At 46.8% G+C, this 81510-nt stretch carries 63 protein-coding genes and 1 pseudogene (1 of these 64 only partly in view); 39 read left to right on the top strand and 25 right to left on the bottom strand.

Going from position 1 to position 81510, the window contains the following annotated elements; translation table 11 throughout:
• Window positions 1–568: 568 nt before the first annotated feature.
• From DQX04_RS11090 to DQX04_RS11075, 4 genes are all read left to right on the top strand, one after another.
• On the top strand, window positions 569–2197 hold the full coding sequence (locus DQX04_RS11090; RefSeq protein ID WP_111915988.1) for a methyl-accepting chemotaxis protein: 1629 nt from the start codon (window positions 569–571) through the stop codon (window positions 2195–2197).
• A 32-nt stretch (window positions 2198–2229) separates the two neighbouring features.
• Window positions 2230–2817 carry an alpha-ketoglutarate-dependent dioxygenase AlkB gene (locus DQX04_RS11085; protein WP_207801108.1) on the top strand — a complete coding sequence of 196 codons (588 nt, stop codon included), beginning with the start codon at window positions 2230–2232 and terminating at the stop codon, window positions 2815–2817.
• Window positions 2818–3136: 319 nt separating this feature from the next.
• Window positions 3137–4834 carry a DEAD/DEAH box helicase gene (locus DQX04_RS11080; RefSeq protein ID WP_111915987.1) on the top strand — a complete coding sequence of 566 codons (1698 nt, stop codon included), beginning with the start codon at window positions 3137–3139 and terminating at the stop codon, window positions 4832–4834.
• Between the two features lie 59 nt (window positions 4835–4893).
• Complete coding sequence (locus tag DQX04_RS11075; protein ID WP_111915986.1) at window positions 4894–5442, top strand: superoxide dismutase family protein; 549 nt, start codon at window positions 4894–4896, stop codon at window positions 5440–5442.
• A gap of 2 nt (window positions 5443–5444) precedes the next feature.
• Here DQX04_RS11075 and DQX04_RS11070 read toward each other — a convergent pair whose 3' ends face one another.
• The 6 genes from DQX04_RS11070 to DQX04_RS11045 are packed head-to-tail and all read right to left on the bottom strand — an operon-like array spanning window position 5445 to window position 15475.
• Entirely contained in the window at window positions 5445–9212 is a 3768-nt protein-coding gene (locus DQX04_RS11070; RefSeq protein WP_111915985.1) for a translocation/assembly module TamB domain-containing protein, read from the bottom strand.
• Window positions 9209–11002 carry an autotransporter assembly complex family protein gene (locus DQX04_RS11065; protein WP_111915984.1) on the bottom strand — a complete coding sequence of 598 codons (1794 nt, stop codon included), beginning with the start codon at window positions 11000–11002 and terminating at the stop codon, window positions 9209–9211. Before DQX04_RS11065 ends, DQX04_RS11070 begins: the two co-directional genes overlap by 4 nt.
• A 10-nt stretch (window positions 11003–11012) precedes the next feature.
• Window positions 11013–12170: a heme biosynthesis HemY N-terminal domain-containing protein gene (locus tag DQX04_RS11060; protein ID WP_111915983.1), complete on the bottom strand. Its 1158-nt coding sequence runs from the start codon at window positions 12168–12170 to the stop codon at window positions 11013–11015.
• A gap of 3 nt (window positions 12171–12173) precedes the next feature.
• Window positions 12174–14093, bottom strand: a complete 1920-nt coding sequence (locus DQX04_RS11055) for a uroporphyrinogen-III C-methyltransferase (RefSeq protein ID WP_111915982.1) — start codon at window positions 14091–14093, stop codon at window positions 12174–12176.
• A gap of 3 nt (window positions 14094–14096) precedes the next feature.
• On the bottom strand, window positions 14097–15035 hold the full coding sequence (hemC, locus tag DQX04_RS11050) for a hydroxymethylbilane synthase (RefSeq protein ID WP_111915981.1): 939 nt from the start codon (window positions 15033–15035) through the stop codon (window positions 14097–14099).
• Complete coding sequence (locus tag DQX04_RS11045; RefSeq protein WP_111915980.1) at window positions 15032–15475, bottom strand: DUF2914 domain-containing protein; 444 nt, start codon at window positions 15473–15475, stop codon at window positions 15032–15034. The genes hemC and DQX04_RS11045 overlap by 4 nt, the downstream gene beginning before the upstream one ends.
• Window positions 15476–15591: 116 nt before the next feature.
• Between DQX04_RS11045 and DQX04_RS12615 the strand changes: the two genes are divergently transcribed.
• The 7 genes from DQX04_RS12615 (at window position 15592) to uvrD (ending at window position 22486) form a co-directional block, all read left to right on the top strand.
• Complete coding sequence (locus tag DQX04_RS12615) at window positions 15592–15738, top strand: lipoprotein (RefSeq protein ID WP_207801107.1); 147 nt, start codon at window positions 15592–15594, stop codon at window positions 15736–15738.
• Between the two features lie 10 nt (window positions 15739–15748).
• A complete protein-coding gene (gene lysA, locus DQX04_RS11035; protein ID WP_111915979.1) occupies window positions 15749–16993 on the top strand; it encodes a diaminopimelate decarboxylase in 1245 nt (414 codons plus the stop codon).
• 46 nt (window positions 16994–17039) lie between these two features.
• The gene (gene dapF / locus DQX04_RS11030; RefSeq protein ID WP_111915978.1) at window positions 17040–17867 is read left to right on the top strand and encodes a diaminopimelate epimerase; all 828 of its coding nucleotides are present in this window, start codon (window positions 17040–17042) and stop codon (window positions 17865–17867) included.
• Complete coding sequence (locus tag DQX04_RS11025; RefSeq protein WP_111915977.1) at window positions 17864–18562, top strand: DUF484 family protein; 699 nt, start codon at window positions 17864–17866, stop codon at window positions 18560–18562. The genes dapF and DQX04_RS11025 overlap by 4 nt, the downstream gene beginning before the upstream one ends.
• Before the next feature lie 3 nt (window positions 18563–18565).
• Window positions 18566–19456: a tyrosine recombinase XerC gene (locus DQX04_RS11020; protein ID WP_111915976.1), complete on the top strand. Its 891-nt coding sequence runs from the start codon at window positions 18566–18568 to the stop codon at window positions 19454–19456.
• Between the two features lie 68 nt (window positions 19457–19524).
• Entirely contained in the window at window positions 19525–20238 is a 714-nt protein-coding gene (locus DQX04_RS11015; RefSeq protein ID WP_165831989.1) for an HAD-IA family hydrolase, read from the top strand.
• A 76-nt stretch (window positions 20239–20314) separates the two neighbouring features.
• A complete protein-coding gene (uvrD, locus tag DQX04_RS11010; RefSeq protein WP_111915974.1) occupies window positions 20315–22486 on the top strand; it encodes a DNA helicase II in 2172 nt (723 codons plus the stop codon).
• Here the strand turns inward: uvrD and rarD are convergent.
• Together rarD and DQX04_RS11000 are read right to left on the bottom strand one after the other, a co-directional pair.
• Window positions 22470–23399, bottom strand: coding sequence for an EamA family transporter RarD (rarD, locus tag DQX04_RS11005; protein WP_111915973.1), 930 nt, complete (start codon window positions 23397–23399; stop codon window positions 22470–22472). The two genes, uvrD and rarD, sit on opposite strands and share 17 nt — an antisense overlap.
• 29 nt (window positions 23400–23428) lie before the next feature.
• Window positions 23429–23887: a thioesterase family protein gene (locus DQX04_RS11000; RefSeq protein ID WP_111915972.1), complete on the bottom strand. Its 459-nt coding sequence runs from the start codon at window positions 23885–23887 to the stop codon at window positions 23429–23431.
• Window positions 23888–23982: 95 nt separating this feature from the next.
• Here DQX04_RS11000 and recQ point away from each other — a divergent pair, with 95 nt between their 5' ends.
• The 3 genes from recQ (at window position 23983) to DQX04_RS10985 (ending at window position 32710) form a co-directional block, all read left to right on the top strand.
• A complete protein-coding gene (gene recQ / locus DQX04_RS10995; RefSeq protein WP_111915971.1) occupies window positions 23983–25845 on the top strand; it encodes a DNA helicase RecQ in 1863 nt (620 codons plus the stop codon).
• Window positions 25846–26067: 222 nt separating this feature from the next.
• A complete protein-coding gene (locus tag DQX04_RS10990; RefSeq protein ID WP_111915970.1) occupies window positions 26068–29211 on the top strand; it encodes a TonB-dependent receptor in 3144 nt (1047 codons plus the stop codon).
• Window positions 29212–29476: 265 nt separating this feature from the next.
• Window positions 29477–32710, top strand: coding sequence for a TonB-dependent receptor (locus DQX04_RS10985; protein ID WP_111915969.1), 3234 nt, complete (start codon window positions 29477–29479; stop codon window positions 32708–32710).
• A gap of 104 nt (window positions 32711–32814) precedes the next feature.
• Here DQX04_RS10985 and DQX04_RS10980 read toward each other — a convergent pair whose 3' ends face one another.
• From DQX04_RS10980 to DQX04_RS10965, 4 genes are all read right to left on the bottom strand, one after another.
• The gene (locus DQX04_RS10980) at window positions 32815–36105 is read right to left on the bottom strand and encodes a S41 family peptidase (RefSeq protein ID WP_111915968.1); all 3291 of its coding nucleotides are present in this window, start codon (window positions 36103–36105) and stop codon (window positions 32815–32817) included.
• A 22-nt stretch (window positions 36106–36127) separates the two neighbouring features.
• Complete coding sequence (locus tag DQX04_RS10975; protein WP_111915967.1) at window positions 36128–36730, bottom strand: DUF502 domain-containing protein; 603 nt, start codon at window positions 36728–36730, stop codon at window positions 36128–36130.
• Between the two features lie 22 nt (window positions 36731–36752).
• Window positions 36753–37178, bottom strand: coding sequence for an MAPEG family protein (locus tag DQX04_RS10970; protein WP_111915966.1), 426 nt, complete (start codon window positions 37176–37178; stop codon window positions 36753–36755).
• Between the two features lie 68 nt (window positions 37179–37246).
• The gene (locus tag DQX04_RS10965; protein WP_111915965.1) at window positions 37247–37927 is read right to left on the bottom strand and encodes a class I SAM-dependent methyltransferase; all 681 of its coding nucleotides are present in this window, start codon (window positions 37925–37927) and stop codon (window positions 37247–37249) included.
• Between the two features lie 36 nt (window positions 37928–37963).
• Between DQX04_RS10965 and DQX04_RS10960 the strand changes: the two genes are divergently transcribed.
• Window positions 37964–41344, top strand: a complete 3381-nt coding sequence (locus DQX04_RS10960; protein ID WP_111915964.1) for a PAS domain-containing hybrid sensor histidine kinase/response regulator — start codon at window positions 37964–37966, stop codon at window positions 41342–41344.
• Here DQX04_RS10960 and DQX04_RS10955 read toward each other — a convergent pair.
• Together DQX04_RS10955 and DQX04_RS10950 are read right to left on the bottom strand one after the other, a co-directional pair.
• Window positions 41333–42019 carry a response regulator transcription factor gene (locus DQX04_RS10955; RefSeq protein ID WP_243618966.1) on the bottom strand — a complete coding sequence of 229 codons (687 nt, stop codon included), beginning with the start codon at window positions 42017–42019 and terminating at the stop codon, window positions 41333–41335. The two genes, DQX04_RS10960 and DQX04_RS10955, sit on opposite strands and share 12 nt — an antisense overlap.
• Window positions 42020–42139: 120 nt before the next feature.
• A complete protein-coding gene (locus DQX04_RS10950; RefSeq protein WP_111915963.1) occupies window positions 42140–44434 on the bottom strand; it encodes a TonB-dependent receptor in 2295 nt (764 codons plus the stop codon).
• A gap of 188 nt (window positions 44435–44622) precedes the next feature.
• Between DQX04_RS10950 and DQX04_RS10945 the strand changes: the two genes are divergently transcribed.
• The 3 genes from DQX04_RS10945 to DQX04_RS10935 are packed head-to-tail and all read left to right on the top strand — an operon-like array spanning window position 44623 to window position 48794.
• Window positions 44623–45918, top strand: coding sequence for a GntP family permease (locus tag DQX04_RS10945; RefSeq protein WP_111915962.1), 1296 nt, complete (start codon window positions 44623–44625; stop codon window positions 45916–45918).
• Window positions 45919–45936: 18 nt separating this feature from the next.
• The gene (locus tag DQX04_RS10940; RefSeq protein WP_111915961.1) at window positions 45937–47607 is read left to right on the top strand and encodes a long-chain fatty acid--CoA ligase; all 1671 of its coding nucleotides are present in this window, start codon (window positions 45937–45939) and stop codon (window positions 47605–47607) included.
• A 2-nt stretch (window positions 47608–47609) separates the two neighbouring features.
• Window positions 47610–48794 (top strand): homoserine O-acetyltransferase, encoded by a 1185-nt coding sequence (locus tag DQX04_RS10935; protein WP_111915960.1) that lies wholly within the window; start codon window positions 47610–47612, stop codon window positions 48792–48794.
• Between the two features lie 210 nt (window positions 48795–49004).
• Here the strand turns inward: DQX04_RS10935 and DQX04_RS10930 are convergent, their stop codons facing one another.
• Window positions 49005–49961: an AraC family transcriptional regulator gene (locus DQX04_RS10930; protein WP_111915959.1), complete on the bottom strand. Its 957-nt coding sequence runs from the start codon at window positions 49959–49961 to the stop codon at window positions 49005–49007.
• 141 nt (window positions 49962–50102) lie between these two features.
• On the opposite strand from DQX04_RS10930, the gene DQX04_RS10925 reads away from it, so the two are divergent.
• The 16 genes from DQX04_RS10925 to DQX04_RS10850 all read left to right on the top strand — a co-directional run bounded on the left by DQX04_RS10925 (window position 50103) and on the right by DQX04_RS10850 (window position 64411).
• On the top strand, window positions 50103–51443 hold the full coding sequence (locus DQX04_RS10925; protein WP_111915958.1) for an NAD(P)/FAD-dependent oxidoreductase: 1341 nt from the start codon (window positions 50103–50105) through the stop codon (window positions 51441–51443).
• A complete protein-coding gene (locus DQX04_RS10920; RefSeq protein WP_111915957.1) occupies window positions 51436–52353 on the top strand; it encodes a bile acid:sodium symporter family protein in 918 nt (305 codons plus the stop codon). Before DQX04_RS10925 ends, DQX04_RS10920 begins: the two co-directional genes overlap by 8 nt.
• Before the next feature lie 5 nt (window positions 52354–52358).
• Complete coding sequence (locus DQX04_RS10915) at window positions 52359–53288, top strand: SDR family oxidoreductase (RefSeq protein ID WP_111915956.1); 930 nt, start codon at window positions 52359–52361, stop codon at window positions 53286–53288.
• A 36-nt stretch (window positions 53289–53324) separates the two neighbouring features.
• Entirely contained in the window at window positions 53325–54131 is an 807-nt protein-coding gene (locus tag DQX04_RS10910) for an SDR family oxidoreductase (protein WP_111915955.1), read from the top strand.
• Complete coding sequence (locus DQX04_RS10905; protein WP_207801106.1) at window positions 54121–54867, top strand: sulfite exporter TauE/SafE family protein; 747 nt, start codon at window positions 54121–54123, stop codon at window positions 54865–54867. Before DQX04_RS10910 ends, DQX04_RS10905 begins: the two co-directional genes overlap by 11 nt.
• Before the next feature lie 207 nt (window positions 54868–55074).
• Complete coding sequence (locus DQX04_RS10900) at window positions 55075–57456, top strand: TonB-dependent receptor domain-containing protein (RefSeq protein ID WP_111915954.1); 2382 nt, start codon at window positions 55075–55077, stop codon at window positions 57454–57456.
• A 71-nt stretch (window positions 57457–57527) separates the two neighbouring features.
• Entirely contained in the window at window positions 57528–58109 is a 582-nt protein-coding gene (locus tag DQX04_RS10895; RefSeq protein WP_207916323.1) for a PepSY-associated TM helix domain-containing protein, read from the top strand.
• 24 nt (window positions 58110–58133) lie between these two features.
• Complete coding sequence (locus DQX04_RS10890; RefSeq protein ID WP_111915952.1) at window positions 58134–58646, top strand: DUF2271 domain-containing protein; 513 nt, start codon at window positions 58134–58136, stop codon at window positions 58644–58646.
• Between the two features lie 29 nt (window positions 58647–58675).
• Window positions 58676–59509 (top strand): DUF4198 domain-containing protein, encoded by an 834-nt coding sequence (locus DQX04_RS10885; RefSeq protein WP_111915951.1) that lies wholly within the window; start codon window positions 58676–58678, stop codon window positions 59507–59509.
• Between the two features lie 15 nt (window positions 59510–59524).
• On the top strand, window positions 59525–60820 hold the full coding sequence (locus DQX04_RS10880; protein WP_111915950.1) for an NADPH cytochrome P450 oxidoreductase family protein: 1296 nt from the start codon (window positions 59525–59527) through the stop codon (window positions 60818–60820).
• Window positions 60821–60927: 107 nt separating this feature from the next.
• Window positions 60928–61488 (top strand): DUF4377 domain-containing protein, encoded by a 561-nt coding sequence (locus tag DQX04_RS10875; RefSeq protein ID WP_111915949.1) that lies wholly within the window; start codon window positions 60928–60930, stop codon window positions 61486–61488.
• Window positions 61489–61654: 166 nt separating this feature from the next.
• Window positions 61655–62122, top strand: a complete 468-nt coding sequence (locus DQX04_RS10870) for a hypothetical protein (protein ID WP_111915948.1) — start codon at window positions 61655–61657, stop codon at window positions 62120–62122.
• Window positions 62123–62139: 17 nt separating this feature from the next.
• The gene (locus DQX04_RS10865) at window positions 62140–62778 is read left to right on the top strand and encodes a hypothetical protein (protein WP_111915947.1); all 639 of its coding nucleotides are present in this window, start codon (window positions 62140–62142) and stop codon (window positions 62776–62778) included.
• Between the two features lie 176 nt (window positions 62779–62954).
• Entirely contained in the window at window positions 62955–63431 is a 477-nt protein-coding gene (locus DQX04_RS10860) for a hypothetical protein (protein WP_111915946.1), read from the top strand.
• Window positions 63424–63966, top strand: a complete 543-nt coding sequence (locus tag DQX04_RS10855; protein WP_126266355.1) for a hypothetical protein — start codon at window positions 63424–63426, stop codon at window positions 63964–63966. Before DQX04_RS10860 ends, DQX04_RS10855 begins: the two co-directional genes overlap by 8 nt.
• A gap of 115 nt (window positions 63967–64081) precedes the next feature.
• Window positions 64082–64411, top strand: coding sequence for a hypothetical protein (locus DQX04_RS10850; protein ID WP_126266354.1), 330 nt, complete (start codon window positions 64082–64084; stop codon window positions 64409–64411).
• Window positions 64412–64448: 37 nt separating this feature from the next.
• On the opposite strand, the pseudogene DQX04_RS10845 reads toward DQX04_RS10850, so the two are convergent.
• From DQX04_RS10845 to DQX04_RS10835, 3 genes and pseudogenes are all read right to left on the bottom strand, one after another.
• A pseudogene (locus tag DQX04_RS10845) lies at window positions 64449–64541 on the bottom strand (NAD(P)/FAD-dependent oxidoreductase); the annotation flags it as partial.
• 25 nt (window positions 64542–64566) lie between these two features.
• A complete protein-coding gene (locus DQX04_RS10840) occupies window positions 64567–65595 on the bottom strand; it encodes an Abi family protein (protein ID WP_111915943.1) in 1029 nt (342 codons plus the stop codon).
• Between the two features lie 183 nt (window positions 65596–65778).
• Complete coding sequence (locus DQX04_RS10835) at window positions 65779–66975, bottom strand: NAD(P)/FAD-dependent oxidoreductase (protein WP_111916006.1); 1197 nt, start codon at window positions 66973–66975, stop codon at window positions 65779–65781.
• A 152-nt stretch (window positions 66976–67127) separates the two neighbouring features.
• On the opposite strand from DQX04_RS10835, the gene DQX04_RS10830 reads away from it, so the two are divergent.
• On the top strand, window positions 67128–68087 hold the full coding sequence (locus DQX04_RS10830) for a tetratricopeptide repeat protein (RefSeq protein WP_111915942.1): 960 nt from the start codon (window positions 67128–67130) through the stop codon (window positions 68085–68087).
• A gap of 97 nt (window positions 68088–68184) precedes the next feature.
• On the opposite strand, the gene DQX04_RS10825 is transcribed toward DQX04_RS10830, so the two are convergent.
• Window positions 68185–69627 (bottom strand): YfcC family protein, encoded by a 1443-nt coding sequence (locus tag DQX04_RS10825; RefSeq protein WP_111915941.1) that lies wholly within the window; start codon window positions 69625–69627, stop codon window positions 68185–68187.
• Between the two features lie 149 nt (window positions 69628–69776).
• On the opposite strand from DQX04_RS10825, the gene DQX04_RS10820 reads away from it, so the two are divergent.
• From DQX04_RS10820 to DQX04_RS10810, 3 genes are read left to right on the top strand one after another with little or no spacing between them, the layout of a single operon-like run.
• Window positions 69777–70655 (top strand): Dam family site-specific DNA-(adenine-N6)-methyltransferase, encoded by an 879-nt coding sequence (locus DQX04_RS10820; protein ID WP_111915940.1) that lies wholly within the window; start codon window positions 69777–69779, stop codon window positions 70653–70655.
• Window positions 70652–71098 carry a GNAT family N-acetyltransferase gene (locus DQX04_RS10815; RefSeq protein ID WP_165831988.1) on the top strand — a complete coding sequence of 149 codons (447 nt, stop codon included), beginning with the start codon at window positions 70652–70654 and terminating at the stop codon, window positions 71096–71098. The genes DQX04_RS10820 and DQX04_RS10815 overlap by 4 nt, the downstream gene beginning before the upstream one ends.
• Window positions 71095–71877 (top strand): class I SAM-dependent methyltransferase, encoded by a 783-nt coding sequence (locus DQX04_RS10810; RefSeq protein WP_111915939.1) that lies wholly within the window; start codon window positions 71095–71097, stop codon window positions 71875–71877. The genes DQX04_RS10815 and DQX04_RS10810 overlap by 4 nt, the downstream gene beginning before the upstream one ends.
• 14 nt (window positions 71878–71891) lie before the next feature.
• On the opposite strand, the gene DQX04_RS10805 is transcribed toward DQX04_RS10810, so the two are convergent.
• The 5 genes from DQX04_RS10805 to DQX04_RS10785 form a co-directional block, all read right to left on the bottom strand.
• A complete protein-coding gene (locus DQX04_RS10805) occupies window positions 71892–73580 on the bottom strand; it encodes an AAA family ATPase (RefSeq protein WP_111915938.1) in 1689 nt (562 codons plus the stop codon).
• Between the two features lie 66 nt (window positions 73581–73646).
• On the bottom strand, window positions 73647–74735 hold the full coding sequence (aroB, locus tag DQX04_RS10800; RefSeq protein ID WP_111915937.1) for a 3-dehydroquinate synthase: 1089 nt from the start codon (window positions 74733–74735) through the stop codon (window positions 73647–73649).
• 11 nt (window positions 74736–74746) lie between these two features.
• Entirely contained in the window at window positions 74747–75265 is a 519-nt protein-coding gene (gene aroK, locus DQX04_RS10795) for a shikimate kinase AroK (protein WP_111915936.1), read from the bottom strand.
• Window positions 75266–75381: 116 nt separating this feature from the next.
• Entirely contained in the window at window positions 75382–75894 is a 513-nt protein-coding gene (locus DQX04_RS10790; protein ID WP_111915935.1) for a hypothetical protein, read from the bottom strand.
• Between the two features lie 15 nt (window positions 75895–75909).
• Window positions 75910–76224, bottom strand: a complete 315-nt coding sequence (locus DQX04_RS10785; RefSeq protein ID WP_126266353.1) for a hypothetical protein — start codon at window positions 76222–76224, stop codon at window positions 75910–75912.
• A 403-nt stretch (window positions 76225–76627) separates the two neighbouring features.
• On the opposite strand from DQX04_RS10785, the gene DQX04_RS10775 reads away from it, so the two are divergent.
• Window positions 76628–79228, top strand: coding sequence for a penicillin-binding protein 1A (locus DQX04_RS10775; RefSeq protein ID WP_111916004.1), 2601 nt, complete (start codon window positions 76628–76630; stop codon window positions 79226–79228).
• 4 nt (window positions 79229–79232) lie between these two features.
• Here DQX04_RS10775 and metL read toward each other — a convergent pair whose 3' ends face one another.
• A protein-coding gene (gene metL, locus DQX04_RS10770; RefSeq protein WP_111915932.1) for a bifunctional aspartate kinase/homoserine dehydrogenase II crosses the window boundary here: on the bottom strand, window positions 79233–81510 show its 3' portion. The gene runs 170 nt beyond the window's last position; 2278 of the gene's 2448 nt are visible here — the last part of the coding sequence; its start codon lies beyond the right edge, outside the window; its stop codon occupies window positions 79233–79235.

Below are 81510 nucleotides of genomic sequence, written 5' to 3'. Positions count from 1 at the left end.
CAGGTTCTTGATGAAGCCAACAATTTGGCTTCATCCTGCTGAACGGGCTGAGCTCTGCGAAGGCCTGTCCAGGCTTAAAGCCCTTCGCGTTGAGCGAGGGGCTTTTTGTTTGGGTTCCACCTATGTATACATCCATGTAGCATCGCCCGACTCGGCATCCATGCCTCGCGTAAAAACCTAAACGAGCTGTGCTCGCTTCGGGCGGTTTTTACCCATGTAGCATCCCCCGGCTCGGCGTTCATGCCTCGCGTAAAAACCTAAACGAGCTGTGCTCGCTTCGGGCGGTTTTTACCCATGTAGCATCCCCCGGCTCGGCGTCCATGCCTCGCGTAAAAGCCTAGCGAGCTGTGCTCGCTTTAACGGCTTTTACTCCACAAGATTATAAAGTCAGAGCACAAGCCAGGCGCATTGAGTACCTATCTTGTATAGAGCTACGTTCGTACGGACCGCTGTGCGGTCTGCACGGTAATGGTTAAGCAAAACTAGCCCGTACAAAACACCAAACTTGGGGGTTAGCGAGGATGATCTATACTTAAGCGTTACCACTTTCAATTAAAGGGTAACAACCATGCTTGATCGCTTCTCTGTCAAAATGCGCATGATTGTATTGGTCGGACTGCCACTCGTATTTATGCTAGCGGTTGTACTTATGTCGCTGGGTGGTATGAGGCTACTCAACCAATCTTCAGATGAAATTTACAACGACTTAAAAAGCATTCGCGGACTACAAATTGTTCAAGACGCGTATGCCATCCGTACTGTAAATGCCTTAAATGAATACCGTAACGGAAATATTTCCTTTTCCGATCTTGAGAGTACATTGAACACCGCTGAAGAAAACGCTTCACGAGAGTGGGAGGCGTACACTTCTGGTGAGCTTACTGATATTGAGCAAGATATAGTCAATGAATTGTCTGATGAAATACAGCTATTGCGAAGCACTAGAGACAGCCTCTTTAATGAAGCAGCCAACGCGACACTTATCTCAAAATCTGGAACAGAGTTCACAGAGGAATTAATTCAGGGTTTTAGTCCTTTCGCACAAGCTATTCGCGATTTGATTGACTTACAGGACGATGAAGCTCTTGTTTCGTTTGAGGCAGCTGCAGCTGAATATAGGCAGAGCCAAACCTGGTTTATTATCGCTTCGGTGCTGGCTCTTCTGGTTTCTCTCACTGTCGCTATGGTGGTTTTCCGATCTGTGCAAAAGCCATTAGACGACATCGGTGACGTGATGACCCGTGTTGTTAAGGAATCGGATCTTAATCTTCGTGCACCGGTACGTGGCAAGAACGAAATTTCACTACTCGCGCACCGATTCAACGGCATGCTAGAAAACTTTGAAGAAATTATTATTTCGGTGAAAGGCGCGACCGATCACCTTGCTTCTTCTTCGGAGGAATTAAGCTCGGTTAGCGAGGAAGTTTCGACTATAGCCAGAGATCAAGAAGCGCAAACAACGCAAATAGCCACAGCGATTACTGAAATGGCTGCGGCAATTGAGGAAGTTGCCAATAGCGCACAGTCTGCGATGCAGTCTACTGAAGACGCGGATCGTCAGGCTAAAATTGGGCGTGGAAAAATCGACGAGAACATGGCCTCAATGGATACCCTCAGTGAAACTATACTCGGTTCTTCAGAACGGCTTAAAATACTCGATGAACGCACTGAAGAAATTGCGAAAGTTATGGATGTTATTCAAGGTATCGCGGAACAAACAAACTTACTTGCGCTTAATGCAGCTATCGAGGCTGCTCGTGCCGGTGAGCAAGGCCGCGGTTTCGCAGTGGTGGCAGACGAAGTAAGGAACTTGGCTCAAAATACCAAACAGTCGACTGAAACGATTCAAGATACTACGGATAGGTTACGCCGAGGTGCTCAAGAGGCAGTCGAAGCGATGAACGTATCGTCAGATCAAGCTAGTGAAAGTGTAAACTTGTCTAAAGATACCGGTGTAGCCTTTAGAAAAGTAACCGACTCGGTAGAGCAAGTTGTAGAGGTCAATGTTCAGATTTCCACTGCAACTGAAGAACAGTCATCTGTTGCTAATGACGTTACACGTAGTGTGAACGAGTTATCAGAAAGCATTTCTGAAGTGGTAACCGGTGCGAATGAATGTGCTTCTGCGAGTCACGACTTGTCGAAACTTGCGCAAGACTTGAAGAGCCAAGTACAGCAGTTTAAGGTTGCTTCCTAATCATTTGCAGGTAACAAACGGAGCCAGTTGGATTGAAACTGAATTTAGTTGATGCGGATATTCAATATATATCCAACTGGCTTGATCAAGGTACGGCCGACGATTTGTATTCATGTCTGAAGGCTGAACTTGCTTGGCATCAAGGTGACGTTTTGGTATTTGGGAAGTGGCATAAAACGCCTCGTTTACAGGCTTTCCATGGCGATCCCGGATTAGGATACGCCTACTCTGGAAAAGCATTAGATCCACAACCTTGGACCCCTGCTTTGAATCAAATCCGCGCTAAGCTGGCTGAGATACAGCTTTATCCGAACGTGATGCTTGGAAACTGGTATCGTGACGGCAACGACAAAATGGGCTGGCATCGCGATAACGAGCCAGAATTGGGTCGCAACCCAATTGTTATTAGTCTGTCATTTGGCGCGAGTAGAGACTTTCACTTAAGACATGTTGAAACAAAGCAGCGCGAAACAATAAACCTTGGGCACGGTAGCTTACTTATTATGGGTGGAACTTCCCAACATTTCTGGGAGCACCAACTACCACAGAGGAAACGTGTTCATGACGGAAGAATTAATCTTACTTTTCGAACGATTTTTGCTCCTGAACAATCAAATTGATTGAAAAACCAACAAACAAACAACAACAAAATAGTTTTCAACGTGTTAGTATGCGCGCCTTGCTCAATGAGAGAGCAAGAAAAATGACAGTGATCCCCTATCTTGCAGGCATTTATCAGCCTGACAGCGACTAAAGCGAAATGGTATTTCGCTCTTCTGAGAAACAGGGTTTTAGGGGCAGTTGTCGAAGCACTTTTAGAAGTGCCGTTGCCCAGCCTTGGTTTCGTGAATCCGCTCAAGCGTATCTCGCTTGCGCGCCTGCTTACCGAGTCTGATTTATTTTATAGCCGCGCATGCGGTATTAGTAAGTGGGACAAATATGTCTGAATTAAATAGTTTTTCTTCTTTGGCATTGCCAGAGCCAATCCTTCGCGCCATTTCAGAAATGGGTTTTGACAAAGCTACTCCTATACAAGCGCAATCAATCCCAGCGTTATTGGATAGCCAAGACGTTTTAGGTGAAGCACAAACCGGTACGGGTAAAACAGCTGCATTTGGCTTGCCTGGATTAAGCCACATCGACCCGAAATTGAACGCTACGCAAATGATCGTAGTAGCCCCTACGCGTGAACTTGCTATTCAGGTTGCAGAGCAGCTAGAAGCAATGTCTAAATATATTCGTGGTTTGCGCGTTGCTACCGTGTATGGTGGTGCTGCGTATGGTCCACAAATTAAAAACCTAAAGCAAGGTGCACACGTTGTTGTGGGTACGCCAGGTCGTATGATGGACCACTTGCGCAAGGGTACTATGGGCACTGAAAATATTCGTGTTGCAGTGCTAGATGAAGCCGACGAAATGCTTAACATGGGCTTCTTGGACGATATCGAATGGATTATGGAACAGGTTCCGGAAGGTGCTCAACGCTGCTTGTTCTCTGCAACTATGCCTCCACAAATTCGTAAAATCGCGAACCGTTTCTTACGCGAACCTACGCACGTAAAAATTGCGTCAACTAAAGAAAACAAAGCGAACATTGCGCAGAAAGCATGGAAAGTTCAAGGCTTAACAAAAAATGACGGCTTGGAAAGAATTCTAGAAACGTCTGGTTATGAATTAGCGCTCATTTTCGTGCGTACTCGCCAAGATACGTTAACGCTTGCCAGCTTCCTTCGCGACCGTGGTTTTGCTGCTGCTGGTTTGAATGGTGATATGAACCAAGAACAGCGTGAAGCAACGGTTTCTGAATTAAAAGCGGGTAAAGTGCGTATTCTTGTAGCGACAGACGTAGTTGCGCGTGGCTTAGACGTTCAAGGCGTTACACACGTTATTAACTACGACCTTCCACAAGACGCTGAATCTTATGTTCACCGTATTGGTCGTACAGGCCGTGCGGGTCGCTCAGGCGAATCGATTTCGTTCGTTCGCCCGCGTGAAATGTACATGCTTAAGCGCTACGAAAAAGCGACGAATGGCCGTATTGAATTAGTCGACATTCCGCGTGGTCGTGAGTTAACGAAGCACCGTTTAACCCAATGTGAAAACGTGCTGAAAAGTGTTATCGAGTCGCAAGACATGGACACGATGACTTCATTGCTTAACCAATTGGCTGAGAGCTCTGAGCAGAGCATCGAAACGCTAGCGGCGGCATTGTTGTTCGAGTTCCAAAAACAGCGTCCGTTAATTGTTAAAGACAAGCCAGTTCCAAAACACGATAGAAATGAGCGTAGCCCACGTGATCGTAATGACCGAGGTGCACGTTTTGACAAGCGTGGTGGTAATCGCGACGCGCGAAATGAAGGACGTGGTAAAGACGGCAAGCGCAAGCCTCGTCGCGACGCGAACATCGAATTTGATACATATCGTTTAGCTGTGGGTAAAAACCATGGTGCACGTCCTGGTGATGTGGTTGGAGCTATCGCGAACGAAGCTAATATGGACTCACGCTACATTGGTGAAATTCGTTTGTTCGACCAACACACAACCGTGCAGCTGCCAAAAGGTATGCCAAGCGATGTGTTGAACAAATTGAAGCGTGCGCGTGTTCGCCAACAACCAATTTCAATTAGCTTGGTTTAATTACCTTTAAATTTCGGGGTGTTATACTAACGTCACTTATAGCTTTAAGGAGGTTAGTTATGACATTCCGTATTTTAAGTTCTGCACTATTAGTTACTGCGCTTTCTGCTTGTGGAGGCGCAGTAAACCATCCCGCCGAAGTTGTTTTTGACGGCCCAGAAAAAGCTGTTGCTTACTTAGCTCCAACTGAAGGTAACGAAGGCCTTTCAGGCTATGTTACGTTTCAAAAGTCCGATGACGGCATCCATATCATGGCGCACATCGAAGGTTTAGAGCCTAACAGCGACCATGGTTTCCACGTTCATCAATTCGGTGACTGTAGTGCGGCCAACGGCACGTCTGCAGGTGGACACTTTAACCCTGAAGGACTTCCTCACGGTGGCCCAGGGTATGACGCTCGGCACGTTGGTGATCTTGGCAATGTAACCTCAATGGACAGCGGTATGGTTCACCATGAAGCGGTGGACACTAAGCTGGCCATGGTGGGTGAAAATTCAATTTTAGGTCGCGCAGTTGTTGTTCATGCCGGTCAAGACGATATGAACTCACAACCTACTGGAGCTGCAGGTTCTAGATTGCTTTGCGGCGTTATTGGCGTAGCCGAATAATATTATTTTTCGATGGTATAGAATAAGTCGGCACCCGACCCCAGGGTGCCGGTTTGTGTTTCAAAGCTTAAGTAGTCGGTTAATCGATAACGTATAAAGAACGTGCTTACCGGCTCTACTAATCCAACCCCATAGCGTACGTATAACCTAGGTGAAATTTGTTTGCCGATATACAAGGCCGTGCTCTCTATTGTGTCACCGCCGTCTAGCAGTATTTCGTCTACGCCGATAGTGTCACTCAAGCGTTCTCCGATCAGGTTACCGCCTTGTAAGCCTAGCGCTAAACTCGCTTGTAAGAATAAGTTTTGGTCTTCCGCCGACTCTTGGGAAAAGCCACGACCGAGTACTAAATAAGACAAGATCTCTGCGTCTTGCATTTGTGGCGTTGAGAATAGGTTTAAACGCGGAGTTCGCAGGGTTCCACCTACTCTTGCGCCTACCGTAGTTTGCTCGGTTTCAAATTGTCTAGACACGCGCAAGTCTAGTCCTGGGTTGCTTACCGCGCCGCCGCTATAAACTAAAGTACCCCTTTCAACGTTAAGTTGTTGACCGTAAAGTTCGTATTGGCCCGTAGCCACATTAATGTTACCTACTGCACTGGTTTCTTGGTTGGGCTGCTCAATAATTCTTAACCCACCGGTAATGCGCCCTTCAAATCCATAGGCGGAAACATTAACCTGCTCACCTAAAGTCACCTGAACATCAACGGTATAAGGCAAACTAGAAGCGTTTTCCCAAACCCGATCCTCGTTGTGCACAATAACGGTATCAGGTGAAGAACGATAAACGGTATCGAAATCGGGTGGTGAAATTTGGGCACTTGGGATAGTTAATGCGCCGGTAAGGTTGAGTCCTTCTTCGCTCACTGTAAAGTCTAGGTTTGGACTTACGAAGAGGTGGAGGTCTCGAGTTCTTGCTGCCTCAAAGTTTTGTCCTTCAACATGTAAAGACCCCGAACGAGTTTCTAGCGTGTAGCTCCCTGTAATATCTATGTCTCCACCGCCAGAAACAGCATTCGCTCGTAACGTAAACGGCTCTTGTCCTCCCGCTGGAGACGACACTCTTGCGCTTAATTGCTCCAATCGAATACCAACTTCAGGTATTTCTGCACTCGCCTCACTTAGATTCAGAATGCCACTTACTTGAGGGCGCTTAAGATCCCCTTGTAACCTAAATCCACCACGAAGTTGTCCGGTTACACTTTGCAGCTGTGGAATCACAAGACTAACTACCTGCAAATCTTCAAAAGCCAAACGTACATTGCTGCTGAGTCGTTGGCTTCCAAACGGGTCATTAATTTGTGCTTGACCAGAAACTTGGCCTTCTACGTCACTTGCGTGAATGTCAAAAGAAGCTTCCAATACATCACGATTGCCCTCAATACGAAGTACTTCACCTTGGTCAAACCAAAGTTGAATGTCTTGTTCAGGCATACTTACAGAAATATCACTGGTTTGCCCGGTTAGCTGATAGTCGACATCATTATTTAGTGCCTTGTAGTGGCCAAAAACACTGAAAAAGCCGTCTGCTCTCACCGTTGGAGGAAGCCAAGGTGATAAAACATAGAGGCCCACATTGCGAACATCTACGTTCACTTCTTGTTCTGCTTCACTCCATAATACGTCACCACATACCGAAGCTTCTCGGGTGTTTTTAACCAAACATAAATAACTTGAGCTAAATGAAGGCTGACCATCGTTAGGTAATTGCCAACGAAATTCGGAGGGGCTGGCATGCCAAATACCGATGTCTGGAAGTTTAACTAGAAACTCCGAAGTTTTACCTGTGAAGTCTCGAACATTACCTGTGCCTTCGAAGCCCCCGGAAATTTCCATAACTTCATTGGCAATCTTCATATTTAGTTGGTATTGCTCGGCGTTCCGCGTATTAAAAGTGACATCAAAAGGCGAGGTTTGTGTTTCGTTGGGTAGAATATATTGTTGGATTCCTTGCACACCTAATAGTGAAAGTTCGCCCGCAGGTAAGCTTCGAAAGCCTAGGTCTAGCGTTAAATTAGAAGATACGGTTGCTACCGAGTACTCTTGCCAAGCTACATAGTCGCCTTGGGCATCGATATGAATCTCAGGCTGCCTAGTAGCACCTTGTATTTGACTCTCTAATTGCAAACGCCCCGAAAGAGAGGGATGTAATTGATTCAAATCAGGGCTGTATATAGACGTGTTCAAGTCGATAGATTCAAATCCAACCGAGCCACCTATCTCCACTCGGCTATCTCCCGCTCTCGCGATTGCTTGATTTATTTTGAGCTGTTGGTCGTGGGCTTCTAGATTTAATTCCGTAGCAATGCTGCGTGTACCGGCATTCACGACCAACTGGTCGGTAACTAATTCAACGTCAAACTGGTCGGAAGCAGTCCAGCTTCCTTCAGTAGAAATGCTACCGGAAACACGAAAGTCGTCACTCCAGTCGTCCGGCAATCGTTCTAGATACTTACTTGCCGGAGCAAATAGCTTCTCTAGGTAAAGTTCACGAGTATTGGTGGTTAATTGCCAAGTTAGCTGAGGTTTCCAGGTGGCTTGACCGGCAACATTTACTTCCCCGAGCTCACTAGAGGCTTCGATATTTAACTGAGAAACTTCGGTGCTATTGCCCAGCCAATTAATATCGATTCCGATTTCTGGCAAGTCTTGATAATACAATGTACCGCGCATATCGGCTTGTATTTCCGACTCGCTTAAATTTCCTTCACCATTAAGGTCGAAAGCAACTCCAAATTCGCTGGCGCGGATAGACAGAGTTTCTAATGCGGCGCGGTGCTCGCTAAAAAAGCCTTCTGCATTCAATGTAACCAACCCGTACTCTATTAATGTGGTTGTACCTAAAAGCTCACCGTCTGCGCTGTTGCTGTCTCCTTCTCCGGAAAATTGGAGTGTGATTGCGTCTGTATATTGCTGAAATGCAGTAAAATGTTGCAGATGCGCTTCTATGTCCATTTGCCAGTTGAAATTTGGAGTCAGAACTTCCTGCACTCGACCGTCCGCGCTCAGAGCGATTGGCCCCGCAGTTCTAATGTCTGCCACTAGAGCACCCAAAAGCTCTCCCTCGAAGTCAGCGTGTCCATTTATTTCAGACTGCTCAGACTTTGATTCTAGGCTATCGGGGTCATGGTTTTGCTCAATAAAGGAGAGTTCATGAAGCTTAAACTGGGTTTCTAAGGCAAGCGGATATTGACCTGCTAAATCAGCGTTGCCCGTTACCCGCAACCAGCCGAGTTCGTGGTCAATGTATAAATTATTTAGCGTTAACGCCGATTCATTCAGTCTGAGCCTGCCAGTAATTTGCTTTGTGCTGACAATAACCTGCTCTTCTTGTTGCGGTGCAGAACTCAATACAACATTGTTTACCAAATGAAAGCGGTCGAGCCGAATACGCAAAGGGCTATAAATTTCGGGAAGAGCAAACTCTGCATTCGTGCTGTCAGAGGGTCCCGTCGTTATTTGCAAGCCGCGAGACTCGAAGGCTCGAATATGGAGTTCCTTTTTTAAAAGTTGCCAAGGGCGCCACCGTATCGCTATAAAATCGGCACGAGCTGTTGTGTCAGCTGCGCTTAGCGTGACTTCGTGCAGCTGAAAGTCTCGAAGCAAAGCTCCGTCGATTCGCTCGATATGGGCAAAAGAGGAAAAGGTGTGATTGGCGACAAATACAATACCCCTGCTGCCGATCTCGGTACTCAGCATGAGTAATAAAGTAATCACCACACCAAGCAGTGAGTAAAGGAAATAGCGAGTAACCCGAATAAAGCGTCTCATAAGTCGGGCCCTATCACTAAGTGTAAGCGTAATGAGTCGCCCGGATCGTCTAACCCTGAAGCCAAGTCGAACCGAATCGGTCCTATAGGCGTTTGCCAACGTACACCGAATCCCACACCCACTTTCATAGAATCCGAAATATCGTTGAAAGCGTTACCCGCATCAATAAAGGCGGCAAGTCTCCACTTCGGACGAAACTCATAGTCAATTTCTGCACTTGCCACTACTAAATGTCGTCCACCCTCTACTTCGTTTAAGTCATTGCGCGGGCCTATTGCTCGGTATGCATAACCGCGCACACTTCGGTCGCCACCGGCATAAAATCGCAATGAGGTTGGTACTTGGTCGAAGTCTGAAGTTGCGGAGGTTCCCAGCTCACTTCTTAGTAATAGCCGGGTATGCTCGTGAAAGGTGGTTACCCACTTTGCCGAAACCAACAGCTGAAGAAAGTCCGAGTCGGAGAGTATGGCTTCAGTTGCGCCGCGTAACGTTAGTGAAGTTCTAAAACCTTCGTCCACATCTAATCGGTTGTCGGTGTGAGTGCGTGTCCACTGTGCACTGGGAATTAAATATTGGGTTTTACGAATTATACCGTCTAGCGAGTCTCGTTCGTCTTGCCAGTCAATCGCGAATATACGTTGCGAGCGGTCAAGCTGGCGCTGCCAACTTAAACCAAAGCTTAATCGCTCAAACTCTGCATTATCGGTATTTTCATCGGTCCACAGGGTACGAATCACATATTGGTCGGTTTGTGGCTTTTCCCCAGGAATAATATAACCTGCGCCCACGCTTGAGCGGTTTTCTGAAGCTTGTATTTGTCCGTTTAATCGGTGCCCTCTAGAATTCACCCAGCGACGGTTCTGTTCGAAACTCGCGCGCGGTCCTGTGTCAGTTCCGTAGCCTAAACCAAATTGATAGTAAGTACGTTTGTTGGGTTCATAATCAATGCGTACCGGAACGCGGTTTTGTTCTGTGGCTTCATTCCATAAAGGCTGCACTTCCACACGACTAAAATAGTCGCTGTCGGAAAGCCCGAGTTGTAATTCTAGAAGCTCAGTAGAGTCAATGAAGTCGCCCTCGCGAAATGCCACAAACCGCTGCATAACATCTTCGTCTAAGTGTCCTTCGCTAATCTGAACTCTGCCATATCGATAACGTTCACCCGTTTGTAGGTGCAATACAATATGCGCTTGATAGTCATCTAAGTTAACGCGTAATTCATTAGTGTCGTAGCGCGCTTGATAGTAACCGTGTTCAGAAGCTATACGTCGAATCTGGTTCTTGGCGTCTTCATAATCTTGATGCCGCAATGGTGTACCGGTGCTTAGTGGGAGTTGCTGTATCAGGTTGTTAAACAGCGGATCATTCGCGCCAGGGCCAAGAATTCGAACGTCGATATTACCCACGGGGATACGCTGATTTAGAGTGATTTGGTACTGAGCGACCCACTGCTGTTCTTGCTCTTGTAGGGAAGATGTAAGGTCGAATTGATAGTAACCAAATGGAGCGAGTGCGCTACCTATCTCACGTTCTGCGCGTCGGTGCAAAAAACGAATTCTGCTTACGCCGGGGGCTTGCTGTTGGTGGTATTGGTAAATACTGAGAAGTTGATGAACGTTAGTCAGTATTTCTCCGTCTACACCCTCAATGTTTACAACCATTTGCATAGGAGCGGTTTGCTCTGTGTCTGTCCGAGCAGTTTGAGCAGAAGCTGGCGTAATTACATTAAGTGTCATCGCGAAAAGCGTGACACTCAATGCCTGCAAGATCCTCTTGCCATTTCTACTCATAGACACCTACTTAGCGAGTGCCGCTAGCCTTTCTAAATGCCTCTAGTGCAAGCTGTGGTTGGTTAGCTGCTAACAATGATTCACCTAACAACTTGAAACCATATTGTTCGGGACGGATGGCCAGCGCTTCACGTAGCGCATTTTCAGCTAAGGTATATTCCTTTTGCAGGTATCTAGTTGCAGCGTAAAGTAGCAATGTGTCGGGGTCTTTTGGTTTGTCTTTCACGGCTTGCGCAGCATAGTCTTGAATGCTCTCGTCGCCCGCCCAGGTTTCAGGAGAAAGGGTTAATACTTCATGAAGTTTCAAAATTTGCTTCTGTAAGCCCGCTGCCGCTACTTTCGCAGCAATTTGAAATAAACCTTTAGCCACTAATACTTCGATATAAGCGATACGAATAGCCGCAGACTTGCGCGACTTACGGTCAAGCCCTTTCCATAGCTCTTGTAGCTTCCCGCTATCACTCGACTGCCTGAAATACGCTTGGTAACAAAGTCGTTTAACTTTGTGCAGGCGACTTTCCGTTAGTGCGTGACTAGCTTCAATTTTAGGTAAAAACCCTCGCAAAGTATGCCAGTGAGCAAAGCGTGTAAGTTGCTCGGCAATAGCTCGCCACAATGCAGGTGTTAACTTACGACGTGTAGATAATGATTTCGCAAGCGACAATGCTTCATCGGCGTCTTGCGTATTCAGTAACTGCAATATTTCTAAGTTTTCGTCGTCAAAGCCGGCGACTCTTGCTTCTGTAAGCATTCTTCTTTGGCTGTCTAAGTCACCATGCTCACCATAAGCTGCCGCGGCTAATGAGAATGCTAATTGCGGGTCGGGGTGGTCGAGTTTACTCTTGTCTGCAAGTTCCGCTGCGCTTTGATAGTCTCGATTAAACCACGCATTAAGAGCAGCACGAAGCTGAGTTATTGCCTTCGTTTCACGTCTGTTTTTCAGCCATTTTCTTGTCCACAGTTGGCCCGCAAACAGTCGAGTAACAATGCCCCAAACAATAATCACGAATAACCAAAGCAAAAGCAGCGAAGCAGTAGCAACTACTAGGCTTGTTTCGACGGTATAGCCACCAACTTCAATGAGCACGTAGCCGGTGTGCCCCATCCAAAGAGGAGCCAGCACTAAGCCAAGAATGAGAACGACAATAAGAATTAAGCTTTTTCGCACAACTTACTCCTCAGCGCGAACAGGTGCAGACTCTAGTGCACTGATATATTCGCGTAACATAGCTCGTGAAAGCAGCGAGCTGGGGTAGTCGGTTTGTACGGAAACTTCTTTCAGCGACGACAAAATTGCCAAAACGTTTTCGGTTTCTGGCACTTCAATGTCGAAGTATTCGCTGATCAGTTGAAAGCTTTCGTTTATGGCAGTGTCGAATAGCGTTTGGTCACCGCGAACAGCTGCTTGCTGTGCAAGCTGTAACTGCATTTCTAGTCGGCTATTCAAGCTTAACCGCTGCTCTTGGTCTAAGCGCACCGGTAAGTCAGAGGTTTTCTGAATACGAATCAGATCGTCACTGAATGCTTGCCAAGCATTTGCCAGATTGGAACGCCAATTTGAAATGTCGCTTGTTACTTCTTCTTCGGCAACTTCTTCATCGCCAAAGCTGGTAGAACGAAGCGGTAGCTCAGAAATTTGCTGCTGTAGGGTTTGCAGCGTAACAATCGTTCCAGACAAGTCTAAACGCGGTAAGCTCTGCAAATATTCAATGTCTCGCTCTAACTGCATACGAATGGTTTGAAAGCGATCTGCTTCTTCCGCCAATAATTCGTCTGCCTGTTGCAGAAGCTGAATGGCGATATCAGGGCTGCCATCTATCGCAAGACGCTGTGTTGCAGAAACGATGCGGTCGTAAGCTTCATGGGCAAGCCATTGGTGGCTGTTGCGCTCTTCAGTTTCGCGCAGGCGCTGGCTTAGTCGCGCTAATTCACGGTCTTGTTGCGCCATTTGTTCACGAATACGGGCAGACTGCGCTTCTTGCATATCTTGCAAACGAGTAAACTCAGATGCTTGCTCCGACGCCATTTGCTCTAAGTCGCCACTCACTTGGTCTTGCAAGCGCGCTTCAAGGCGCGCTTCAAAATTAGCATCTCGGCGTTGTGCTTCGCTTAAAGTATTTCTTACTTGCGCTATTTCTTCCTGGTTCTTAGCTTGGATCAGGTCTTGTTGCTTCCATAGCCACCAGCCGCCGGCAGCCAGAGTGCCCACACACAAGAACAGCACGATAAACATTAACACCGCCCAAATACTAACTTTGGCAGAAGCTTTGGCGTCTGTTGTTGGGTTTTCTTTGGTATTCAATGCGGGTTCCTCGTCGGCATGGTCTGCAGTCGGTTTCAGTTTCTCATTTTTTATAGAAGTCATTGTAGCAACAACGTCTTCAACTACTGCACTTTTTGCAAAATGTATGTTCTTTCTTGGGATGTCTAAAGACTTCAAAGGTTCCATAACTCTCTCGCTAGGAACCACCCAATGGCAAGAACGGGCCCATTCGTGGGCTTTCTGTTCGCCTAACGTTGCACACAGCAACGACGCTTGTTCGCGACTGGTTATAGCAACGCGTTGAACTTGGTTAAATACTTCTGTGGCGACTTGGGCTTCTTTCGACAACTTAGGAATGCGCTCATAAACTTCAGCAACAGTAACCTGCGCACCGCGTTCTGTTAGGGTATCCTCAATGTGGCGTCGACCATTCTTTCCAGTAATAATTAACCAGCGTTCGCCTTTCACTTCTTTAAAGTCACTCAATCCTAGCAGTGACTCTGAGTCGTGCCCTTTAGAAGGCCAAGAAACTGGACTTGCAACGTATTCTGCGAGCGTTTTTGCCGTTCCAGGACCTACGGTAAACAACCCTCTTCGCGCTGTTGGCCAATGTGAACTCTCGCACAGCTCATGCATGCACCTAGCTGCATTCGGGCTAACTACCACAATGCCGTCCCAGTTTTCAGCAACCAAGGGTGCTACGTCTTGTTTAACACTATGTACGTTCACTAGACTATGCTTGTATACGCTGAACCCACGTTCACGCAACGCTATTTCAAGCGGGCTGTGATCTTGTTCTGCACGTACCAGTAACACACCTTGCGTCATGATTTAGGCTCCGGATTGGTAAACCGCTTCGAGTATTTCCCCTGCACCTTGCTGCAGCAAATCTTCAGCAACTTTAACGCCAATGGTTTCTGCGTCTTGCGCTTTACCTTTAAGCTCGGCTCGAATTAATTTGTCACCTGCAGGGCTTCCCACCAAACCACGCAACCACAACTCTTCACCGTGCAGTTCAGCGAACGCGCCAATGGGTACTTGGCAACCGCCTTGTAGGGTTCTGTTCATTGCTCGTTCTGCTTTTACGCACAAGGTTGTTTCAAGATCTGAAAGAGGTTCAAGCAAAGCCTTTACTGTGTCATCGTCGCTTCTGCATTCGATGCCCAGCGCGCCTTGACCATTTGCAGGAAGAGAGTCTTCAACCGACAAAAAAGAAGTAATGCGGTTGGCAAGTTCAAGTCGAATCAATCCCGACGCTGCCAATACAATGGCATCGAACTCTCCATCGTCTAACTTTCTTAACCTTGTTTGTACGTTACCTCGCAAATCTTTTATTTGTAGGTGAGGGTAGCGAGCTGCAATTTGGCAACGTCGGCGCAGACTACATGTTCCCACTACTGCACCTTCAGGAAGATCTTTTAACGACTCGAATTGGTTTGAAACAAACGCATCACGAGGGTCTTCACGAACACAAATAGTGCATAATTCTAAACCTTCAGGGAAGGCTACCGGTACGTCTTTCATGCTGTGTACGGCTATGTCTGCACGCCCTTCTAGCATTGCGGTTTCAAGTTCCTTTACGAACAGCCCTTTACCGCCAATTTTAGCAAGTGGAGTGTCTAGTATTACGTCGCCGCGCGTGCTCATGGGTACAAGCTCCACGCTTAAGCCCGAGTGGATACGTTCTAGTTCAGCTTTTATGTGTTCGGCTTGCCATAACGCAAGGGCACTTTTTCGCGTTGCAATGCGAAGTGTTTTCGATTCGGTCATTCGTTTCCTACTACGGTAAAATTGTATTCCATCAGCATTTCCTGCTCGCTGTTCACGACCAGAATACGCCAGTTGCCTGTGTCTGAGGGGCGAATCAGCTTCGACGAATAAGTACGCCAGTTTGAGCTACCGATGGGTAACTCAACTTCGGCAACGAGATTGTTTTCGTAAAACCACAAGTGCGTGAGCGTTAAGCCTTGTTGCTCAACAACTTGGTTGAAAAAGCGTAGCCGATAGTTCGCGCTTCCCGGATGTATAAGCTGTTCGCCTAGTGTGTCTACAGGCTCTAGGTTTTGAATGTCAGAGGTAAGCACTGCTCGAGCAATATGCTCTTTATTCCACACGCCGTCGTCGCTTTGCGCCCAAGTCAAAGTACTGGAAAGCATGAAGCATGTAAGAAAAGCCGACAACATGCTTTTTTTCAACAATGTTTGCGACATAAAGAACCTCAATCAAAATTTGCAGAAACAGCGAATATTCACAACCTTTCAAAGGTGACAAATGCCCCCATGAATGCGATTATAAAGCTCTTTTAATGCTTAGTGTAACGTGACTTATGATAAAACGCACGAGTAGAACATTGGCAATATTTGCGACGGTCATTTGGCTTGCAGGGTGTGGACAAAAAGGCCCTTTGTATTTGCCAGAAGAGGCGCCGCAAAATACTCCGGAAGCACCGTCGGAAAGCTCACAGGTTAGGTAATCAGAATAAGATGTCAGGATTTTACCCGCATAATGGGCAGCTCTATGCTGAAAATACACCACTATTAAAGCTTGCCGCCACACACGGCACCCCTCTTTATGTTTATTCCAAAGCTGTTATCGAACGCAATTGGCGGGCTTTTACGGAACATTTACCTGCGCCTCATCGTGCCCACTACGCGGTCAAAGCAAATAGCAATCTTGCAGTGTTGCAAATTCTTGCGCGTTTGGGAGCGGGCTTCGACGTGGTTTCTGGTGGAGAAATCGCGCGGGTACTCAAAGCTGGCGGAGAGCCTCATAAAATTGTCTTTTCGGGCGTTGCGAAATCGGATGCAGAGATCAGTGAAGCGCTTCGTATAGGTATTGGGCAGTTTAATGTGGAAAGCTTGGCAGAGCTCAATCAAATTCATCGTATTGCCAGCCAAATGAGAGTAAAAGCTCCCATTTCTTTGCGGGTGAACCCAGACGTAGATGCGAAAACCCATCCATACATCGCAACGGGTTTAGAAAAGAACAAATTCGGTATTCCTATGCATGAAGCCGTAGCTACCTATCGCCATGCTGCCACTTTAGACGGGTTGGAAATTACGGGTGTAGATTGCCATATTGGTTCACAAATTACAGAGCTTCAGCCATTTTTAGACGCTATGGACCGAATGCTGGCGCTGGTTGATGAGCTTGAACAAGCAGGTATTCAAATTAAGCACCTCGATATGGGCGGCGGTTTGGGCGTGTGTTACCAAAATGAAACGCCACCGCAAGTGGGTGACTATATACAAGGCATGCTGAAGAAGCTTGAGTCACACCCTCAGTTGTCTTTGTTTTTAGAGCCGGGTCGAGCCATTGTTTCTAATGCTGGGGTGATGCTTACCCAAGTTACGTCTTTAAAAGCTAATGGAAACAAGCACTTTATTATGGTGGACGGTGGAATGAACGACTTAATTCGCCCGTCTTTGTATCAAGCATGGCATGATATTGTGAATGTAGCGCCTGAAAATAGTGAACAGGTTACCGGAGACATTGTCGGGCCTGTGTGTGAAACCGGCGACTTTTTTGGCCAGAATAGAACGCTTGCGGCTCAACCAGGAGACATTCTCGCCATTAAGAATGCTGGTGCCTATGGATTTGTAATGAGTTCAAACTATAACTCAAGACCTAGGCCGCCTGAGGTATTAGTCGACGGCGATCAGAGCTTTGTTATTCGAGCGCGAGAAACACAAGAAGATTTATGGAAGACAGAGTCGTTATTGCCTTAAGCTGAGATAGCTTTAAGTTAAAGGTAGCGGCAACGGAACGGTATTCATGCAGACTTATTTTTCAAAAATGCACGGGTTAGGTAATGACTTCATGGTGGTAGACGCAGTCACCCAGAATGTCTTTTTTAATCCCGAGCAAATCAGACAACTGGCGGATCGTAATCGTGGTGTCGGGTTCGACCAATTGCTGCTAGTTGAGCCGCCGTACGATCCAGACGTCGATTTTCATTACAGAATATTCAACGCCGACGGTCACGAAGTGGAGCAATGCGGCAATGGTGCGCGTTGTTTCGGGCGCTTCGTACGCATGAAAGGTCTCACCAACAAAAACAAGATTTCAGTTTCTACTAAAGGCGGTAATATTGAAGTGAAACTGGAGCCAGACGGATTAGTCAGTGTGAATATGGGGGCGCCTAAGTTAAGCCCTCAGTCTGTTCCGTTTAAAGCGAACAAAGAAGAAGTTACCTATATTTTAAGAGCGGAAGAGCAAACCTATTTATGCGGTGCAATTAGCATGGGAAACCCTCATTGCGTGATGTTGGTAGACGACGTGAATAATGCGCCTGTTGATGAGGTTGGAAGTTTACTTACTCATCATGACCGCTTCCCTGAAGGGGCTAACGTAGGTTTTCTCCAGCTGACCGATAAAAGCCAAGCGCAGCTTAGGGTATTTGAACGCGGTGTGGGCGAAACACTAGCATGCGGAACGGGTGCTTGCGCTGCGGCAGTGTGGGGTATACTTCAAGAAAAATTAACATCACCGGCGACAATTCATTTGCCAGGTGGTAGCCTCGTTATAGAGTGGGAGTCTGGTAATCCAGTTTGGATGAAGGGACCTGCTGAACATGTTTATGACGGACAATTATTATTATGAATGAGCATAAATCTGCGGCAGTAGAGCTTACCGAAGACAGCGTCGACGAAACGCTAGTGATGGACTACCTCGAGCAAAATCCAGACTTCTTTGACCGCCACCCAGACGTTCTGGTGCGTTTGAACATGCGCCACCAACAGTCTGGCTCGGTGAGTTTAGTAGAACGCCAGCAGCGTATTCTGCGTGAGCAAATTGGCGCGTTACAAGACGAAATTACCGTACTTATGGGTAATGCTCGCCGCAACGAACAGATTTTTAAAGGTTATAGTGCGCTTTACGTTGATTTGTTGCATTGCGAAACATTAGACGACGTATTGGAAAGCCTAAAGAAAACGTTTCAAGAGCAGCTTGCTCTACCTGAATTAAGCTTGAAGTTTTTTGACAGCCCCGTAGATTTACCCGAGCAATATACATTCGCTTCCGACACCCACAAGCAACTCTTAAGTAAGCGTTTCCAAGGACATTCAGTTTATTTAGGACGACTAACGCACGACGAGCAGAAGTTATTATTCCGCGACGAGCCAGTTGAGTCTGTAGCGTTGGTATTGTTAGGTCAAAACCAAGAACTGGGTATGCTTGCTTTTGGTAGTAAAGACCCTGCCCATTTCGACCCAGACATGGACTATCTGTTAATTACCCAGCTACAAGCATTGCTTGGTGTTATTTTACCGCGCGTGTTGAAAGCACAGGCATAAACCATGTTACAAAGCGACGTTGACGCATTCCTCGACTACCTTGAACAGGTGCGAGGATATGCTGCCCATAGTGTGGCAAGTTATCGTCGCCAACTCTCACTTTGCGCCGATCAGCTCGAAACATTAGGGTTGAAGTCTTGGAGCTCACTCACGCCCAAGCTTGTGGAAAAGCTAGTTTTGTTGTGGCGTAGGGACGGAGCAAGCCCTTCAACTACCCAGCAACGTCTCTCCGCATTGCGTACGTTCTGCGAAGATTTATTGAAGCACAATAAACTTCAATGCAACCCGGCAAAGCAAGTTAAAGCCCCTAAAGCCGGGAAACGCTTACCTAGAAACTTAGATGTCGATAGCATGATGAAGTTGCTCGACATACCTTCAGACGACCCACTCGCTGTTCGCGATTTGGCGATATTTGAACTGTTTTACAGTAGCGGATTGCGGCTGTCTGAACTCGAGAGCTTAAATGTGAACGACATCAATAAAGACCAAGAGCTTCGCGTTGTGGGTAAAGGGAGAAAAACCCGTATCGTTCCGGTAGGTCGAGTGGCTACCCAAGCTATTGAGAAGTGGATAGCCATTAGAAAAACTTGGCCAGGTGCTGCTTCGCAAGATGCGTTGTTTCTAAGTAAGCAACAAAAGCGCATGAGCGTACGTTCAATTCAAGACCGGCTGCGCTACTGGGCGCAAAAACAAGGCATTCCAGACAACGTTCACCCGCATAAGTTACGTCATAGTTTTGCCACGCATGTACTTGAGTCGAGTAGAGATTTACGTGCCGTGCAAGAACTTTTGGGGCACGCTAATTTAAGCACGACGCAAATTTATACCCAGCTCGACTTTGAGCACCTTTCCAAGGTCTACGACGACGCGCACCCAAGAGCTAAGAAGAAGTAACGGTTCAGTTCAATCACTAAACTGCGAGTGATAGAATGTACTGACTTATTGAAATGAAAGGTAAGCACATGGCTTGGCAGTATCACCGCAGACTCTCCCCAGTTAAAGCAATTAGTTTCGACTTAGACGATACCCTGTACGAGAACGTGCCGGTGATGAAGCGTGCGGAGCAACATGTAGCACAGTTTATTGCCCAAAAGTGGCCGCAAACTTCAGCATTCGACGTAAAAGCATGGCGCGCTCTTCGTGATCAAGTGGCAGCTGAAGACGCTGAACTGGCCAGTAATATGACCGCATTACGCCTAGCTACACTTGAAAAAGGCCTTTCTCAATGTGGAGTGAATAATGCTGAGCAGGGCGCTAAAGAGGCTATGGAGGTTTTTTTAGTAGCACGTAACGAGGTGGATATTGACGCTGAAGTTCACGCTATGTTGGCTAGCTTAGCGGCTAAATATCCACTTGTTGCTGTGAGCAACGGCAATGCAGATATCCACCGTATTGGCTTAGGCGACTATTTCGTTGGCGCATTTCAGCCAAGCGACGAACACCGGGGTAAGCCTTATTCGGACCTTTTTCAGGCCGCTTTTGACCATCTAGAGCTTAAGCATCCTTCTGAGATGCTGCATATTGGTGACCACCCGATTAGCGATGTATTTGGTGCGCTTTCTTTTGGTGCTCAAGCTGTGTGGTATTCGCCAAACGATTCATTGCAGACGCCAGTTTGGTTACCCCACGCTAGCATTCAAGATGTACGTCAGCTCGACCATATTTTACCTTCTTAACCACCAAGAACCACTGGTTGCATATACAGTTAAAGGCCAGTAGACTTGCCCCATTAACCAACGAACAGGACCTTGCATGGACGTTTCGCATTTACTTGACGGCTTAAACGACAAACAACGCGACGCGGTAAGCGCAGACGAGCGCCACATGCTGGTACTGGCTGGCGCAGGTAGTGGTAAAACGCGTGTGCTAGTGCACCGGATCGCGTGGTTGATTCAAGTTATGCAGTATTCGCCGATGTCTATTATGGCGGTTACCTTTACCAATAAAGCAGCAGCGGAAATGCGTGCTCGGGTCGAGAAACTGTTGGGTCGAGACATTCGCAAAATGTGGATTGGTACTTTCCACGGACTTGCTCATCGTTTGTTACGTGCTCATTACCAAGACGCGGGTTTGCCTCAGAACTTCCAGATCCTAGACAGCGACGACCAGCAGCGTTTGCTTAAACGAACCATTAAAGCGTTGAACTTAGACGAGAAACAATGGCCAGCAAAGCAGGCGTCTTGGTATATCAATGGCAAAAAAGACGAAGGTTTGCGGCCAGATCATATCGACGCATTCGATATTTCCGAGAAAACGCACAAAGAAATTTATAAGGCCTACCAAGATGCGTGTGACCGAGCTGGACTCGTAGATTTCGCTGAATTGTTACTGCGTGCTCACGAACTGCTGCGCGACAATAAGTATGTGCGCGAACATTACCAACGACGCTTCCGCCATGTTTTAGTGGACGAGTTCCAAGACACCAACCAAATTCAATATGCCTGGGTGCAGCTGCTTGCTGGCGCTCAAAACTATGTCACCATTGTAGGTGACGACGACCAATCCATTTATGGTTGGCGCGGGGCGCAAGTTGAAAACCTACAGCACTTCCTAAGAGATTTCCCCAGTGCTGAGACTATTCGTTTAGAACAGAATTACCGTTCCACCAGCACCATTTTGAATGCAGCCAACGCAGTTATAGAAAACAACGCGGGCCGTTTAGGGAAAGAGTTGTGGACTGAAGATAGCGAAGGTTCGCCTATTTCTTTATACGCAGCATTCAACGAGCAAGAAGAGTCGCGTTACATTGTGTCTCGTATTACACAATGGCAAGAGCAAGGCGGAGCTTTAAGTGATGTAGCGCTGCTGTACAGAAATAATGCCCAGTCGCGAGTACTGGAGGAAGGTTTACTATACGCACAACTACCGTATCGAATTTATGGTGGGTTACGATTCTTTGACCGCCAAGAAATTCGTGACGCGCTTGGCTATTTAAGGTTAATCGCAAACCGTAACGATGACGCAGCTTTTGAACGAGTCGTAAACACGCCAACGCGGGGCGTGGGTGAGCGCACGATGGGGCTTGTCCGAGAAAAAGCTCGCGATATGAACAAGCCACTTTGGTTTGCTGCGAAAGCCATGATAAGTGAGTCTCTACTCACAGGCCGTGCTAAAAACGCATTAAATTCATTTGTGGAAATGATCGAGCTGCTCGACGAGCAAACAGAAAGTAGCTCACTCTCCAAACAAACCGATACCGTTTTGCATGGCAGTGGCTTGCTTGCCATGTACCAAGCTGAAAAAAGCGACAAGGCAGAAACCCGCGTAGATAACTTGAAAGAGCTAGTGAGTGCAACGGAAACGTTTGTACCTACCGGTGAAGAAGGCATGACGCCATTAGCTGAGTTTCTTGCGCATGCTGCGCTTGAAGCTGGTGAGGAGCAAGCCGACGAACACCAAGATGCAGTTCAGTTGATGACATTGCATAGTGCGAAGGGTTTGGAATTTAAGCTTGTGTTTCTGACTGGCATGGAAGAAGGCACATTCCCTTCTCAGCAGTCTACTGCCGAGTCTGGCCGGCTAGAGGAAGAGCGCAGGCTTTGCTATGTGGGTATTACTCGTGCCATGGAGCAGTTGGTACTTACTTACGCAGAGAGCCGCAGGTTATACGGGCAAGTGAATTACCATCGTCCAAGTCGCTTTATTGCTGAACTACCGCCCGAAAGTGTGCAAGAAGTAAGAACACAAACCCGCGTAGAAACGCCAACAGCAACACGAAGTCGTTTTCATACCGGTGCTTCGCACGAAAGCTTTGTGGAAACCGGCTTTCGTTTGGGGCAGCGTGTGCTGCATAGTAAATTCGGTGAGGGCACAGTGCTGAACTACGAAGGATCTGGCCCGCAAAGTCGAATTCAGATTAACTTCAATAATGCGGGCAGCAAATGGTTAGTTGTGGCTTACGCTAAGCTCACGCCTCTGGACTAGGTTTACTTTTCGCGGCTTTGCGTACTTGACGGTGCGTTTTAACGGCGTCAACACTATAAATAACGAGAGCGCTCCAAATAATGGCGAACGTGACCATTTTGTCTGCCGTAAGCGACTCGCCATAAAACACAGTGGCTAAAATAAACATCAAACTTGGGCCGATGTATTGGAAAAAGCCCAAAGTTGAATATCTTAAACGCTGTGCTGCAGCCGTAAAGCAAAGCAACGGCACGGTTGTAATGACCCCCGCCATAATAAGCAGAACATTGAGTTGCCAAGTATTCAGCATCATGTTGCTGGCGCTACTTTCTGCGTAATTGAAGAAATAGAAAGCCATTACAGGCAGTAATATAGTCACCTCTAGCCATAAGCCTGTTAGCGAGTCTACGGGGAGCTTTTTACGAAGCGCGCCGTAGGTTGCAAAAGAACCTGCTAACGCTAATGCAACCCATGGCACTGAGCCGAAGGTAACAATTTGAATGGTTACGCCTACAATTGCCATGGCTACCGCAACAAGCTGAAGCTTACGCAGTCGCTCGGCAAAGAAAATCATGCCAATTGCAACATTTAATAACGGGTTAATGAAATAACCTAAGCTGGCGTCTAACATGTAATTATTCGCTACAGCCCAAATAAACATAAACCAGTTAAATGCAATAAACACTGTGGCAAGGCTAAGAATGGCGAGATGTTTTGGCGACTTTAGAACAGCACGTACACGCGCCAACTTTTTAGTTAAGACAATAAGCACAAGAACTAATGCGAATGCCCAAAACACACGATGCGCTAAAATCTCGATCGCGGGAACGTGAGCGACAGCTTTAAAATACACTGGGGCGATACCCCAAATGGTGTAAGCCGCAATAGCGAAAAAGACACCTTGGCGTCCGCGTTTTGCAATTTCGTCTGTCATTGAGTTGCCTTTAATTCAGCGACAATGATTTACCCAACAATATAAGTGCCGGTACCAAAAGCGATAAGCTCGCCGTTCTCGTTGTGCATTTCCATTCTGGCCACCGCCACCTTGTTACCGGACCTAATAATGGTTGCGGTACAAATGAATTCTTCGCCTCGGCCAGGGCGTAAGTAGTCAACACGCAAATCGATGGTGCCGCATTTACTCATGCGAGCGATAACTTCATCGGTAGGTGTGTTTTCGCCAAGTCTTTCAATTACGCTGGCTAAAACTACTATACCACCGGCGGTGTCGAGAGCCGTAGCGGTTACACCGCCATGTAAAATGCGTTTAGGGGCATTTCCTACAAGTTCGTCTTTCCAGCGGAAGCGCACTTCAGATTGCGTCGCGTCAAAGTTCGTTACTTCAAGTCCCAACATGTGCTGAAATGGAACTTGCGTGTTCATATAGTCTGAAATTTGAGCGATTAATGCTGAATTTGACATGGCTGCATGGTTATTCGTGATCGGGGTGCTTACAATAGTGAGCAACACCGATGAAGTCAATCAACACCCGTGGTGTATTAAAGAGTAATTAAACCATGCAGAATGCGCACAATGAAAAACGTACTGAAGCTTTAACCTTGCCCTCAGATGGCGAGTCTTTAGCGCATGCAAAGTCGGTGTTAGCTCGGGTCTTTGGTTTCGACTCGTTCCGTTTTGGTCAGCAAGAAATTATTACTAGCATTCTTAATGGCCAAGACACGCAGGTACTATTGCCTACCGGTGGCGGAAAGTCACTATGCTATCAGCTTCCAGCGCTTATTCTGGATGGCTTAACGCTGGTTATCTCTCCGCTTGTCTCCCTAATGGACGACCAAGTCTCTGCACTGAATGCTTATGGTATTCCAGCTGCCGCCATACACTCAGGTAAGCAGTCTGTAGATGTGCTGAGCACATTAAAATCCATACAAGACGGGGAAATTAAATTACTTTACCTGGCGCCAGAGCGCGTTTTGCAAAACCATTTCCTTGAAAGGCTACAGGAGCTTCCTGTTTCGCTGATAGCTGTAGACGAGGCGCACTGTATATCACAATGGGGTCATGATTTTCGACCGGAGTACGGGCAGCTTGGGCAGCTTCGCCAGTGGTTGCCTAATGTACCTTGCTTGGCCTTAACCGCCACTGCCGACGAAGTGACCCGAAACGACATCGTACAGCGGCTGCAGATGAATAACCCCTGTGTAGTGCAAGGTTCTTTTGACCGCCCCAATATTCGTTATCTTGTGCAAGAGAAGTTTAAAGCGCAACAGCAGCTAGTAGACTACGTAAGCAACCAAAACGGTGTTTCGGGCATTGTGTATTGTGGTAGCCGCAAGAAAACCGAAGAATTAGCAGAACGACTCATGCGTGCTGGCATAAAGGCAGCACCTTACCACGCGAAACTAGAGCACGAGGTGCGCCAACGCACCCTCACTCAGTTTATGAATGACGACTTAGATGTGGTGGTGGCAACAGTTGCTTTTGGCATGGGTATTAATAAACCCAACGTGCGTTTCGTGGTGCACTTCGACATTCCACGAAGCATTGAAGCCTATTACCAAGAAACCGGACGGGCCGGGCGTGATGGTGCTCCAGCGGAAGCTTTGCTGTTGTACGACCCGAAAGATGCCGCGTGGATTACCAAAATACTGAATGAGAATGACGATTCAGAGCAGTTAACGGTTGAGAAGCAAAAGTTTTTCGCGATGAAACACTTAGCCGAAGCGCAAACCTGCAGACGTTTAGTGTTGTTGAACTACTTTAACGAATACCGCGAAGAAACCTGTGGTAACTGCGACCTTTGCCTTGAACCCCCAAAACAATATGACGGAACAGAAGACGCGCAAAAAGCGTTAAGCTGTGTTTATCGCACCGGACAACATTTTGGTGTGAATTATGTTGTTGAGGTGCTGCGCGGTAACCATACGCAAAAAGTTAAACAGCATGGTCACGACCAAATCAGTACCTTTGCTATTGGCAAAGACAAAAAGCCAGAGCATTGGGTTTCCGTGATACGGCAACTTATTCATCGTGGTTTACTGATTCAAGATATTCGTTTGCAAAGTGCACTGCGATTAACAGAAGCCGCCAGACCTGTTCTCAGAGGCGAGGTTGCGCTTACATTGGCTCAGCCTAGACTCGACGCCATGATTCAGTCTGAGGTTGTTGAAGACCGCGGAAATCACGACAAAGCGCTATACAGAAAATTAAAAGCGCTTCGCAAGTCGATCGCCGATGAAGAAGAATTGAAAGCCTTCCAAGTATTTAGCGACGCATCACTACAGGAAATGGCGACTATTTTGCCAACTTCTGAAGGTGAGTTTTTAAATGTTTCTGGCGTTGGTCAAGTTAAATTAGCTCGCTATGGCGAAGCGTTCATTAGCTTGATTAGTCGGCATTTATCGCTAGATGACCTGATTTAAAAGCCTCCCTGTCATAATGTTGTCATAGTGCAGTTTTAGCCTATTGATCGGAGTTCGATGAACTTCGGACATAGAACGCTGCATGATCATGAAAAAAATGACAGGAAAATGTCAATAAATTGTCATATTATTAAAGCGTTCTATGTTTGAGCAGTTTTTTGTTGTCTGCTCTTCATCGAAATTAGAACAACAAATCACACACAACTTTTGCAGGTAAAAGGCATGAAGAAGACGAAACTGACCCGCATTGCTGCGGCAGTCGCGCTAACCCTGGGTATGTCTGGTGCTGTTATGGCACAGGAAACAACCTCTGCGTTACGTGGCATAGTCTCAATGGAGTCTGGTCAAGCAGTTGAGAATGCAACAATCCAACTGATTGACACTCGCACAGGCTCAATTCGTACATTTACAACAAACGAAAGCGGCGGTTTTAGCGCGCGTGGTTTAGCTGTTGGCGGACCATACACCATCGTGGTTGAAGGGCCAAATGGTGCGCAAGACCTTATCGAGAATGTTTACTTAACACTCGGTGACACGCAAAACATCGTATCGACTTTGCAAGCGCAAACTTACGAAACCATCTCAGTGACTGCGTCTCGCACACCTGACTTGATGGCGGGTCGTAACAGTCCAGCGGCTATCTTCTCTCAGTCTGACTTAGATAATGCCCCTGCAATTAACCGTGACCTTAAAGACGTGATTCGTATTGACCCACGTATCTACATCGACGAAAGCTTCGGCGATGCAGTACAGTGTGGTGGTGCGCACCCACGTTATAACTCGTTAACGGTTGACGGTGTTCGCATGAACGATAACTTCGGTTTGAACTCAAACGGTTATCCGACAGAGCGTATCCCGTTCTCTTATGACGCAATTCAACAGGTTGCTGTAGAGTTTGCTCCTTTCGACACACGCTACGGTAACTTCACTGCATGTAACATCAACGCAGTAACTAAGTCGGGTTCTAACGACTTCTTTGGTTCTGTATTCTTCGACTACACAAGCGACTCGCTAAGTGGCGACTCACTTGAAGGCGATAGCTTCGACAACGGTGATTACACTGAAGAACGCTACGGCTTTAACGTGGGTGGCGCATTGGTTGAAGACAAATTGTTCTTCTTCGCAGCTTACGAGAAGTTTGAAGGCGTAGACAGCTTCAGCCGTGGCCCAGCAGACTCTTCTGCAGGTACTCAGGTTGCGGGTGTTACTCAAGCTCAGCTTGACGAAATCGCTCAAATCGCTCGTGACGTATACGGCTACCAAGTTGGTGACCCAATCTCTACTTCTCCTGTAGAAGACGAGAAAATGTTGCTTAAGTTAGACTGGTATATCAATGATTACCATCGTTTATCAGCAACTTATAACTACAACGACGGTGGTAACCTTCGTCAATCTGACGGCGACAACGACGAGTATGAGTTCAGCGATCACTACTATAATCGCTCAACTGAACTTGAGTCGTATGTATTCCAGTTGTTCTCAGACTGGACACCAAACTTATTCACTGAAGTTCGTGTAGGTAGCTCTTCTGTAGACAACACGCAAGCGAACGCAGGCCCAGGTGGTTTTGGTGAAGTTCAAATCACTACTACCAACACTTTACCGGGTGCAGACGCAGCTTCTCGTGCAACTGTTTACTTAGGTGTAGACGATTCTCGTCAATCAAACGACTTGAGCTACGACTCTAAGTTCATCAACTTGTCTGCAACGTATCAGTGGGAAGACCACTCGTTCAGCGTAGGTTATGAAACTGAAGAACTAGACGTATTCAACATGTTCGTTCAGCACAGTATTGGTGAGTATCGCTTTAACTCTATCGATGACTTCCGCAACGGTACTCCTGCGCGTATTTACTACGGTAACGCGGCTGGTACATTGAACCCACGTGACGCTGCTGCTGAATTCGGCTACAGCATCAACACGTTCTATGTACAGGACGAGTACTATCACTACGATTGGGACGCAACTTTTACTTTCGGTCTTCGTTATGACTGGTATGACAGTAGCGACCTACCTGCTGAGAACCAAAACTTTATCGACCGTTATGGTTACTCAAATGCGCAGAACTTCGATGGCGAGAGCTTGCTTCAACCACGTTTCGGCTTTAACTGGAGAGCAACTGACCAGTTAGAAGTTCGTGGTGGTATCGGCTTGTACTCTGGTGGTAACCCGAACGTATGGGTAGCGAATGGCTATCAAAACGACGGTATTACACTTATCCAATTACAAGACCGCAGCGGCAACAGCTTATTCGACCAGCCAATTAGTGGTGACGGCACGCCAATCGCTAATCCTCCGCAGTCACTTGTTGACCAAATTGCGAACGGCGCGGCGAACAGTGCGGTAAACACACTAGATCCGAACTTCAAAACGCCTAGCGAGTGGAAATTCGCATTAGGTGGTACATACACATTCGACAGTGGTTATGTTGCGAATGCAGACTTCATCTACACCAAGAAGCAAGACTCTGTAATCGTATACAACGCTGCGATGGAAGTTACGGGTACAATGTTTGACGGTCGTCCAGTTTACGAACGTATCGATCCAAACTGGGGTGAAGACTTGATTCTTGGCAACGCGTCTAGCGACGGTATGTCAATGACTCTATCTACATCATTAAGCCGTTCTTATGACTGGGGCTTCGACTGGGCAATCGCTTACGCTTACACTGAAGCGGAAGACGCTAACCCAATGACAAGTTCTGTGGCTTACTCAAACCACACTACGTTTGCGACTTCAGACCCGCATAACCCATCTTTGGCGACTTCTAACTACGAAATCCCGCATCGCTTCACGTTCCGTGCTAGCTATGCAGCGGAGTTCTTCAGTGGTTACGAAACTCGCTTCAGCTTAGTGGGTACGCATAACAAAGGTCGTCCATACAGCTACACGTTCTCTGGTCAAATCTTAGGCGACATCGGTTTCGATCGTCACCTACTATACGTGCCAACAGGTGCTGACGATGCGAACGTTGTATTCGGTCCAGACTTCGACACTGACGCATTCTTCGCGTTCGTGAACAGCTCAGGTCTTGGCAAATATGCTGGTGGAATCGCAGAGCGTAACGCTTATTACAGCGATTGGTGGACTAAGGTTGATCTAAAAATTACACAAGAACTACCGGGCTTAATGGAAGGTCATTCAGCTGAAGCGTTCTTAGTAGTGAACAACCTTACAAACCTTATCAATGATGACTGGGGCGTAATGTATCAAGCAGGTTTCCCACAAATGCAAGACGTGGTAGACGTGGAAGTACTTGATAACAACACGTATCAGTTCAACGAGTTCTTCGCTCCTGGCGGACAACGTCGTGAAACTGGCCCATCACTTTGGGAAATCCGTGTAGGAGTTAAGTACAACTTCTAATACGGAAGTAAGTACATAAAGTAAATATCAAGCGGCTCCTTCGGGAGCCGTTTTTATTTGTCATAAGCCTGTCATATTGATCCGTTAGGGTGGCGCCCGAGTCATAGTTGCTTATGTGCTGTGGCTTTCAGAAAGAAATAAAACGGGCATGAAATTGTACAAATTTTGTAATAAACTATGCCCCCCTGAAAATTTGAGATAGCGAGCGGTCATCTGAAATTTTGGGTTCAAACATAAAACACACACACAAAATCAGGATTTAGGCATGAATAAGACGAAACTGAGCCGTATTGCGGCGGCAGTGGCTCTTACCCTAGGTATTTCTGGCGTAGCAATGGCGCAAACCTCGTCGTCAATGCGTGGTCAGATCGTAGGGCCAGCTGGTCAGGTAGTCGCAGACACCAGAATCGTAATTGAACACGTTCCTTCAGGCACGCGTACCACAGCAACCACAAATGACAGCGGTATCTTCGTTGCATCTGGCTTGCGTGTTGGCGGCCCGTATCGTGTAATGATCGAGTCTGACACTTATGAAGGTCAAACTTTAGAAGATATCTTCTTACAACTTGGCGACGCATATCGTTTAAACGCGCAGTTAGAAAACCGCGAGAACGTAGAGCGTATTCAAGTTACTGGTCAACGCATTAACTTCACTTCTCTTCAAGCAGGCTCTTCGAGCACTTGGGGTGAAGACGATATCCGTCGTTCTCCAGCTTTTGACCGTGATCTTAAAGACATCGTTCGTCAAAACCCATTAGCTACAGATCTTGGTGACGACGCTCGCTCACTTTCTGTTGCAGGTAACAACCCACGCTACAACAGCATTACTGTTGACGGTATAGGTCAGAATGATGACTTCGGTCTGAACTCTTCTGGTTACCCAACAAACCGCTCTCCGATCTCTATCGACGCTATTGAACAGGTTTCTATCAAGTCTGTTCCGTTTAATGCGCGTTATAGTGGATTCACTGGCGCGGTAATTAACGCTGTAACGCGTTCAGGTGAAAACGAATTCTTTGGCTCAGTATTTTATGAATACGCGAGCGACGACTTGGCAGGCGACCCTGATCCAAGCCGCTACGATCCGAATGGATATTCGCCAGAACTTAACTACAAAGAAGAAACACTAGGCTTCAGCGTAGGCGGACCAATCCTTCAAGACCGTTTGTTCTTCTTCGCGAACTATGAAACTTATGAAGAGCCAACGTCTATTGCACAGGGACCAGCAGGTTCTTCAGCAGTAAACCAAAAAGACATTGACCCTTCTGTAATTTCTGAAATTCAGCGAATTGCACAAGATGTTTACGGTGTTGACGCGGGTGACTGGAACGTTCAACCAGACCAAAAAGATGAGAAAATGCTTCTTAAATTGGACTGGAACATTAACGATGACCACCGCGCATCATTTACCTACCAGCGTGCAGAAGACGAAGCTGCAAACAACACAACGACTGGCGGTAATACCAACTTAAACTTGAACTCAACTTGGTATATTCGTAACCAGTTAATGGATAACTATTCATTACAAGTGTATTCAAACTGGACAAATAACTTCAGTACTGAGTTCAAAGCGTCAGTTAAAGACGTAACTACAGGCCAAGACCCAGCATTAGGTCGTAACTTTGGTCAAGTTACTGTGTTCTTTACCGACGACGAAAACGCTGCAGGCGACGCAGGTGAAATCCAGATCGGTCCAGACCGTTCACGCCACGCGAACCGTCTAGAAACAACAACGACTGACTTCCAATTGCACGGTGAGTACTTATTCGACGCTCACAACCTGCAATTCGGTGTTGAAATGCAAGAAATCGACGTATTCAACGTGTTCGTTCAGAACTCTTTGGGTGTGTTCGAGTTTGACAGCATTGCAGACTTCGAAGCTCAAGAAGCAGCAACTATCCAGTACCAGAACGCGTACACAAACAACTCAGACGACGGCGCAGCTGAATTCAGCTACGGCAGCACTGCTTTGTACATCCAAGACTCTTGGGACGTGAACTGGGACCTAACTTTGAACTTTGGTCTTCGCTACGAGCGCTTCAACTCTGATGATCGCCCAGCGTTTAACCAGAACTTCATGGACCGCTACGGCTTCGCGAACACAAACAACATGGACGGGTTAGACCTGTTGCTTCCACGCTTCAGCTTTAACTACACGCTTACTGACCAAATCACTCTTCGTGGTGGTGTAGGTCAATTCGCAGGTGGTCGTCCTAACGTTTGGATTTCAAACGCGTACACTAACGACGGTGTAACCATCGTTGCAGCTGACGATCTTCAAAACGTTTCTGGTGCAGACATCACTGAAGTTCCTCAGTCTATGCAAGACAGCTTGGTGGCAGGCGACGGTAACACTACGCCTATCGATCCAAACTTCGAAATGCCTTACGAAACTCGCTACAGCTTAGCGATTGACTATGATGACCTAGACCTAGGTTACTTAGGTGAAGGCTGGTTCGCAGCAGCAGAATTTATCTATGCTGAGAAAAACCGTGAAGTGGGTTGGGTAAACCTTGCTAAGGTTCCATTGCTTGACGACAATGGCGACCAAGTAACTACTGCTGGCGGTCGTCCGCTATACGTAGGTTGGGATCCACTTGAAGGTCCTCGTCCAGACGAAATCGGTGGCTACAACACAAACCGTTTTGACATCATGCTTACTAACGTAGAAGGCGGCGACAGCTTAATTTCTACATTCACTATTGGTAATGCGTGGGACAACGGCTTAAGCTTCCGCTTCAGCTATACGAACCAAGACGTTGAAGACATCACTTCAGGTGGTTCTTCTACAGCTCACTCAAACTACAACTATCAGACAGCTGTCGACAAGCAGAACCCTTCTGTAGGTCGCGCGTCTTATGAGATTGAGCATCGTTTCCTAGCAACGTTGAACTATACTACTGAGTTCTTCTCAGGCTATGAATCGAAAGTGAGCGTATTCTGGGATCGTAGTTCTGGTCGTCCATACAGCTACGCGTTGGATACATTCCGTTTCCGTGGCTTCGGTGACCCGTCTTCGAACAACCTTTACTCTTCTACCAACTACCTACCGTACATCCCTACGGGTGCGGACGATCCAAACGTTCGTTACAGCGGTGGCTTAACGTATGAAGAGTTCGCAACCTTCCTTGAAGCTGCAAACTTAACTCAATTCGCGGGCGGTTATGCAGTGCGTAACGAAGGTAACCGTGGTCCTTGGAATACCAACCTAGACGTTCGCTTTGAACAAGAAGTTCCAGGTTTATTCAACGACCATAAAGGTTCTATCTACGTAGACATTCGTAACGTTCTAGCAATGCTTGGTGACAACCAACGTCACACTGTTAGCTATGCTGACACAGGTGTTCGTATCGCTTCTGTAGACATTGACCCAGTAACTGGTCAATACATCTACGGCTCGCCGTACGGTGGCTTCGACGCTACTCCTGAATCAGCGACATTCTACAGTGCTCGTGGTTCTACTTGGACTGCGAAGATTGGTGTTCGCTACCGCTTCTAATCCTTGTTGAAAGGATAAAGATTCGGAAATAAAAACGGCTCCTTTGCGGAGCCGTTTTTTTATGCCTAAAGCTTATGTTTGAAACTTATGTTCGAAACTTAAAGTTAAGGTCGATTGACCGGGTCTGCGCCGTAAGGTGCGCTAAAGTCCCCTGGGTTCAACTCTGGATAAGGCATTGCTTCTAATCGCGTTTCAAGCTCTTCAATTGCACGTTGTAATTGAGCATCTTCGCCGTTAAACGTTGCATGAGGGAGGTTGTCGATTTCGATGTCAGGTTCAACACCGTAACCTTCAACAACCCAAGTACCGTCCATCGCAAATTGAGCGCTTTCTGCAACGCGCGCCATGCCTCGGTCTGCCAAAGAGTTCCTACCCGTCAACCAAACCCCTGCACCCGTTGTGCGCTCTCCAATTAAAGGGCCTAATCCTAAGGTTTTAATACCCGCTGAAAACGTTTCACCATCTGAGTACGTCAATTGGTCTGTAAGCACAACAAGTTGACCACGGAAGGTTTGTTGCATATTCACAAAAGGACTACCACTTGCTGCACGCCAGAACATCCAAACGCGACGCATCAGTTTTTCGATAATCCAACTGTCGATATTACCCCCACGGTTTCTACGCACATCAATAATCAAACCTTTCTTATCGATGTTGGTGTAGAAGTCGCGTGCGAAGCTTTCAATATCACTAGATGTCATTGAATACAGGTGAATATAGCCAAACTCGTTGTCGCTAGCTTTATCGACGCGTTCACGGTTACGTAGAACCCAGTCTTGATAGCGTAAACGGTGGTCTTGCCAAAGCGAGGTTGGGGTAACTACGGTTGCCCAGCTTTCACGCCCTTGTGCGAGGTCGAGTCGAACTTGGCGACCTGTTTGCCCCCGCAGTGCACGTGTTACGTCGGCTACAGTGCTCACCTCAGTGCCATTTACACGAACGATTTGGTTACCTGTGGCCGCACGCACGCCTGGAGTTGCAAGAGGGCTTGCTGTTTCAGGTAATTCTGGGTCAGTTCTGTAAATATGTTCAATGAATACGCCATTTTCGCGTGTGGTAATTGCGGCGCCTAAGCTTGCGGCTGAAGGCACATTGTCACGAGATGCGTAGTCGCCACCCCGAACTTGGCTGTGCAATACGCTCAGTTCACTAAGTAGCTGTGCGAATACATCATCTAGTTCGTGGCGATCAGTTATACGTTCCACCATAGGGCGATACTTGTCATACATCGCGTCCCAGTCTACGCCTCGCATGTTTGCGTCAAACAAGAAGTCGCGGTGCATTATCCATGCGTCGTGGAACATTTGGCGCCATTCTTCACGCGGAGAAAACGCAAATTGCCACTGTGCAGTGTTTAGGCGTGCTGAGCTTGTGTCACCGGGTGCACTGGCTCCTGCCGCTACCACGAAATTGTTGTGATCGCCTGGCTGACTGTAGAAGAGACGCTCGCGATTTAGTGACAATTCATACATATTCACTCCGCTAGCAAACGTTTCGCGCTTTATATCAGTGTTGCTAAACGGAATTTGGTATAAGGAACTTTGTCTTGTGCCAATAGGGCTAGCCATCACATATAAACGGCTATCACTTGCAGACAAATCGAAGTAGTTGTCAGGCTCAACCGGTACGTGCCAGAGGCGTTCCGTTAGCCCCTCCCAGTCTACGGTTTTGGCATTGAACATACGCTCTTTTTCGTCATTCGCTTCCTCGTCATTACATAACGTAACTTCGGTAGGCTCTGCAAACGGAAAACATGCTTGGCGCTTCAGTGCTAAACCGTAAATTTGAGTACGCTGGTCGAACACCGGCCCCATATTCCTGTCACCCCAAGGGCTTCCTGGTGTTGCGTTAAAGTGGCGGTCAGACAAGAAATAAAGCCAGTTGCCGTCGGAACTGAACGTTGGAGAATATGACTCGTAACGGTCGGAAGTCAGTACTTCGCTGCGCTCATCGTCAAACGAATATAGAACAATTTGAGTGCGTTCGGACTCTTGGTGGTTACGGGCAAACGCGACTAAGTTGCTTCCGGTAGACCAAGATACACTGGCAACATTCCAATGGCCGGCTAGCCCTTCGTCAATGATTTGCGACTCGCCTTCTTCGATATCGAGCACATATAAATTACCGTGCTTATCGTCGTGAGCTAGGTAGCGTCCGTCTGGAGAAATAAACAATCCCCAGCGGAATGTATCTCCGTTTGTGGTGAGTTGTTCACGACGCTCGGTACCGTCTGCCGCGAAACGCCAAATTTCGTTCTCACCTGAGGCGTCGTTGATAGCATAAACCCATTGGCCGTCGGGGCTTAGAATCGCTTCTCTAGAGCGACTACCCTCTGGAGTATTGATATGAATTAGGCGCTGTCCGTTGCTAGAGGCCAAAGCAATTTGGCTCCGAGCGGTAATAACCACACGCTCTTTGTTTGTGTCTTCGTGGCCCGTGAAGCTAGCATGCTGCGCGTAGTCCATCGGGTTTTCTAACCAACGCTCTTGGCGTTGGCGGTAGTCGCTTGTGGTTTCTAATGCTAGAACTTCCCGCGTGTTATTTCTTAAATTCAGACGAACTAAGTCTGCGCCTTGTTGCATAACCGCGTACTGACCAGACGTCGAGACATCCCATATTTGCCAGTCGTCGTATTCGGTGTGTTGGCGGATGTCCTCGCCCTGCGGGTTTACTGACCAAAGGTTTCTTGTGCCACTTGCGTCAGATGTGAAATATACACGCCCATTGGCAAACATCGGGTCTTCAATTGAACCTTCATGGTCGGGAATAAGTTGTACCGCTTCTTCTTCCTGCCCTGTTTTAAAGCTCCATAGTTCGCCCATAGCGCCACCACGATAAACTCTGGCGTTGTCGCCGGTGGCTTGCAGGCCAAAACGAACAAAATACAGTGTGTCTTCGCGCTGATTCAAAGTACCTTGAATAGCGTCAACAACAGGGTAGGTGTGGGTGACTAGCGTTTCAGGATCAACCGACTTCAGTACCCACTGGTTTGAAGGGCCAATAACGCTGTCGGTAGAAAGCAATACTTTCCCGCTTGGTGTCCACCCTTGCAAACGAATACGTCCTTGTTCATAGCTTACGCGCTTCGGAGTTCCACCACTTTTGGGCATTACGTAAACCTCGGAAACGCCTTCGTAATTCGCAACGAACGCTACCATGGTTCCGTCTGGGCTCACTTGACCTTCTGTTTCTTCCGCATCAGATGTGGTTAAACGAATAGGTGAGCTATTGTTCGCTAGATTTTTTAACCAAAGGTCACCTTCAGCGGTGTATATGAGGTCTGACTGTTGTAAGCCGGGGTGTCGGTAATAGTTTTCAGCAAACGCTGGCATTGAGAGTAGAGTAAGGGCAAGAGAGCTTACGGTAAGCAAACTTGCCAGAGGGGTCTTATTCATTATGTTGCCCTTTCATTTTGGATTAATCTTTTGCTCCAGCTCCCTTCCCTAAACCACCGGTTAAAACAAGCTGTAGCGCTTCAGCAGGCTTCATGTCGACATTTGTAGTACAGCTTTTCGGCACAATAACGGTGTAGCCACCCACGTTGTAAGCCATGGGTAAAAACACCGCGATATGCTCTTCAGACATTAGCGAGCTCATGCGGTCATTCTTTATACCGCCTTTTTTAGTAACTATGCCAATCAGTTCAACTTCACTTTGTGGGAGTTTAACGAGAACCACAGACTCGTCGGCGAAGTTTTTGCCCGACATAACCTCGAACACTTCTTGGATCATGCCGTAAATTTGGCTTGCACCCGGAATCTTCAACAACAGTTTTCCAGGTAACTGCCAAAACCAGCCTATGCCTTTGTATTCAGCGCTTAGCCCTACAACAAAGCAAATGAGCACAAAGCTGACGATGCCTAGGCCGGGTACATACCATTTTTCGCCAAGTATCGGTTTGAGAAAGCTTGAAATCCACGACTCCAAGCTGGTTAAGAACCAAACTACAACAACCAGCGTGAGAATGGCGGGTAGCACAATAGCTAACCCGCGCAAAATATGACTTACAAAAGATTTCAAAGCTTAACTCCGTAACGTTGTGTTACTTAATCACTGCCACTATGCCCAGAATGATCAGCGCCAAGTTAGCTAACCATGCAAGAATGAAAAACCAACTTCTCGGACTTGGGTTCTTCTCTGTAGCAATTGAGTAGTAAAGAATCATGTGAAGCAAACGCCCAAGCACAATAATAGTAAGCAGCACGTTTACCCAAACTGGGCTAGCTCCGGCCAAGATAGCTAACACTGCACCACCTAAAATTGTGCCTAAGTTTTCAACTGTATTTTGGTGCGTGCGCCATGCCCGAAATACAAAGTCACCATGCCCAAGCTCAGCAGGAATAACTCCGGGTATGGCACCTGGGCGTTTAGCTTTCGCGCCGCTTGCAATAACCCACTGCACCATCACCATAAGCAGAAGAATGCCTAACCACAGCAGGCTACCAGTGTATGCGCTTAAATCGACCATGTGTTTGTCCTTTTGAAGTTATTGTTATTTGTCTGATGCACAGCGTAGCGTACTTTAGTCTGTTTTGACTAGCTTGGCGCTCGTTTGCGCATTACGGCTAAGTTGTGCGTGGTTTGTACGAGCTCGTAACCCCAGTGGTTCACAATCCAGTGAAACGTTTTAGGTGTATAAAAGCAGATATGTGTTGGGTCGTTCTTATACGACCATTGCATAAACTCTTTCTGTTGTTGCCAAAACATAGTCATCACAACAAGCACGCCGTTAGGCTTTAAGTGAGAGTGTAATTGCTGTATTACGTCATGGGGTTGGCTAAGGTGTTCGAACACTTCGGTACAGGTGATGAAGTCGTAGGTGTGCTGCCAAACGTCATTGTTACGATGGTAATAAGCGTCGTAAAGCGACGTTTTGTAGCTCGCAGCCGTGAGCATGGTGGCAAGCGCGGGACCAGGCCCTGCCCCAAAGTCTAACCCTATACTTTGCTGTGGCAATGAAGACGTCACAGCATTAAATGCAGGTTGCAAATAACGTTGGTAACCAGGGTCGTCTATGTGGTTCTCATGTAAATCATAAATGGCTTTTTCATCATCGTGAGATAGATGAAATTGTGGGGGCACAAAAACCAACTCGCAGTTTTGGCACTGCCAGTATTCTCTGTGGTTGAGTCGCGCCTGTGAGTCGGTACACCACAAACTCGTGCTGAAACTCTTACAAAGTGGACAAATTTCTGTCGATTCAGCGTGTTGAGTCATTGCTGTTTACTCGTTTCCATGCTTAACATAAGCCCTATGTTACCCGTATCTCTCGTTATAGTGACAGCACTTGCATACTTGTTGGTGCTTTTTTTAATTGCATCTCGTGGCGAACGTTCGCGCCAAGAGGGAGCAAGGCCGTGGCGCTATACCTTAGCTTTAGGTGTACATTGCACCACGTGGGCCTTTTACGGCACGGTTACGCAGTCTGCACACTACGGCTGGGCGTTCGCACCTACTTACATTGGTGCCATTGTTATTTTCCTATTTGCCCATGGGTTATTAATGCGCACATTGCATATTGTGCGCGAACATAACCTGACTTCTATTGCCGACTTAATGGGGGCTCGGTACGCACGTTCTCATGGTATTAGTGCGTTTGTGGCTATTATTTCGTTGGTTGCGCTTGTGCCTTATATCGCACTGCAGTTGCGAGCCGTTACGTCTAGTTTTTCCGCAGTTACGGGTTTAGACGCAACCCGTATTCCTTGGTTTAATGACCTTTCTGCAGGCGTCGCAATAGCCATGATTGGCTTCTCTATTCTCTTTGGCGCAAGGCGTTTAACGTTAGCAGAGAAACACTCAGGGTTAATGGATGTAGTTGCATTCGAGTCCATCGTAAAACTATTGGCTTTCGCCATTGTGGGTATATTTTGTAGCTACGTATTGTTTGAAGATATTGGCGATTTAGTCGTTCAAGCAGCGCAGAATCCTTTGGCGCAAGAAGTACTTACGGGTAAGCCGAATGGAGGCTACGTATTTGTGGTGCACATGGTCTTAGGTGCTGTATCCATGTTCGTACTGCCTCGACAATTTCATGTCAATTTCGTCGAAAATATTCACCCGAAAGAATTGAAAACCGCGCGTTGGGGTTTTCCACTTTATTTGTTCGCAATCAACTTCTTCATATTACCTATTGCGTTGGCTGGCTTACTTCTCGTGCCGGATTTACGCACTCAAGACACCTTTATGCTGGCACTACCCGTTCTTGCAGAGAGACCAGATATAAGCCTTATCGCGTTTATCGGTGGCCTTTCGGCTGCTGTAAGTATGGTAATCATGGCCACGTTGTCGTTGAGTATTATGATTTCTAACGACGTGATTACCCCGCTATTTTTAAAGTCGCGTGCACATAAAGATGCTGCACTTGCGCTTACTCCTCATAGAGTTTTAACCATACGTAGGTTAACCATGGTGCTTATTATTGCACTGGCCTACTTCTATCATTTGGCTACACAGTCTGGGGTTCCGCTAGTGAGTAATGGCTTGATTGCCATGGCGTTGCTGGCGCAACTTGCTCCAGGTCTTATTGGTGGTGTGATTTGGTCAAAAGGGCATCGTTGGGGTGTGGTGAGTGGCTTAACTGCGGGTACATGTATTTGGGTGTATGGCTTATTGTTACCCTCGTTTAGAGCGGTAAACAATGATCAATACCTACTGACCGACGTTCAAATGAGTCATTGGATTGTACTCGCCCTAGGTTTGAACGTTCTGCTTTATATGGTGGTTTCCATCGTACTTCGTTCAAGCTCGGCAGAACGAGAATCCGCAGAACAGTTTATCCACGCCGATACCTACCATAGCGCTATCGAGCGCGACGAAGTGACCTGGGGGCGATTGCGCTCTGTTCTCGCGAGATTTATTGATCAAAGTGATGCAAGTCGCCTCGATCAAAGGTTAGGTATTGCCGTAGGTGCAGCTCCCGGTGATGGTGTGGTTCCACATTCGGTACTAACACGTATAGAGCGTGAAATGGCGGGGGCTATCGGTAGTGCTGCCAGCCGCTTGGTCATCGACGCACTAGCTCGCCAGTCGCAAGTGTCGGTAGACGAAGTTGTGAACTGGGCGTCGGAAGCTTCAGAGCTTTATCGCTTTAATCGTGAGTTGTTGCAGGCGTCGGTAGAGAATATTCCACAGGGTATTAGCGTTATCGACAATGAACTTCGCTTAGTGGCTTGGAACCGACGCTATATTGAAATCTTTGACTACCCCGAGGGCTTTATTCAGGCCGGGATGCCGGTGCTCGACATACTGAAATACAATGCCGACCGAGGCATGTTTGGACAGCCTTCGGACAACATTGAGACGGAAGTTGAAAAACGTCTTAATTATTTACGTTCAGGGAGCAGTTATCGATATCAACGAGCGCAGTCGGATGGCCGAGTGATCGAGTTACAAGGCAGCCCTATGCCCGACGGTGGGTTTGTAACCACTTACACCGACGTGTCCAACCTGGTTCGCGCTCAGGAAGAATTACGTCACATTAATGCCGAGCTAGAGGCTCGAGTTGCGGAACGGACGCAGCAGTTATTAGAAGCAAAGCAAGCGGCAGAACAAGCTCATTCGAGTAAGTCGAGGTTCTTTGCTGCAGCGAGCCATGACCTTATGCAGCCTTTCAACGCCGCTACGTTGTTCTGCGAAATGCTAGAGAAGAGAAGTGCAGGAGAGTCGCTGCAGTTAGCGCGACAAATACAGCGGTCGTTGGAAAACGCAGAAGAGTTACTCACGATGCTGCTAGAAATGACCAAACTAGACTCGGGAACCTTAAAGCCAGATATTCAAGAAGTGCCGCTTATCGATATTTTCCAACCGTTAGTAGACAGCTTCAGAGTGTTGGCGGAAGAAAAAGGGTTGGATTTAAATGTACACGGCACTTCCGCAATTGTTCGAACTGACCGAAAGTTACTGCGAAGGGTATTACAGAATCTATTATCGAATGCGATTCGCTATACCGAAAAAGGACGGGTTGTATTAGGCGTCAGACGCCGGCACGACGGTTTAGACCTCATGGTATGTGACTCTGGCAGAGGCATTCCAGAGGAACAACAAACGGCTATATTCGACGAGTTTCATCAACTTGACCAACAAGAGCAAAACCCTGGCCTCGGTTTAGGGTTGGCTATTGTGGAAAGAATGTGCCGACTATTAGAAGTGCCTTTGCACTTACGGTCAGAGGTAGGGCGCGGGACGTGTTTCTCGGTTCGCATTCCCGTTGTACGGTGGGAAAAGCACGGAGCCAATATCGCCGAACCCAAAGCGATTGAGCCAGCGTTATTACTTACCGGTAAAAAAGTACTTGTGGTCGATAACGACCAGGCTGTGCGTACTGCACTGTCGTCATTACTTGAAGATTGGGGTGCAGTTGTTACTTCTTGCCATAGTCCTGAGGAAGCCGATCGCCTTGAACAAGCTCCAGAGTTAATGCTCATTGACTATCACTTAGACGATGGCCGTGTTGGTGTAGAGGTTATTGAAGCGGTGCGTAGGCGGTTTAACAAAGACATTCCAGCTATTGTGAATACCGCAGATCCTAATGAAGGCGTTCGCGAGGAAGTCGTTCGTGCAAAAGCGCAGTTTTTACCGAAACCGGTAAAACAAGCTGCATTGAAACGGTTAATTAAACGATTAGGAATCTAGTTGCTCAGTTCCCTCAGGGTCTTCTGCTCGCAACATCTCTCTGAATATCACGCCTGCTTGCGTACGATTAATCACACCTAACTTTCTCAAAATGGCAGAAACGTGTTGTTTAATAGTGGTTTCTTGAACATTTAATTCCCAAGCAATTTGTTTATTTAACAAACCGTCAGCAATGCAAGTGAGTACCTTGAACTGTTGTGGTGTGAGTTGTTCCAGTTTGTGGGCAAAGTCTTCACTGGCATCGTCCGGTTGTTCGTCTGCTATTTCTTGCAAGTGAGGGGGTAGCCAATTGTCACCGCTCAGCACTGTTTCTACCGCTTCTTTAATAAGAGGGAGTGGCGCAGACTTTGGAACATAAGCGCTGGCGCCAAACGCCATGGCTTTACGAATCACATCCGGATTTTCGTTGGCAGAAACAATGAGTACCAAAATGTCTGGATAAGCATTACGCACAGTGGTTAACCCGGTTAAACCCTGATTACCCGGCATATTTAAGTCGAGCAGTAATAACTCAACTTGTCGTTCTTGTTGCAAAACATTTTGCAACGTGTCGAAGCTTTCTGCTTCTAAAACGTCACTACCAAGCGTTTCCGACAATGCTTGTTTTAATGCAGCACGAAACAGTGGGTGGTCGTCTGCAATAATGGCTCTGGCCATAAGCTCGCTATTCGACATTAAAGTGGTGTCCGTGTTTTAACCGAAGCTGCCACAAAGGGCAAGCTACAAGAAGAAAAAAGCCACCGGCCGAGAAGGCACGGTGGCAATTAGTTCACCAGAGAACGGCCTTTCTACTTCTTAGAAACGATAGCCAACTGTCAAAGATACAGTGCGAGGTTCGCCATAGTATCCGATCAAGGTAGTATCGCCACCTAACCCAGGAAGATACTCTCCAGGGTTAGCTGGGTCTGGGGATAAGAACGCGTAGTTACCTACGAGGAACTCCTCGTCTGTAAGGTTCTTACCATGCACGCCCACACTCCATTTGCCGTCTGCGCTGTACCAATTCACACCAAGGTTAACCAAACCGTAAGCGTCTTGGGTTAACACGTTACCAAGCTCGGTTAAGCCATAGTCGCTGCGGTAGCTGTAGTTACCGTTGAAGACTAAGTCACCACCGAACGCACGCATGTCGTAGCTGAAGCCAACGTTTGCTGTGGTTTCAGGGGTATTGGTAATCACGAACTGATCGGTAATGTCGATTTGATTACCTTGCGCGTCGTAGCTAATAACATTGCTGAAGCTTGTGTCTATAAGACCTAGGTTACCGAAGATAGTTAGGTTATTTGTAGCTAACCAAGTCATCTCGACTTCTAAACCAGTCGCTTCTGACTCACCCACGTTACCTAAACGTTGGTTCAATACAGAGGCATCAGCTGGGTCAGGCAACACAGTTACGTATTGACGATCTTTATGGTCAAGCATAAATGCAGTTGCGTTTATACGCAGGCTGTTGGTTACGTCGCTCTTCACACCAATTTCGTATGAATAAACGTCTTCTGGGTCAGCCGCTGGCTCTGCAGTTGCTGCACGCGGGTTAAATGTTCCCGACTTAAAGCCTTGGCCGAAGCTTGCGTAGAACATGGTGTCATTACTATGACGATATTCAACACCTAAACGAGGCGTGATTTTGTTCCATGTTTCGCTGTCATCAAGCACAACCGGCGTACCTGTTGCAGGGTCACGAACATAACCTGGAACCCAACCAGACTCAGGATAAACCGTGTCGAAGATTAGTCCGTTACGAACCAATGCGTCTTTTTCGTCCTGGGTGTATCGCAAACCAGCTGTAAATGACCACTGGTCGCTCAAGTAGTATGTACCTTGCGTGTATAACGCTGTACTTGTGCTGTTTGAGCAGCCTGACACTTCACGGGTAAGACCTGGAGTACCAAAAGCAGTTTGTCCTAGAATTTCTAAGATTGCGTCGAATGTACCGCAAGACTCAGAGTCATAGTAGTACAAGCCAGACACCAAGCTTAGGTTGTCGGTTCTGTAGTTTAACTGGAACTCTTGGGTAAACCATTCGTCATCGTATATAGCGGGAACATCAAAAATACGCAACGACGTGTTGTCGAAGTCGATATTTACTGGCGAGTAGTTTTCACGCTGAGACGTAATTGAACGAAGCGTAGTTGTAGGGCTTACTTCCCACTCGACGGTTAAACTCATACCCTCAGTTTCAACTTCAGTAGTTGTTGGCAAACTGGTATACGAGTCGTAAATGCTGTCCGGTACTGGCGCGTTAGTCAGCAAGCTCGGTAGCAAGCGATAACCACCTTTTGAGTTTGACTGGTCGTCAGTATGGTCGTATTGGAAACGTACAAAAACGTCATTGGCTGGATACCACTCTAAAGTGGCACGCATAGCCTGCAAGTCCTTGTTGTAGTTTTCCAAGTCTTGGTTTGGAAGGTCACTGGTTAAGAACTCACCATAACCGTCACGCGTTAAGTTTGCGTAACCAAAACCAAAGTAAAGCGTGTTTTCAATCAGTGGAAGCTCACCTGTGAATAGCAAGTCTTGTTGGTTGTAGCTTCCCACTGTTCCGCGAATAGAGAATTGCGGCTCGCCAGTCATACGCTTCGTTACATACTTCACAGCACCACCGATGGTGTTTTTGCCATAAAGCGTGCCTTGCGGACCACGAAGAACCTCTACGCGCTCAACGTTCAAAATATCAAGCACTGCACCTTGAGGGCGAGCTAGATAAACGTCGTCAATGTAAATACCTACACCTGGTTCATAACCCCAAAGTGGATCTTCTTGACCTACGCCACGAATAAAAGCTGTAACCGTAGAGTTAGTACCACGGCTTTGCTGCAACGTAGTGTTTGGTGAGAACTGCGCCACTTCAAGAATAGTGCTTACGCCACGCTCGAGTAAGTCTGCTTCGCTTACCGATGTTACCGCAACAGGAACTTCTTGAATGCTTTCTACGGTACGGCGTGCCGTAACCTCAATGCGTTCTAAGCGTCGTTCTTCTTGCGCTTCTTCTGTTTCACTTTCTTGTGCAATTGCGGTTGAAGCCATGCCTGTCATAGCTGCAGTAACTGCAATAGCACAAAGTGAACGTTTAAATGCTGTTGTTTTCATTGGAGAGTTCCCCTGATTTTTTTATTGTGCGGAGAAACCTTAGCCGAATTCGAATAATTTGTGACCTGTACCATAGTACTATGGGTATGTTATTCAACCTGAATCAGAATACTGACCACAGCACAGTACAAAAAATAGGGCGCAATGTAATTCAATTTCGCGCCACAAAATAAAAAAGAGAGGTTTTCATGTTAAGTATGTTTGGTTTAGTAGGTGGGCTAGTCCTCCTTATCATACTGACACTTCGCGGTTGGAACTTATTTATTAGTGCGCCTATTTGCGCGCTATTTGTTGCGATAACTGCTCAGCTGCCTATTTTCGTAGGCGACATGAACTTTGTAGAAAGCTACATGACCGGCTTTTCCGGGTTTGTTGCGTCTTGGTTCTTTATGTTCTTGCTTGGCTCTATCTTCGGTAAATTTATGGAAGACACCGGAGCGGCAGACAGCGTAGCTGAGTGGATTATTACCCGTCTGGGTAAGAAACAAGCGGTGTTAGCCGTTGTTCTTGCATGTGCAATTCTTACTTACGGCGGCGTGAGTGTTTTCGTGGTGGCGTTCTCGGTGTACCCAATGGCACTGAGTTTGTTTAAAGACGCTAATTTACCACGACGCTTTATTCCTGCCGCACTAGCCTTCGGCTCGGTAACCTTTACCATGACCTCTGCAGGCTCACCAGAAATTCAAAATTGGATTCCAATTGAATACCTGGGCACTTCGCCTTATGCCGCTTGGGAAGTTTCTTTGGTGGTAGCCGTGATCATGTTTGTATTGGGCTATTGGTGGCTTACGAAAATGATTAGCCATGCCGTGAACAAAGGCGAGTCTTTCGAGTCACGCGTGGGCGACCCTACACTAGACGAAAGATCTTTACCTCATCCAATAACCGGTTTCCTGCCCTTAGTTGTGGTACTGGCGCTGTCATTCTTCTACCACGATAGCTTAGGGAAAATGGCGCTTATCGTTGCTCTTTCTGGTGGTGTGCTGGCGCTCATGGCTATCAATTGGAAATTCTTTAAAGACATGCAAGAGGCACTAGGTCAAGCGACCACAGGAGCCTTAATTGCAATCGGTAATACAGCCGCTGTGGTGGGCTTTGGTAGTGTTGCTCGGGTAACTCCGGCGTTCGAAACTGCAGTAGCGGCAATGACGTCTATTCCTGGAAATGAATTAGTAGGTGCGGCAATTGCGGTAAGCGTTATTGCTGGTTTAACCGGGTCAGCCTCGGGTGGTCAAGCTATTGCGTTGCCGGAAGTTGGACCGCACTACCTTGATCAAGGTGTAAGCCCTGAGCAACTTCACCGTGTCGTTTCAATATCTTCAGGTGCTTTAGATTCGCTCCCGCATAACGGATATGTAGTGACCACGATTCGCGCTATCTGTAACGAGAAACACAGTGACGCTTATTGGGCTGTAGGTGCAGTAACGGTTGTTGTGCCGGTGATTGGTTTAGCGATAGCTATCGCATTGTTTAACTTTTTCTAAGACAGGAATGTAGTAGCCATGCAGTATGTTTCTACACAATCTGACCAAGGTAATATTGTGCAGCCGGGTAACATGATGCCCACGCCTATGATGGTTATCGACTTATTGGCTTATGCCAACCAGCGATTTCCACATCAGGAAATTGTGTCTCGGCTACACGACAACAGCATTCATCGCACAACTTACCGGGAAACCTGGAAACGCGTACACAAGCTAGGTCACGCACTGAATAAGCTTGGTGTAAAGCCTGGGATGTTCATTGCGTCTATGGCATGGAACACCCACCGTCACATGGAGCTGTACTACGGTATCGCAGGTGTTGGAGCTGTTTTACACACGGTGAATCCACGTTTATTCAGTGAACAAATTGAATATGTGGTGAACCATGCTGAAGACCAGTATATGTTCGTTGATCCTGGCTTTATTGAGCAATTAGAGCAAAGTTCAGACAACTTCAGCACGGTGAGAGGTTACATTGTTTTATGTAACGAAGATGAAATGCCGGAAACCTCTTTAAGTCCGGTGTACTGCTACGAAACCTTGTTAAAAGACGAACCAGAACATTATGAATGGCCTCGTTTCAATGAAAATGAGGCAGCTTCTCTGTGCTACACCTCCGGAACAACGGGAAACCCGAAAGGCGTTTTATACTCTCATCGAGCTACGGTACTTCATGCGCAAGCTGCGGCGTCACCGGCACTACTCGACTTGCGTGAAGAAACAGTACTCTTACCTATGGTAGCGATGTACCACGTAAGCGCGTGGGGTGCGCCTTATGCTGCGCCGTTGTCGGGCTCGAAATTAGTGTTTCCCGGCCACGGTATGGACGGTGCCAGCATGTGGGAATTAATAGAGAGCGAACAAGTTAACGTTGGCTTGGGCGTTCCTACCATTTGGTTAACGCTACATAATTACCTGCAAGCTGAAGGTGTTCATAAGCTGCCCCTCGAGCGTGTGTGTGTCGGTGGGGCGGCCTCCCCAATGGGCTTAGTGAAAACTTATGACCAGCACTACAACATATATTGGCAACCTATCTGGGGTATGACCGAAACAGGACCTTTAGTAACTTCGCTGCCGCCTTCTCCAAGTTTGGAAAAGATGAGCAATGAAGCGCGTTGGCAACGTCAAACCACAGCCGGAAAAGCTTGTTTTGGTATCGAAATGGAAATCTTCGACAGTGAAGATAAACCATTGCCGCACGACGGAGAGCACTCGGGAGAATTACGTGTACGTGGTCCTTGGATTTGCTCCCAATACTTCAAAAATGATGATTTAAGTAGCTTTCCAAATGGTTGGTTGGCTACGGGCGACATTTCCGTGATCGACGATGAAGGTCACATGAAAGTGGTGGACCGCACCAAAGACGTCATAAAAAGTGGTGGTGAATGGATTAGTTCACTGGAAATAGAGAGCATTGCAAGTCAGCACCCAGCCGTGAACGAATGCTGTGTTATTGGTGTGAAGCACGAAAAATGGGACGAGCGCCCGCTGTTGCTTGTTGTGCTCAATCAAGGGCATGAGCTTTCGAGCAAAGACATGGTCGAGCATCTTACGGGTAAAATCGCGAAGTGGTGGATGCCCGACGCCATGGTGGTGCTTAACGAATTACCGCGTACCGGAACCGGTAAAGTGGTAAAAAAAGACCTTCGCGACCAATATGTAGACTTTCTTATAAAAGGTAAGGATTAACCATGAAACATTTTATTCAAACTGCGGCATTCAGCCTTGCGGTATTGGTGCTAGGCGCGTGTGGAGCGGAGAGCCAAGCGTACCCAATTGTTGAAAAGCAAGAATTCGTGACTGAAAACTTCACAACTCTAGGTGGAGAGGTTATTCCTGAAGTACGTGTGGGTTGGGAAGCGTATGGCGAACTTAACGAAGCGAAAGACAATGTTATTTTAATCACCCATTTTTTCTCGGGCACAAGCCATGCAGCTGGTCGTTACGCAGAGAGTGACGCTGCGCCAGGTTATTGGGACGCCATCATTGGCCCAGGTAAAGCTATCGACACCGATAAATATTATGTAATTAGTTCAGATACGCTAGTAAACCAATCGCCTTACGACCCGAATGTCATCACCACAGGTCCTTCTAGTATTAATCCAGAAACTAATGAGCCTTATGGCTTAGACTTTCCCGTGGTTACGATTCGTGACTTTGTTGAAGTACAGAACTTACTGCTTGAAAGTTTAGGTATTGAGAAGTTACACGCGGTTGTGGGTGCGTCTATGGGCTCTTTACAAGCGTTAGAGTGGTCGATTGCTTATCCTGAAAAAGTAGAACGTATGGCTTCGGTCATTGGCATGGGAGAGAGCGATCCATGGACCATCGCAGCGCTACAGCAATGGGCAAATCCTATTATGCTCGACCCGAACTGGAATGGTGGCGACTATTACGGTGGTGAAAAACCTACAGAAGGTGTGGTTCAAGCATTAATGCAAATTACTTTGCAGGCTCAGCATCCACAAATATTCAATCAGATTCACGCTCAAAGCTCGGCTTCTGAGCCTGCGCCCCTGCAAGATATTTCGGCGAACTTTCAGGCGGTAAATACCTTACGAGCAATGGCAACACAAAGAGCGACCTACGCAGATGCGAACCATATTTTGTATTTAGTACGTGCAAACCAGTTGTTTATGGCGGGTCATGGAGAGAGCTTGGAAGAAGGCTTAGCTAAGATTCAGGCGAAGACACTGTTTTTACCGGCTCAGAACGACTTGTTATTGCAACCTTATCTAGCACAGCGGGTTTATAACATTCTGCAGGAGCAAGGAAATAATACCCAATATGAGGAAATAGTTGGGCCATGGGGCCACTTAGACGGGGTTATTACCATCTCGCAGAAAGCCGAATTGCTTGAAGAATTTTTACAATAAATGACAAAGTTAACAAATTGTAACAAGTTGAAGTGTTGAAACCCTAAATTCACATGATTATAATCATACTGTTCTTGGTTATCGTGTTGAATTAAAGGGAACGAACAGGGCTGTTCCAGTAGTTTGCTGCTGTATTGAGAGGGCAATACATAACGAGAACACTTTCAATACCAAAGCGCACAAGGATGTGTGGCTTTGGAACTTCCATTATTATCCTCTTTTCCGTGGTGTTTCACCAAACCATCTTTTGTAAGCTTTAATGAATGCACTGGCGTCGGAATAACCAAGTTTGTGGGCAATTTCGTCCAAAGGAAGCGCAGTTTGTATTAGTTTCCGAGCAACTTGCTGGCGCGCTAAGTTGCGTATTTGTTTAAAAGACGCACCCTCTTGTTTTAAGTTACGAATCAGGGAGCGTTCTGAACAACGCAAGCGAGTAGCAACTTGCACGCGCGAAAGCTCTGGTTCTTCAACCAACCAATTACTCAATTTTTGCTCCAAAGAAACGCCCTGCAAAGCTCTATGTTGTTGCTCTAAGTCGTTGGTTAACATAGGGAGTAGGCGCTTATTCGCTGTTACCACGGGCAAGGTTAGGGATTGCTTTGGAAAACGAATGCAAGGCGTTGTGCATTGCACTAAAGGCTGCTTCGTATACTTTTTCATTAACGTGGTAAATGACGCACTCGGTTTATTCGGTAAGCCAACCACCATGTCGCTAACACGGTCCCCCGTGAGCTGCTTGGAAAGCTCCATAATACATACCAGTACAGCTTCAATTCTAAGTTGGCGTGTTACTTGATAACGCGGTACGTACTCAAGCGCGAGTAGCGAACCCGTATGCATAACGAATAGGTCGCCCCCGTCACCAATTAAAGCGTAGTAGCGCTGAAACAAACTAATGGCTTCGCCCAAAGTGGAGCAACTTGCTGCTGCATACCCGAGGACGTCCAACTTCAGCGGGTCAATAACTTCGGTCAGTGTGGGTAAAAATTGATGAGCATAAGGAGAGCGTTCTATTTTCGCCCAAAGCTCATCTTGCTCGGTTAGGCTGACTCGACTATTTTGCCTTTCGAACTGCTCACGCCAAGCTAAGTTATTGCTTTGAATAACTTTTGATTGGTGCGCTGCAAGTAAAACCGTGCGCTGATATGAATATGAAACTTCAGCCATAATGATTTGATTTAGATAATTCGTGCCATAATGTGACACGAATTAACGATAATTGCACGGTTTAACCGTGTGTTGATGAATTTTTGAATTAAGATGAGCGGTCTATTACTTGATATTTGAACAACTGAAAAGGAAGTAGCGATGAGCGAGAGCCAAACAAGACCTTATGCGGTAATTGGTGCAGGCCCAATGGGGCTTGTTATGGCGCGAGAGCTAGCGCGTTACGGCGTGCCTTTTCAAGGGTTTGAGCTTCACTCTGGTGCCGGTGGGTTATGGGATATAGAAAACCCACATAGCACCATGTACGAAAGTGCTCATTTGATTAGTTCGAAAACTATGACCGAGCTGAAAGAGTTTCCAATGCCGGATTCGGTTGCCACCTACCCTAGCCATAGGGATGTTGGCGCTTATTTTAAGGCTTACGCAAAGCATTTTAACCTAGACGAGCAATACCAATACAACGCTAAAGTTCTTGGAATCGAGAAAGTTGAGAGCGACTATTGGAAGATAACCTGGGAGAACACGCAAACTGGTGATACTCAGGTATTTGATGCTCAGGGCGTACTTATTGCCACGGGAACATTGCACTACCCGAATATGCCGAAAGTTCCAGGTAATTTTACGGGTGAAGTTATTCACTCTGGCGACTATAAAAAGGCAGAAAGCTTTAAAGACCAACGCGTACTTATCGTGGGTTGTGGCAATAGCGGCTGTGACATTGCAGTAGATGCCGTTCATCACGCGAAGTCAGTGGGTTTGAGTGTGCGCCGCGGGTACTACTTTTTGCCTAAGTTTGTACTCGGTAAGGCAATTGACACGCTTGGGGGTAAACTCAAGTTACCTGGAAAGCTTAAACGCTGGGTAGACAGCTTAATTGTAAGGGCGCTGGTGGGTAAGCCAAGCCAATACGGTTTGCCAGAGCCTGACTATCGCTTGTATGAGTCTCACCCGGTTATGAACTCTTTGATTTTGCATCATCTAGGTCATGGCGATATTTCACCCATGGGCTCGATTACCGACACGCAAGATAAACTAGTGAAGTTTCACGACGGGAAAGAAGCCGAGTTCGACAAAATCGTATTTGCTACGGGTTATAAGCTGAAGTTTCCATTCATCGATCAAAAATACTTAAATTGGCAAACCTCAGCACCGCATTTGTACCTTAATGTGTTTAATCCAAACGAACCAAATGTTTGCATGTTAGGCATGGTCGAAGCCACTGGATTAGGCTGGCAGGGCCGCGCCGACCAAGCAAAAATGGTTGCTCTCTACCTGAAAGCTCAGCAGGGCTTAGGCGTTCCGTCTGCAATAGAGCATCGTATTGAGGAAAACAACACTGACTTAAGCGGTGGTATGAAGTATTTAAAACTAGACCGCATGTCGTATTACGTGCACAAGGAAACTTATTTGGGTCTTTTAAGTGACCATATTGCTAAACTGGAGAATCATTTGAATCTCAAGGACAGCAATACAAATGCTTGATCAGGTCACTATTGAATTTAATCCAAGCAGTTTAGTTATTTTGAACATCACCATGGCTTTAATGATGTTCGGCGTGTCACTAGGGCTAAAAGTAAGCGACTTCAAAGCTATTTTAAAGTCGCCGAAAGCCCCAGTAACTGGGCTTATAACGCAATTCTTCATATTGCCAGCTGCTACCTTTGGTTTAATCGTTTGGCTGCAACCCGAGCCGGGATTGGCTTTGGGTATGATGCTGGTTTCGGCGTGTCCGGGCGGAAGTTTTTCAAACGTAATGACCTTTCTTGCTCGAGGCAATGTAGCTACTTCGGTGTCGATGACTGCCGTTTCTAGTGCCGCGTCATTATTGCTTACTCCGCTCAACTTTCTGTTTTATGCCAATGCCTACGAGCCTACCGCAAACATTGTTGACAGCATTGCTCTAGATCCAATACAGGTTGTGGTATTGGTGGTTCTTGTGCTCGGTATTCCATTACTACTTGGCATGACGGTAGGTAACCGATTTCCTAATCTTCTTCCTAGAATTGAAACTCCTTTTCGTTGGACAGCGTTAGGTATTTTCTTGGTCTTTGTCGCTATTGCATTCAAAACCAACTTCTCTTTATTCCTTGAACATTATGCTGCCTTCGCAGGTTATGTGCTTCTTCACAATGCTTTGGCTTTGTCGTTGGGGTATGGCATGGCCAAGCTAACTCGCCAGCCCGAAGCTGATGTGCGTGCGGTAACGCTAGAGGTGGGTATTCAAAACTCAGGCTTAGGCTTAGTTATTTTATTTACCTTTATGGCGAATCAAGGCGCTGCAATTTTAATTGCTGCATTTTGGGGAATTTGGCACTTAGTGAGTGGTATTAGCCTTTCAACATTCTGGTCGCGTCGACCACCTGAAGCCACTGCAATAACGAACAAGGACTAAAAGTAATGCGCGTAGTGATCACTGGAGCTGCCGGATATATAGGCTCGCAGTTAGCGAAAAAATTAATTCATCTCGGTGTTAACGTGTTGGGTTTGGACATTGTAAGTAAACCCGCAAGTGAAATGGGTTTCGACATCGAAAAAATGGATATTCGCGACCCTAACCTTGGAGAGCGGCTACGTGAATTTGGAACCACGCATGTTGTGCATTTGGCGTCTATTGTTAGCCCCGGAGCAAACGAAGAGTTGGAATACGACATCGACGTCAATGGCACGCGCAATGTGGTTGAAGGCTGTTTATTTGCAGGGGTGAAGCACCTTACGGTTACTAGCAGCGGCGCAGCATACGGGTATCATGCCGACAACCCCGCTTGGTTGAAAGAAACCGACACGCTTCGAGGTAATGACGCTTTTTCATATAGTCGCCACAAACGTATTGTGGAAGAAATGCTTGCGCAATATCGCGAAGGTCACCCTACGCTACAACAGCTTATTTTGCGTCCCGGCACAGTTTTGGGCGACACGACTAAAAACATGATTACTCAGTTGTTCGCGCGTAAGTCGGTATTGGCGATACGCGGTTACGACTCGCCATTTGTCTTTATTTGGGACAAAGATCTCATAGAAATTCTGACTCGTGGAGTGAGCGAAAGCATTACAGGAATTTATAACGTAGCAGGCGACGGTGCGGTGACGGTCAAGGAACTCGCGGGAATTATGCGCAAGCCATTAAGGCAGCTACCTGCAGGATTGGTACGCTCGGTGCTATGGGTAACGCATAGTTTGGGGTTATCTCAAGCTGGACCTAACCATTTGTTGTTTCTACAGTTTCGACCGGTTTTGGACAATGCACGCCTAAAAAGCGAATTTGGTTACCAACCCGAGAAGTCTAGCGTGGAAGTGTTTAAATACTTCCTCAAACATCAGAAATCATAACGCTTTGGCGTGTAGTCTTTTTTAAAGGTTCCCGATATGAATAAAACAGCGGTGATCACAGGCGGTGCACAAGGGCTTGGATTAGCCATGGCAAAGCAACTCGCCAAGCAGAACTGGCATTTGATGTTATTAGACATCGACGGAGAAAAGCTTAAGTCTGCCAAAAGTGAGCTTGAGGCTATAGGCCAAGGTCGCACCGAAACCTACGACTTAGACTTAACTGACGACGAGGACATTCAAAGCTTTTTGTCAGGTTTAAGTTTAACGCAAGAGCCGATTCATTTACTGATCAACAATGCAGGCATTACCCATCGTAGCTCGGCAAACTACACTGATCAGGAAGTTTTTGACCGTGTTATGGCGCTGAACTGGCGTGCGGCGGTGCAGTTAACCCGCGGATTACTTCCTGCGCTGCAAGACGGACAAGGCGTTGTTACGGTCATTGGTAGTATGGCTGGCTGGTTGCCCCTACCTGGGCGTGCTGCATACTGCGCATCGAAAGCGGCGGTGAATCAGCACTTTGAAACTTGGCGGCCAGAACTAAAACGCAAAGGCATCGACGTTACTTTATGCTTCCCCAGCTTCTTGGACACCGGAATTGCCAAGCACGCATTGGGTACCGACGGCCTGCACGCGCAAACTCAACGTTCTACTGTGGGAAGCGTAGGGTCCGCAGACGACATGGCTAAGCATATTGTAGTGAGTAGCTTAAAGCGTAAACCCAGAGTTTGGGGGCACCAATTCACAGCAAGGTTGGGTTACTATATTTGGCATTTACTGCCTGCTTTGTACCGCCGAATTACTTGGAAGAAATTTAACGAGGACATTATTCGTGGCGATTGATATTCAATGGACCTGGGTGCTGTTAGGTTTATTTATTTGGGTAGCTTTTACGTCAGAGTCGATGACCGGATTTGGCAGTATTGTTATTGCGCTTGCGCTCGGAAGTACCCTATTCCCTATTCCGCAGCTGCTTACAATCTTGGTTCCGCTTAGTGTGGTGATGACCAGTACGCTTATAATTAAACATTACCGCGACATACACTTCGCTCTGCTACTTAAAACAATACTACCCGCAATGGGCATAGGTATGGTGGTAGGCATTGTATTGGTGAATTACCTACAAGCCGACGCATTAAAAGCGATGTTCGCCATATTGATTCTATGGTTCGCAGGACGCGAGCTTTATAAAATATATCGCGGCATTGCGGTGAAGCCTAAACCTTCTTGGTGGCAGCCAATCTGGACGTTTTTTGCAGGAATAACGCACGGACTTTTTGCTTCTGGCGGACCTTTACTCGTGTATGCATTGAATACAAAGGGCATACCCAAAGCTCAATTTCGCGCAACCTTGGTGAGTGTGTGGTTCGGTTTAAATGTGAGTTACACCATCATTATGCTTGCACAACAAAAAGTGCAGCCAGTTTTGCCCGTTATTCTCGCGTATATTCCGGTGCTAGCGCTTGCGGTTTGGGCTGGTAGCTATTTGCACGACAAGGTTTCCGACACCGGTTTTCGAAAAGTTATCTACCTTTTGCTCATCGTCTCCGGGCTTAGCATGTTGCTCAGCACTCTCTAATTAGCTTCCTTTCACTATCTGCTTATTTTTATCGCCCCTTTTATGGGGCGACTTACTTTCTATAACGCAACGACGAAACCAAACTATACCCTTACTACACAAATAAGAACCATTCTCATTTTCATTGACAGCGCTAAATGAGAATAGTTATCATCTTCGCGCAATGTGATTTCTGTGGCAGGCACAAGCACTTTTAAGGGGATAAAAATGAAGAACTTTGCACCGAACATGGTTGCATTAGTAGTGGCTAGCGCTTTAACTACGCCGGCTTTTGCGAGTGAAACAGACAACGAAGTACCTGACGGAATCGAGCGTATTGTTGTTACTGCTTCAGGGTTTGAGCAAAAAATTACCGAGGCACCTGCCAGTATTTCAGTTATTACAGCCGAAGAATTAAGAGCAACTTCTTTTACCTCGTTGCTCGACGCGGTGAAGTTCCAAGAAGGCGTAGACATTGGAACTACGCGCGACAAAACAGGGCAAGGCAGCATTAGCATGCGCGGCTTAACAGGTGAATATACGCTTATTCTGGTCGACGGCCGCCGTCAGAATAACCATGGTGATATTTACCCAAACAATTTCGGTGGGAACGCCTTTAACCATATTCCACCTTTAGAAGCTATTGAGCGTATCGAGGTCATTCGTGGCCCTGCTTCAACATTGTATGGTTCCGACGCTCTAGGCGGTGTAGTTAATATTATTACCAAAAAGCACACTGATGAATGGGCAGGCGCTGTAACATTTGCCCGTAGTATTCAAACGAACGATGAATTCGGTGATGACTTCACGACCGACTTCAGCTTAATGGGACCTCTCGTTGAAAATGTACTCAGTACTGGTATTCGCGGAAGCATATACGATCAGCAAGCCTCGAGTCCTACTTTCGAGCCCGCAACAGACCCAAATGGAACGGTACATAACCGTTCATTAGGTTTTGGCGGCGGTGGCCGCACGGTAGATAACTCAGACGAGCACGTGGGCCTTACACTGTCGTGGACTCCCTCAAGTAATCAAAGAATCACTTTCGACTTCGACACGTCTAGCCAAACTTATGACAACTCGCCAAGTTACGACGTAGAAAACGGAGAAATTACCTATCCTCTTGGCACTAAAGACAATATTGAAGCGCTTTGGCAAGCTCGAGGTGGTCAGGTGAATCCGCGTGCTGGTTATGCGGCTGATCAATCATTCGACCGCACATGGTGGTCGGTTGCTCATCATGGCGAATGGTCTTTTGGTAAAAGTTTCATTGCACTTTCTTACGTAGACACGCAAAACAATGGCCGAACGTTACCGTTGTCGGTTTCAGAGCGTTTGTTGTTGCAAGAAATGTATGACGGCACCGGTGACTACGAAGGTATGACTGAAGAAGAGCGTAAAGCTCTAGCAGAAGATACATTCTTACCGCGGCCAGATCGTCCGCTAGACAGCAACCAATACACGGTAGACATGCGTTTAGACATTCCGTTTTCTGGTGACTGGGGATACAACAAGTTTGTTATTGGCGGCCAGATTATTGATGGTGAACTAAAAGACGGTGTGTTTGGGTTAGAGGACGGTTCTCCAGGAGCCATTCAAGAACAGCAAATGTACTCTGTTTTCATCGAAGACAATTGGACTCCGGTAGAGTCGTTCACGGTTACTGCAGGCGTGCGTTATGACGACCATGACGTGTTCGGTAGCCATGTTTCGCCTAGGCTGTACGCGGTTTATCACCTAGCTGACAACTGGACCTTAAAAGGGGGTGTGAGTACAGGTTATAAAACGCCACAAACTACAGACCTTTACGACGGTATTACCGGGTTTGGTGGGCAAGGTACTAGCCCATTTGCGGGTAACCCAGAGTTAGAGCCGGAAACCAGCGTGAACTCTGAAATTGCGTTGTACTGGACTTCGCCGTATAGCGAGCACAACTTCAATGTGACGTATTTCAATACTCAGTTCGAAGACAAAATAGCACGCGGGGACACTATTCAAAGCTGTGAAACGACAGGTGGTGTGCGTCCTTGTGTGAATTTAGGTGAGTATGACCAGTTAGGCTACGACACCTACAGCCAGAAAATAAACATCGACGAAGTAGACTTGCAAGGTATTGAAATTGCTGGTCAATACACATTCTTCGACGGTTTTTACTTCCGCGGTAATTACACCTGGACTGACAGCGAACAAATGAGCGGTCCGGAAGTAGGTTTACCGCTTACGAATACCGCAGAGCACATGGCTAACCTATTCCTAAACTGGGAGATTCGCCAAGGCTTTAGCACTTACATTCAGGCGGAGCTACGCTCTGATCGCTACCGCGGCTATGACTCGGTAGGTGAGCGCGAGCTGTACTACAAAAACTACGGCTTGTTGAACGCAGGCGTACGCTATCAGTTAACCGATAGCACCGCTTTAAACTTGCGTGTAAACAACTTACTCGACCGCGACTTTACCTCATACACCACTAATTATGTCGACTTGAACGACGACGGTGTATACGAGTACCTAACCGGTCGTGGTGTAACGAGTGAAGTGCAGTTTACCGACGACTACAACGTGAAAGACAAAGCTCGTAACTTCTGGGTCGGTTTAACCGTTAACTTCTAACCCTGGCTGGGGCGCACGTTCAAATGTGCAAGTGCGCCCCTTTTTTATTGATTTTAGAAAAGAGAAATCGTGTGGGAACAGTTCGACAATGGCACTGGATAAGCGGAGCAATCACTTTGGTGGGTATGCTCTTGTTTGCGGTTACAGGAATAACTTTGAATCACGCTGGTGCTATTCCGAGCGAACCTCAAATTGTTGAGGTAGAGGGTGTACTACCTGAGCCTTTGCTAGAGAGTTTGCGCCAATTACCCGAGGGCGAAGTGCTATTGCCGGCTAATTTGCGACGACATCTAGACACCGAATTCGATGTTTCCATACCCAGTGTAAAAGGAGAATGGGACGGCATTGAGTTCTACTTAGCGTTGGCTAAACCAGGGTCCGACGCTTGGATAGCGATAGACACTGAATTCTCTGAATTTATTTATGAGTCGACCAAGCGAGGTTGGGTGGCTTATTTCAATGACCTGCACAAAGGACGAGACACCGGTTTGGCCTGGAGAGTTTTTATCGATGCCTTTTCTGTGGTGTGCATCGTGTTTTGTGTAACGGGTTTAATTTTGTTGTTTAGGCAGTCTAGCCATCGGGCTTCTACATGGCCGATTACCACGCTAGGTGTGCTTATTCCTGTAGTCATTATTTTGCTCTTTGTGTAGCCAGAAGGATTCTTAGGAGACTTTATGAAGTATGTGAACAAATTTGTATGGCTTGCTGTGTTATTTGCGGGTTCATCGAGCGCCGCCGAGCTTGCTTTAAATGTAGAAATTCCACGCTTGAATGTAGCTGAATATCACAAGCCCTATGTGGGAATTTGGATTGAAAACTCGCGTCGCCAAGCTACCCAAGTTGCGGTGTGGTACGACGTAGAAATGGCGAATCAAGAAGGAGAAGAGTGGCTTAAAGATATGCGCCAATGGTGGCGCAGAGGTGGTCGCGCACTCGAATTGCCGGTAGACGGTCTTTCTGGTGCAACCCGTGGACCTGGAGTGCACCAGCTTCAAACAGAACTTACCGATGCCATTAAAAACCTGCCCGAAGGTGAATATACGTTGCGTATTGAAGCCGCAAGAGAAGTGGGTGGAAGAGAGTTGTTAAGCCTTACTTTTTCTCTACCTCTTGAAACTAATGAATTTCCTATCCAAGCGCGCGGCAACTCTGAGTTGGGGCTAGCGACGCTAAATTTATCTGAATAAGAACAGCGAAATTAAAACGGAGACAAGATATGAATAATCTGAAAACGAAAATCGTGCTAGGTGCGTTAGTTTCTTTAACAGCGTTGTCGTTCCCTGCTGACGCCCACCGCGCGTGGTTAAAGCCGAGTGCTACCGTACTTTCTGGTGACGCCCCTTTTATTACCGTAGATGCGGCAATTTCGAATACGCTATTTCATGCGGACCACCATGCAATGTCTTTAAATGGCGTTGAAGTGACTGCGCCAAACGGTACCTCGCTTGAATTGTTAAACTCGTCATCAGGCAAATACCGAAGTGTGTTCGACTTAGAGTTAACGCAGCAAGGCACGTATCGTATTGCGTCTGCTTCGGCAGGGCTTCGCGCGTTCTGGCGAGACGAGGAAGGTAATCGTAAAATGTGGCCGGGTCGCGGACAGCAAGCAAACGAGTCTGAATTTGCTACTGCGGTTCCGCAAAATGCTGACGAATTACGTGTTATGCGTAGCTCACGCCGCATTGAGTCGTTTGCAACTGTAGGTGCACCCACTTATGAAGTGCTTGAACCAACAGGGCATGGCTTAGAGCTAGCTTTCCATACTCATCCGAACGACTTGTACGCGACTGAAACAGCTACATTCCAATTTTTTATCGACGGTGAACCGGCAGCTGGCGTGGAAGTTGAGGTTGTGCGCGGTGGTATGCGCTATCGCAATAGCCAAGAAGAGATAACACTGGTTTCCAATGCTGAGGGCATGGTTGAAGTAACCTGGCCAGAAGCTGGCATGTATTTCATGGAAGCTAGCTACCAAGACGACCAAGCAGCTGCGCCTGCAACCATTCGCAGTGGTGGTTATGCGGGCACATTTGAAGTGTTGCCTTTATAAGTAGCCAACCCAGAAATGAGCGAGTTTCAAAGCATTAGCTTAGCTTTATTTCTAACCGTTGCATGGGCTGTTTGGGCAGCCCGTGTGGCGTACGTGCAACGGCGCAAGAAAAGTGGAAAGCTGGCTGACCTATCTAGCGAGTCATCATTAATTGCTTTTGCTAGCCAAACGGGAACCGCTGAATTACTCGCCAAAAAGCTGGCTGCGCAACAAGATTGTGCAGCTGTTGCTTTCGATCAATTGACGTTAGAACACATGAGCGCGCTCGAAAACATCACTTTCGTGGTGAGCACTTATGGAGACGGCGAACCACCCGATAACGGGCGAAAGCTATTTAAGCAGCTTGGCCGTTCGAGTGTTCATTTCCCACGCTTAAAATTCTCCGTGGTGGCGTTAGGCGATAAAACCTACCCCGACTTTTGTGCATTCGGGTATGCGTTACAGCAACGAATGCTTCAGGCTGGGGCTACTGAATTTAAAAGCATTGAATTGCATGACCGAATTACCGCTGAAGAAATTGGAACCGCGAACCACGTCAAACCGGTTTCATTGCGTTTAATAAGGCAGCAACGGCTTAATAAAGGACCTTCAGACGGTTTATTTGAGCTTGAATTCGAGGTGTTAGACAAAACGGCGGTATGGCAAGCCGGTGATTTGGTCGACTTTAAGCTTCCCAATGCCTACCAAGACCCACACATGAGAACCTACTCAATCGCTTCGGTACCTGAAGAAGGCGTTTTAAAGCTGATTGTGCGTCAGTATAAGCAAGAAAATGGTGAATTCGGCGTTTGCTCCAAATGGCTTACCTTTACGTTAACGGAAGGTGATGTTGTTGATGGCTACATTCGTGAAAACAAGGTTTGCCACCTTGAAGATATGCACAGCCCGATATTAAAGATAGCTACCGGTAGTGGACTGGCTGGAGTAAGAAGCCAGGTTATGCAGCGCAAACAAAACGGTGAGCATGGCCCAATTTGGCTTATTTACGGAGAGCGTTACCCAGAGCAAGACGAACCTTTAGCCGACGAATTACAGCAGTGGCTAGAAGAGGGAACGCTAAAGCAGCTCGACAAAGTATTTTCCCGGCAGTCGATTTCCCAAAGCGAAACCGCACCCCGCTACGTGCAAGACAAAATTGCAGAGCAAGCTCAAGAAATTCAAAAGTTCATTCAGCAAAACGGCCATATTTACGTGTGTGGCCGACACCACTCCATGGGCGTAGAAGTTGACCTTGCCTTACAAAAACTATTCGGCGAGGCAGAATACGAACGCCTTGTGGACGAGCATCGGTATCATCGGGATACGTATTAGTACCTAATCGAAAGGTTTATATACTTTTACTTTGTTTAGTTTTTACCCCAAAGCAATTGTTGATAATGTATGCTTTAGTGGTTGATGCAATACAAAGGAAATAGAACATGGTAAAAGGAATTAAACAAAACACTCTTCTTGCCGTCACATTTTTGCTTCTTATGGTCGGCTGTGATTTAAGCTCTAACGACAATGAGCAAATTACCGTAACAATCAGCAGTACTCCCCAACTCTGCCACCACTCTTGGGAATATGCGACGCTTTGCTCTCCAGCAGTGACAGACTCTTCTGGTGCTTCTAGGGCGTTTAGTCCAATCATAGACTTTGAATATGAGTTCGGAACTGAATATGAATTACTACTGGAAGTCATTGAAATAAAAAACCCACCAGAGGACTCATCCGCGTACGAATATAAAATTTTAAGAACTATTCGCCAAGAGCAAGACCCTATTGGAACCACTTATGTATACCAAGATGTGTCACTCACCAATGACGCATTCGTATCTGTGGGTAATGGCATTTACTCGCTTCCACCGTACGAATTTCAGTGCGCAGAAAACGTCGACTGCGACACACTTGTAGGTATGGCAAATAGCGGCGGTGTTGTGTCGATAGAGCTCACTATGATCGGTGGAGAAATACCTGTAGCTGTGACTGTTTGGAACTAGTGTGTGGGCCAATTCGTGAGAGAAACTCTTCAAGATTTAAGCCAAACGATTAGTTCTTTTGTGAATGACGGATTGTTTAATTCCACTCATCCTCAGATTGAGACTCTTCGGCGGGTGAGAGAACTTTAACTAATAAGAAGACTGTGCACTATTTGGGAGTAACATAATGAGAACTCTTGGTTTTTGTTCAATGATACTAATCTGTTTTTCAGTGTGCGGAGAAGAGTATTTTTCAAACGATGAGATTGTGAGTGATTCACTAGAGGCTGTTCATTTGTGTTTGAAAGAATACTCTGAGCTTTTTGAATCTGGCCTTAGTGAAGAAGTTGATAGGGTTTATGTTCATTTCTCTCCGGAGGTTATGGGGGTAATTTTTACACGCGGTGAAGCTGGGTCATTTGGAGAGCGAAGCAATAACTATCGTGCTTTTTTGAGCTGTGGTGTAAGCATGTCCCCTAGTTTTCAAATATATTTTTTAGGCTCACCTAGTTTAGAGCCATTGATAGAACTCTCAGGAGCAAACGATTTCGACAATGCATTGTATAGCCAGGCGTTCAGAGAGCTTATGTTCGTATGGGATGGAGATAAATTCAATTTTCACGATATTAAAATTTCAAGTGTCTCTTATCAGTGAATGTTTGGTAGGCGTGAATGCTATTTCAATCAGCAGACCTCAAGATGATTATTAAGGGCATATTTCTTGCCGTGTGTGGATTGTTTTTCTCATCCTTTGCGCACGGAAGTACAGCGCTAGGTGTGAATTGGTATTCAATCATAGATATACCGTCGAATGGAATGGTTCTACAGGTCTCTCATCTATATTTAGGTGCAGGAGATAAACGCGCTTTTTTCGAGCTGGAGGGTTGCTCAGATCAGTCGTCCTTTTTTGAAATCGAAAAGGATTCGGATGGATTGCGTTATTTTTCCGAGTTTGAACTAGAACATTGTGACTTCTCAGGGGAAATTCGATTGACGATGTATTTCGAAGAAATTGATGGAGAGCTTAGAGAAATAGATTCATACACCCCCAAGCTTGGATATGTAGAAGCTGAGGCAATTGAAGTTTACTCAGCATCTTGTAGAACCGAATTATTTTATATGGGTCAAACCCCGGAAGCTCTTCTTAATAGGAGCGTTGAAGTACAAGTTGTCAATAACGGGACCATATCAACGATTAATGCTTTTGAAGTAAAGGCAGGACACTTTTTTAAATTCGATCATAAATTAGAGAACATGAGTTGTGAGACTATAACCGAGTTGCGCGTCGGTAACGTGAACCTCGTCTTATAATGCTACGTCGACTCTTCTCAAATTAGGGGGAAGAAAGGTTAACCATTTGATAGTCGTTGCAACAAAACCTGAGATTGTTTGGACATAACCATCTAATATGATGTTCGGTTTTAGTCTGCCGCTACATCTTCGACACGTGAACATCTATATAATTTAAAAAGCTTGAGAGGCTGTTAATGAAGTCCAGAATATTTATGGCGTTCGTAATTTCAATCTTTTCCGTGGGCGGTTATCCCGCAGATCGGGAGACGGTCTCGTTTTTTAATTTAGTTACTAACCCAGACGCATATAAAGGAAAAGAGATTCAGGTTATCGGGTACCTCAGAGTTGACCTTGAGTACTTGTCAGGTGATACAAATAGTAGAAGCTTTTGCGGCGCACTGATGCATGACAAGGACACGATGACGGCAATTCGTGTTTATGAGATGTTGAGATTTTGTGGGGAAGCTGTGGCATCTATAGAGGGTTTGCATTACCGCTATGTCGGCGTAAATGGAACCTTTTACCCAACTAATGAGTGCCCAAATTACTTGAGCGTTTTTTTAAGGGAGAGGCCTTTAGGTTGCTTGGTTGATGTGACTTACACGTTTCGCTCTGAGATTGAAGGATTAGATGATCCATTTCCTGAAGAACCCCAGCCAGAGTTTGAGTAAATTGATAGTAACCAGAGTAGTGCCCAAGCGTGCTCGGTGGAACATCATGCTCTCGGTAGAGTGCTTAAGAACTCTTGGGCGTTTAAAAATACTGTTGCTCATTATATTTGTATCTGTAGGTTGCAACGATGCTGAACTGCCCGCGGGCGTAAGAGCAAACCTTCCTTTCGGTAACACTGCAGTTGAGAAAGAGCAAATTATAGAGATTATGCGCTCACGAGGCATTGCGTTTACAACATTAAATCGAGGTGATAACAGTTACATAGTATATAACGCAGAAGATATGGCAGAAGTGCTCTCTATACAAAGGCAAGTAAAATTCGGTGACAATCTGGATTCTAATTATTTTGAAAGTCTAATTTTACGAGATGATACGCAAAGAGCTCGGTTTGAAGAGGCTTTTGACGAAGTTGGTATCAGATACTTTGTTTCAACTGATTTTGACCGTATAGAAATCCATTGGACGCAAGTGGACGGTCCTCAAGTTGATGAGATTAGGGAGCGGCTATACATAGCTGAAATCCGCGCTTTGTAAGATAGCAGTGTTGAAAAAATAAGTGATGTTAGCCCTTTTTGGAAGTAAGCAGGAGACAATAATGAGGCTTTTGTTGAGTCTATCAATACTTTTGAATGTTGTATTAGCTGTCCACGTGATGAAGGAAAACTGGAGCAAGCATTCTTTTGTACTCGCATCTTCGGAACAAGCAAACTGCCTTGAAACTTGGGACAGCAACATGAGCACAAGTTTGGAGATAGATTCCCCAAGCATGTTTACGGGACTCCATGCTGTCGAAATTCCAAAATCAACTCAAAGCAGCGAGTTTGAATATTCTTCTTGTTTTTACGATGGATTCAAAGTTGCTTATTCTGTGGATTCCTTAATTAATAGCCTTCAAATTTTTCAGAATGAGGACAGGTTTGAGGGGGTAACGGTATACAAGCCAGCCACAGAGGAGGCTTTTTATATTTATGCCAAGTAAAAGTAAGTCACGTCAATAAACAACACTTAAGTTGTATCTAAACGCTCTGCCCAGCAACCCAGCCAGAACTCCACGCCCAGTGGAAGTTGTAGCCGCCCAGCCAACCGGTAACGTCGAGCACTTCACCAAGGTTAACTTTAAATGCCTCAAGGTCCTTAGCTACTGAAAAAATCATGATCCATCCAATTATTAGGGAAGCCCATTGGAAATTTAGGAATTTCAGGATGAAGAGTGACTAATGCTTTTATTTTATTGTGCCACTGGCTTTCTGGACTAACTTGTCTCATGAGATGAGCTAACATAAGTAACACCATAAAGATTCGACGCCTAGGCTGTATTTGGCTAGGCTCTAGTCTTTCGGGCAACTGCCATATACCTCCATTTGGAATTTTAGGCTGAACCGATAATTCTCTATTCCAAAGCCTGCTGTGGTGTGCGCAACAATTCCTCACAAAATTTAGTGTGTGTAACCAGCTTTCTAGAACCTCTTGAGGCAAGCAAAATCTTCTGGCGATTACTTTACGGTCGATGTCTTTTGCTAAACCTCGATAAAGGTGAGATATGCTGCCAAGTGTTAATTCTTCGACCATCGCCCAGCCAGGCATAAGTTTTGGAGAATCGTATGAATGTTGATAGAAGCGAGCGTAATTTTCTCGAACTCTTCTTTCAATTCGCTGACTTTTAATCTCATCTTCAACGGAGCTTCGTTCAATCTTATTTATGTCTCTTTGGAGGTCACTAAATTCTTTAGTTTGCTTGTCTTCGATTTCTTTTAGCAGTCGCTTATGTTGATAGGACGATTTAAATAATGACTCATTTAAGTACCAATGAGAGCCGCTACATAAATCGTCATTTTGATATTTAGTAGCCATCGTATTATTTAGGGTGGCTCGAACTGCAACTTCAAACCTCTCTATAGCATCCATGATAAGCAGCCGTAATTCCCTATCAAAAGAGTACAACCCAACTATTTGCTTGAATTCAGTTCCATCCTTGAATTGATGTTCAACCGATTGCTTATTTAGAGTTTTATGAAAAGGACGCATATATGCACTAAGGCGAAAATAGCTGATTACCTCTATGTACTTTTCCGCACGTTCAGGGTTTTTAATGGTTAAGCCGCGGCTTTGAAGAATGCTGATTTGGTCTTGAACAGTAACAGCAGGTTTGTTGAATTGACTCATTATGCCTTCTCATTCGTAGTGTAAAAATCAGGCATAAAAAAGCCCGCGCAATTTGAGCATTATTAAGAGGCTTGGCGGGCGTGTTGAATACAATACTAGTGATACCTATTCTGTTCGTCAACAATATTCAGCAATTCACTATCAAAGTGTAAATTACGTCAGTAAGAAACATTTAAGATGTTTCTAAACACTCTGCCCAGCAACCCAGCCAGAACTCCACGCCCACTGGAAGTTGTAGCCCCCGAGCCAGCCGGTGACGTCGAGGACTTCACCGACGAAATATAGACCGGGTTGAAGTTTGCTTTCCATGGTTTTGGAGCTGACTTCGTCTACGTTCACGCCGCCGATGGTCACTTCCGCGGTGCGGTAACCTTCGGTGCCATTCGGTTTAATTTGCCACTGACTTAAGGTTTGGCAAATAGACTCAATTTCCGTTTTGTTGAGATCGGCTAGGTTTTTATTGGGCCACTTGTGGCGCTCGGCGAGCATCTGCCCCAGACGTTTGGGGAACCACTGTTGAAGCAGTGTGTGCAAACCTAGTTTGGGATTGGATTTGCGTTTGCTTGCGAGTTCTTCGGCAATGTCGAGCTCGGGTAGTAAGTTAAAACGCACAGCTTCGCCGGGTTGCCAGTAGGACGATATTTGCAAAACAGAAGGTCCACTGAGTCCTCTGTGCGTAAATAGCATGGCTTCTTTAAATGCGGTGCGGTCATTTTCCGCCACTGTGTCTACCGACAGGCCCGATATTTCTGCGAACTGTTCTTTGTCTTGGTCGTGTAACGTGAATGGAACCAAGCCTGCTCGCGTGGGCTGAATGCTGTGGCCAAATTGTTCGGCAAGTTGGAAACCGAAAGGCGTTGCGCAAAGTTTGGGCATGGAAAGTCCGCCGCAAGCCACGACTAGCCTATCACATTTGATATATGTGCGGTCGGTTTCGACCTGAAACAATTCGTTACTATATTTGACACCAATTACATTGGTTCTTAATTGCACAACGACGTTTGCACTACTACACTCTGCAAGTAACATTTGAACAACATCTTTAGCGCTGTTATCGCAGAAAAGCTGTCCGAGAGTTTTTTCGTGCCAGGGAATTTGATGTTTATCGACCATGCCGATGAAGTCCCACTGGGTGTACCGGCTAAGCGCAGACTTACAGAAGTGCGGGTTGTTCGAGATGTAGTTTTCAGGGCTGGCGTACATGTTCGTAAAATTACAGCGGCCACCACCTGAAATCAGAATTTTTTTGCCGGCTTGTTTAGCGTGGTCGACAACAAGAACGCGTTTACCACGCTTACCAGCTTCAATGGCACACATGAGGCCTGCGGCACCAGCTCCGATAACGAGTACGTCGTAGTGTTCTGAGTTTTGGTCGTTCATGTGTTGCATATCCGCCGTTTGGGAGCAGTGAAACCGAGTGTGCGGCAAGATCATACCAGAAACCGTATGTCTTAAGGCAATCGCTTTCTGGTGAATGAATCTCAGCTCTTGGAAAGGGAGCATGGCTGGGAATGTTAACCAAGGAGAAAATAATGCGAACTTTAACGTTAGGCCTTATCTCAGGTTTATTTGCGGTGACGCTAAGTGGCTATTCGGTGACTGTAGCAGCTGAAGAAGAGTCAAACCGCTTCAGCGACTTGTGTGAAAGCGAAGAATGCGAGCGCATGATTCGGAATTTTGAGGAGTATGGCCAAAACGGTCATGCTGGCTCGATGGTGTTTATGGCGTTAGCCTATGCGCATGGTGATGGTGTTGAAATGGACCATGACAAAGCGAGTATGTGGCTCCGTGAAGCGATTCGTATGCGCTCGCAAGTTGCTCCTTATGTTGCTGCGCAGTGGTATCGTGAAGGTATTGTGTGGGAACAAGATCTCGAAGAAGCGGAAGACTATATCGACCGTGCTATTAGTTACGGTTATCCGTTAGCTATGTTTGACCGGTCGGTAAAGCTATTGCAGGCAGGTGAAGACATTGAAGAAGGGTTAGACTTGCTAGAGCGAGCCGCAGAGGAAAAACTTCCGAATGCGCAATACTTACTTGCTCGTTTAATCGAGGAAGGACAGTATTACCAGCAAGATGTCGTAGCAGCTGGTCTTATGTACCGTGGTTTAGCAGTAAAAGGATACAGAGACTCGCGTGCGCGCCTAGACAATATTGTGGATGCTGTTCGACAAGTGGAAGAGGCTCCGACTGTCGTTGCTGCGGAAGAGTCTAGAGAAGACATTCTGAATGACCTAACCGCTTATGACGATATGGAAGTGATTACCGTAACGGGCCGTTACGAGTCGTTTGAAGCGCAAATCGCAGACATTCAAGCTGGATTGGAAAGCGACTATGCAAATGGACAGAGAACCGGAACGCGGTTGCGTAGATCACGCCAGTGTGGAGTCGAGGGTGGTATCGGATGTAGTGTAATCTTTGACCGAGACAGCAACCATGTAACGGGCTATTCAACACTTGCTGGCATGTTGCGTATGCCTGGTGGTTATTAAGTTAGTCTTTACTACGAACATTAATACCCACGCTTTATTACGTACTAAAAAGGGGCTGAATTTCAGCCCCTTTTTTAATGCTTACTCGAATGTAAGTTTAACTCAGCATTTGTGTGGCACTGAGCACTTCAATCGAACTCTCTAACTGCGGCTGTACGCCCATGCCGTAACCAAACAAGGTTGCTAATGCGAGAACCACCGCACAGGTCAACATGAGTTTACCCATAAGTGGCATACAGAAGCGGAACCAACGGTCGTAAGGTACGCCGGCAATACCGATAATACCCATCAATACGGCGTTCGTGGGTACAATCATGTTCGAGAAGCCGTCACCCATTTGGTAGGCCAAAACAGCCACTTGGCGAGGTACGTCAACTAAGTCGCTCAGTGGTGCCATAAGTGGCATGGTTACAAATGCTTGCCCCGAACCTGAAGGTACAAATAGGTTAAGAATGGTTTGAATAACCAACATACCGATGGCAGAAATCACTGCAGGTACTTCACCTAATGGCAACGACAAGCCATGCACAATTGAATGCAGAATTTGTCCGTCTTCAAGAATAAGTGCAATACCGCGAGCAATACCAATGAGCACCGCTGTATGTGTTAGGTCTTTCACGCCTTCAATAAAGCTGTCTGCAGCGTCGTCAAATTTCAAGCGACCCAGCACAGTAATTAAAATACCCCAACCTACGAAGCAAGCGCCTAACTCGTATAAGTACCAGCCGTATTGTGAAATACCGTAAATCGCAATACCTACAGTCGCTAAGAAAGTACCGAGAATAAGACGGTGGCGACCATTGAGTTGCGGATACTCTGCTTGCTCTTGTCCTTCTAGCGGGTCTGGCAAGTCAGCCACAAGTGAGCTTTCTGGGTTTTCACGCACTTTCTTGGCGTAACTCCACACGTGGTGAAACGCGATAAGAACGAAAGGTAAGATTAAAACTAAGCGTAACCATAAGCCTGAGTAAGGTGGAATTTCCGCAATACCTTGAGCAATAAGTACCGTAAATGGGTTAAATGCTGAAATACCATAACCCACACCGTAGCCGGCTACGGTCATACCTACTGCGGTCATAGCGTCGAGCTTCATGGCTCTACATAACGCGACCAGAATAAGTACAAATGGAATATATTCGCCAGCGGTACCAATTGCGCCTGAAGCTAATGAGAAAAAGAATATAACCATGAAAATAAGACGCTCTGGGGTTTCACGGTTTTTCTCAAGCAATCGACCAATGAGTGCGTCGACTGTGCCAGTACGGCGAGCAATAGCAAGAACACCACCTACAATGAATACAAAGAAAATAATGTCTTGAGCGGCTGCGAATGCTCTTGGTACAGCTGTTAGTAACTGCCAAGGTGTAAGTAATTCGCGAGACTCAACTTGCTCATACGTGTTTGGAATAACAACTTCACGGCCAGACTCGGTAAGTGAAGTTTCGAAAAAGCCTTGTGGCACAATCCATGTAGCAATCATAGCTACAATCATCATGCTGAATAGCAAGGTTAGTGTGTGTGGAACTTTAAAAGATTTCATAAGCGCGATGCCTTTGTCATTATCGTTTTAAGCGAGCGTCGGCTAAGTTTACCTGAAGCAACGAAGGTAAACCAACCTTAACCTTTCTGGTCAAATCAGGTTACAATCGTGGTCAGAATAAAAATTAAAATGGCGGCAAAACAAGCGGCATGAAAAAACAGCGAGCGTTTTTAAAGTGGGCAGGTGGTAAGTACGGTTTGGTGGACGACATCAGACGCGTACTTCCTGACGGCGACAAGCTGATAGAACCCTTTGCTGGCGCTTGTTCGGTATTTTTGAATACCAATTATGATCGGTATTTACTGAACGACATTAACCCCGACTTAATTGCGCTATATAAAATTTTAAAGCGCAAACCGAAAACGTTTATCGAAGACGCCCGCCAATTATTTGTTACCGGTAACAATAAAGAGCAAAGCTATTACGCGTTAAGAGCACAGTTTAATGCGTCGAAAGACCCATACGAGCGGTCACTATTGTTCTTATACATGAATCGCCATGGCTACAATGGCTTATGCCGCTACAATAGTTCGGGTGGCTTCAACGTGCCTTTCGGACGATATGTAAAACCTTATTTCCCAGAACAAGAACTAGAGCTATTTGCAGAAAAAGCGAAGAAAGCGGTTTTCACCTGTGAGTCTTTCGCGAATAGTTTTCGCCGTGCTCGCAAAGGTAACGTGATTTATTGCGATCCGCCCTATTTGCCATTGAGCCCAACGGCTAACTTTACTTCTTATGCCACACAGGGGTTCGGCTTAGACGACCAACAGCTGTTAGCCAAGAAGGCGGTTATCGCCGCAAAGCAAAGGCAGATTCCTGTGGTGATTTCTAACCACGATACCGAGCAAGGGCGCTGGTTATACCGCGACGCGCAGCTTACAGAGTTGCGGGTAAGCAGGTTTATTAGCCAAAACGGTGCTAAACGAGGAAAAGTAGGCGAATTGATTGCTCTATTTTGTCCCGATCTGCTCTCTTCTGAGTCCAAAAATGTAGTTCCTATGCGAATTCGTGCAGGTAAAGCGGTATGACAGCGACCATCACTTGGACTGTGAAGGCCTTTTCAGAGCTAAACGTGTCTGAAGTATATGCCATGTGGAAGCTGCGCCAAGACGTGTTTGTAGTTGAACAAACATGCCCTTATCCAGACATTGATGGAACCGATGAAGACTGGTTTCACTTATTGGGTTGGGAAGGAGACCAACTAGTCGCTTATGCCCGTTTAATGTGGGTGAATGACGAAGCCCGAATTGGTCGTGTGGTGGTAGCTCAGTCGGCTCGCGGCAGAAGCTTAGGCCGTGAAGTTATGCAGCAAGCTATGAAATTTATCCACGCGACTCACGCGAACAGTTCTATTGTGTTAAGTGCACAGACTTATTTGCTCGACTTTTATCAGTCACTGGGTTTTGTTTCCACAAGTGACACTTACCTTGAAGATGACATTCCTCATCAGGAAATGGAGTACAAGCCGTGAGTGCCTTTGCTTTGGTCAGTGAGGTGCCAGAGCTTTCTGCTGCCGCTGCACATTTAGCTGAGCAATATGGTTTTAATTCTGAACTGAATGAAACACAAAGCTTCTATTTAAGGTTAACTCTAGAAGGTCTCGAGTTGGTTTGGGCTGCGCAACAGAAAGTGAAGCCACTACAGATTAGTTTTACCCATGGCAAACAAGCTTGGCGTCAGCAACTAGGGGGCGGTAAGCAAGAAGCCGTAGTTCGTGCCCTGGGTATTAATCGCGGGCATCGGCCATATATTTTAGACGCAACAGCTGGTTTGGGGCGTGACGGAATGATGCTCGCGCATTCCGGATGCAAAGTCGACTTACTCGAGCGGCACCCCGTTGTGCATGCATTATTGGACCAAGCCGTTTTGCACGCCAAACTGCACGAAAAAATGGGTGATTGGGTAAGCCAGCGTGTACGCGTGTTACCCGCGGGAAGCTTGCTTGATTCCATGCCGGAGTTATTGGCTAATGGATACGAGGAATCACCGCCAGACGCTATTTATTTAGACCCAATGTTTCCAGAGCGCGGTAAAACAGCCGCGGTTAAGAAGGACATGCAAATGCTGCAACAGTTAGTGGGAGGCGATGAAGACGCTGATCAACTACTACCGGCAGCGCTTGCATTAGCTACCTACAGAGTTGTCGTAAAACGCCCTGCCACGGCTCCTTTTTTAGCTGGGCAAACACCAACCACTCAAATTACCACTAAAAAACACCGCTTCGACGTTTACATTAAAAGTGCTTACTAAGCAGTAACCCTTTGCTAATTCTGTGGTGACAAGCCCACAACAGCTAGCTCACGGTGCATCCATTCAAAAGGTTTTGCCCACGGCTGCAATGCTTGTTGGTTAGCAGGCAGAGTAGAAATAGCATTGCGTGCCTCAGCAAGTGACGCGTAATTGCCTGTGACTACAACATACCAGTCGCCACCATTTCTAAGTGTGTGATAAACCATAAGGTTGTTTTGGTTCGCTTGCGCTTCAACAAATTGCATTGTGGCCTGTTCTTGGCTAAATGCCGCGAGTTGCAGACCTACACGACTTGCGTCCATATTCAGAATGATTGGATTGTCTTGTGCGTTTAACCACGCGTTAACAGGCTCTGGTGTCGCGTCCGGCTCTTGCGTTGTAGCTACCTCGGCCTCTTGATTAGGTACTTCAGGCTCGGCGCTCTCTGTACTTGCTAGCTCAGCAGGTTCTGACGTTTCTGAGGCTTCTGATACAGCGTTATTTTCAAGGGCGGCAGTAGCTGCTGCAACTAATGGATTAAACGACCGAACTTGGTATAAGCCAATATCGAAGTCGCCTTCCTGTTGATATTCACGCGCTGCAGACGCAAGGCGCGGTAACGCCTCTTGGTAACTCATGGTAAGTTGCGACTCACCCTGTTCAAGAACCGGGTTCAACCAGTCTTCGGGCTGTACGGGTGAGGTGAGATCGGTTGTTTGTGTTGCGTTACTCTCTGTTGCTGGAAGTGGACTCTCAGTACCAGACTCACTTTTTACTTCGTTACGCACTTGAGTTAGTTCTTGGTAGGTCGCCATAATATCGTCACGATACATCCAGCCAGACACCGCAACAGTAATCATTAAAGTAGCGACCATAGCCAATTTTAAGCGCATCGGCGTGCCTTCTTTCACGGGCGCTGACGACTGTGCAGTTTTCCGTTTTTGCGGCTTAGCAGTTTCTTGCTCTGGCGTGTCTTCAATGTGGTAGCGAGTTTTTTCTATAGGCGCGACTAAGTTTTGCAAGCTGTCTCGAATCACTCCAGGGTAGCTAAGCGAGGTGCCTAAGGCTGCTTGAATACGGTAATTGTCTGCGGCAAGCGCTTTGCCTTTCGCGTGTCCGCTCAGCAATCGTTTCGCAAATTGTAGTGCTTCTGAGTCGGTAAATTCAGGAATGACCACAATTTCCGGAGCGTCATTTTGATTACTCGGAAGTCGCTTTTTCTGACGTGCTGCCCATTCCGTTTTTCCAGAAATGATCACGCTAATACGATGACGTCCGGCGGTAAAACGACTATGCAATACAAGCTCTTGTAGTTCGTCGAGGATAACCGGTGGTAAATGTTCAGCGTCGTCTACCACAATCATCAAGTGTTGGGGTTGGCTTGGTAATGCGCGACGAATGCTTTTACTGAGCGATATGTCTTCCGGCATACGCATAACCGACGTAATTTGCTGCAAGATACGCTGACGAATTTGCTCAACGGTAAGCTTTTGCGGTGTATTGAGGTAAGCTAAATTGGCGTAATCGGAAGCTTGCTCGAGGAACACTTCTAAAAGTGTCGATTTACCTGCGCCTTCAGGGCCGGCAACAACCACCATTTGGTTACGAAACGTAGTTAAATAATGGAGTTGCTCCAATACTTTACGTTGGCTCTCCAATGCCTCTACAGGCATGGCCAATGGTGTATTTTCACTCGCTGCCATTTCATGTTGCGCTGAAAGCATAGCGGTCCTCAATTCACGTCAATGTACATTCGCAAACCACGAGCCAAAAGCTCGAAGTCTTATTGTTTAAGTTACTGCAATGCTGGCGTGAACTAAGTGCTCTGGAATGGCTTCATTCGTTACTTTGGCGCTGCCAATACCTGTTGGCAACACAAAACGAACTAATCCATTTTTTACTTTCTTATCGCGGAACAAGCCTTCATCCCAAACTTCCTGCGCTAAAGTTGGTGGCGCAATAGGAAGGCCTGCTGTCTCAATAAGGTTGGTAATGCGTCGATATTCTGACGATTCACACCAATGCAATGCTACTGCAAGGTGTGTAGCAATAACCATGCCACTAGCTACAGCTTCGCCATGTAGCCAATTCCCATAACCCATGGCGTTTTCAATGACATGGCCAAACGTGTGACCAAGATTCAGTAAAGCTCGTGAGCCTTGCTCTTTTTCGTCTTCGCTTACGATTTGCGCTTTAATTTCACAGCTACGTTGAATCGCGTAAGTCAGTGCTTCCGGGTCTTTGCTTAATAATTTTTCTATATTGCCTTCAAGCCAATTGAAAAAGTCGGCGTCGGCCATAATGCCGTATTTAATAACTTCGGCTATTCCTGCCTTAAGCTCTCGCTCGGGAAGGGTATTCAGGGTATCAATGTCGATAACCACTTGCTTGGGTTGGTGAAAAGCACCGATCAGGTTCTTACCATGAGGGTGGTTGACCGCCGTTTTACCACCCACAGAAGAGTCGACTTGCGAGAGCAGCGTAGTGGGTATCTGCACAAAGTCGACACCACGGTGTAATGTTGCTGCCACAAAGCCTGCAAGATCGCCAACCACGCCTCCGCCTAATGCTAAAACCACACTGTCACGGTGAAGGTTCAATGCTAACGCTTCAGACATGGCTTGTTGGTAAGTATCAAGAGATTTGAAAGCTTCACCGTCGGGCATTAAAAATTCGCCCACGATACGCTCGCCTAATACGCTTTTCACACGCTCTAGGTACAGTTCGGCAACGGTAGTATTGGAAATAACAAAGATACGTTGCTTCGGATTAAGGTGAGCCAGCAAAGACTCTAACTGTGTAAGTAGCCCACTGCCGATATGAATAGGGTAGCTGCGCTCTGCAAGTTGTACTTGAAGTTTTTTTGTCGCAGCTACCATTTTGTTAGCTCCTAGAACCCTAGCTTTTCTATGATTTGATTCGCTACGATTTTTGCACTTTGCTCGTCGGTTTGAATAACCACGTCCGCAATTTCTTCGTACAAAGGCTCGCGCTGTTCAGCTAAATCTTCTAAAACTGCTCGTGGGTCGTCTGCATTTGCTATAAGTGGACGACGCTTGTCGCGCTCTGTGCGTGCCACTTGCTTGTCGATAGTGGTTTTTAAGTACACCACAATACCGCGCGCAGAAAGGCGGTTACGGTTTTCTTTACTTACAATAGAGCCGCCGCCGGTTGCCAGAACAATACCTGCATTTTCAGTAAGGTCGCTGATTACTTTTTCTTCGCGGTCGCGGAAGCCTTCTTCTCCTTCTAATTCGAACACCCAGCTAATGTCTGCACCAGTACGGCGTTCAATTTCGGAGTCAGAGTCAAAAAATTCTAAGTGGAGAGATTTGGCGAGTTGTCGCCCGATTGTGCTTTTGCCAGCCCCCATTGGGCCAACTAAAAATATATTACGCTTATCAGCCATAATTGCTTACGTCACTTCAGTTTTGATCGCGTTTACATTAAATGATGAGTGTCTTCCACCCCTGTACCTGTGAAAAAAGACACGCGATTATCGCAATTTCAGGCACTCAAGGCAACCTATTGAAACGGCTGTGCCACGCTTAGGCTTTGGCTCAATTCGCACTGAGTTTGATTGCTCCGCCATGTTAAAGACTGGCTTGTTAATGCTACCAGCTGCCATTCTTCGTTAATAAAGTCGTGAATATATAATTTACGAAACAGCCCTTGGTGGTGGATGGCGGCAGAGTTGCTGGTGCGCGAACCTAAATATATCGCAAGCACTTCTGGCTGTAGGAAGTTTAAGTTGCTGCATTTGTCTTCAACTTGAGGAGTATCCTTTGTATTTATCTCTATGGGCTCTGGTTTATCCTCTGCTTCATTAGCAGTTTGCACTGTGCGTATCTCAGGTTTTGCTGCTGTTACTTCAGCGACCAATGGAGGTTTTGACTTGGCAATAGTGGGTGTGTCGTTGTTTAGGGTTAGAGAAACAGCGACTAAGCATAGCGTTATGCCGGAGGCAAGAAGCCGCTGAAATTGCTGGCGACTGCGGCGCCATTGATAGTGGCGTAGGAAGTCGTGTCGTTTATTCATGTTGGTTGGCGCATCTTATGCTAGCTCAACTTCGGCGGTTGCACACAAGTACTCTGCATGCTGAAGTTCTGGGTAAATACCTACGGGCAAAATTGGCCTATATGCTTCACCATCTTGTTCAGGTGCAACGCGAATATGCTTGGGCATTAAGCCATAGGGTTTGAGAGGCTCAATTATCTCCATAATTGTTGCGCGGTCAGTTCTGGCTAGCTGCCAGCAGCCTTTGCTTTCGGTCAGAGCCGACGATTCAACACTTATAATATCCCATAGCCATTGCTCGGGCTGAAGGTTGTGATTACGTAACCACTCTATCGGCCAGTTATTGTTCAATCGTGTTGTGTTTGGCTTGGCAATGCTTTCAAACGTAACTTGAGACCTAGGAAGGACGAGGGTCCAAGGTTTTTTGAAAAACTTTTGCTGGTTTAAGGAACTAAATAAATCCACCAAGCTCTTAGTACTGTGTGTGTGATTTGGTTGTTGGCAGAGCAAGAGGCATTTTGTCTTGTTCTGCCCCCCACTTCCCTCTCGTCGCTTCCCCCTTTCGAAAAGCCCCGCAGTCAGCCATAATTTGTCGAAACAAACAAAAAGACCTGAACGTTTTGTGAAATATTGGTTTAGCAGCACTGTATTTACCTTGATTTAATGTAACAAATTCCATTTGTGGTTAAATTTAGTTCAGATTCACCCTATAATGTGCGCCAGATAGCTAGGCGATTGCGGACTCTCACTTGTGTTGAAATTTCTAAAATTCTTTTTTGTTTCCATCTTTACTGTCGGTTTTATCGGTTTTTGTGCCGTTTTAGGCCTTTATTTTTACGTTAAACCGGAACTTCCGAGTGTAGAAACCTTACGCGACGTTGAGTTTCAAACACCGATGCAAGTGTATAGTGCAGACGGGAAATTGATTTCTCAGTTCGGCGAGCACCGCCGTATTCCGGTTACGTTTGAAGAGCTTCCACAAGACTTAATCGACGCAGTTCTAGCCACTGAAGATGCGCGTTTTTATGACCATTTCGGGGTTGACCCTATTGGTGTTATGCGTGCCGTGCGCGTACTGATTACGACCGGTTCAGCCCGTGAAGGTGCAAGTACCATTACCATGCAAGTGGCGAGAAACTTCTTCTTGTCGCGTGACAAAGTGTTGATGCGCAAAATTAAAGAAACCTTTATTGCCCTTCACATTGAAAGACTGCTTAGTAAGCAAGAGATTCTAGCGCTTTATATGAACAAACCTGGCCTCGGACACCGGGCTTTTGGTGTGGCTGCTGCTGCGGAAGTTTATTATGGTCGCAAACTCGACGAATTAACGCTTGCTGAATTAGCAACTATCGCGGGTTTATTCCAAGCGCCATCTGCGCTTAATCCTATATCTAACCCAGAACGTTCGGTGCAGCGTCGTCGCATCGTGCTAGGCCGAATGCTCGCCATGGAATATATCACCGAGGCTGAGTACGAACAGGCTTACAATGCTCCGGTAACAGCACGCTACCATGTGCCAGAAGTAGAAATGAGTGCGCCATATATCGCGGAAATGGTGCGTACAGAAATGATCGACCGTTATGGTGAAGACACTGCATATAACAGTGGCATGAAGGTTTACACCACAGTGCACTCTGAAATGCAGGCTGCCGCTGAAGCAAGTTTACGTGCCAATTTGCATGAATACGACGAGCGCCATGGCTATCGTGGTGCAGTAAGTAAACTTTGGGGCTACAGCGCGCAACAAGTTCGCGCTTTGCGTCCGGTGGGACCAATCACCGAAACGGCTCTAGCGGTAATCCGAGAGAACAACGGACAACGTTGGTCGAATGAAGACATTGTTGAACACCTCGATCGCCAACCTCGCTTTGGGCGTTTAATTGCAGCGGTAGTATTAAGCGTTGGTGAACAAGACGCGGAAGTCATGATGCGAGGTGGTGAAATTATCACCTTACCATGGGAAGCGATGAGTTGGGCTCGACCTTATCTTGACCATGACGACCAAGGTCCAGCGCCTTCAACCGCCGGAGAAATTCTAGCTTCAGGTGACCAGATTTGGTTACGTGAAGTGGAGGGCACTACTTACCTAGCGCAATTACCTGGACCTAGTTCTGCAATTGTTTCATTAAAACCGCAAGACGGCGCACTGCAGGCAGTCGTGGGTGGTTATAGCTTTAATGTGAGTCAGTATAACCGTGCAACTCAAGCTCAGCGCCAAGTAGGCTCAACGATTAAGCCTTTCATTTATGCCACTGCACTCGATCACGGATTTACGCTCTCTACCTTGGTAAATGACGCGCCTATTACACAATGGAACCCAGGCGCGGGTTCTGCGTGGCGCCCACGTAACTCCCCAGAGGTATACGACGGACCGATTCGTTTAAGAGAAGCGTTAGCACGCTCTAAGAACGTAGTGTCTGTTCGGTTGGTGCGAGCAATGGGTGTAGAAACTGTGCGTGGTTACTTACCTCGCTTTGGTTTCAACCCGAACGACCTTGCGCCGAATGAAACGATTGCCTTGGGCTCTGCTAGCTTTACGCCACTGGCGATGTCGCGTGCATTTTCAGTGTTTGCGAACGGTGGATTCTTGGTCGAACCCTACTTTATTGACCGCATCGAGAATTCGAACGGCGAAACCATATTTGAAGCTGAGCCTGTAGTTGCATGTTTAGCGTGTGAAGACGCTCGAGAAACTATTCTTGAAATGGAAGCCACCGCCGCAGAAGAAGGAACCGAGTTAGAAATTCCAGCTGAGCTGCAAGAACTTGCTGATCAAAATCTTGCGCCGCGAGTGTTGAGTAGACAAACCGCATACTTAGTTTCCAATGCTATGGAGTCTTCAATTTGGGGTGGCGGTTCATGGGCCCATGACACGGGTTGGAACGGCACAGCGTGGCGCGCACAGGTATTTAGAAACCGCGATATGTCGGGTAAAACCGGAACCACAAACGACGTGAAAGACGCGTGGTTTAGCGGCTTTGTTCGTGGTTTAGTCAGTGTTGTATGGGTAGGTTTTGATAGCTTAGACGAAGAACTAGGCCGCGTAACTTTAAATAGCAACCTCGACCGTGATCGCCAACCGATTGTGGGGTCAGAGTCGGGCGGTACTACTGCGCTACCTGCTTGGGTGCGTTATATGGAAACTGCATTACCTATGGTTGAAAGTGGGCCGCATCCACTACCTGACGGAATTGTTTCTGCGCGTATCGACGAAGAAACTGGACAGCTTTCAACACGCAATGACTACACCAGTATGTTTGAGTACTTTAAAGAAGGCACAGCGCCGAGCGAATTCGTTGAAGGAGACAACTCGGCACCGCTTATCTTTGAAGACGAAGATGAAGGTTTGTTTTAGGGGACTAGATCACCAGCTGTTGCTGAATTAGCTTCCCTAGCAGCTGGTGGAGATCAGACTGAACTCCGCCAGCAGTCACTTTTCTACCCGCACCAGGACCACTAATCACCAGCGGCATTTCGTTATACCAGTCGCTGGAAATGACAAAAATATTCTCTCCAGGAATAAGGTTTGTGAGCATGTCGGTGTTGTCGATAAGTTCTATACCTACCTTGGCATGACTGCGACCGTCGCGCACTTCAAAGCTAGCCATCAGGCGTGGAAGCTTGTTGTCTTTGCGCGCGCTGTTCCATAGCTGCTCCATCGGCTCGTCTAGTTCGCTTAAACGCTCCATGAACTCTTCTAACGGTAGGTCCTTCAAGTGTTCAGGCACCAACCCTTCTATTTCCACGTCAGACCAATCGAGCTGTGCACCGATGTCGCGAGCAACAATAAGTAGTTTGCGAACAATGTCATGACACGATAAGTCTTCACGAGGATCTGGCTCTGTAAAGCCTTCGGCTTTTGCTTTGCGAATGAGTTCACTAAAGGACTGTTTGCCATGGTCGTAATGTTCAAACAACCAGCTCATGGTGCCCGAGAAAATTCCGGAAATGCCGTGAATTTTATCGCCAGAGCGCATCAGATCGTTGATGGCATAGTTTAGCGGTAAGCCTGCGCCAACAGTGGTGTTGTATAGCCATTCGCGCTTATATTCCTGCTGAATGGTACGAATTTCCCGGTATAACGCATCTGGCGAAGAGCCTGCACGTTTGTTAGCGCTAATAACATGCATACCATTGGCAAATAGGCTTGGATACTGCTGAGCTACCGCGGAGGCGTCAGTGAGGTCCATGACAATCATTTCGTCGCAAGGAGCATTGGCAAGTTCACGCAATAGCTCGGTGAGAACGTAGGGCCGTGCTAAGCGATCAAAGCTTTCCTGCCAGTCTTGCAAGTCGACACCATTGTAATCTAGCCATAACCGTTTCGAATTAGCGACGCCCATAATTTTCACGTCTGCCGACTCATTCAGGTTGTCGCGCTGCTGGCGGAATAATTGTAGCCATTCACTACCAATATTGCCGCGGCCAAGTACCAAAATGCCAATACTCTTACGGAAGTTAAACAGTAAGCTGTGTAAACGGTTTAGCAGTCGGTTGTCGAGCTTTTGCCCTAAAATCGCAATGGCAGAATGGCCATTATCCGCTACAGCGAATTGGCGAAGCTGTTGCTCGTCTACTTGTCTTTTTAGTACCGCGAATTGGCGTGTTTCTTTAATTCGAGCGCCGACTAAAGCCACCATGCTGTAGCCACTTACTTCTTGAGCATGATGGTTGTCGTCTAGCTTCGCTAAAAAGTCGCGAACATAGTCGAGTAAGTTTTGGTGGAACGCAAAATGCTTAGCGTCGTTGTCTGTCCAGCTAATTAACGGTTCTAATTGGTTTTCCTCGAACGCCTGTAACAACGACTTTTGTTTCAGTGGAATACTAAACAGTGTTACGTCTTGTAGTGAGGTAAGTACTTTACCTTGCGCTTCGGCAAGTTCGTACTGACCAATGCGTGTTTGTTGATTCTCTACCTTCAAGCTAGAGCGCACGCTAATCACCATGCGCTCTCGGTCTACAGGCTGAAAGGTTCTAGGGTGAAGTACTGGACTTCCTAACCGTGCTAGCTCTTCAGCTTCTTGCCAATCTAATGTGGGTAAGCTAACAACGCGCTCTACCTTACGCGGGTCGGCACTGTACACGCCCGCAACGTCCTTCCAAATAGTGGTTTGCCGGCTGTTAATCAGGCTGCCAATTAACGTTGCAGAATAGTCACTACCGTTGCGGCCTAGTAATAGAGTGCGTCCAGTCCCTGCTTCTTGGCAAATAAAGCCGGTTACGATGAAGCGGGTTCCTGGGTAAGGTGCGATGCGTTCAATTAATGCTTGGCGAGAACTCTCTGTATGTATGACAGGCTCTGCAGCGTCGTCAGCAGACAAGAATGTGCGTGCATCAATATAGTCTGCGCGCGTACCTTGCTTTTGTAGCAAAGCGGCCAATAAACGTGCCGACCAAAGTTCACCGTAAGCACAAAGTTCGGCTTTCTCTATTTTCTCCTCGCCAATTAGCCATTTCCGCCAACGAACGAAGTCGTGCTCTGAACTTGCGCGCGTGTCTTGTTGTTGTCTACCGGAAAGCAGCTCATCAATTAAGCCCTGTTGATAACGCTGCAGTGAATCCAACAAAGTAGCCGCATACTCGGGCTGCTTTTCTCTGGCTTCCCATATCGCCAAAATGCGGTTGGTGGTGTCGCCT

It is taken from the genome of Aliidiomarina sp. B3213, assembly GCF_003290085.1.
In the GTDB taxonomy this organism is placed as follows: domain Bacteria; phylum Pseudomonadota; class Gammaproteobacteria; order Enterobacterales; family Alteromonadaceae; genus Aliidiomarina.
Note: the sequence above shows the minus strand (reverse complement) of the source record. Positions and strands in the feature narration are given on the sequence as shown.

Coding starts and splice junctions, on each gene's coding strand:
- DQX04_RS10840 (WP_111915943.1), bottom strand. CDS start 65,595: ATGAGTCAATTCAACAAACCTGCTGTTACTGTTCAAGACCAAATCAGC.
- DQX04_RS10835 (WP_111916006.1), bottom strand. CDS start 66,975: ATGAACGACCAAAACTCAGAACACTACGACGTACTCGTTATCGGAGCT.
- DQX04_RS10915 (WP_111915956.1), top strand. CDS start 52,359: ATGCGCGTAGTGATCACTGGAGCTGCCGGATATATAGGCTCGCAGTTA.
- DQX04_RS11090 (WP_111915988.1), top strand. CDS start 569: ATGCTTGATCGCTTCTCTGTCAAAATGCGCATGATTGTATTGGTCGGA.
- DQX04_RS10985 (WP_111915969.1), top strand. CDS start 29,477: ATGAATAAGACGAAACTGAGCCGTATTGCGGCGGCAGTGGCTCTTACC.
- DQX04_RS10820 (WP_111915940.1), top strand. CDS start 69,777: ATGAAAAAACAGCGAGCGTTTTTAAAGTGGGCAGGTGGTAAGTACGGT.
- DQX04_RS10935 (WP_111915960.1), top strand. CDS start 47,610: ATGAAACATTTTATTCAAACTGCGGCATTCAGCCTTGCGGTATTGGTG.
- DQX04_RS10880 (WP_111915950.1), top strand. CDS start 59,525: ATGAGCGAGTTTCAAAGCATTAGCTTAGCTTTATTTCTAACCGTTGCA.
- DQX04_RS10970 (WP_111915966.1), bottom strand. CDS start 37,178: ATGGTCGATTTAAGCGCATACACTGGTAGCCTGCTGTGGTTAGGCATT.
- DQX04_RS10790 (WP_111915935.1), bottom strand. CDS start 75,894: ATGAATAAACGACACGACTTCCTACGCCACTATCAATGGCGCCGCAGT.
- DQX04_RS10900 (WP_111915954.1), top strand. CDS start 55,075: ATGAAGAACTTTGCACCGAACATGGTTGCATTAGTAGTGGCTAGCGCT.
- lysA (WP_111915979.1), top strand. CDS start 15,749: ATGTCAGGATTTTACCCGCATAATGGGCAGCTCTATGCTGAAAATACA.
- DQX04_RS10865 (WP_111915947.1), top strand. CDS start 62,140: ATGCTATTTCAATCAGCAGACCTCAAGATGATTATTAAGGGCATATTT.
- DQX04_RS10960 (WP_111915964.1), top strand. CDS start 37,964: ATGTTACCCGTATCTCTCGTTATAGTGACAGCACTTGCATACTTGTTG.
- DQX04_RS10940 (WP_111915961.1), top strand. CDS start 45,937: ATGCAGTATGTTTCTACACAATCTGACCAAGGTAATATTGTGCAGCCG.
- DQX04_RS11045 (WP_111915980.1), bottom strand. CDS start 15,475: ATGTCGCAAACATTGTTGAAAAAAAGCATGTTGTCGGCTTTTCTTACA.
- DQX04_RS10805 (WP_111915938.1), bottom strand. CDS start 73,580: ATGCTTTCAGCGCAACATGAAATGGCAGCGAGTGAAAATACACCATTG.
- dapF (WP_111915978.1), top strand. CDS start 17,040: ATGCAGACTTATTTTTCAAAAATGCACGGGTTAGGTAATGACTTCATG.
- aroB (WP_111915937.1), bottom strand. CDS start 74,735: ATGGTAGCTGCGACAAAAAAACTTCAAGTACAACTTGCAGAGCGCAGC.
- DQX04_RS10930 (WP_111915959.1), bottom strand. CDS start 49,961: ATGGCTGAAGTTTCATATTCATATCAGCGCACGGTTTTACTTGCAGCG.
- DQX04_RS10955 (WP_243618966.1), bottom strand. CDS start 42,019: ATGTCGAATAGCGAGCTTATGGCCAGAGCCATTATTGCAGACGACCAC.
- DQX04_RS10825 (WP_111915941.1), bottom strand. CDS start 69,627: ATGAAATCTTTTAAAGTTCCACACACACTAACCTTGCTATTCAGCATG.
- DQX04_RS10925 (WP_111915958.1), top strand. CDS start 50,103: ATGAGCGAGAGCCAAACAAGACCTTATGCGGTAATTGGTGCAGGCCCA.
- DQX04_RS11000 (WP_111915972.1), bottom strand. CDS start 23,887: ATGTCAAATTCAGCATTAATCGCTCAAATTTCAGACTATATGAACACG.
- DQX04_RS11020 (WP_111915976.1), top strand. CDS start 18,566: ATGTTACAAAGCGACGTTGACGCATTCCTCGACTACCTTGAACAGGTG.
- DQX04_RS11025 (WP_111915977.1), top strand. CDS start 17,864: ATGAATGAGCATAAATCTGCGGCAGTAGAGCTTACCGAAGACAGCGTC.
- DQX04_RS11065 (WP_111915984.1), bottom strand. CDS start 11,002: ATGAGTAGAAATGGCAAGAGGATCTTGCAGGCATTGAGTGTCACGCTT.
- DQX04_RS10965 (WP_111915965.1), bottom strand. CDS start 37,927: ATGACTCAACACGCTGAATCGACAGAAATTTGTCCACTTTGTAAGAGT.
- hemC (WP_111915981.1), bottom strand. CDS start 15,035: ATGACCGAATCGAAAACACTTCGCATTGCAACGCGAAAAAGTGCCCTT.
- DQX04_RS11075 (WP_111915986.1), top strand. CDS start 4,894: ATGACATTCCGTATTTTAAGTTCTGCACTATTAGTTACTGCGCTTTCT.
- uvrD (WP_111915974.1), top strand. CDS start 20,315: ATGGACGTTTCGCATTTACTTGACGGCTTAAACGACAAACAACGCGAC.
- DQX04_RS10990 (WP_111915970.1), top strand. CDS start 26,068: ATGAAGAAGACGAAACTGACCCGCATTGCTGCGGCAGTCGCGCTAACC.
- DQX04_RS10860 (WP_111915946.1), top strand. CDS start 62,955: ATGAAGTCCAGAATATTTATGGCGTTCGTAATTTCAATCTTTTCCGTG.
- DQX04_RS11055 (WP_111915982.1), bottom strand. CDS start 14,093: ATGACGCAAGGTGTGTTACTGGTACGTGCAGAACAAGATCACAGCCCG.
- DQX04_RS11015 (WP_165831989.1), top strand. CDS start 19,525: ATGGCTTGGCAGTATCACCGCAGACTCTCCCCAGTTAAAGCAATTAGT.
- DQX04_RS10980 (WP_111915968.1), bottom strand. CDS start 36,105: ATGAATAAGACCCCTCTGGCAAGTTTGCTTACCGTAAGCTCTCTTGCC.
- DQX04_RS11070 (WP_111915985.1), bottom strand. CDS start 9,212: ATGAGACGCTTTATTCGGGTTACTCGCTATTTCCTTTACTCACTGCTT.
- DQX04_RS10950 (WP_111915963.1), bottom strand. CDS start 44,434: ATGAAAACAACAGCATTTAAACGTTCACTTTGTGCTATTGCAGTTACT.
- DQX04_RS10920 (WP_111915957.1), top strand. CDS start 51,436: ATGCTTGATCAGGTCACTATTGAATTTAATCCAAGCAGTTTAGTTATT.
- rarD (WP_111915973.1), bottom strand. CDS start 23,399: ATGACAGACGAAATTGCAAAACGCGGACGCCAAGGTGTCTTTTTCGCT.
- DQX04_RS10830 (WP_111915942.1), top strand. CDS start 67,128: ATGCGAACTTTAACGTTAGGCCTTATCTCAGGTTTATTTGCGGTGACG.
- recQ (WP_111915971.1), top strand. CDS start 23,983: ATGCAGAATGCGCACAATGAAAAACGTACTGAAGCTTTAACCTTGCCC.
- DQX04_RS10945 (WP_111915962.1), top strand. CDS start 44,623: ATGTTAAGTATGTTTGGTTTAGTAGGTGGGCTAGTCCTCCTTATCATA.
- DQX04_RS10890 (WP_111915952.1), top strand. CDS start 58,134: ATGAAGTATGTGAACAAATTTGTATGGCTTGCTGTGTTATTTGCGGGT.
- DQX04_RS11080 (WP_111915987.1), top strand. CDS start 3,137: ATGTCTGAATTAAATAGTTTTTCTTCTTTGGCATTGCCAGAGCCAATC.
- DQX04_RS10815 (WP_165831988.1), top strand. CDS start 70,652: ATGACAGCGACCATCACTTGGACTGTGAAGGCCTTTTCAGAGCTAAAC.
- DQX04_RS10875 (WP_111915949.1), top strand. CDS start 60,928: ATGGTAAAAGGAATTAAACAAAACACTCTTCTTGCCGTCACATTTTTG.
- aroK (WP_111915936.1), bottom strand. CDS start 75,265: ATGGCTGATAAGCGTAATATATTTTTAGTTGGCCCAATGGGGGCTGGC.
- DQX04_RS12615 (WP_207801107.1), top strand. CDS start 15,592: ATGATAAAACGCACGAGTAGAACATTGGCAATATTTGCGACGGTCATT.
- DQX04_RS10910 (WP_111915955.1), top strand. CDS start 53,325: ATGAATAAAACAGCGGTGATCACAGGCGGTGCACAAGGGCTTGGATTA.
- DQX04_RS10870 (WP_111915948.1), top strand. CDS start 61,655: ATGAGAACTCTTGGTTTTTGTTCAATGATACTAATCTGTTTTTCAGTG.
- DQX04_RS10885 (WP_111915951.1), top strand. CDS start 58,676: ATGAATAATCTGAAAACGAAAATCGTGCTAGGTGCGTTAGTTTCTTTA.